Annotated in this window: 101 protein-coding genes, 1 tRNA gene and 1 pseudogene; 52 read left to right on the forward strand and 51 right to left on the reverse strand. The window is 67.0% G+C overall.

Features of this window, described 5'->3' with window-relative positions; genetic code table 11:
- Positions 1 to 83 precede the first annotated feature (83 nt).
- The 4 genes from ffh (at position 84) to rimM (ending at position 2,722) form a co-directional block, all read left to right on the forward strand.
- Positions 84 to 1,592 carry a signal recognition particle protein gene (gene ffh, locus QZ755_RS01315; RefSeq protein WP_294318811.1) on the forward strand — a complete coding sequence of 503 codons (1,509 nt, stop codon included), beginning with the start codon at positions 84 to 86 and terminating at the stop codon, positions 1,590 to 1,592.
- 47 nt (positions 1,593 to 1,639) lie between these two features.
- Entirely contained in the window at positions 1,640 to 2,023 is a 384-nt protein-coding gene (rpsP, locus tag QZ755_RS01320) for a 30S ribosomal protein S16 (protein ID WP_294318813.1), read from the forward strand.
- Positions 2,024 to 2,112: 89 nt separating this feature from the next.
- The gene (locus QZ755_RS01325; RefSeq protein ID WP_294318816.1) at positions 2,113 to 2,238 is read left to right on the forward strand and encodes a hypothetical protein; all 126 of its coding nucleotides are present in this window, start codon (positions 2,113 to 2,115) and stop codon (positions 2,236 to 2,238) included.
- Positions 2,239 to 2,263: 25 nt separating this feature from the next.
- Positions 2,264 to 2,722 carry a ribosome maturation factor RimM gene (rimM, locus tag QZ755_RS01330; protein ID WP_294318819.1) on the forward strand — a complete coding sequence of 153 codons (459 nt, stop codon included), beginning with the start codon at positions 2,264 to 2,266 and terminating at the stop codon, positions 2,720 to 2,722.
- Positions 2,723 to 2,725: 3 nt separating this feature from the next.
- Here rimM and QZ755_RS01335 read toward each other — a convergent pair whose 3' ends face one another.
- Genes QZ755_RS01335 through QZ755_RS01345 form a run of 3 tightly spaced genes read right to left on the reverse strand, consistent with a single transcriptional unit; the run spans position 2,726 to position 4,595 of the window.
- Positions 2,726 to 3,121, reverse strand: coding sequence for a BLUF domain-containing protein (locus QZ755_RS01335; RefSeq protein ID WP_294318822.1), 396 nt, complete (start codon positions 3,119 to 3,121; stop codon positions 2,726 to 2,728).
- Between the two features lie 52 nt (positions 3,122 to 3,173).
- The gene (locus QZ755_RS01340) at positions 3,174 to 3,611 is read right to left on the reverse strand and encodes a hypothetical protein (RefSeq protein WP_294318825.1); all 438 of its coding nucleotides are present in this window, start codon (positions 3,609 to 3,611) and stop codon (positions 3,174 to 3,176) included.
- A gap of 42 nt (positions 3,612 to 3,653) precedes the next feature.
- Complete coding sequence (locus QZ755_RS01345) at positions 3,654 to 4,595, reverse strand: NAD(P)/FAD-dependent oxidoreductase (protein ID WP_294318827.1); 942 nt, start codon at positions 4,593 to 4,595, stop codon at positions 3,654 to 3,656.
- A 64-nt stretch (positions 4,596 to 4,659) separates the two neighbouring features.
- Here QZ755_RS01345 and trmD point away from each other — a divergent pair, with 64 nt between their 5' ends.
- The 3 genes from trmD to QZ755_RS01360 all read left to right on the forward strand — a co-directional run bounded on the left by trmD (position 4,660) and on the right by QZ755_RS01360 (position 6,302).
- Positions 4,660 to 5,397 carry a tRNA (guanosine(37)-N1)-methyltransferase TrmD gene (gene trmD / locus QZ755_RS01350; RefSeq protein ID WP_294318831.1) on the forward strand — a complete coding sequence of 246 codons (738 nt, stop codon included), beginning with the start codon at positions 4,660 to 4,662 and terminating at the stop codon, positions 5,395 to 5,397.
- A complete protein-coding gene (rplS, locus tag QZ755_RS01355) occupies positions 5,394 to 5,783 on the forward strand; it encodes a 50S ribosomal protein L19 (protein WP_056497824.1) in 390 nt (129 codons plus the stop codon). Before trmD ends, rplS begins: the two co-directional genes overlap by 4 nt.
- A 120-nt stretch (positions 5,784 to 5,903) precedes the next feature.
- Entirely contained in the window at positions 5,904 to 6,302 is a 399-nt protein-coding gene (locus QZ755_RS01360; RefSeq protein ID WP_294318838.1) for a VOC family protein, read from the forward strand.
- A 51-nt stretch (positions 6,303 to 6,353) separates the two neighbouring features.
- On the opposite strand, the gene QZ755_RS01365 is transcribed toward QZ755_RS01360, so the two are convergent.
- Positions 6,354 to 8,489: a histidine kinase dimerization/phosphoacceptor domain -containing protein gene (locus tag QZ755_RS01365; RefSeq protein ID WP_294318841.1), complete on the reverse strand. Its 2,136-nt coding sequence runs from the start codon at positions 8,487 to 8,489 to the stop codon at positions 6,354 to 6,356.
- Positions 8,490 to 8,607: 118 nt separating this feature from the next.
- Positions 8,608 to 10,245, reverse strand: coding sequence for a histidine kinase famiy protein (locus tag QZ755_RS01370; protein ID WP_294318844.1), 1,638 nt, complete (start codon positions 10,243 to 10,245; stop codon positions 8,608 to 8,610).
- Positions 10,246 to 10,349: 104 nt separating this feature from the next.
- Here QZ755_RS01370 and QZ755_RS01375 point away from each other — a divergent pair, with 104 nt between their 5' ends.
- Complete coding sequence (locus QZ755_RS01375) at positions 10,350 to 11,207, forward strand: oxygenase MpaB family protein (RefSeq protein WP_294318847.1); 858 nt, start codon at positions 10,350 to 10,352, stop codon at positions 11,205 to 11,207.
- Here the strand turns inward: QZ755_RS01375 and QZ755_RS01380 are convergent.
- Together QZ755_RS01380 and QZ755_RS01385 are read right to left on the reverse strand one after the other, a co-directional pair.
- Positions 11,204 to 13,258, reverse strand: coding sequence for an NAD(+) synthase (locus QZ755_RS01380; RefSeq protein WP_294318850.1), 2,055 nt, complete (start codon positions 13,256 to 13,258; stop codon positions 11,204 to 11,206). The genes QZ755_RS01375 and QZ755_RS01380 overlap by 4 nt on opposite strands.
- A 97-nt stretch (positions 13,259 to 13,355) precedes the next feature.
- Entirely contained in the window at positions 13,356 to 14,030 is a 675-nt protein-coding gene (locus QZ755_RS01385) for a murein L,D-transpeptidase catalytic domain family protein (protein WP_294318853.1), read from the reverse strand.
- Positions 14,031 to 14,238: 208 nt separating this feature from the next.
- Here QZ755_RS01385 and QZ755_RS01390 point away from each other — a divergent pair, with 208 nt between their 5' ends.
- The gene (locus QZ755_RS01390) at positions 14,239 to 14,853 is read left to right on the forward strand and encodes a L,D-transpeptidase family protein (RefSeq protein ID WP_294318855.1); all 615 of its coding nucleotides are present in this window, start codon (positions 14,239 to 14,241) and stop codon (positions 14,851 to 14,853) included.
- Positions 14,837 to 15,625 (forward strand): hypothetical protein, encoded by a 789-nt coding sequence (locus QZ755_RS01395; protein ID WP_294318858.1) that lies wholly within the window; start codon positions 14,837 to 14,839, stop codon positions 15,623 to 15,625. The genes QZ755_RS01390 and QZ755_RS01395 overlap by 17 nt, the downstream gene beginning before the upstream one ends.
- Here the strand turns inward: QZ755_RS01395 and QZ755_RS01400 are convergent.
- The 12 genes from QZ755_RS01400 to QZ755_RS01455 all read right to left on the reverse strand — a co-directional run bounded on the left by QZ755_RS01400 (position 15,594) and on the right by QZ755_RS01455 (position 30,868).
- Positions 15,594 to 17,402, reverse strand: a complete 1,809-nt coding sequence (locus tag QZ755_RS01400; RefSeq protein WP_294318862.1) for a response regulator — start codon at positions 17,400 to 17,402, stop codon at positions 15,594 to 15,596. The two genes, QZ755_RS01395 and QZ755_RS01400, sit on opposite strands and share 32 nt — an antisense overlap.
- Positions 17,402 to 19,054, reverse strand: a complete 1,653-nt coding sequence (locus QZ755_RS01405) for a response regulator (RefSeq protein WP_294318865.1) — start codon at positions 19,052 to 19,054, stop codon at positions 17,402 to 17,404. The genes QZ755_RS01400 and QZ755_RS01405 overlap by 1 nt, the downstream gene beginning before the upstream one ends.
- A complete protein-coding gene (locus QZ755_RS01410; RefSeq protein ID WP_294318867.1) occupies positions 19,051 to 20,091 on the reverse strand; it encodes a chemotaxis protein CheB in 1,041 nt (346 codons plus the stop codon). The genes QZ755_RS01405 and QZ755_RS01410 overlap by 4 nt, the downstream gene beginning before the upstream one ends.
- Before the next feature lie 4 nt (positions 20,092 to 20,095).
- Entirely contained in the window at positions 20,096 to 22,099 is a 2,004-nt protein-coding gene (locus QZ755_RS01415; protein WP_294318872.1) for a response regulator, read from the reverse strand.
- A gap of 14 nt (positions 22,100 to 22,113) precedes the next feature.
- Entirely contained in the window at positions 22,114 to 23,772 is a 1,659-nt protein-coding gene (locus tag QZ755_RS01420; protein ID WP_294318874.1) for a methyl-accepting chemotaxis protein, read from the reverse strand.
- A gap of 3 nt (positions 23,773 to 23,775) precedes the next feature.
- Complete coding sequence (locus tag QZ755_RS01425; protein ID WP_294318877.1) at positions 23,776 to 24,288, reverse strand: chemotaxis protein CheW; 513 nt, start codon at positions 24,286 to 24,288, stop codon at positions 23,776 to 23,778.
- Positions 24,285 to 25,550 carry a CheR family methyltransferase gene (locus QZ755_RS01430; protein WP_294318879.1) on the reverse strand — a complete coding sequence of 422 codons (1,266 nt, stop codon included), beginning with the start codon at positions 25,548 to 25,550 and terminating at the stop codon, positions 24,285 to 24,287. Before QZ755_RS01430 ends, QZ755_RS01425 begins: the two co-directional genes overlap by 4 nt.
- Positions 25,547 to 26,020, reverse strand: a complete 474-nt coding sequence (locus tag QZ755_RS01435) for a chemotaxis protein CheW (protein WP_294318882.1) — start codon at positions 26,018 to 26,020, stop codon at positions 25,547 to 25,549. Before QZ755_RS01435 ends, QZ755_RS01430 begins: the two co-directional genes overlap by 4 nt.
- A complete protein-coding gene (locus QZ755_RS01440) occupies positions 26,020 to 26,568 on the reverse strand; it encodes a molybdenum cofactor guanylyltransferase (protein WP_294318885.1) in 549 nt (182 codons plus the stop codon). Before QZ755_RS01440 ends, QZ755_RS01435 begins: the two co-directional genes overlap by 1 nt.
- Positions 26,565 to 27,284: a formate dehydrogenase accessory sulfurtransferase FdhD gene (gene fdhD / locus QZ755_RS01445; protein ID WP_294319072.1), complete on the reverse strand. Its 720-nt coding sequence runs from the start codon at positions 27,282 to 27,284 to the stop codon at positions 26,565 to 26,567. The genes QZ755_RS01440 and fdhD overlap by 4 nt, the downstream gene beginning before the upstream one ends.
- A gap of 59 nt (positions 27,285 to 27,343) precedes the next feature.
- Positions 27,344 to 29,620: an FdhF/YdeP family oxidoreductase gene (locus tag QZ755_RS01450; protein ID WP_294318888.1), complete on the reverse strand. Its 2,277-nt coding sequence runs from the start codon at positions 29,618 to 29,620 to the stop codon at positions 27,344 to 27,346.
- A 63-nt stretch (positions 29,621 to 29,683) separates the two neighbouring features.
- Entirely contained in the window at positions 29,684 to 30,868 is a 1,185-nt protein-coding gene (locus QZ755_RS01455; RefSeq protein WP_294318891.1) for an acetyl-CoA C-acyltransferase, read from the reverse strand.
- 89 nt (positions 30,869 to 30,957) lie between these two features.
- Here QZ755_RS01455 and QZ755_RS01460 point away from each other — a divergent pair, with 89 nt between their 5' ends.
- A complete protein-coding gene (locus QZ755_RS01460; protein ID WP_294319074.1) occupies positions 30,958 to 31,701 on the forward strand; it encodes an A24 family peptidase in 744 nt (247 codons plus the stop codon).
- Here the strand turns inward: QZ755_RS01460 and QZ755_RS01465 are convergent.
- Positions 31,698 to 32,285 carry an urea carboxylase-associated family protein gene (locus tag QZ755_RS01465; RefSeq protein WP_294318894.1) on the reverse strand — a complete coding sequence of 196 codons (588 nt, stop codon included), beginning with the start codon at positions 32,283 to 32,285 and terminating at the stop codon, positions 31,698 to 31,700. The two genes, QZ755_RS01460 and QZ755_RS01465, sit on opposite strands and share 4 nt — an antisense overlap.
- Positions 32,282 to 32,968 (reverse strand): guanitoxin biosynthesis heme-dependent pre-guanitoxin N-hydroxylase GntA, encoded by a 687-nt coding sequence (gntA, locus tag QZ755_RS01470; RefSeq protein WP_294318897.1) that lies wholly within the window; start codon positions 32,966 to 32,968, stop codon positions 32,282 to 32,284. The genes QZ755_RS01465 and gntA overlap by 4 nt, the downstream gene beginning before the upstream one ends.
- 103 nt (positions 32,969 to 33,071) lie before the next feature.
- Between gntA and QZ755_RS01475 the strand changes: the two genes are divergently transcribed.
- Positions 33,072 to 33,533, forward strand: coding sequence for a MarR family transcriptional regulator (locus QZ755_RS01475; RefSeq protein ID WP_294318900.1), 462 nt, complete (start codon positions 33,072 to 33,074; stop codon positions 33,531 to 33,533).
- Here the strand turns inward: QZ755_RS01475 and QZ755_RS01480 are convergent.
- The gene (locus QZ755_RS01480) at positions 33,527 to 34,513 is read right to left on the reverse strand and encodes a YihY/virulence factor BrkB family protein (RefSeq protein ID WP_294318902.1); all 987 of its coding nucleotides are present in this window, start codon (positions 34,511 to 34,513) and stop codon (positions 33,527 to 33,529) included. The genes QZ755_RS01475 and QZ755_RS01480 overlap by 7 nt on opposite strands.
- Positions 34,514 to 34,730: 217 nt before the next feature.
- On the opposite strand from QZ755_RS01480, the gene QZ755_RS01485 reads away from it, so the two are divergent.
- Complete coding sequence (locus QZ755_RS01485; RefSeq protein ID WP_294318905.1) at positions 34,731 to 36,842, forward strand: BamA/TamA family outer membrane protein; 2,112 nt, start codon at positions 34,731 to 34,733, stop codon at positions 36,840 to 36,842.
- Complete coding sequence (locus QZ755_RS01490; protein ID WP_294318908.1) at positions 36,842 to 41,068, forward strand: translocation/assembly module TamB domain-containing protein; 4,227 nt, start codon at positions 36,842 to 36,844, stop codon at positions 41,066 to 41,068. Before QZ755_RS01485 ends, QZ755_RS01490 begins: the two co-directional genes overlap by 1 nt.
- A 30-nt stretch (positions 41,069 to 41,098) precedes the next feature.
- On the opposite strand, the gene QZ755_RS01495 is transcribed toward QZ755_RS01490, so the two are convergent.
- Positions 41,099 to 42,247 (reverse strand): endo-1,4-beta-xylanase, encoded by a 1,149-nt coding sequence (locus QZ755_RS01495; protein WP_294318911.1) that lies wholly within the window; start codon positions 42,245 to 42,247, stop codon positions 41,099 to 41,101.
- 103 nt (positions 42,248 to 42,350) lie between these two features.
- On the opposite strand from QZ755_RS01495, the gene QZ755_RS01500 reads away from it, so the two are divergent.
- A complete protein-coding gene (locus QZ755_RS01500; RefSeq protein WP_294318914.1) occupies positions 42,351 to 44,480 on the forward strand; it encodes an alpha-glucuronidase family glycosyl hydrolase in 2,130 nt (709 codons plus the stop codon).
- Positions 44,481 to 44,767: 287 nt separating this feature from the next.
- Here the strand turns inward: QZ755_RS01500 and lexA are convergent, their stop codons facing one another.
- From lexA to QZ755_RS01530, 6 genes are all read right to left on the reverse strand, one after another.
- Positions 44,768 to 45,430, reverse strand: coding sequence for a transcriptional repressor LexA (lexA, locus tag QZ755_RS01505; RefSeq protein WP_294318917.1), 663 nt, complete (start codon positions 45,428 to 45,430; stop codon positions 44,768 to 44,770).
- Positions 45,431 to 45,483: 53 nt separating this feature from the next.
- Positions 45,484 to 46,662, reverse strand: a complete 1,179-nt coding sequence (gene glp, locus QZ755_RS01510) for a gephyrin-like molybdotransferase Glp (RefSeq protein WP_294318919.1) — start codon at positions 46,660 to 46,662, stop codon at positions 45,484 to 45,486.
- A 182-nt stretch (positions 46,663 to 46,844) separates the two neighbouring features.
- The gene (gene moaC / locus QZ755_RS01515; RefSeq protein WP_294318922.1) at positions 46,845 to 47,312 is read right to left on the reverse strand and encodes a cyclic pyranopterin monophosphate synthase MoaC; all 468 of its coding nucleotides are present in this window, start codon (positions 47,310 to 47,312) and stop codon (positions 46,845 to 46,847) included.
- Entirely contained in the window at positions 47,309 to 48,085 is a 777-nt protein-coding gene (gene trpC / locus QZ755_RS01520) for an indole-3-glycerol phosphate synthase TrpC (protein ID WP_294318925.1), read from the reverse strand. The genes moaC and trpC overlap by 4 nt, the downstream gene beginning before the upstream one ends.
- On the reverse strand, positions 48,082 to 49,074 hold the full coding sequence (trpD, locus tag QZ755_RS01525; protein ID WP_294318928.1) for an anthranilate phosphoribosyltransferase: 993 nt from the start codon (positions 49,072 to 49,074) through the stop codon (positions 48,082 to 48,084). Before trpD ends, trpC begins: the two co-directional genes overlap by 4 nt.
- A complete protein-coding gene (locus QZ755_RS01530; protein WP_294318930.1) occupies positions 49,071 to 49,655 on the reverse strand; it encodes an aminodeoxychorismate/anthranilate synthase component II in 585 nt (194 codons plus the stop codon). Before QZ755_RS01530 ends, trpD begins: the two co-directional genes overlap by 4 nt.
- A 111-nt stretch (positions 49,656 to 49,766) precedes the next feature.
- Between QZ755_RS01530 and QZ755_RS01535 the strand changes: the two genes are divergently transcribed.
- Positions 49,767 to 50,174, forward strand: a complete 408-nt coding sequence (locus tag QZ755_RS01535) for a hypothetical protein (RefSeq protein WP_294318933.1) — start codon at positions 49,767 to 49,769, stop codon at positions 50,172 to 50,174.
- Positions 50,175 to 50,219: 45 nt separating this feature from the next.
- Here QZ755_RS01535 and QZ755_RS01540 read toward each other — a convergent pair whose 3' ends face one another.
- The 3 genes from QZ755_RS01540 to QZ755_RS01550 are packed head-to-tail and all read right to left on the reverse strand — an operon-like array spanning position 50,220 to position 51,996.
- Positions 50,220 to 50,369, reverse strand: a complete 150-nt coding sequence (locus QZ755_RS01540) for a DUF2256 domain-containing protein (RefSeq protein ID WP_294318934.1) — start codon at positions 50,367 to 50,369, stop codon at positions 50,220 to 50,222.
- On the reverse strand, positions 50,369 to 51,469 hold the full coding sequence (aroB, locus tag QZ755_RS01545) for a 3-dehydroquinate synthase (RefSeq protein ID WP_294318937.1): 1,101 nt from the start codon (positions 51,467 to 51,469) through the stop codon (positions 50,369 to 50,371). Before aroB ends, QZ755_RS01540 begins: the two co-directional genes overlap by 1 nt.
- Complete coding sequence (locus QZ755_RS01550; protein WP_294318940.1) at positions 51,466 to 51,996, reverse strand: shikimate kinase; 531 nt, start codon at positions 51,994 to 51,996, stop codon at positions 51,466 to 51,468. Before QZ755_RS01550 ends, aroB begins: the two co-directional genes overlap by 4 nt.
- Positions 51,997 to 52,109: 113 nt before the next feature.
- Here QZ755_RS01550 and QZ755_RS01555 point away from each other — a divergent pair, with 113 nt between their 5' ends.
- The 4 genes from QZ755_RS01555 to QZ755_RS01570 are packed head-to-tail and all read left to right on the forward strand — an operon-like array spanning position 52,110 to position 55,915.
- Positions 52,110 to 52,247: a hypothetical protein gene (locus QZ755_RS01555; protein ID WP_164523848.1), complete on the forward strand. Its 138-nt coding sequence runs from the start codon at positions 52,110 to 52,112 to the stop codon at positions 52,245 to 52,247.
- A complete protein-coding gene (locus tag QZ755_RS01560) occupies positions 52,228 to 54,051 on the forward strand; it encodes a hypothetical protein (protein ID WP_294318942.1) in 1,824 nt (607 codons plus the stop codon). The genes QZ755_RS01555 and QZ755_RS01560 overlap by 20 nt, the downstream gene beginning before the upstream one ends.
- Positions 54,051 to 54,956 carry a tyrosine-type recombinase/integrase gene (locus QZ755_RS01565; protein ID WP_294319079.1) on the forward strand — a complete coding sequence of 302 codons (906 nt, stop codon included), beginning with the start codon at positions 54,051 to 54,053 and terminating at the stop codon, positions 54,954 to 54,956. Before QZ755_RS01560 ends, QZ755_RS01565 begins: the two co-directional genes overlap by 1 nt.
- Before the next feature lie 11 nt (positions 54,957 to 54,967).
- Positions 54,968 to 55,915 (forward strand): acetyl-CoA carboxylase carboxyltransferase subunit alpha, encoded by a 948-nt coding sequence (locus QZ755_RS01570; protein WP_294318945.1) that lies wholly within the window; start codon positions 54,968 to 54,970, stop codon positions 55,913 to 55,915.
- Positions 55,916 to 56,020: 105 nt separating this feature from the next.
- Here the strand turns inward: QZ755_RS01570 and QZ755_RS01575 are convergent, their stop codons facing one another.
- On the reverse strand, positions 56,021 to 56,188 hold the full coding sequence (locus QZ755_RS01575) for a Flp family type IVb pilin (protein ID WP_055761707.1): 168 nt from the start codon (positions 56,186 to 56,188) through the stop codon (positions 56,021 to 56,023).
- Positions 56,189 to 56,317: 129 nt separating this feature from the next.
- A complete protein-coding gene (locus tag QZ755_RS01580; protein WP_294318950.1) occupies positions 56,318 to 56,509 on the reverse strand; it encodes a Flp family type IVb pilin in 192 nt (63 codons plus the stop codon).
- Between the two features lie 101 nt (positions 56,510 to 56,610).
- On the opposite strand from QZ755_RS01580, the gene QZ755_RS01585 reads away from it, so the two are divergent.
- Positions 56,611 to 56,979 carry a (deoxy)nucleoside triphosphate pyrophosphohydrolase gene (locus tag QZ755_RS01585; protein ID WP_294318953.1) on the forward strand — a complete coding sequence of 123 codons (369 nt, stop codon included), beginning with the start codon at positions 56,611 to 56,613 and terminating at the stop codon, positions 56,977 to 56,979.
- On the opposite strand, the gene QZ755_RS01590 is transcribed toward QZ755_RS01585, so the two are convergent.
- Positions 56,976 to 57,809 carry a class I SAM-dependent methyltransferase gene (locus tag QZ755_RS01590; RefSeq protein WP_294318956.1) on the reverse strand — a complete coding sequence of 278 codons (834 nt, stop codon included), beginning with the start codon at positions 57,807 to 57,809 and terminating at the stop codon, positions 56,976 to 56,978. The two genes, QZ755_RS01585 and QZ755_RS01590, sit on opposite strands and share 4 nt — an antisense overlap.
- 44 nt (positions 57,810 to 57,853) lie before the next feature.
- Between QZ755_RS01590 and QZ755_RS01595 the strand changes: the two genes are divergently transcribed.
- The 4 genes from QZ755_RS01595 to QZ755_RS01610 are packed head-to-tail and all read left to right on the forward strand — an operon-like array spanning position 57,854 to position 60,120.
- Positions 57,854 to 58,585 carry a ComF family protein gene (locus QZ755_RS01595; RefSeq protein WP_294318958.1) on the forward strand — a complete coding sequence of 244 codons (732 nt, stop codon included), beginning with the start codon at positions 57,854 to 57,856 and terminating at the stop codon, positions 58,583 to 58,585.
- A 31-nt stretch (positions 58,586 to 58,616) separates the two neighbouring features.
- Complete coding sequence (gene grxC, locus QZ755_RS01600) at positions 58,617 to 58,874, forward strand: glutaredoxin 3 (RefSeq protein WP_294319081.1); 258 nt, start codon at positions 58,617 to 58,619, stop codon at positions 58,872 to 58,874.
- Positions 58,871 to 59,695, forward strand: a complete 825-nt coding sequence (locus QZ755_RS01605) for a carbon-nitrogen hydrolase family protein (RefSeq protein WP_294318960.1) — start codon at positions 58,871 to 58,873, stop codon at positions 59,693 to 59,695. The genes grxC and QZ755_RS01605 overlap by 4 nt, the downstream gene beginning before the upstream one ends.
- A complete protein-coding gene (locus tag QZ755_RS01610; RefSeq protein WP_294318962.1) occupies positions 59,692 to 60,120 on the forward strand; it encodes a DUF1178 family protein in 429 nt (142 codons plus the stop codon). Before QZ755_RS01605 ends, QZ755_RS01610 begins: the two co-directional genes overlap by 4 nt.
- 160 nt (positions 60,121 to 60,280) lie before the next feature.
- Here QZ755_RS01610 and QZ755_RS01615 read toward each other — a convergent pair.
- From QZ755_RS01615 to folE, 3 genes are all read right to left on the reverse strand, one after another.
- Positions 60,281 to 60,357: transfer RNA gene (locus tag QZ755_RS01615), tRNA-Arg, on the reverse strand.
- Positions 60,358 to 60,403: 46 nt separating this feature from the next.
- Positions 60,404 to 60,952, reverse strand: a complete 549-nt coding sequence (locus QZ755_RS01620) for a hypothetical protein (protein WP_294318964.1) — start codon at positions 60,950 to 60,952, stop codon at positions 60,404 to 60,406.
- Positions 60,953 to 60,987: 35 nt separating this feature from the next.
- On the reverse strand, positions 60,988 to 61,611 hold the full coding sequence (gene folE / locus QZ755_RS01625; protein ID WP_294318967.1) for a GTP cyclohydrolase I FolE: 624 nt from the start codon (positions 61,609 to 61,611) through the stop codon (positions 60,988 to 60,990).
- 203 nt (positions 61,612 to 61,814) lie between these two features.
- Between folE and QZ755_RS01630 the strand changes: the two genes are divergently transcribed.
- The 4 genes from QZ755_RS01630 to QZ755_RS01645 all read left to right on the forward strand — a co-directional run bounded on the left by QZ755_RS01630 (position 61,815) and on the right by QZ755_RS01645 (position 66,301).
- The gene (locus QZ755_RS01630) at positions 61,815 to 64,478 is read left to right on the forward strand and encodes a TonB-dependent receptor (protein ID WP_294318969.1); all 2,664 of its coding nucleotides are present in this window, start codon (positions 61,815 to 61,817) and stop codon (positions 64,476 to 64,478) included.
- Positions 64,479 to 64,637: 159 nt separating this feature from the next.
- A complete protein-coding gene (locus tag QZ755_RS01635; protein WP_055761337.1) occupies positions 64,638 to 64,910 on the forward strand; it encodes an SWIB/MDM2 domain-containing protein in 273 nt (90 codons plus the stop codon).
- Between the two features lie 216 nt (positions 64,911 to 65,126).
- Positions 65,127 to 65,573 (forward strand): hypothetical protein, encoded by a 447-nt coding sequence (locus tag QZ755_RS01640; protein WP_294318972.1) that lies wholly within the window; start codon positions 65,127 to 65,129, stop codon positions 65,571 to 65,573.
- Positions 65,570 to 66,301 carry a TorF family putative porin gene (locus QZ755_RS01645; protein WP_294318975.1) on the forward strand — a complete coding sequence of 244 codons (732 nt, stop codon included), beginning with the start codon at positions 65,570 to 65,572 and terminating at the stop codon, positions 66,299 to 66,301. Before QZ755_RS01640 ends, QZ755_RS01645 begins: the two co-directional genes overlap by 4 nt.
- A gap of 27 nt (positions 66,302 to 66,328) precedes the next feature.
- Here QZ755_RS01645 and QZ755_RS01650 read toward each other — a convergent pair whose 3' ends face one another.
- Together QZ755_RS01650 and QZ755_RS01655 are read right to left on the reverse strand one after the other, a co-directional pair.
- The gene (locus QZ755_RS01650) at positions 66,329 to 68,104 is read right to left on the reverse strand and encodes a cation:proton antiporter (protein WP_294318978.1); all 1,776 of its coding nucleotides are present in this window, start codon (positions 68,102 to 68,104) and stop codon (positions 66,329 to 66,331) included.
- A 106-nt stretch (positions 68,105 to 68,210) separates the two neighbouring features.
- On the reverse strand, positions 68,211 to 69,431 hold the full coding sequence (locus tag QZ755_RS01655) for an NADP-dependent isocitrate dehydrogenase (protein WP_294318980.1): 1,221 nt from the start codon (positions 69,429 to 69,431) through the stop codon (positions 68,211 to 68,213).
- 121 nt (positions 69,432 to 69,552) lie between these two features.
- On the opposite strand from QZ755_RS01655, the gene QZ755_RS01660 reads away from it, so the two are divergent.
- Positions 69,553 to 70,284: a phosphatidylserine decarboxylase gene (locus tag QZ755_RS01660; protein WP_294318983.1), complete on the forward strand. Its 732-nt coding sequence runs from the start codon at positions 69,553 to 69,555 to the stop codon at positions 70,282 to 70,284.
- Complete coding sequence (locus tag QZ755_RS01665; RefSeq protein ID WP_294318985.1) at positions 70,284 to 71,051, forward strand: phosphatidylcholine/phosphatidylserine synthase; 768 nt, start codon at positions 70,284 to 70,286, stop codon at positions 71,049 to 71,051. The genes QZ755_RS01660 and QZ755_RS01665 overlap by 1 nt, the downstream gene beginning before the upstream one ends.
- Here the strand turns inward: QZ755_RS01665 and QZ755_RS01670 are convergent.
- Positions 71,014 to 71,238, reverse strand: coding sequence for a hypothetical protein (locus tag QZ755_RS01670; protein ID WP_294318987.1), 225 nt, complete (start codon positions 71,236 to 71,238; stop codon positions 71,014 to 71,016). The genes QZ755_RS01665 and QZ755_RS01670 overlap by 38 nt on opposite strands.
- Before the next feature lie 254 nt (positions 71,239 to 71,492).
- Between QZ755_RS01670 and rpsB the strand changes: the two genes are divergently transcribed.
- From rpsB to rpmE, 12 genes are all read left to right on the forward strand, one after another.
- Positions 71,493 to 72,272, forward strand: coding sequence for a 30S ribosomal protein S2 (rpsB, locus tag QZ755_RS01675; protein WP_055792604.1), 780 nt, complete (start codon positions 71,493 to 71,495; stop codon positions 72,270 to 72,272).
- Positions 72,273 to 72,362: 90 nt separating this feature from the next.
- A complete protein-coding gene (tsf, locus tag QZ755_RS01680) occupies positions 72,363 to 73,292 on the forward strand; it encodes a translation elongation factor Ts (RefSeq protein WP_294318993.1) in 930 nt (309 codons plus the stop codon).
- Positions 73,293 to 73,452: 160 nt separating this feature from the next.
- Positions 73,453 to 74,175 (forward strand): UMP kinase, encoded by a 723-nt coding sequence (gene pyrH, locus QZ755_RS01685; RefSeq protein WP_294318997.1) that lies wholly within the window; start codon positions 73,453 to 73,455, stop codon positions 74,173 to 74,175.
- Between the two features lie 18 nt (positions 74,176 to 74,193).
- Positions 74,194 to 74,751 carry a ribosome recycling factor gene (frr, locus tag QZ755_RS01690; protein WP_294319000.1) on the forward strand — a complete coding sequence of 186 codons (558 nt, stop codon included), beginning with the start codon at positions 74,194 to 74,196 and terminating at the stop codon, positions 74,749 to 74,751.
- A 53-nt stretch (positions 74,752 to 74,804) separates the two neighbouring features.
- Complete coding sequence (locus tag QZ755_RS01695; protein WP_294319084.1) at positions 74,805 to 75,512, forward strand: isoprenyl transferase; 708 nt, start codon at positions 74,805 to 74,807, stop codon at positions 75,510 to 75,512.
- Positions 75,509 to 76,312, forward strand: a complete 804-nt coding sequence (locus QZ755_RS01700; RefSeq protein ID WP_294319003.1) for a phosphatidate cytidylyltransferase — start codon at positions 75,509 to 75,511, stop codon at positions 76,310 to 76,312. The genes QZ755_RS01695 and QZ755_RS01700 overlap by 4 nt, the downstream gene beginning before the upstream one ends.
- Entirely contained in the window at positions 76,309 to 77,466 is a 1,158-nt protein-coding gene (locus QZ755_RS01705) for a 1-deoxy-D-xylulose-5-phosphate reductoisomerase (RefSeq protein ID WP_294319006.1), read from the forward strand. Before QZ755_RS01700 ends, QZ755_RS01705 begins: the two co-directional genes overlap by 4 nt.
- Positions 77,463 to 78,596: a M50 family metallopeptidase gene (locus QZ755_RS01710; RefSeq protein ID WP_294319008.1), complete on the forward strand. Its 1,134-nt coding sequence runs from the start codon at positions 77,463 to 77,465 to the stop codon at positions 78,594 to 78,596. Before QZ755_RS01705 ends, QZ755_RS01710 begins: the two co-directional genes overlap by 4 nt.
- A 61-nt stretch (positions 78,597 to 78,657) precedes the next feature.
- Positions 78,658 to 81,417: an outer membrane protein assembly factor BamA gene (gene bamA, locus QZ755_RS01715; RefSeq protein WP_294319012.1), complete on the forward strand. Its 2,760-nt coding sequence runs from the start codon at positions 78,658 to 78,660 to the stop codon at positions 81,415 to 81,417.
- Positions 81,417 to 82,025, forward strand: a complete 609-nt coding sequence (locus QZ755_RS01720) for an OmpH family outer membrane protein (RefSeq protein WP_294319013.1) — start codon at positions 81,417 to 81,419, stop codon at positions 82,023 to 82,025. The genes bamA and QZ755_RS01720 overlap by 1 nt, the downstream gene beginning before the upstream one ends.
- 3 nt (positions 82,026 to 82,028) lie before the next feature.
- Entirely contained in the window at positions 82,029 to 82,499 is a 471-nt protein-coding gene (fabZ, locus tag QZ755_RS01725) for a 3-hydroxyacyl-ACP dehydratase FabZ (protein WP_066689860.1), read from the forward strand.
- A 94-nt stretch (positions 82,500 to 82,593) separates the two neighbouring features.
- Entirely contained in the window at positions 82,594 to 82,824 is a 231-nt protein-coding gene (rpmE, locus tag QZ755_RS01730; RefSeq protein ID WP_294319017.1) for a 50S ribosomal protein L31, read from the forward strand.
- A gap of 178 nt (positions 82,825 to 83,002) precedes the next feature.
- Here the strand turns inward: rpmE and QZ755_RS01735 are convergent, their stop codons facing one another.
- Together QZ755_RS01735 and QZ755_RS01740 are read right to left on the reverse strand one after the other, a co-directional pair.
- The gene (locus tag QZ755_RS01735; RefSeq protein WP_294319020.1) at positions 83,003 to 85,312 is read right to left on the reverse strand and encodes a glycoside hydrolase family 3 C-terminal domain-containing protein; all 2,310 of its coding nucleotides are present in this window, start codon (positions 85,310 to 85,312) and stop codon (positions 83,003 to 83,005) included.
- Between the two features lie 184 nt (positions 85,313 to 85,496).
- Complete coding sequence (locus tag QZ755_RS01740; RefSeq protein ID WP_294319022.1) at positions 85,497 to 86,078, reverse strand: YkgJ family cysteine cluster protein; 582 nt, start codon at positions 86,076 to 86,078, stop codon at positions 85,497 to 85,499.
- A gap of 112 nt (positions 86,079 to 86,190) precedes the next feature.
- Between QZ755_RS01740 and QZ755_RS01745 the strand changes: the two genes are divergently transcribed.
- Both QZ755_RS01745 and QZ755_RS01750 read left to right on the forward strand, forming a co-directional pair.
- A complete protein-coding gene (locus tag QZ755_RS01745; protein WP_294319023.1) occupies positions 86,191 to 86,865 on the forward strand; it encodes a response regulator transcription factor in 675 nt (224 codons plus the stop codon).
- 1 nt (position 86,866) lies between these two features.
- Positions 86,867 to 88,189, forward strand: a complete 1,323-nt coding sequence (locus QZ755_RS01750) for a HAMP domain-containing sensor histidine kinase (RefSeq protein ID WP_294319025.1) — start codon at positions 86,867 to 86,869, stop codon at positions 88,187 to 88,189.
- On the opposite strand, the gene QZ755_RS01755 is transcribed toward QZ755_RS01750, so the two are convergent.
- The 8 genes from QZ755_RS01755 to QZ755_RS01790 form a co-directional block, all read right to left on the reverse strand.
- Positions 88,179 to 90,764, reverse strand: a complete 2,586-nt coding sequence (locus tag QZ755_RS01755; RefSeq protein ID WP_294319030.1) for a TonB-dependent receptor — start codon at positions 90,762 to 90,764, stop codon at positions 88,179 to 88,181. The genes QZ755_RS01750 and QZ755_RS01755 overlap by 11 nt on opposite strands.
- 198 nt (positions 90,765 to 90,962) lie before the next feature.
- Positions 90,963 to 91,649, reverse strand: a complete 687-nt coding sequence (locus QZ755_RS01760) for a response regulator transcription factor (RefSeq protein ID WP_294319033.1) — start codon at positions 91,647 to 91,649, stop codon at positions 90,963 to 90,965.
- Entirely contained in the window at positions 91,649 to 94,324 is a 2,676-nt protein-coding gene (locus QZ755_RS01765) for a sensor histidine kinase KdpD (RefSeq protein WP_294319036.1), read from the reverse strand. The genes QZ755_RS01760 and QZ755_RS01765 overlap by 1 nt, the downstream gene beginning before the upstream one ends.
- Positions 94,324 to 94,905 carry a potassium-transporting ATPase subunit KdpC gene (gene kdpC / locus QZ755_RS01770; RefSeq protein ID WP_294319039.1) on the reverse strand — a complete coding sequence of 194 codons (582 nt, stop codon included), beginning with the start codon at positions 94,903 to 94,905 and terminating at the stop codon, positions 94,324 to 94,326. The genes QZ755_RS01765 and kdpC overlap by 1 nt, the downstream gene beginning before the upstream one ends.
- Before the next feature lie 11 nt (positions 94,906 to 94,916).
- Positions 94,917 to 96,953 carry a potassium-transporting ATPase subunit KdpB gene (kdpB, locus tag QZ755_RS01775; protein WP_294319041.1) on the reverse strand — a complete coding sequence of 679 codons (2,037 nt, stop codon included), beginning with the start codon at positions 96,951 to 96,953 and terminating at the stop codon, positions 94,917 to 94,919.
- 11 nt (positions 96,954 to 96,964) lie between these two features.
- Complete coding sequence (gene kdpA / locus QZ755_RS01780) at positions 96,965 to 98,668, reverse strand: potassium-transporting ATPase subunit KdpA (protein WP_294319044.1); 1,704 nt, start codon at positions 98,666 to 98,668, stop codon at positions 96,965 to 96,967.
- 13 nt (positions 98,669 to 98,681) lie between these two features.
- The gene (kdpF, locus tag QZ755_RS01785) at positions 98,682 to 98,771 is read right to left on the reverse strand and encodes a K(+)-transporting ATPase subunit F (protein ID WP_055761421.1); all 90 of its coding nucleotides are present in this window, start codon (positions 98,769 to 98,771) and stop codon (positions 98,682 to 98,684) included.
- 109 nt (positions 98,772 to 98,880) lie between these two features.
- On the reverse strand, positions 98,881 to 99,738 hold the full coding sequence (locus QZ755_RS01790; protein WP_294319056.1) for a TorF family putative porin: 858 nt from the start codon (positions 99,736 to 99,738) through the stop codon (positions 98,881 to 98,883).
- Between the two features lie 175 nt (positions 99,739 to 99,913).
- On the opposite strand from QZ755_RS01790, the gene QZ755_RS01795 reads away from it, so the two are divergent.
- The 7 genes and pseudogenes from QZ755_RS01795 to cobA form a co-directional block, all read left to right on the forward strand.
- Positions 99,914 to 100,495: an ANTAR domain-containing protein gene (locus QZ755_RS01795; protein ID WP_294319059.1), complete on the forward strand. Its 582-nt coding sequence runs from the start codon at positions 99,914 to 99,916 to the stop codon at positions 100,493 to 100,495.
- Positions 100,492 to 101,703, forward strand: coding sequence for a CmpA/NrtA family ABC transporter substrate-binding protein (locus tag QZ755_RS01800; protein WP_294319061.1), 1,212 nt, complete (start codon positions 100,492 to 100,494; stop codon positions 101,701 to 101,703). Before QZ755_RS01795 ends, QZ755_RS01800 begins: the two co-directional genes overlap by 4 nt.
- Positions 101,704 to 101,951: 248 nt before the next feature.
- Positions 101,952 to 103,196, forward strand: a complete 1,245-nt coding sequence (locus QZ755_RS01805) for a nitrate/nitrite transporter (protein ID WP_294319062.1) — start codon at positions 101,952 to 101,954, stop codon at positions 103,194 to 103,196.
- 22 nt (positions 103,197 to 103,218) lie between these two features.
- A complete protein-coding gene (gene nirB, locus QZ755_RS01810; RefSeq protein WP_294319064.1) occupies positions 103,219 to 105,699 on the forward strand; it encodes a nitrite reductase large subunit NirB in 2,481 nt (826 codons plus the stop codon).
- Positions 105,696 to 106,034: a nitrite reductase small subunit NirD gene (gene nirD, locus QZ755_RS01815; protein WP_294319066.1), complete on the forward strand. Its 339-nt coding sequence runs from the start codon at positions 105,696 to 105,698 to the stop codon at positions 106,032 to 106,034. The genes nirB and nirD overlap by 4 nt, the downstream gene beginning before the upstream one ends.
- A 113-nt stretch (positions 106,035 to 106,147) precedes the next feature.
- Entirely contained in the window at positions 106,148 to 108,736 is a 2,589-nt protein-coding gene (locus tag QZ755_RS01820) for a nitrate reductase (RefSeq protein WP_294319069.1), read from the forward strand.
- A pseudogene (cobA, locus tag QZ755_RS01825) lies at positions 108,726 to 109,454 on the forward strand (uroporphyrinogen-III C-methyltransferase); the annotation flags it as partial. The gene QZ755_RS01820 and the pseudogene cobA, both read left to right, overlap by 11 nt.
- Positions 109,455 to 109,757: the final 303 nt, after the last annotated feature.

Raw genomic sequence — 109,757 nt, forward strand, 5'->3', positions numbered from 1 at the left:
GGCGACGCCGGCCGACGAGGTTTCGTCCGCCGGCGTGTTTTGCTTGAGCGTTTTTCGCGAGAATTGGCAACTGGAGTGCGCGCGTGTTCGAAAGTCTGAGTGACCGGCTGGGAGGGGTGTTCGATCGTCTGCGCGGTCGCGGCGCGCTGACCGAGGCCGATGTCCGGACGGCGATGCGCGAAGTCCGCGTGGCGCTGCTGGAAGCGGACGTGGCGCTGCCCGTCGCGCGGGAGTTCGTCGAGAAGGCGACCGAAGCCGCCGTCGGCCAGAACGTCCTGCGTTCGATCACGCCGGGGCAGCTGGTCGTCAAGATCGTCCACGACGCGCTGGTCGACATGCTCGGGCCGGATACGGCCGAGCTGGACGTGGCGGTCACCCCGCCTGCCGTCGTCATGCTCGTCGGGCTGCAGGGGTCGGGTAAGACCACCACCACCGCCAAGCTCGCCAAGCTGCTGAGTAAGCGCGAAGGCAAGAAGGTGATGATGGCGTCGCTCGACGTCAATCGCCCGGCAGCGCAGGAACAGCTGGCGGTGCTTGGCACCCAGGTCGAAGTGGCGACACTGCCGATCGTGGCCGGCCAGCAGCCGGTCGACATCGCACGGCGTGCGCTGCAGGCGGCGAAGCTGCAGGGCTTCGATGTCGTGATGCTCGACACGGCCGGTCGTCTCCACGTCGATCAGGCGCTGATGGACGAGATGAAGGCCGTCTCGGACATCGCCAAGCCGAACGAGACGCTGCTGGTCGTCGATTCGCTGACCGGTCAGGACGCGGTCAACGTCGCGCAGAACTTCTCCGAGCAGGTGCCGCTGACCGGCGTCATCCTGACCCGTATGGACGGCGATGCGCGCGGTGGCGCCGCACTGTCGATGCGCGCGGTCACCGGCAAGCCGATCAAGTTCGCGGGCACCGGCGAAAAGCTGGACGCGATCGAGCCATTCCATCCGAAGCGCGTCGCGGGCCGTATCCTCGGCATGGGCGACGTCGTGTCGCTGGTGGAAAAGGCGGCGCAGTCGATCGAGGCCGAAGATGCCGAGCGTATGGCCGGCCGCCTTGCCAAGGGTCAGTTCGACATGAACGACCTGCGCGGGCAGCTGGCGCAGATGCGGCGCATGGGCGGCCTGGGCGCCTTGGCGGGCATGATTCCCGGCATGAAGAAGGCGCAGGCGGCGATGGCGTCGGGCGCGGTCGATGAAAAGATCCTGTTGCGCATGGACGCGATGATCACGTCGATGACCGCGAAGGAACGCGCCAAGCCCGAACTGATCAACGCCAAGCGCAAGATCCGCATTGCCAAGGGGTCGGGCACGACGGTGCAGGACATCAACAAGCTGTTGAAGATGCATCAGGAAATGCAGACCGCGATGAAGAAGCTCAAGAAGATGGGCGGCATCAAGGGCATGATGGCGATGCTGGGCAAGGGCGGCATGGGCGGTCTGGGCAATGCGCTCGGTGGTCCCGGCCTTGGCGACCTGATGAGCAAGGCGGGTGGTGAAATGCCCGGTTTGCCCGGCCTTGGCGGCGGCATGGGTGGCAAGGGCGGCGGGATGCCGCAGCTGCCCCCCGGCTTCGATAACCTCATCAAGAAGAAGTAACCGCCGGTCGGAACCGGCTTACACAGACCAACGAAGGAAGAAGAACAATGGCACTCAGCATCCGTCTGTCGCGTGGTGGCTCGAAGAAGCGTCCCTACTACCGCATCGTCGTCGCCGATGCGCGCAGCCCGCGCGACGGCCGCTTCATCGAGAAGATCGGCACCTACAACCCGCTGCTGGGCAAGGAAGACGAGAAGCGCGTCGTCCTCGACGCGGAGCGTGCGACCCACTGGCTGGGCGTCGGCGCGCAGCCGACCGACCGGGTGGCCCGCTTCCTCGACAAGGCTGGCGTGAAGGAACGCGCTGCCCGCAACAACCCGACCAAGGGCAAGCCGGGCGAGAAGGCCGTCGAGCGCGCCGAAGAGCGTGCCGAAAAGGCGAAGGCCGCTGAAGAAGCCGCCAACGCTCCGACCGAAACCGCCGAAGCATAAGAGGGTGTGCCGGTGCGTCGTTCACGACGTGCCGGCATCTTTTGATCGGCGTCACGCGTTCCCGCTCTTCCCGAGCAGGAGTGTGACGCATGATCGATCCCAAAGAACAGTCGGCCCATGACGAAGACGCCACCAATGTCGGCCAATCGGCGGAAGAACCCGCCGAAGGCAGCGACGACGCCCCCGTCGGCGGCGAAGGTTCGCCCGACGCCTGACGTCGCGGGTGACCGCAGCCGGGTCGTGCTGGCGGCGATCGCCGGTGCGCACGGGTTGAACGGCGAAGTCCGGCTGAAGCTGTTTACCGACGACCTGTCGGCATATGCCACGCTGAACGGCGGCGCATTGACCCTCGCGTCGGTGCGTCCCGCCACCAACGGCGCGATCGGCAAGTTCCGTGAGATCACCGACCGCAACAAGGCGGAGGCGATGCGCGGCACCGAACTGTGGATCGGGCGCGACCAGCTGCCGCCGCTGGGCGAAGGCGAATATTATCATGCCGACCTGCTCGGCCTGGCCGTGGTGTCGGACACCGGCGAGGCATTGGGCCAGGTGGTCGCGATCGACGATTTCGGCGCGGGCGACGTGATCGAGATCGAACGTCCGGGCGGCAAGCGGTTCATGGTGCCGATGCAGCCCCATGCCGTGCCCGAATGGAATGCGGAACGCCTGGTGGTCGACGCGCTGTTCGCGGTCGATTGACCCCTATCGTGTTGCGGTAGCGGCGAACGCCTGCCGCAACGCTTCGGGTGCAGCGGCAAGGCGTCGCTCGATTCGTGCCATGACCGCTTCGCCATCATTCAGCGCACGGGTAGCGCGCTCCATGCTCCAATAGCCGAATTCGCGGGCAGCGATCCTGCGGTCCGACAGCACCGTCAGTTCGGCATGGCGCGGGTCGCGTGCGATCCGGGCATAGGTTGCCGCAACGCTCGGCTCCGGCCCCTCGATCACCTGCAGGAAATGGGTACCGTCGTGCCACAACAGCCCGGTGATGCCATCGACCGCATTGTTGTGGCGGGATTGCTGCAGGATCTGGTCCAAGTCGACACCGGGTGCGCTGCGGCTGGTGTAGCAAAGCTGGCGGAACGTCGTTTCGATCACGATCGATCGAATACGATCGCTTTGCCCGACGATCAAGCCAGATGCGTAACGATCACCGGTCCCGCGGCGGTACGGTCGGTGGCGGACCCAGGTCAGTATCCGGATCAACCAGCCCGGTGACGAGCCTCCCGACCAGTGTTACCGGATCGCGACCGCGGCCATAGCCATAGGCCTCCGCCTCCCGTTTCGAACAACGCCGCTGGCCGCGGAACATGCCGCAGCCCGACAGGAACGGGTTCTCGGTCGATGGCGCGGGCACCTCGCCGATCACCGCACCCTGTTCGCCGACCTCCCGCACGGTCGGCAGTGGCAGACGGTATCGCTCGCCTTGATCCCGGTCGCCGCAGACCACGATCTCGTCCGCGCTTCCAGCAGCGCAGTCGCGTGCCGCCGCGCGTTCGGCGGCGGCGGCAAGGATACGGTCGATCGACTGCGCCTGTGCCGAGGGGGCGGGCAGCAGGGCGGCGATCAGGATCAACGGTCTGCGCATCGGTCATGATGGCTAACGCGCTCCACCGACCGCGACAAGCCGTCAGCGGCGGATCGGTCGACGTTCGGCCAGCAGGTTGCGGATCGTCGTCGCCGCAACCCCGGCCTCGCCCATCGCGTGGCTGATCTGGTCGAGGCCCTTCACCACGTCCCCCGCCGCGAACAGGCCGGGTACCGAGGTCCGCTGATGATCGTCGACCTCGAGACACCCTTCCGCATTCGCCCGCGCGCCGGCGGCGATCGCCAGTTCGGACCGGATATGCGACCCGAGCGCCGGATAGACGCTGTCGAACGCCATGTCGCCCGCGGCGGTGCGCACGACGAAGCGGTCGCCCTCGATCCGATAGTCGCCGCACGGACCATCGATCCGGTCTATGCCCCCGGCGTCCAGCGCAGCGCGGCAGGCATCGTCGAGGGCATGGCCGCTGTCGGGCGCGATCAGCGTCACGTCAGCGGTATAGCCCCGCAGGAACAGCGCCTCGCGCATCCCATGGTCGCCGGTCCCGATGATGCCGACCCGCCGATCGGTAACCTCATATCCGTCGCAAATAGGGCAATAGCGCAGCAGCCCGCGGTGCAACGCCGCGTCGTGCAGCGCGTCGTCCAACCCGGCAGGGCGGCGATTCACGACGCCGGTCGCCAGCAGCACGGTGCGTGCGCGCAGGGTGCTGCGGTCGGTCCGGACGACGAAGGCGTCGCCGTCGCGATCGATCGCGGTAACCGTCGCCGCTTCGCAGGTTGCGCCATAGTCGCGCGCCTGCCGGTGCATCCGTGCCAGCAGTTCGCGGCCGGGAATGCCGCCGGGAAAGCCCGCATGGTTGTGCGTGCGCGGGATCATCGCCGCCCGGCTCGACCCGCAATCGAACAGGCGGATCGCCAGGTGGAAGCGCGCCAGATAGATCGCGGCGGTCAGTCCGGCGGGACCCGCGCCGATGATGGCGCAGTCGATCGTCCCGGCATCGGTCGGGGGGGTGGGTGCAGGCATGGACAGGCAAATGACGGGGCAGGGGCTTTCGTTCCCGGCAACATGCGGGCAGAGGCTGTCCCCCATGACGTTCGCCGCCACTATCCTGACGCTCTATCCCGAAATGTTTCCCGGACCGCTTGGGGCATCGCTCGCCGGGCGGGCGCTGAGGGAAGAACGCTGGTCGCTCGACACGGTGCAGATCCGCGATTTCGCAACCGACAAACACCGCTCGGTCGACGACACTCCGGCGGGCGGCGGCGCCGGCATGGTGCTGCGCGCGGACGTGCTGGCATCTGCGCTGGACAGCGTGGCCGACGGACGTCCGGTGCTGGCGATGACTCCGCGCGGCAAGGCACTGACCCAGGCGCGGGTGCGCGATCTGGCGGAAGGCCCCGGCGCGATCATTCTGTGCGGCCGGTTCGAAGGGTTCGACGAACGCCTGTTCGAGGCACGCGACATCGAACCGGTCGCGATCGGCGATTATATCCTGTCGGGCGGCGAAATGGGCGCGCTGGTGCTGCTGGATGCTTGCGTTCGGCTGCTTCCCGGCGTAATGGGCGCGGCTTCGAGTGGTATCGAGGAAAGCTTCGAAAGCGGCCTTCTCGAATATCCTCAATATACCCGACCCTATGAATGGGAAGGGCGTGTGATCCCCGAAGTGTTGCGATCGGGGGATCATGCGCGGATCGCGGCGTGGCGCAAGGCACGGTCCGAATCCGATACACGGCTATGGCGGCCGGACCTGTGGGAGCGTCATGTCGACGCTCGGGTCCGTTCGCCCTCTGGCGCGCACGAACAAGACGAAGGTCAGAAGAAATGAACCTCCTCCAGACGCTCGAAGCGGAACAGATCGCCAAGTTCCTCGAATCGAAGTCGATCCCCGAATTCCGCGCCGGTGACACCCTCAAGGTCGGTGTGAAGGTCGTCGAAGGCGAGCGGACCCGCGTGCAGAACTACGAAGGCGTGTGCATCGCGCGTTCGAACGCCGGCATGGGCTCGTCGTTCACCGTCCGCAAGATGAGCTTCGGCGAAGGTGTCGAGCGCGTCTTCCCGCTCTATTCGCCGAACATCGATTCGATCGAGGTCGTGCGTCGCGGTGTCGTGCGTCGCGCGAAGCTCTATTATCTGCGTGGCCGCACCGGCAAGTCGGCCCGTATCGCCGAGCGCCGCGATCCGCGTCCGGCCAAGGCGACCGCCGCCGAGTAATCGGCTGCACGCATTGCGTCACGGAAAGGGCGCGGTGGCTATTGGCTGCCGCGCCCTTTTTTGGTTCGCTTGCGGGACGAGGGTATTGGCTCGCCGCTTCGATCGGAGCATCGTCACCCTGTGCCGCAACGCCTGAGCCTGACTGCGCTTCTTGTCGACGAATATGACACCGCGCTTTCCTTCTTTGTCGAGAAGCTCGGCTTCGAATTGCGCGAAGACACGGTGCTGGGCGATGGCAAGCGATGGGTCGTGGTCGCGCCGTACGGTGCGGCAGGCGGACTGTTGCTCGCTCGTGCGGTTGGCGAGCGACAGTGCGATGCGATCGGCGATCAGAGTGGCGGTCGCGTCTTCCTATTCCTTGAAACCGACGACTTTGCTCGTGACCACCTTACCTATACGCAGCGGGGCATCCGTTTCGTCGAGGCGCCTCGCCGGGAGCCGTACGGCACGGTGGCCGTGTTTGAAGATCCCTACGGCAACCGATGGGACCTGATCGAGCCTGTCACCCGCCGCGGATGACGTCGCGCGGCGGCAAGAGACCTAGGTCGCCCGATCTGCCGTAATCCGCTGTCAAACCTCGTCCGGGGTCGCGATCGGGGCGGACACCGTGAACCGCAGGCCCGGCGCATTGTCGCTTTCCTCGATCGTGCCGTTCAACCGCTTGACCATTGCGCCCAGCATCCGCGTGCCGAACCCGGTGCGGCTGCCCGTGCGTCCCTGTCCCCGGTCGGCGACGGTCAGGCGGAAACGGTTGCGCACCTTTTCCAGCGTGATCGCAATCGGCCCCGGCTGCCCGCCATAGGCGTATTTCTGGGCATTGATGACCAGTTCGACCAGCACCAGCCCGATCTGCACCGCCGCATCGGCGGTGATCAGTAGCGGTGCCAGGTCCATGGTCAACCGCCCGGTCCACTCGGCGCCCATCGACGACTGCATTTCCGCCAGCAGGTCCTCGATATAGCGGCCAAGATCGATGACCGTCACGGTATCGTCGGAATAGAGCCGGCGATGGACCAGCGCGACCGCCGACAATCGCCGCTGCGCCTCGCCCAGATGGCGAGTCAGCGCTTCGTCATTTTCGGCATGGGCCTGCATCGCAAGGAACGCGACGACCAGCTGCAGGCTGTTCTGCACCCGGTGATTCACTTCCTTTATCAGCGTCTCCTGCTGCGCGAGCAGCGCGTCCTTGTCGTTCACGGCGCGGGTCAGTTCGCGGTTCAGTTCGCCGATGCGGCGACGCTGGCGCACGTCGAACAGCAACCGCGACAGTCGATGCGCCGCTTCGATCTCTGCCGGGCTCCAGGGGCGGGCGCGCCCCCGAATTTCCTCACTCCACGCCGCAAAGGAAGCGCGCGGGGTCAGCGGCTGGTCCGCCGCCTGCCCGACCGCCTTGTGCGGGTTCCCTGCCCATTGGATCGTCTGCAACGTCTCCGCTCGGAACCACAGAAGCACCACCGGCTCGTCCGCCGACAGGGTGATGGCCAGCACCCCGCTGGCGAGGTCGCGATAGGCCTTGGCGGCCGGCAAACGCTGTTCGAGCGAGGCGGTGTGGACCAGGATACTGCCCTGCACGCGAACCCATCGCAGGATGTCGGCAACCGCTTCCGGCGCAGGCACATGGCCGCTCGAATGCAGCATCGGTCCCCGTTGCAATACGAACCCGTCGGCGTGAAGCAGCCGTTGGAGGTCGCTCGCGATCAGTGCCGACATCTGTTCGGGGTCGTACTCCTGCGCCAGCCGCTGTGCCAGCGCGTCCTCGGCCGTGCGCAGGCGCAGGCGTTCGCGATATTCGGCGGCTTCTTCCTTTGCACCGACCTGTTGCGCGAACGACGCCGCGATCAGTTCGCACGTCTTGCGCTGCAGATAGGACAGGCCGCGCGGACTGCGATGATGGCACGCCACCAGCCCCCACAAGATGCCGTCCTTGACGATCGAAACCGAAGCCGACGCGGCAACGCCCATATTCTTCAGATACTGGACATGGATCGGCGATACGGCGCGCACGCCGACATCACTGAGGTCGATGTCGACCAGCGCCGGGTCGATGCCGACGATCGGTGCCGGGACATAGGATGCGTTGGGGATTACGCGGACGCGGTTGCGGATGTACAACGCGCGGGCCTGGCGCGGGATGTCCGATGCCGGGAAATGGTGGTTCAGGAACCCGTCCATGTCGGGCGCATGGCGTTCGGCCACCACCTTTCCCGAATCATCGTCGAGAAAGCGGTAGATCATCACCCGGTCGAACCCCGTCAGCCGGGAGAACAGGGTGGCGGCACGGGCGGTCAGATCGTCGAGGTCCGCCGATCGCGAAAATTCCTCGCCGCTCTGTTCGATCCACGCCAGCGCGTCATCGGTGCCCGGTTCGCCCGGCGTACTCGGTTCCAGCTCGATCAGCCAGAACCGCCCTTCGCGGCTGGCGACGATCGACAGCGGGTTCGGGGTCGCAGGCGGCAGCATGACCGGCCCGGCGATGGTCGAGCGCAGTACCGACAGCCCGGCATCGCCGATCAGCGCGTCGATCGATCCGCCCAGCCACTGCGGACCCATCAGCGCAGCCAGGTCGCCCGCACCGCCGACGATCGTCCCGGCGATGGGATCGACGATCAGCAACATGCCGTGCGGCTGGATCGCGCCCGGCATATGGATCGGTTCGCGATCGCAGATCGTCAGGTCGTGTCCCAGGTCCGATGGCGATGTCGCCAATCCGGAATTCCGGACATCTGCACTGGTCGCCAAGCCTAGCCCTTTCGTCGTCATACGGCTGCCCGGCGATGGGGATCGTGGCGGGAAGGTACTGCTCTATAACCGGAAGCGTCGATCATCAACCGGTACCGGTCGGGCCGTCAAGCACCTGCCGGACCCGCATGGCCAGGTCGATCCGCTTGTACGGTTTGCCGATCAGGTCGAATTCGGTACCGCGCGCATCCACCCGTTCGATCGATGCCTCGGCATAACCGGTGGTCAGCAGTACCTTCAACCGGGGTTTCAAGCGCCGGGCCTCGCGCGCGACCATCACCCCGTTCATGCCGCCGGGCATGATCAGGTCGGTGAACAGCAGGTCGATCGCGGCGTCGGCTTCCAGCACGGTGATCGCCTCCGGCCCATTGTTCGCGCGCAGGACGCCATAGCCGAAATCCTTCAATATCGCCTCGGCCAGGTCGCCGACGTCGCGCTGATCCTCGACGATCAGCACGGTTTCCGTGCCGTGAAGGTCGGCGTCGCTGCGTGGGCGCCGCTGGCGGATCGGTTCGGCAACCGCGCTGGCCGCGGGGAACAGCAGGCAGACGGTGGTCCCGCTTCCCTCCTGCGATTCAATGTGCAGCGCGCCGTCGGACTGCTTCATGAAGCCATAGACCATCGACAGGCCAAGCCCGGTGCCCTTGCCCTGATCCTTGGTCGTGAAGAACGGTTCGGTCACGCGGGCGCGAACCTCCTCCGACATGCCGCTGCCGGTATCGGCGATCGACAAGGCGATAAACTTGCCGCTCAGCTTGTCGCCATAGCGTGGATCGCTCCCGTCCAGCGTGACGTGCTTGGCCGAAATGGTGATCGTACCGCCATCGGGCATCGCATCGCGGGCGTTCATCACGATGCCGATGATCGCCGCTTCTGCCTGCACCGGATCGATCCGGGCGTTGCAATGGTCGCCACAGGGTTCGACCTCGATCGTAATCGACGTATCGCCGATCGTCCGCTTCAGCATCGGGAGCAGTGCGCGCACCAGGTCATCGACATTGGTGACCCGTCCCGACAGCTTCTGTCGCCGGGAAAAGGCGAGCAGCTGTTGCGTCAGTTCCGCACCGCGATCCGCCGCCTCCATCACCGCGCGCAGCGAACGGCGCGCCCGGTCGGGGTCCAGCGGTCGCTCGTCGCTGCGCTCGACCTGGTTCAGCAGGACATCGGTGAACCCCTGGATTACCGTCAGCAGGTTGTTGAAGTCGTGCGCGATACCGCCGGTCAGCTGTCCGACGGCTTCCATCTTCTGCGCCTGCCGCAAGGCTTCCTCGGCATCGCGACGCCGCGTCACATCCAGTTGCGAGGCGAAGTGGTAGCGCAGCCGGCCGTCGCCGTCGAACACCGGCGAAATGAACAGCGCGTTCCAGAAGGTGCTGCCGTTCTTCTTGTAATTGATGATTTCGACCGACGTTTCGCGCTGTTCGCGAATTGCCCGGCCGATTTCGGCCACGGTGTCGCGATCGGTTTCGGCACCCTGCAGGAACCGGCAATTCTGCCCCAGCACTTCATCGGCATCATAGCCCGTCATGTTCAGGAACGCCGGGTTCGCGAAGATTATCGGATTGTCGGGCAGGTTGGGGTCGGTGACGATCATCGGCATCCGCGTCGTCTTTACCGCGGCAAAGAAGATGCCGTTGCCCGGATCGTTCATTTCGCGACCCGCCATCGCCGCCTGGCGCTGCGCCATGTCGAGCGGCTTTTCCGGGCTGGGGGGTGAGGACATGGAGCAGACCTGTCGGTTCGAGGGCGTGGCGACAAAGGTCGCGAGCGAGCGATTTGGTTCCGTAACGATCGGACCCGCAGTCCCGCTCCGCTCGTTCCCGCACGATGAACCCATTACGCCAGACAATCGCGGGCCAGGTCCGCCGCCTGACCGGCGCCGGTGACGGCGCGATCGACCTGTGGCGCCCGCCCGGCGACGACGGGCTGTTCGGTCCCGGATCGGTCAGCTGGCGGGTCCATGGCGATTTTTCGTCGATGATGATCGGCGGGACGACCGCGCTGCTGCTGCAGATGCTGCACCCCGGCGCCCTTGCCGGGGTGTGGGACCACAGCAATTTCCGCCACGACATGCTCGGCCGGTTGAAGCGCACCGCACAGTTCATCGCCGGCACGACCTATGGCGCCACTGCGGAGGCGGAGCGGCTGATCGACCATGTGCGACGCATCCATGATCGGGTCCACGGGCTGCTCCCCGATGGTACGCCCTATGACGCCAATGATCCGCACCTGCTGACCTGGGTCCATGTCGCGGAGACGGATTCGTTCCTGCGCGCCTATCTGCGCTATCGCGACCCACATCTGTCGCGTGCCGACCAGGATCGGTATTTCGCCGAGAATGTGGTGATCGCCGAGCGGCTGGGCGCGCGCGACGTGCCGGACAGCCGGGCGGCGGTGGATGCGTGGCTGCTGGCGATACGCGGCGAATTGCGGTGCGACGACCGGACCCGGACCGTCCGCGACGCGCTGCTGAACCAGCCGCTACCCAATCCGTTTCTCAAGGGTTTCGGCGCGTTGAATACCGCCGCGGCGATCGACCTGCTGCCACCCTGGGCGCGCGCGATGCTGGCGTTGCGCAGCGCGGCGCCGTTGGGGGTCCGCGCCGGGGCGCAGGGCATGGCGCGGATGCTGCGCTGGGCCTTGGGCGGGTCGGCGTCGGAAAAGACCGCGCGGGCGCAGGGTTAGAGCGGCGGCAGGCCCGCGCGCAGCTCCTCGACCCACGGCGTCGCCACCCCGTCCGACGGCGCCCGCCAGTCGCCGCGCGGCGACAGCGCCCCGCCGGCCGACACCTTCGGCCCGTTGGGCAGCGCCGATCGCTTGAACTGGCTGGTCTGGAAGAAGCGCCACAGGAACTTTTCCAGCCATTTGGCGATGGTCGGCAGGTCGTAGCTGCCCTTTGCCGCTTCCGGAAAGTCGATCGGCCACCGCCCGGCGGCGGCATCGCGCCATGCGTGCCAGCAAAGGAAAGCGACCTTCGACGGCCGCTGCCCATACCGGACGATATGGTGGAGGAAGAAATCGTTCAGCGCATAGGGGCCGACGCGATCCTCGGTGCTTTGCATCCGGCCATCGGCATCGGCCGGCACCAGCTCGGGTGAAATCTCGGTATTCAGGATCGCGTCCAGCACCGCATCGGTATCGCGATCGAACTGGTCGGTGCGGATCGTCCAGCGGATCAGATACTGGATCAGCGTCTTGGGCACGCCGGCATTGACGCCGTAGTGGCTCATATGGTCGCCGACACCATAGGTACACCAGCCCAGCGCCAGTTCGGACAGGTCGCCGGTGCCCAGCACCAATGCCTCGCGCTGATTGGCCAGCCGGAACAGGTAATCGGTGCGCAGCCCGGCCTGCACATTTTCGAACGTCACGTCATAGACCGGCTCGCCGCTGGCAAAGGGGTGGCCCATGTCGCCCAGCATCTGGCGCGCGGCGGGACGGATGTCGATCTCGTCACCGGTGATGCCCAGTGCCCGCATCAGCTTCCACGCATTGCCCTTGGTCGCTTCCCCGGTGGCGAAGCCCGGCATGGTAAAGCCCAATATGTCGGTGCGGGGCCGCTGCAACCGGTCGAACGCCTTTGCCGCGACGATCAGCGCGTGAGTCGAATCCAGCCCGCCCGACACGCCGATCACCAGCCGCTTCGTCCCCGACGCGACCAGCCGCTTGCGCAGCCCTTCGACCTGGATGTTGAACGCTTCATAGCAGTCGTCGTCCAGCCGATCGGGCGTGTTGGGCACGAACGGATAGCGGCGCACGGGGCGCAACAGGCCGATGTCGCCTTCCGCCGGGACGTGATCGAAGCCGGTCCGGCGAAATCGCGTTTCGGGATGGCCGCTGGCCGCCGCGCAATCGTTGAACGTGCCCGTCCGCATCCGCTCCAGCCGCAGCCGTTCCAGATCGACATCGGCAACGGCGATGCCCGCCGACTGGTCGAACCGGTCGGACTGGACCAGCAGCTCGCCCAGCTCATGCACCGAACCCTGTCCGTCCCACGACAGGTCGGTCGTGCTTTCGCCGATGCCGGCGGCGGCATAGATATAGGCGGAAACGGTCCGCGCCGATTGCGATGCGCACAGCATCTCGCGGTCGCGCGCCTTGCCGATCACGATGTTCGATGCCGACAGGTTGCACAGCACCAGCGCCCCCGCCATCGCCCCGGCGGTCGAGGGGGGCAGGGGGGACCAGAAATCCTCGCAGATTTCGGCATGGAACACGAAATCGGGCAGGTCGTGCGCGGCAAACAGCAGGTCGGTTCCGAACGGCACCTCCTGTCCGGCCAGCGTCATGGTCAATCCGGTCAGCCCGACACCGGGCGCGAACCAGCGCTTCTCGTAATATTCGCGGTAATTGGGCAGATAGGTCTTGGGCACGACGCCCAGGATGCGCCCGCGCGACACCGCCACCGCGCAGTTGTACAGACGCCCGTTGCGCCGCAGCGCCGCACCCAGCAGCAACACGGGACGCAAGTCGGCACTGGCCGCGACCACCGCCGCCAACGCCGCTTCGGTCGCATCGCACAGCGCGTCCTGCAGATGCAGGTCGTCGATCGCGTAGGCGGTGAGGTTCAGTTCGGGAAAGACCAGCAGGTCGGCGCCCGCGTCATGCCCCTGCCGCGCCAGATCGATGGCGGCGCGGCCTCCGGCGGCAGGGTCGCCGACATGGGCGGGCGGGGTGCAGGCCCCGACGCGAAGCAAGCCGTGGCTGTGGATCGAATGGAATGGATGCGCGGTCATGGCGGCATCCTACCGGGAGATGGGGTGATGCGGAACCGGTTACGTCCCGCTATCCTTTGCGAACGGGATGGAGCCGCGTCAGCGGCTCAGCCCGCACTCAAACCTTGGCGGCGTAGATCATCCGGCCTTCGCCCAGCAGGTCGAACACGCGGGCCAGATCGCCTTCGGCCACCGCGAAACAGCCCTGGCTGCGGCCCAGCTTGCCGTGCTGCGCGATCATTTCCGGATTGGCATACCAGGCGCCATGGACGACGATCGCGCGCATCAGGGCGTTGTCGTTGGTCGGGTCCAGCCCGAGCAGCCGCTGCGACCGGCCATGCTTGCCGACATAGTAATTGTCGGTGATGAACGCGCCTTCCGACGTGGCATTGGAATCGGGCACGTTGCTGAACCGCGTCAGCGATCCGCAATGCGCCGGGTCCGACCCGCTGCCATGCGCGACGCGCATCGCCGATACGACGCCGCTGTGCATGTCGATGAACTGAAAACGGGGGTGGGCGGAATCGACCGCGAAGTCGGCGATGGCGATCCGGTCGGTACGCGCGATCCGACCCGAATGGCGGTCCATCGACGCGAGCGCACGTTCGAACAGCCGGGGATTGACCGTCGCGGGTGCGCGCATCTGCTTCACCGGAGCGGCCGGCACGGGGGCCGAGGCAAAGCGATGGGGCGGCGGGACGATGGGGGCGTTCTGTGCGATGGGCACGATCGCATTCGTCGTGCAGCCCTGTGCCAATACGGCGCCGGCCAACCCGCCTGCCGCTTTCAGCACCGCTCGCCGCGATCGAACTGCTTCGTCCCGCATCCAAATCCTCGCAAGATCGTTGAGGCTTAGAGATACGGGTGAACCGCCTTCGATTCAATTAACACGGGTGCAACCGTTCCGCCGCTTATCGCGTGGCAGGAACGGGCGGTCGACTCCGATGGAGATGGTTACCCCGAAATTTGCCATTCGATGCGCGCTGCGGGATAGTGGTGGTATGACGTTCGCGCTTCGCCTTGGCCTGATGCTGTCGGTCCTCCCGCTATCGGCGATGGCGCAGGAGCCGGAATCACTGGCGGTAGAGCGCGCGGCGGTGGCGATGCGGCCGGGCGACCATCGCTGGGCCGATGATCCGGCACTGCCCGGACCGGTCAGCATCGTCGTCAGCGTGCCGATGCAGATGGCGTTCGTCTATCGCGGCGACCGGCTGATCGGGGCGACCACCGTGTCCACAGGAAAGCCGGGCAAGATGACGCCGATCGGCGAATATACCATCCTGCAGAAGCGCCCGTTCCATCGGTCCAACCTGTACAACAACGCACCCATGCCGTTCATGCAGCGGCTGACCTGGGATGGCGTTGCGCTGCACGCCGGCAACCTGCCGGGCTTTCCCGCGTCGCATGGCTGCATCCGGATCCCGACCGCGTTCGCACGCAAGCTGTTCGACGCGACCCGGCTGGGAGGGCAGGTCGCGGTGGTCAACGACGTCATCGCCTTTCCCGCCTATCGCCCGGCCGATATGGCACCGCAGCTGTCGGTCGACGGGATCGGGGCGCTGGCCAGCCGGGACGATGGGGTTAGCGTAGGGGCGCGTCGTGACGCGCGGCGCTGACCGGTTCGTGCCGATACTCGCGGCATTCGTGCTGGCGGGTTGTGGCGGGGGCGGTGATGCACCGGCAGGCAACACCGAGTCACCGACGTCAACACCGTTGGCGACACCGATTGTACCGGCCGCCTCACCGGCGATGGTCAGCTCGGTTCCCGATGCGTTGACGGTTTCGACCAACGAACCATTCTACACAGTGAAAATTGCGGGCGACGTCCTGACGCTGAGCGGTGTCGATGCGCCGATACGCCGGTTGGAGGCGACCGACCGCGCCATTGCCACCGATACGCGCGAATGGACGGGGCAGGATGCCAGGGGCAAGCTGCTGGTGCGGGTCGCCCGTGTGCCTTGCGCGGACGACATGTCGGGGGCGCCGCGCGACTTCACCGCGACGCTGACCGTGGATGGACACGCGGTCAGCGGCTGCGGCTATGTCGGGACGCCCGCCCCGCCGCCGGGGCAGGCGAAGACGCCGGCCAATACCATTCCGGCGCGGTTCGTCGGTCGCTGGAACCGCGACGCCGCCGCCTGCGCTCGCCCGGCCGCATCGATCGAAGGGGTGCGGGTCACCCCGAACGAATTGTGGTTTCATGAAAGCGTCGGCGCGGTGCGGCGGGTCGTGGCGCTCGGACCCGACCGGCTGCGCATCACCGCCGATTATGACGGCGAGGGCGAGCGCTGGACCGCGACGCAAACGTTGCAAGTGTCAGGCGACCGGCTGACCATCGTGACCGACGGTCAACCGTTCAGCAGGATGCGGTGTCCCGATCGGGGGTAGCCGTCGCCAGCGCGATCGCGCCCAGCAGTTGGTCGGTGGTGAACGGCTTGGTCAGCACGGGTACGCCGATCTGCGTATCGCCGATCTCGGCGAAGCCGGTGATCAGCAGGACCGGCGTATCGGGACAGCAGGCACGAACCCGTGCCGCGACCTCGATCCCCGACAGGTCGGGCATCGCATAGTCGGTCAGCACCATGTCGAACCGGTGGCCGGCTTCCAGCATGGCGACGGCCTGCCTGGCGGAATCGTGGACGACGAGGCTGTGGCCGGCGGCCTCCAGCTGGGCGGCGACGACGGCGCGGACCTCGGGGTCGTCCTCGACCAGCATCAGCCGCCGGGGCGTGGCGGGGCCACTGGTCGACTGGCTGCTTGGGACCGGCCTCGCCTCGATCCGGGGCAGCCACAGGTGGATGGTGGTGCCGCGGCCCACTTCGCTGTCGATCGTCACGTCGCCGCCGGCGGCCCGCGCCATCGCCCGGACCATCGGCAGGCCCAGCCCGGTACCCGCCCCCTGCGCCTTGGTGGTGAAGAACGGTTCGAACACCCGCCCGCGCACCGCGCTGTCCATGCCGCTGCCGGTATCGCTCACCGAAATGCGGACGAACGGGCCGGAAAATTCGCGCAGGAATGCGGCGGCGTCATCAATGTTGCGCGTACCGATCCGCACCGTCCCGCTGCCGTCCATCGCATCGCGCGCATTGATCGCCAGATTCAGGATCGCCAGTTCGAACTGCCCGACATCCGTCCTGACCGACCATGCCGGCTCGGCAAAATCGTAGGCGACCTTGATCCGGCCGGCGGCGGTCCGGACGATCAGTTCCTCGATCGAGCGGATTACGGCGTCGGGGCGGAAGATTTCGGCCGCCAGATCGCGCTGGCGGCTGAAACTGAGCAGTCGACGGGTGATCGCGCTGCCACGCCCGGCCGCCTCGCCCGCGGCGCCCAGATATCGACGCAACCGGTCGCGGTCGTCGATCCGCCGTTCGGCCAGTTCGAGATTGCCGATGATCGCCGCCAGCAGATTGTTGAAGTCGTGCGCGATGCCACCCGACAACGTGCCCAGCGCCTCCAGCTTTTCCGACTGGTGATGGCGCCGTTCGGCAATGCGCCGAGCGGTGTCGTCGCGCTCGATCTTCAACAGATAGCGATCGGCACCGATCGCGAACGGGATGCGACGGATATGGGTCCACCGGTCGCCCGACGGCTGGACCAGATGGCGGTCCTCATCGTCGCTGGCGTCCTGCAGGACGATCGCCATGTCGCGCGGGTCGACCCCATCGGGCGAGGGCATTCCCCGGACCACGTGCCCCTGCTGGTCCAGGATCGTCACGACATCGCCCGAACCGTCGGCCAGCCCGCGAAACGCGGCGCGTTCGAACGCCAGCGCCTGGCGCAGCGCATAACGATCGGCGGCGGCGGCGATCATCGCGATCAGCGCCTCGGCATCCCATGGCTTGTTGGCATAGCCGCTGATCGCGCCGTCGTTCAGCGCGGCGATGACCGCGGACAGATCGGCATAGCCGGTCAGCAGGATCGCCTCCGCCTGGGTCGTGGCGCGGGCACGGGCAAGGAACTGGCTGCCGGTCAGCTCCGGCATCCGTTGATCCGATACGATGACCGCGATGTCCGGATGGGCGTGGACCAGTTCCAGCGCCTCAACCGGCGAGGCGGCCGAGAGGATACGGTACCGGTCCTCCAGCAGGTCGCCGAGGGCGACCAGGATCTCGGGCTCGTCATCGACCAGCAATAGCAGGGGCAGGGAACCGGGCGTTTCCATTATGGGCGTTCTGGTATCCTGATCGTGAAGGAAGCGCCACCCTGCGCGGCGCGGTCGATCGTGATCGTGCCGCCATGCGACCGCACGACGCCGTACGCGATGGCAAGGCCAAGGCCGGTACCCGCGCCGACATCCTTGGTGGTGAAGAACGGTTCGAACACCCGTTCCCGGCGATCGTCGGGAATCCCCGGTCCGTTGTCGTCGATCTTGATACAGAACATGCCGTCCGCCGCACCGGTGGCGACGACGATACGGCCGGTCGACGGGTCCACGGCGTCGGCGGCATTGGCGACGATGTTCATCACGACCTGATTGACCAGCGCACCCGAACATTCGAGCATCCGCGTCGGACCATAGTCGCGCACGACATCGACGGTGCCCAGCCGAGGGGCGAGCAGCGTCAGCACCGCGTCGATGGCGTCGGGAATGTCGATCATCGACACCTCGCCATCGTCCAGCCGGGAAAAGCGCCGCAGCTTCACGACCAGTTCCTGAATACGGGTCAGGCCGGACCGGATCGATTGCAATCGGTCCGATGCCTTGGTCAGCAGCGCGGCGCGGGCGGTGTCGTCGGCACCGGCGGCGTTGGCGACCGCGCGTTCGACGGTCGCCTGGTGCGCCAGAATGAACGCCAGCGGGTTGTTAATCTCATGCGCGATGCCGGCGACCAGTTCGCCCAGCGATGCCATCTTGGCCGACTGTACCAGCTGGGCCTGGGTTTCGCGCAGCAAGGCATTCGCACCGGCCAGTTCGGCATTGGCGCGGGCGAGGCGGTCGGCCGATTCCGCTTCAGCGCGGGCCTGCGCCAGCGCGATCGCCTGCATCCGTTCGCGGGCGACGCCGGCGGCTTCCTCGTCGCGAGCCAGCTTGCGGCGGACGATGGCACGGATGCGAACCAGCAGCATGTCGCCATCGCGGCCGCGCGACACGACATCGTCCGCGCCGGCCGCAAGGCCCGCCAGCACCGTTGCCGGTTCCGCATCCTCGGTCAGCGCGACCAGCGCAATGCCGCTGGCCCGTTCAGTCCGTCGGGTGTCCAACGTGGCTGACAGGGAGAAATGGGGATCGTCGCCGCGTTCGACGACCAGAATGCCATCGGCGCCCTCGTTGTCTATCGCGCCCAGTGCGTCCGCGATCGCATCGACATGGGCGACCTGATAGCCCTCTGCCGCCAGTTGCGTGACCAGTCGATCCGACAGGTCGGTCGGCGGGGCCAGTACCAGCAGGCGCGCCTGGCGCAGCGGGGCGGCCGGGCCATCGCCCAGTGGCCGCGCCCGTACCTGCCGCAGCAGCGCCCGGACGCGTGACAGGATCAGTTCGGCGCCGCCGCGCTTCGGCACATAGGCGTTGGCCCCGCTGTCGAGACCCTGCCGCTCGACATCAGACGCATCGTCGCCGGTCAGCATCAGGATCGGCAGAGTGCGCGTCGCCCCCGTCTGACGGACGATCCGGACCAGTTCGTCGCCGTTCATGCCCGGCAGGCGGTAATCGACGACCAGCAGGTCGGGTCGGCTGTGGTTCAACGTTTCGAGCGCGGCTTCGGCGTCGCGGGTCCGGTCGATGCGAAATCCCGCGCGTTCGAACATGCGGCGCAGCTGCAATGCCTGGGTATCCGAATCCTCGATCAGCAGGATCGCGGCATCCTCGCTCACCAGGTGCGCTCCACGATGCGGCGGACATGCGGCGCGATCAGGTCGAGCGGCAGCGACAACGCACCCGCCCGGTGCGCGGCGGCGGGCATCCCATAGACGACCGAGGTACTGGCATCCTCCGCCACGGCCTGTCCTCCGGCGGCGAGCAGGGCGCGGACACCAGCGGCGCCGTCCTCCCCCATGCCGGTCAGCACGACGGCGAGCGCCGCCCCGTCGATGGCAGTCGCCGCACTTTCGATCAGGCGGGTGGCGGACGGGCGTTGTCCGCCGACCGGCCCGTCGGTGGTGACCCGCATCGTGCCACCGCGTGCCAGCATCAGGTGCGCGTCGCCCGGCGCGACGTGGATCAGGCCTGCGCGCGGCTGTTCGCCGTGCCGGGCGATTTCGACGCGCTGCGGCACGACGCTGTCGAGCCAGCTGGCAAAGCCCGCCATGAAGCTCGCCCCCATATGCTGCACCAGCAGGACCGGGATGGGCAGGTCGGCGGGAAGCGCCCCGAACAGCTTGGCAAGCGCCGGCGGCCCGCCGGTCGACGCGGCGACCAGCAGGACAGAGGGCGGGCGCTGCCGGGCCGGCTGTACCGGGGCGGCGGTCACGGTCGACATCCGTCGCCGCACCACGGCGACTTCGCTCATGATCGCCAGCTGGGTACGGATTTCGTGTGCGACCTGGGCATAGGCGGCATCGCCCAGCCCGACCGGCTTTTCGACCACCGACAGCGCGCCGGCCCGCAGCGCATTCATGCTGGTGCCCATGGCGCCGCCGTCCATGCTGGCGGAGATCACGACGATCGGCGTCGGATGATCGGCCATGATCCGTCGGGTTGCCTCCAGCCCGTCGATGCCGGGCAGGCGGATGTCCATCGATATGACGTCGGGCCTGACCGAAGGCAGCGCGTCGATCGCTTCCTCAGCGGTCGCGAAGCTGGCGACGACGGTCAGGCGCGGGTCGCTGCCGACGATATGGGTCAGCAGGGTGCGAACGACGGTCGAATCCTCGACGATCATCACGCGGGCAGGGACGGGACGAACAGCCATGACGTCAGATCAGCTGCTGGACGACGCCGATCAACATGCCCTGATCGAAATCCTGCTTGGTGACGTACGCATCCGCGCCGAGGCTTAGGCCGCGTTCGATATCGTCGGGGCTGTTGCGCGATGTCATCATGATGACCGGTAAAGTTTTGAGTGCCGGATCGTTCCGTATCGCCGCCAACAGACCAAAACCATCCATGCGCGGCATTTCGACATCTGCGACGACCAGATCGATCGCGTCGAGGCCGGAGCGCAGCCGTTCCAGCCCGGCCAGCCCGTCGACCTCCACCAGTACGCGGTATCCCTGCGCCTCGAGGATGCTGCGTTCGAGCGTGCGGGTGGTGATCGAGTCGTCGACCACCAGGATCGTCCTGCTCTGCGCCGCTGCAACGGGCGCAGTGAAGGGGCGGGCGGGACGTCCCGTCGTGCGGTCGCGGACCAGTTGCACCGGGTCGAGGACCAGCACGACCTCGCCATTCAGCAGGACGGTGCCCAGCACCAGCGGCAGGTCGGCGGCGATCGCAGCGGCATCGCCGACCAGCAGTGCGCGGACGTCGCTCAACGCGTCAACGATCAGGACCCGGCGAAGCCCGTCCGCCTCCAGCACCACCGCACGCAACGTCGCCGCCGCTTCCGCCTGCGCGGTGCCCAGCACATCGCTCAGCTGGGACACGGGCAGCGGTTCGCCATCGACCGGCAGCATGACGTTGCCACCGCTCGGAGACAGATCCGCCGCCTCGATCCGCAGTACCTGCCGTACGGCATCGGCGGGCAGGGCGCACAGCATGTCGCCGACCTCGACCAGCAGCAGGGTGCGGCGGGTGAGCGTAACCGGCACGGCGATGGTCAGGATCGTGCCGCCGGCGGGGCTTGGTGCGATGCTCGCCGTTCCATGCAGCCGGCGTGCGACCTCCGCCACGACCGACAGCCCGATCCCGCGTCCGGCGACCTCGTCCAGTCGGTCGGCGGTCGAAAGCCCCTGTTCGAACAACAGCGCATGGAGCGCCGGGCCACGCGGAGGAATTGCATCGACCGGGATCAGCCCGGCGGTACGCGCGCGGGCGACGATCGCCGCGTTATCCAGTCCCGCACCGTCATCGCGAACGGAAATGGTCAGCCGCCCGCGATCGATCCGGGTATCGATGGCGATGGTGCCCGAATCTTCCTTTCCCGCGCGGCGGCGGCGATCGGGGGTTTCGATCCCGTGGCGCACCGCGTTGCGCAGCACATGCAGCAGGGGATCGCGCAAGGCGTTCAGGACACGCCGGTCCGCCTCGCCATCGGTATCGGTCGTCCGCAGCCGTGCGATCTTGCCATCGGCAGCCGCCAGGTCGCGGACGGCGCGTTCATAGCCGTCGAACAGCGTCGCCACCGGTTGCAGCAACAGCCGCTCGCCATCACGCTCCAGTTCGGCGCTGGACCGGTCGAGCGCATCGCGCAGCCGGCCGTGCAGGCGGCGGATGCGGTCGAGTTCGGTCGTCGCCTGGCGCAACCGACGCGCGGCTTCGGTGTCGCTTGCAGCGGATAGCAGCGGCGACAGCGCGGCCAAGTCTTCGGACAGCGCGGCCAGCCGGTCGGCGACCATGCCCTGCTCGGCGATCTGGGTCGCCATGACGTGCAGCGACCGGCCGAGATTTTCGACCCTGTGGCCCGACACTGCGACACGGCGTTCCGGTTCGGCCTCGGTCGACGTCGCGGAAGGCGCAGGCGCGGCACCGTCCTCGATCGCATCGGCCAGACGGCGCAGCTCGGCGATCGCCGCGCCGTCCATCGCCCGTTCGCCGCGCTCGATCGCCAGGATCAGCGCCTCCGCCTCGTGCGCGGCGGCTTCGCTGTCGGGCAGTTCGACCGCGCGCGCGGCTCCTTTCAGGCTGTGCGCCCGACGGCTGAATTCGCGCAGGTCGACGCTGCGGCCGGCATCGGCATCGGCCAGCGCCGCGCGGATACCGGCCATATGTTCGGCCAGTTCCGACGCGAATGCCGCCAGCAATTCTGCCTGAAGCTCGTCCACGCGCGTCCGTTCCGTTACAGGCGGTAGCGTTCGGTCAGGCCGACCAGCGTGCGCGACAGTTCGCCCAGGTCACTCGCTGCCTGATCCAACTGGCGGGTCGAGGCGGCGGTCTGTTGCGATGCCTCGCGGATGTTCTGCAGCGCGATGGTGACCTGTTCGATGCCGATCTGCTGCTGGTTGGTCGATGCGACGATCTGCTGGAAGGTCTGCACATTCTCCTGTACGCGCGTCGCCAGTTCCTCGATCGCGGCATGGCCGGCATCGGTGCGCTCCTTGCCCGACGCGACGCGCTTCACCGCCTCCTCCGTCAGCATCACCGACGAATTGATTCCGCGCTGAATATCGCCAAGGATCGATCGGACGTTGCGGGTCGCGCCCTTCGCCTGATCGGCCAGCTGCTTCATTTCCGATGCGACGATCGCGAAGCTGCGTCCCTGTTCGCCCGCCGCCGCCGCCTCGATCGAGGCGTTGAGCGCGAGGAGGTGCGAGCGTTCCGACACGTCGTTGACGGTCGCGATGATGTCGCCGATCGCCTGGGTCTTTTCCGACAGCGCCACGATGTTCGCAGCGACCGCCTCGGCCTGTTCGCGGATCGCGTCCATCGCGCGGGCGGTGTCGGTGACGGCGGTCAGGCCGGCATCGCTTACCTGCGCCGTTGCCTGAGCCTGCGCGATGACCTCTTGCGCACGGCGGGTGATCTGCGCACCGCTATGGGTGATTTCGTCGACCGTGGCAGCGGTTTCCTGCACCGCGGCCAGCTGTTCCTCGACCGACGCCGCCTGTTCCTGCGTCGAGGCACGGATTTCGGTGGTCGCGGCATTCAGGTCGTTGGTCGCCGCGCGGTTCTGCGTCGCGATCGTGCGCAGGCCGCCGACCATGTCGTTCAGTGTCCGGCCGAGTTGCCCCAGTTCGTCCTGACCGGTCGTGTCGGTCGTCGTCGACAGGTCGCCTTCGCCGATCCGCCCGACAAAGGTCATGAACGAATCGAGCGGGCGAACGATCGAGCGGCGGGTCGTCACCGCGACCACGATCGCGATCGCGATGGCGAGGATCAGGCTGATAATGATCGAAATGCGGCTGGTGCCATACACGTCGCGCGTCGCATCCCGCCCGCGTTCGATCGCGAGGTTCAGCGTCTCACGCGCCTGGCTGACCCGCGCCACCGTCGCCGCATGGTCACGCACGATATCCGCTTCGATCGCCAGCACGCCTGCCCGGTCACCCGCGGAGACTGCGGCAAGCTGTGTCTCGACATCGGTCCGGGTCTGAGTCAACGCGCGCTGGGCCTCGGCCAGTTGCCGCGCCATGCGCGCCCATAGTTCGGACCGGGTGCCGGTCACCGAATTGTCGCGATACCCCTCGGCCGCGCGTTCCTGTTCGGCCAGGCCGCGCTGAGCCTCTTCGATGGCGTTGCGCCAACCGGTCGTCGATTCGCGGACGCGGGCATTGTCACCGGTCAGGAACGCCTGGACCAGGCTGGATCGCTGTTCGACCTTGCGCGACAGGGCGTGATCGATGCGGTTGAGCGCCTCCATCGACGCGAGGTCGCGTTCGACGATCAGGTCGACGGTCTGGCGGACGTCGCCGATCTGGATCAGAGCATAGACGCCAAGTGCGAGGAGGATCGCGGTCAGGGCCGCGAAACCGGCAGCAATCCGGGTAGAGACGGACAAACCTTATCCTTCCTGAAGACGGGCGGGGAGAAGTCGGTCGATCAGCACGACCGGATCGATGCGTGTCAACCGTTCGTCGCCATCGATGACGAGCGTGGAAAGGGCGGTGGCAGCTTCCTGCCGGGCCATGGTCACCACCCCCGATACCGCATCGACCGACAGTGCGATGCGCGGCGCGTCGTGGCGCAGCACGATCATCGTGCCGGCGCCGTCGGCGTCGCGGTCGAGCAACGTGGCGAGGGCGAAGAGGTTCACTACCGTCCCCCGCCATGCGACCAGCCCGTCGAGCGTTGCGGGCGCGCCCGGCAGTCGGGTCACCTTCGGCAGCGGCGCGACTGCACGGACGCAATCGATCGGCAGGCCGTGCGCTACCCCGCCCAGGTCGAAGGTCAGCAGCGTTTCGATCGGTCGCTCGTCCGCCTGTCGTACGCCAGCCAGGGCGTGCTGGCGCGCCGCCAGGATTTCGGCGATCGCATCCGCGTCGAGGCCGTCTGCCACGATAGTGGGTATCGTCATTGCCCGGTCCCGATCGCATGTCGGATCGCGGCCGCCATCGCGCCGGCGGTCATGCCCTCGCCCTCGGCCAGTTCGGTATCGGGGGCGAGGGCCGTCGCAACGCGCAGCGCATTGGTCAGGCTGCGGCGGCCATCGGGCGCGCGACCTTGTGCCAGCAGGTAATGGCCGAACTGGTAATGCGCCATGACGAACGATCGGTCGAGATAGAGTGCGTCGCGGAACGCGCGCTCCGCCCGGTCCTTGTCACCCGACGCCAGCGCATCGAGCGCGGCGAAGTAATGCGCGACCGCGTCGGGCGTGCGGATCACCGCCGGTTGGGCAGCGGGAGCGGGCGGGGCCGCCGGCGTCCGGATCGGAGCGGGGCGGGGGGCGCGTGCCAGCGGAGCAGGCGGAGGGTCGATCGGCAGCGGGACGAAGGCCGGTTTCCGGCGGCTTCCCAGGAGATGGTAGGTCAGGATGCCGGCGGTCTGGTCGCTGTCGGCAACCGCGTCGAACCCCGGATTGGGTTCGGCATGGCCGAGCAGCAGGACGCCGTCCGTCGCCAGCCGCCCGGCAAGCGCCCCGACGATCGCGGTCGCATCTTCCTGCCGGAAATAGATCAGCACGTTGCGGCAAAGGATCAGGTCATAGTCGCTGAACCCCATCGGGGCGGCGGCATCGATCATTGCCAGCAGATTATGGCGCTCGAACCGCGCGATGTTGCGATAGCGATCCTTCAACCGATAGCGTTCGCCGGTCCGGTCGAACAGTCGCGCCCGCTCTCCCTCGCCCATGGTACGCAGCGCCCAGGACGAATATTCCGCCTTCCGGGCGGCCTCCAGCGCCGCTTCGTCGATGTCGGTGCCGGTCAGCGCGATGCGCCAGTCCGCGATTTCGTTGCCGAGGAGGTCGGCGAGCAATACCGCCACCGAATGCGCCTCGGCGCCGGTCGAGCAGCCGACGCTCCAGATTCGCAGACGGCGATCCTCGCGGTGTCGTGCGATCATCGCGGGCAGGATCGTGGTCCTCAGCGCAGCAAATTGCTCGGCGAAGCGGAAGAAGAACGTTTCGTTGATCGTAACCGCGCTTTCGAGCTGCGGCCATTCGGGATTGGCCGGGTCGCGCAGCCGGGCGTGATAGTCGTCGATCGTCGCGTCCCCGGTCGCCGCCATCCGCCGCGCGATATGCTCGGCAAGCTGGGCATCCTTGTCGACGTAATAATGATGGCCGGTCCGCGCGATGACCAGCGCCTTTACCTCCCCAAAGGCGTCGTCGCCGATCATGGCGTGGCCCACTGGTCGCGGCGTTCGGCGGCGGCGGCGGTCAGCGTGGCGAGCATCGCCCGTTCGCCGTCCAGCACCAGCCGGTCGGGCGCGACGACATGCGCGACGCTGCCATCGGGAAGCGGCAGTTCGCCCATGATCGCGGCGTTAAGGCTGTGACCGGGGGCAAGCGGTCCGACGACACCGGTCGCGACATCCTCCGCCCGGTCGACCAACAGGCAGATGTCCTCGCGCAGTCGCACGAGATGCGCAAACAGGTCGACGCCGGCCACGTCGCCCTGCGGGTCCAGCAGCAGGCGCGGGGCCATGACCGGCACCGGCCGTTCCTGTAACGTGACGAAGCCCAGCAGCGGACGCGGCAGTCCCGGCGGCGCATCGATCGGCAGCAGCGGCAACACCTCCTGCACCGCCGCCATGGGCAGCGCGAGGCGGGTGTCGCCGATACGCAGGATCAGGAACGATGCGGTCATTACCGGTCGGCTATATCGCGCTTCGCCAGCAGCGCCAGATCATCCGGCGTATTGATGTTCGGTATTTCGGTCGGACCGGTCATGCCCAGCGCGCCGATCCGGTCGGCAAAGGCACGCACCGATCGCGATCCACCCCCGGCCAGCAGCGCGTCGAGCGTCGCCCCGGCGCTGGCGGGCCACCAGCCCACAACGGGCAGGGCGGCGAGATGGACGGCGGGACCGGCGTCCGAGAGGTGTAGCCGCAGCCCGGCGGGCAGGAACGGTGCGTCGCACGGCACGGTCAGCACCTGTGCGAAGTTCTGCGCCGCCGCATAGTGCAGCGCGGCCGCGATACCGCCCAGCGGCCCCAGGTCGGGGGCCGGGCGGTCGGGAATGCCGATCAGGCCCGGATGTGCCCGCCCGACGACGATCAGCGTATCGACCTGCGGCGCGATCGCGTCGGCTACCCGGTCGATCAATGCGCGGCCGTCGAGGCTCGCCAGCGCCTTGTCACTGCCGAAGCGGGTCGATCGACCGCCCGCCAGGATCGCACCGAGGATCCGGGTCACGACGCCAGCATCGCATCGCCGCGCACCAGCGTTCGCAGCGACAGGCCAGCGGCCGCCGCGCGATCCAGCGCCAGCGTGGTCGCGGCCGACAGCGTGGCGAGCAGCGGACAGTTCGCCAGCACAGCCTTTTCGACCAATTCGAACGAACAGCGCGACGACAGCAGCGCGAAGCCGCCGTTCCAATCCTGTCCGCTGCGCCGCATCGCGCCGATCAGCTTGTCGAAGGCGTTATGCCGCCCGACATCCTCCCGCACCATCCGGATGCGGCCATCCGCCGTACATAGCGCCGCGGCATGGGTCGCGCCGGTCGCCTGTGCCAGCGGCTGGTGATCGCGCAACGCCGCCGCCGCCGCGACGATGGCGGCGGGGGTGGCGTCGCTCCGGCCGGAAAGGATGGGCAGGGGGCGCAGCGCCTGTTCGAGATTTTCGATCCCGCAAAGGCCGCACGACGATTCCGATACGCGGTGCCGCACCCGATCGGCCACCCGGTCATGCCGTTCGGGCATGAGCGTGACTTGCAGCAACGTTCCGCCCGGTGCGTCATGCATCGCGACGTCGATTACCTCACCGGCATCGTCGACCAGCCGCTCGGCCAAGACGAAGCCATAAGCGAGGTCGTCCAAATCGATCGGCGTCGCCATCAGCACGGCATAGCCAAGCCCATTCACCTCGATCGCGACCGGCGTTTCGATCGCGACCGGGCGTTCCCGCTCCATGGCATCCCCCGATGCCGCCACCCGGTCGAACCGCCGGGTGGCATGGCCCCCCTGGTCCATCAGGCGACGATACGCACCGGCACCGCCTTTGCCGCCGGCGTCTGCGATCCATGGTCGTGCCAGCCTAGCGGGATCAGCGGGTTGAGTTCGGGATAATAGCCGGCGATGCAGCCATCGGGCAGGTCGAACGGCACGACCTTCAGACCCGCGACGCGACGGTCGATCCCGTCGTCGCCGTCGCCGACGATGGTCACGACCTGCCCCTTGTGCAGTCCGGCCTTCTCGATCTCCTTCGGGTTCATCAGTACCACGTCGCGCGTGCCCGAAATCCCGCGGAACCGATCGTCATAGCCATAGATGGTCGTGTTGAACTGATCGTTCGACCGGAGCGTCACCAGCCGCAGCCGGCCGGGCGCATCGGGAATGTTCGTGCCGGACAGCGAGCGCGGCACGGTGAATTCCGCCTTGCCGCTTTCCGTCTTCCACACCCGTTCGCGCGCCGAATTACCGCGATAGAAACCGCCGGGGGTGAACATACGCTCCTCGAAATCGTGGAACTCCTCGGGATAGGTTTGCTCGATCAGCTTGCGGATCTTCGCATAATCGCCGGTCCAGCCGTCCCAATCGACCTTGGGATTGGGGTCGAGCGTCGCCTTGGCGATGCCCGCCACGATCGCGACCTCGGACTTCAGATGCTCGCTTGCCGGTTCGTGGGTCGCGATCGACCCGTGGATATGGCTGAACGTGTCCTCGATCGTGACGATCTGTTCGCCACCCGCCTGCTTGTCGACCTCGGTCCGAACGAGGCAGGGGAGGAGGTAGGCGACCTTGCCGTTGATCAGGTGGCTGCGGTTCAGCTTGGTCGCGATCTGCACCGTCACGCGCATTTGCGGCCACGCCGCCTCGATCCGTTCGAGGTCGGGGATCGCGCGCAGAAAATTGCCGCCGAGCGAGACGAAGGCATCGATCTCGCCTTTCAGTATGTCTTCGCAGGCGGTGACGGTATTGTGGCCGTGATCCATCGGCGGTTCGAAGTCGAACAGCTCGCGCAGCCGGTCCATCGGCACCAGCTCGGGCTTTTCCGAAATGCCGACGGTCCGCTGGCCCTGCACGTTGCTATGGCCGCGCACGGGCGACATGCCGGTGCCGACGCGCCCGATATTGCCCTTCATCAGCAGCAGGTTGACGTAGGTCGCGACGTTGTCGAACCCGTTCACCTGCTGCGTCAGGCCCATGCCATAGATGCCGATGGTGCGATCCGCCTCGACATAGACCTGTCCCGCCGCCTCGATATCGGCGCGGGGCAGGCCGCTTTCACGTTCGATATCGGCCCAGTCGGTCGCCCGGACCATCGCTTCGAACGCGGCGAACCCGTCGGTATGCTGTTCGATGAAGTCGACGTCGAGGACGTGGACCTTGTGCTCGGCCCAGCTCTTGTCCTCGGCGGCGAGGACATGCTTGGCGAGGCCGATCATCACCGCGACGTCGCCGCCGGGGCGGACCTGGTGATATTGGCAGCTGATCTTCGTCTCGCTGCGCGTCGCCATTTCGAACGGGTTCTGCGGGTCGGTGAAGGCGATCAGGCCCGGCTCCTTGACCGGGTTGAAGGTCACGACCTTGCACCCGCGCTTCACCGCGTCGCGAAGGGGGTGAAGGAAGCGCGGGCTGTTCGATCCGGTATTCTGGCCGAAGAAGAACATCGCGTCGCAGTGTTCGAAATCGTCGAGGATCGAGGTGCCGACCGGCGCGCCGATCGTCTTCTTGAGCGCGACGGACGTCGTTTCATGGCACATGTTCGAGCTGTCGGGCAGGTTGTTGTGCCCATAGAGCCGGGCGAACAGCGCATAGAGATACGACGTCTCAAGGCTGGCCCGGCCCGAGGCGTAGAAGATCGCCTTCTTTGGATCGATCGCGCGCAGTTCCGCCCCGATCGCGGCAAAGGCTTCGTCCCAGCTGCATTCGACATAATGGTCGGTGGCGTGGTCGTAGCGCAGCGGGTGGGTCAGCCGGCCGACATGTTCGAGGTCGAAATCCTTCCACGTCTTCAGTTCGCTCACCGAATGTTCGGCGAAGAATTCGGGCGTGCAGCGATTGGGAGTCAGGTCCCACAAGGTCGCCTTCGCACCGTTTTCGCAGAATTCGAACGGATGCGGCTCGGCAGGCTTGCCCCATGCGCAGGACGTACACATGAAGCCCTTGGTCTTGTTCTGTCGTGCGAGTTGCGCCAGCGCAGCAGGGCGGTTGCGTTCCTTCGCAAGGACCTTCGACATGCCCTTGACCGAGCCCCAGCCGCCTGCCGGACCGTCATATCCGACCACCGTATCCCGATCCGCCACGCCAATTCCTTCGTTACGCCTTTGGCGTAGGCTACGCCGGGCGGGGGGATAAGGTTCCGGTACTCAGTCGACCAATTCGAGTGCCAGCGCCGTTGCCTCGCCCCCACCGATGCAGAGCGACGCCAGCCCGCGCTTCTGCCCGCGCGTTTCCAGGGCCGACAGCAGGGTCGCCAGCACGCGCGCACCGCTGGCCCCGATCGGATGGCCAAGCGCGCAGGCACCGCCATGGACGTTCACCCGGTCGTGCGGCAGGTGCAGGTCGTGCATCGCCGCCATCGTGACACAGGCAAAGGCTTCGTTGACCTCGAACAGGTCGATAGCCTCCGCGCTCCACCCCGCGCGTTCCATCGCGCGACGCATCGCAAACACCGGCGCGGTGGCGAAGCGGGCGGGTGCGTGGGCGAAGCCGGCATGGGCGACGATCCGCGCGATCGGGGTCAGACCCAGCCGCTCGGCCACCGATGCCCGTGCCAATACCAGCGCGGCAGCACCGTCCGAAATCGAGGAGGCATTGGCGGCGGTAATCGTACCGTCCTTCGAAAAGGCGGGCTTCAGCGTCGGAATCTTCGCGACGTCACCCCGTGCGGGCTGTTCGTCGAGGCGGACGGTGGTCGTCCCCTTTCGTCCGGCGATCTCGACGGGCACGATCTCCCGATCGAATGCGCCCGAACTTTGAGCGGCCTGCGCCCGCCGAAGCGATTCGATCGCAAAGGCGTCCTGCGCCTCGCGGGTGAAGCCATAGGATACAGCGGTTTCCTCGGCGAAGCTGCCCATCAGCCGGCCGGGTTCGTAGGCATCCTCCAGCCCATCGAGATACATGTGGTCAAGCAATCGGTCGTGGCCGATCCGCGCACCGCTGCGATGGCGTTGCGACAGATACGGGGCGTTGGTCATGCTCTCCATGCCGCCAGCGACGATGATGTCGGCGGAACCGGCGGCAATGCTGTCGGCGGCCATCATGACCGCCTGCATCCCCGATCCGCACATCTTGTTGACCGTCGTCGCCTCGACATGCTGCGGCAGACCCGCACCCAATGCCGCCTGTCGCGCCGGCGCCTGCCCCAGGCCGGCGGGCAGGACGCAGCCCATGTAGATGCGTTCGACCGCTTCGCCCGACAGGCCCGCCCGTTCGATCGCCGCGCCGACGGCGGTTGCACCCAATTGCGTCGCGGTGGCACCGCTCAGCGACCCCTGAAAGCTTCCCATCGGCGTACGGGCATAGGACAGGATGACGACGGGGTCGGACATGGACACTCTCCGGGCAATCTTCTGGTTTCGTTTGTTATCATCTAGGGCGATGGCCGCGCCGCCGCAATCGCGCTAGGCCGCCAGCCATGATGTCCGCGGTTCCTCCATCCCTTTGGCCGATCCTGCTGGGGATCGTCGGCGCGGTGTTCGGCAGCTTCATCGCGACGGTCGCGATCCGTTGGCCGGCGGGGCGATCGGTGCTGGCCGGGCGGTCGGCGTGCGACGGGTGCGGGCGGACATTGACCGCGTTCGAATTGGTGCCGCTGCTCAGTTTCGTCGCGCTGCGGGGTCGGTGCCGGACCTGCGGGACGCGGATCGCACCGGGGCATGTCGTGACGGAGATACTGGGCGCCGGGATCGGCATCGTGGCCGGGATGGTCGCGCCGGGCGCGGAAGGGGTGGCTGGGGCAGCCTGCGGTTGGCTGTTGCTGGCGCTGGGGGCGATCGACCTTGCCGCGTTATGGTTGCCCGATGCGCTGACCGGGGCGCTGGCGGTCGTGGCGATTGCGGGGGGCGCGGCCGGGCTGGGCGTCGATCTTCACGCACGCTTGATCGGAGGCATCGCGGGATTCGGGGTGCTGTGGCTGGTCGCCGAACTGTATCGTCGGGTCCGGGGGCGGATCGGGCTGGGCGGCGGTGACCCGAAGCTGTTCGGCGCGATCGGATTGTGGCTCGGCTGGCGTGCCTTGCCGCAGGTGCTGTTGTTCGCAGCGCTGACCGGACTGGCCGTCGTGCTGGCCCTGACGCTGGCGGGGCGTCGGATGACGGCGAACGACCGATTGCCGCTCGGCACGTTGCTGGCCGGCGCGGCGTTCCTGTGCTGGGCGACCTAGGCCGGCTCGACCCGATATTCGATCGGCTTGAAACTGCCGCCATTCGACGCCGGCGCGGAACAGGCGGTCAGGCCGATGATAAGGTCCATTGCCGCGCGGAAAGTGATCGAATCGCCCGCCTTGCTGATCGGCGGCAGGACGCTGAGCTTTCCCGTGGTGCCGTCGACCGGCACGTTCATGAAGCAGTTGAACGCCACCGGGATGCGGTCCGGCTGTACGCCGTACGGCTCCAGCGCGGCGGCGAGATTGCCGAAGCAGCCGCGATGCGGTGGCAGGTCGGGATAGAAATGATGGAAGGTGTCGTACGAGCATGGCGTCAACAGGAAGTCGTGCGTACCGACGGTATCGGCGACGATCTCCAGCATCACCCGGCTGCGGTTCGAATAGAGCGCGTGGCCGGTCGTCAGCCGGATCGTCTCGGCATAATCCAGCGTCCGACCTGACGAGATCACCTCATCCAGATCGTCGGCATTGAACGCCAGCAGGTCGGCGACCTGACACCCGCGCGGATCTACCACGACCAGCGTCTCGCCCTTCGCCAGCCGGAACGCCGTGCCCGACCGTTCGGGGATGGTGACGTTCACTTCGGCTCCCCCGAATAATGGAAGGGGCAGGCCCAGCGGTCGTCGACCACCCGACCGCTATATTGCCGTGCTTCGCTGGCCGCGCCATGACGGGCGAGCATCGGATTGCGGCTACCGGCCAATGCTTCGTCGCGGACCAGAATCTTTTCGCGCATCGTCTCGTACTTGCCCTCGGCGCGCAGCCGTTCGAACTGGTCGTGCAGGTTGAAGACGAGGGTAGGCCGCTCGAAACGGCGCGCCGGACGGCTGGCGCGCGGATGCAAGCCGACGATGAAGAACGCTTCGCCGCCGAAGCTCAGCGAGAAATGTGGATTGTCGGGATCGGCGCTGACCCGTGCATCGTAATCCTGCCCGCGCCATACGTCCTTGTCGGACAGCGATTGCACGCGCTGCCACAATGCGCGTTCGAATTCGGGTTCGCTCAGGTCGTCCGGCCCTTCGAAGATGACGGCGAAACTGCGGTACATCGCCCGATCGCGGCGATAATTCTCGGCCAGCCGCATCAATGCATCGTGGATGCGGACATCGTCCCACGCGCTGTCGATCCGGGAACAGGCGAGTACGTCCAGCGTACCGCGCGCCATGGCAGACTTTGCCCCGACGCAGGGAAAGCCACGGTCGTCGATATGATCGAACAGCAGGGCTTCCAGGCTGTCCTGCGCCTCATGCTTCCAGTTGAACATTGCGGAGATCCCGGCTTGAGATTGGACCGACACTACGTTTCGCGCGCGATACAGGTTCCGCGCCGGTTGACGGGCGGCGGGGACGGCGGCAACAATCGCGGCCGTGAACAAACGACTGCTTCTCGACGACTTCCTGCCGTATCGCCTGTCGATCGCATCGAACCGGGTTTCGGACGCGATCGCTTCCACTTATCGTTCGCTGTTCGGGTTGCGCATTCCCGAATGGCGGCTGGTGACGGTCATCGCGGAAAGCGACGGAATTACGCAGCAGGCGCTGTGCGTCGCCACGCGTATGGACAAGGTGACGGTCAGCCGCGGCGCGATCGCGCTGGTCGACCGAGGGCTGGTCGAACGCAGCGCCAATGCCGGGGATCAGCGGTCGCACCTGCTGCGGCTGACCACTTCCGGCCGTGCCCTGTATGAAGAGGTCGCGCCGAAGGCGCTGCTGATCGAGCAGGAATTGTTCGCGTCGTTCAGTGCGCAGGAGATCGACGTCCTGCGCGACATGCTTGCGCGAATACAGGCAGCGGCCGATGCGATGGAGCCGGGCACGGGCGGTCAGTAACGGTCGCGCCGCGGCTTCATCTGACGCCGGTTGGGCAGGCTGTCGGCAAGGCGGGCGCCGCGACGCCCCATCGGAAGGGGGTGGCCGACGGTCGAATCCACCGCCGTCTGGCGCTCCGCCTCCGCATTGATCTCCGCACCGATCAGGATCGCAAGGCTCGATACGAACAGCCACATCAGCAGCACGACGACTGCCCCCAGCGCGCCATAGGTCGCGTTGTAATTGGCAAAGTTCGCCGCATAGACGCCGAACAACACTGTCGCCAGCAGCCACAGGAGCGTGGCGGCAACCGATCCGACTGACAGCCAGCGCCACTTCGCCCGCGCCCGGTCGGGGCCATAGCGGTAGGCAAAGGCGATCGCCGCGCTGGCGATGCTTGCCGCGACCAGCCACGTCGCCCCTTGGATCAGGATGGCGCCTGCGGTGCCGAGGAACGCCGTCTCGCTGCGGATCCAGGTCAATACGCCCGCAGACAGGATGCCGACGACCGCCGCGACGATCGCCGCGATGGTCAGCATCGCCGACAACAGGGTGGTGGTGACGATGCTGCGTTCGTCCTCTTCCTCATAGATCACATTCAGCGCCTGGATGATGGCACTCGCGGCGCGCATCGCGCCATAGATCGACAGCAGCAGTGCAATCAGCAGGCCGATGCCCGCCTGAGACGATGCGGTGGTGACTACCGCGATCAGCTGGTCCGAGATCAGCCGGGCGGCGTCCGCCGGAACCAGTTCGAAAATGGTCTGCATATGCCGCGCCACGGTCGACGGGTCGGCGATCAGGCCATAAGTCATCACGATTGCGCCTAGCAGCGGCACGAACGACAGGAAGGCATAGAAGGCCACCCCCGCCGCCATCAGCGTCAGATTATGGTAGCCGACCATTGTGTAGACGCGGATGAAGATCGCGCGCCATGCCGGCCACGGATGCTGCCATGGATGTTCGGACTGGCTTCCCGGCACCTTGGCAGGGTCGATCACAGGTACGCTATCGGTCAACGCGGCTCCCCTTCGCTCCGCCTAACCAACGCAGCGCCGGCCCGATCGGATGCAGCGCGACGTACAAAATGAACCAATTCCCTCGACTTGCGTTTCTGGGTTCACGGGGGTTGTGCGTTGCAGCGTCCGTCGAAGGGGACGGGGACAGGTTTTGGGGGAATTTCGCGTACGGAAGGTTATTGCGCTGCTCGCCAGTACGATGCTGATCCCAGTCGCCGATGCGCAGGACCGGGCATCGCCATCCGTCGGTACGATCGCCCAGCAACCACCGGTCGAACCAATCGTTCCCGATCGCGAATTCGAGTCGGCGTTGCCGACCCTGTCGGGCGACATCAATGCCCCGCTGGAACCGATGTCCGCGTTCGACGCCAAGCCCGCACCGGCGCCGCAGGTCCAGCCGCTCCCGGCTCCTACGGCACCCGCAACCGAAGCACAGCGACCGGCAGAGACGCTGCCCGATGCCGTGCTGCCCGAAGCACCCGAATTGGCCCAGCCGCTGACGCCGCTGTCGTCGTTCGACGTGACGCCGGTCGAGGTTGCCGGGGTCGATGACAAGCGAGCGGTCGAGATCCGCTATGACACGGTGGTCAACGGCCTTGACGCGATCGACGGCGAAGCGCAGTTCCGCGCGCTGTCGGCGTTGCGGGAGGGCGACGGCAAGGCCGCGAACGCCGCCATGGTACAGGCCCGCGCCAAGGAGGACGAGCAGCTGGCCGTCCGTATCATGCGGGCCAAGGGCTATTATGACGGCACCGCGACCTCCGCGATCGAATCGCCGCCCGGCGGGCGGGTGCGCGCCGTGGTGACGGCGGTTCCGGGGAAGCAGTTTACGCTCGGGTCGATCCGCGTCGATACCCAGCCGACCGTGCCGCCCAATCTGGTCCAGCGCGAATTGCCGCTGAAGGTCGGCGATCCGATCGACGCCGAACGCATCCAGGCCGCCGAGGCGAATGTCAGCCTGAAGCTGCCGCAGCAGGGCTATCCCTTCGTCCAGGTCGGCGACCGGGACATCCTTCTCGACGATACGACCGTCACCGGCGCCTATACCCTTCCGGTCACGACCGGACCGCGGTCGTCGTTCGGCACCTATTCGACCACCGGCAAGCTGGCGTTCGATGCCGAACATGTCGGCGTGCTGGCCCGGTTCAGGCAGGGTGAGCTGTACGACAATCGCAAGGTTGACGATATGCGCGCGGCATTGGTGTCGACGGGGCTGTTCTCCGGCGTATCGGTCGAGCCGCAGCGGACCGGACAGATCGCGCCGGACGGTACCGAATATGTCAACCTACTGGTGAAGCAGGATGCCGGGCCGGCGCGCACGCTTGCGGGCGAGGCCGGGTACGGCACCGGGCAGGGTGTCCGCATCGAAGGGTCGTGGACGCACCGCAACCTGTTCCCGCCCGAAGGCGCGCTGATCGTGCGCGGCGTGGCAGGGACGCAGGAACAGGGCGCGGGCGTCACCTTCCGCCGCTCCAACGCCGGACGGCGCGACCGCACCTTCCAGATTCTCGCCAATGCCAGCCGCAGCAATTACAACGCGTTCGAGGCGTTCACCGGGACGCTGGGCGTCCGCTGGTCCTATGATTCGACGCCGATCTGGCAGAAGCGCTTCACCTATGCCTATGGCGGTGAGCTGATCGGTACGAACGAAGACACGTATGACTTTGCGGTCGGTGAACGTCGTCGAAAGACCTATGGTATCGCCGCGCTGCCGCTGTTCGCAGGGTTCGATACGTCCGACAACCTGCTGAACCCGACCAAGGGCTTCCGTCTGAAGCTCAACGTCAGCCCCGAAGCATCGGTGCAGGGTGCGGCGCGGCCTTATGGCCGGTTCATGATCGAAGGCACCGGCTATTACCCGATCGGTGACAGCATCGTCATTGCGGGCCGGGCCCGCGCGGGATCGATCCAGGGGATCGCCCGTGACGACCTTGCCCCCTCGCGGCGTTATTATGCCGGCGGCGGCGGGTCGGTGCGCGGCTTCGGGTTCCAGGAACTCGGCCCTCGCACCCCGGAAGTGGACGAAGACGGCAACAACCTGAACCGTCCGATCGGCGGGCGCAGCCTGAACGAATTCGCGCTGGAGGCGCGGTATCGCTTCGGCAATTTCGGGATCGTGCCGTTCATCGACGCCGGGCAGGTATATGAATCAAGCCTGCCCAAGGGGTCCGATCTGCGCTTTGGCGCGGGCATTGGCGGCCGTTTCTACACCAATTTCGGCCCGATGCGGGTCGACGTTGCCACGCCGATCGCCCGGCGCCCCGGAGAATCCAAGATCGCGCTCTATATCTCGATCGGGCAGGCTTTCTGATGACCGACGCCGACATGCCCGCCGCCGAAACCGTCGTCGTGCGCGACCGACCGCTTTGGATCAAGATCCTGAAATGGGTCGGCATCGCGATCGTCGCGCTGCTACTGCTGTTGGTGGCGCTGGTGTTCGCGCTGAACACCGGGCCGGGGCGGGGTTTCATCGTCGGGAAGCTCGATGGTTATACCACGGCGTCGGGACTGAAGATCAATATCGGCAGGATCGACGGTTCGCTCTATGGCGCGATGACCGTCCGCGACCTGCGGCTGAGCGATACGAAGGGCGTCTTTGCCTATTCCCCGCAAATCGCGGTGGACTGGCGGCCGTTCGCCTTTGCGAACGGGCATGTCGATATTCGCAGCCTGACCAGCCCGCTCATCCGCTATGCGCGCAATCCGGTGCTGAAGGATACGCCACCGGGCGACCCGAATGCGCCGCTGCTGCCCGATTACGACATCGATGTGAACCGTCTGGCGGTCGACCGGATCGAGGTCGGCCCGGCAGTGACCGGCCAGCGCCATATCGCGAAGCTGGACGGCGCGGTGCATATCGCCGACCGCCGGGCGCAGGTGACGGCGAATGCCGCCACCATTGCCGCGCCGGGCCTGGCAGGCGGTGACCGCGTCGCGCTGAAGCTCGATGCCGTGCCCGACGACAATCGCTTCGACATTGATGCCCGGATCACCGGACCCGCCAATGGCATGATCGCCGGTATGGCTGGTCTCAAGGCACCGATCGTCGCGACGATCGACGGCCAGGGCGACTGGCGCAACTGGCGCGGCCGGCTGTCCGGCACGCTGGGCGGGAAGCCGCTTGCCGACCTGGCGCTGACCGGACGCGAGGGGCGTTTCACGGTGCGCGGATCGACCCAGCCGGGCCTGATCCTGCAGGGACCAGTCGAACGGCTAACCGCACCGCGCCTCGACGTCGCGATCGATGCCACGCTGGCGGATCGCAAGGCCGATACTCGTATCCAGCTGCGTTCCAGCGCGCTGGCAGTGAATGCTGCCGGTCTGCTCGATCTCGGCAACAGCCGCTTCGGCAATTTCCGGACCGAAGCGATGCTGCTGACGCCCGGTGCGATCGCGCCCAACCTGAACGGTCGATCGGTCCGCGCTGCGATGGTGCTGGACGGCGGGTTCGGCACGCCGACGGTGGATTACAAGGTGCAGGCGGCTGCGTTGGGCTTTGGCGAGACGGTGGTCGAGCAACTCTATGCCGAGGGCAAGGCGACGGTCGACGCCGACCGCATCCTGATCCCGATCGCAGCCAAGGCAAGGCGCATTTCCGGCCTGAACGCGGCGGTCGGCGGACTCGTGACGAACGTCGCGATCAACGGCGATCTGGCGATCAACGGCGATCAGGTGCTGTCCGACAATCTGCGCATCCGGTCCGACCGGATCGATGCGACCGCGATCGTCGCCGCGAACCTGACCACCGGACGCTATACCGGGGCGATCAAGGGGCGGATCAACGATTACGAGATCGCCAGCATCGGCATCCTGAACCTGACGACCGATGCCAGCCTCTATACCGCGCCGCAGGGCGGGTTCGGGATCAAGGGGCGGGTCGTCGCGCAGACCACGCGGCTGTTCAACGACGGCATCCGCAACTTCTTGGGCGGTAACGTGACCACTACCCGCGCCGATGTCGGAGTCGGGCCGGACGGGATCGTCAGCTTCGCCAATGTCCGGATGAATGCGCCGCAGTTCCGCATCACCAACGGGTCCGGACGGTATGATCCGGCCGGGCCGCTCGTCTTCAATGCCGACGCCTATTCGACGCAATATGGGCCGCTGAGCGCGCGGGTGAGCGGCACCGTTGCCGCGCCGCAGGTGGTGTTGCGGGCCGCGCGTCCCGGCGTGGGCGTCGGTCTGACCGGGCTGGAGGCACGGGTGCGGGGGCAGGGTGATCGCTATGCGATCCAGGCGACGGGCAATACCGATTACGGCCCGTTCCGTGCCGATGTGCTGCTGTCGACCGCACCCCGGCTGGCGGCGGACATCCGTTCGGCGACCTTCGCGGGCATGAACATCGACGGCCGGATCGAAGCGACGAACGCTGGACCCTTTGCGGGCCGGATCAACTTTGCGGGGTCGGGCGTGGCCGGCATCGCCCGCCTGTCCGCGCAGGGCAAGTTCCAGCGTGCCGACGTCAATGCCCAGGCCTCCAACGCCGTTATTCCCGGCAATATGGGCCTGCGCATTGGTCGCGCGATCGTCACCGGCAGCGCGGTGCTGTACGACCAGCCGGAGATCGTGGCCGACGCACAGGTCGCCAACCTGTCAATGGGCGACTTTCTTCTCCAGCGCAGCCGGGCGAAGATCAACTATCGCGGCGGCAACGGTACGGCACAAATGTTCGCCGAGGGTTCGTCGGGCGTGCCGTTCCGCGTCGCCGCCAATGCGAAGCTGCGGCCGAACGAGTATCTCGTCGCGTTGCAGGGGGTCGCCAATTCGATCCCGTTCAAGACGGTCAATCCGGCGCGGATCGCATCGGCTCCGGGCGGCTATAGACTGTACCCGACGCGGATCGATTTCGACCAGGGGTCGATCCGTGCCGCGGGTGTCTATGGCAACGGCATGTCGATCCAGACGCGGCTCGACCGGCTCGACCTGAGCATCGTCAATGCCTTCGTGCCGGGCACCGGAATTGGTGGCACCGCGACCGGCAGCCTCGATTTCGCGCAGGCCGCGGATCAGAGCTTCCCGCGTGCCGACGCCCGGCTGACCATTCGCAATTTCCAGCGTACCAGCCTCGCCTCGATCTCCGAACCGGTCGACATCGTCTTTGCGGGCGACTTGCGTCCCGAGGGTGGCAGTGGGCGGGCGCTGATCCGGCGCGGTACGACCACCGTTGGGCGGATGGTTGCGAATCTGCGCCCCCTGCCGCCGGGCAGCGGGTCGTGGGTCACGCGGATGCTGGCGGCGCCGTTGTCGGGCGGTATCCGCTATAACGGGCCGGCGGGGGTGCTGTTCTCCTTCGCCGGGCTGGCCGACCAGCAATTGTCGGGACCGATCGGCCTTGCCGCCGATTTCGGTGGACGGGTGCAGGCGCCGCAGCTGGCCGGCGTCGTCCGGGCGAACAACCTGACCTATGAAAATGAGGCGCTGGGCACGCGCCTCACCAATCTCGGCATCGACGGACGGTTCACCAATGATCGGTTCGAACTGACCCAGCTGCGCGCGCGTGCCGGTGAGGGCACCGTGGCGGCTCAGGGAATGGTCGGACTGGCGGCGAACAGCGGCTTCCCGATCGACATCAAGGCGCAGTTGCGTAACGCCCAACTGGCCCGCAGCGACGCGTTGGGCGCATCGGCGACCGGCGATATCCGTATTCAGAACGGGCGCGACGGCGGGCTGATTTCCGGCGACATCGTGATCCCCGAGGCGCGGTATCAGATCATCCGACAGGGTGCCGCCGAGGTCCCCGAACTGACCGGGGTCCGCCGCAAAAGCGATGCGAACCGGCCCAATGCCGCGCAGCAGCGGCAGGCAGCGGCGTCCGCCGGCCTGTTCCGCCTTGCGCTCAGGGTTCGGGCGAACAACCGGCTGTTCGTGTCGGGCATGGGGCTGGAGTCGGAATGGCAGGCCGATCTGCGGATCGCGGGCACCTCGTCAGCACCGACCATCAACGGTCAGATGCGGATGATCCGGGGGACCTATTCGTTCGCGGGCAAGCGGTTCGAGGTCGAACGCGGCGTGATCCGGTTCGAGGGCTCGGACTTCACCAACCCGGTCATCGACATCGCGGCGACGACTACCGCCGAAGGTGTGACTGCAACGATCAATGTCACTGGCACCGCCCAGGCACCGCAGATCGCGTTTACCTCGACGCCGTCGCTGGCGCAGGACGAGGTGCTGTCGCGGTTGCTGTTCGGCAGCTCGGTGACGAACCTGTCGGCGACCGAGGCGATCCAGCTGGCCGCCGCGCTCAATTCGCTGCGCGGGTCGGGCGGTGGCGGGCTGAATCCGCTGGGCAAGCTGCGTTCGGCCACCGGGTTCGACCGGCTGCGCGTGCTGGGCGGTGATGAGGCGAGCGGGCGTGGTACCTCGCTGGCAGCGGGCAAGTATCTGACCGACGACATCTATGTCGAGATCATCACCGACGCGCGCGGTTTCACCGCCACGCAGATCCAGATCGCGCTGAGCAAGACGCTGAGCCTGCTGTCGCAAACCGGATCGTTCGGTGGGTCGAACGCGTCGCTGCGCTACAGCCGGGATTATTGAGGGGCGGCGGCGGGTGACGCCGCCGCCGGCTCACGCGCTGTAGGAGACGCCTTTGGCGAGCGAAGCGATCATCGCGTCGCGCAGTGGCTTGGGACGGAGGTCCATGTCATAGGGGCAGCCACGCGCGACGGCGCCATCGGGACGCGGCTCGAACCCCCGCAGCCAGCTGTACCGGTCGCTCAGTCCCCAGGCGAGGACGTCACCGAGCTGTGGATAGGACAGCATGATGTCCAGATAGGCACGGGCGAAGTCGGCGACACCGCGGTCGCGCGGGCCGATCGCGATGGGAAGGCCACGATCGCGAACGTCGAATTCGGTGATGACCAGCCGGTATCCCATCGCCACGACCCGATCGAGAAACCGCCGCCATTCCGGCTCCAGCCGGTGCGCGACCGCACCGGCATTACTGGTCGGCTGGAACAGGCCGATATGCGACTGGACCCCCAGCGCATCGACCGGCGTTCCCCGCCGGCGGAACGCCTCCAGCAGCGACAGCACGCCGGCGCGATGCTTCTCGTTGCCGTCTTCCCAGCTCATATAGTCGTTATAGACCAGCTGGGCATGGGGCGCGGCGGCGCGCGCGGTGCGGAAGGCGTGGTCGAGGACATTGATCGTGCCGCCCATCGCCGGCGATAACGAGGTCTCGCGCAGTCCGCCGGTATCGGGATCGACCGCTTCGTTCACCACGTCATAGCTGTAGATCTTGCGGCCATAGCGTCTGGTAACGGTCTCGATATGGCGGTCGAGGATACCCGCTGCTGCCGTTGCTGGGCGCTGGCCGAAGTCATAGCCGTTCAGCCATGCCGGGAACCATTTGGAATAGGCCCAGTAGAGCGTGTGGCCGCGCATCGCGAAGCCGTGGCGCATCGCCCAGTCGACCATCGCGTCAAACTGGGTAAAGGCGAACCGGTCTGCGGCGGGGCGGATCGCTTGCCACTTCATCTGGTTCTCGGCGACCAGCACGGCGCAGTCGCGTTGCAGCAGCGCGGCATAGGCGGGATTGTCGAACGATCCGGCGTCGCGTCCCGGCGGCGCCCATGCGAATGCCGATCCGAAGCGCCGCCCGCCTTGTGCAGCGGCGGTCTTCAGCGTCAGCGGCACCGGGGCGGCGGGCGCGGCCTGTGCCGCGAGCAGCGCGGCGCCCCCCGCCAGCACGCTGCGGCGATCGATTACGGTCATCAACCTCTCCCATCTCCACGTTCTTCGACGTGATAGCGTTACCATCGGCGGGATGATATGGCGGTGTCAACACCGTCGATCAGACGGGAACAGGGGACGCAGGATGCTGAAATCGCTTGGGTGGATCGCGCTGCTATGCATCGCATGGGTGACGCCGGCCCAGGCGGAGGACGGTTATGACCTGTGGCTGCGCTATCGCGCGCTGCCCGCCGCACAGGCGGATGCGGTTGCGCTTCGTGCGACGGTCATCGTCCGTGACGAGCAGGATGCGACGGTCGCATTGGCGGCGCAGGAACTGGTGCGGGGGCTGTCCGGGTTGACCGGGCGGACGGTCGGTATCGGCGCGGCGGGGGATGGCGCGATCGTTATCGGGACGGCGCGGTCGCCGCGGATCGTCGCGCTGGACCTGCCGCTCCCGGGTTTGGGGCCGGAGGGATATGTCCTGCGGTCGATGATGGTCGACGGGCGGCCAGCGACGGTGATTGCGGCGAACGGCCCGGTCGGGGTGTTGTACGGCGCCTTCCGGCTGCTGCGGATCGCGCAGACCGGGCAGCCGCTCGACCGGCTGGCGATCATCGAGCGGCCGCGGCTGGCGCTGCGGGTGTTGAACCATTGGGACAATCCCGACCGTTATGTCGAGCGCGGCTATGCCGGGCAGTCGCTATGGGACTGGCAGAAGCTGCCGGGCTTCACCGATCCGCGCTACACCGATTATGCACGGGCGAATGCGTCGGTCGGGATCAACGGCACGGTGCTGAACAACGTCAACGCCAGCCCCGACATGCTGACCCCGGCGTTTTTGGAGAAGGTCGCACGGCTGGCGGCGATCTTCCGGCCGTGGGGCATCCGGGTCTACTTGTCGGCGAAGTTCTCCGCGCCGATCGAGGTCGGCGGCCTGAAGACCGCCGATCCGCTCGACCCGCAGGTTGCCGCGTGGTGGCGGGCCAAGGCGGACGAAATCTATGCCTGCATCCCCGATTTCGGCGGCTTTCTGGTAAAGGCCAATTCGGAGGGACAGCCGGGGCCGGGTGACTATGGCCGCAGCCACGCCGAGGGGGCGAACATGCTCGCCGCCGCGCTGAAGCCCCATGGCGGGGTCGTGATGTGGCGGGCGTTCGTCTATGCCCATGACAAGCCCGAGGATCGTGCGAAGCAGGCCTATAGCGAGTTCCAGCCGCTGGATGGCACGTTCGCCGACAATGTGATCGTGCAGGTGAAGAACGGGCCGATCGATTTCCAGCCGCGCGAGCCGTTCCATCCGCTGTTCGGGGCGATGCCGCGCACGCCGTTGATGATGGAAGTGCAGATCACCAAGGAGTATCTGGGGTTTGCCACCCATCTCGCCTATCTGGGGACGATGTGGGAGGAGGTGTTGCGGAGCGACACTTGGCGCCCGCGTAAGGGTTCGACCGTGGCTGATGTGCTGGCCCGGCCGGGCGGGCTGACCGGCATGGCCGGGGTCGCGAATGTCGGGACCGATCGCAACTGGTCGGGGTCGCAGTTCGACCAGGCGAACTGGTACGCCTTTGGGCGGATGGCGTGGAACCCCGATGATCGGGCGAGCGACATCGCGCGGGACTGGGCGGCGATGACCTGGGGAACGGCGGTGGCCGACCCGGTGGCGGCGATGATGCTGCGGTCGCGGCAGGCGGTGGTCGACTATATGATGCCGCTTGGGCTGCATCACCTGTTCGCGACGGGGCATCATTACGGGCCGGGACCGTGGGTCGACGATCTGGCGCGGCCGGACTGGAACCCGGTCTATTATCACAAGGCGGACCGGGCGGGGATCGGGTTCGACCGGACGCGGAGCGGCAGCGACGCGGTGGGGCAATATGCGCCCGCGCTGGCCAAGCGGTGGGGAAATTCGGCGACGGTGCCCGAGGACCTGCTGTTGTGGTTCCACCATGTGCCGTGGGAGCGGCGGATGGCGTCGGGTCGGACGCTGTGGGAGGAACTGGTCGCGCGGTACGACCAGGGCGTGGCGGAGGTCGCGGCGATGCAGGGGCAATGGGCGGCGCTGAAGGGGCAGGTCGACGATCAGCGCCATGCCGAGGTCAGCCAGTTCCTGACGATCCAGCGGGCCGAGGCGCAATGGTGGCGGGATGCCTGTATCGCCTATTTTGCCGAGGTTTCGGGGCGGGCGTTGCCAGCGGGGGTGGCGCCGCCGGCGCATCCGTTGGCATGGTACAAGGCCGTTCGGACGCCCTATGCTCCGGGGAATGGGCGGTAGGTTTCCGCTGGTTGGGAGCAGGGGGCGGTTCGGAGCCTAGATGACGTCAGCGGCGAACTTGATCGTCCTGACCCTCGCGCGGCTTCGCCGCTCCCCCCCTCTCCCGCTGGCAGAGGGAAAGACCGTTTCAAATCGGTCGTAGCGCTAAGGTCACGGTCGCTCGTCAAAGCCGGACGAAATTCGTGACCTGCCATTCTGTCTAAATGTCTGTCAACAAACAGCTATTCGGCCAAAGTTCACGAAGTTCACACTTGCCGCGTTTTCAACGGCAAATGTGCTGTTGCGACTCAGTAGCGACGCAGCAGGCCGGCCAGCTTGCCCTGTACGCGCACCTGTTCGGGGCGGTAGCGTTGCGGATCGTAGCTGCGGTTCGCCGGGTCGAGGCGGATCATCGCGCCTTCGCGACGGAAATATTTGAGCGTCGCCTCGCTATCCTCGATCAGTGCGACCACGATTTCGCCGTCTCGGGCGGTTTCGGTGCGGCGGACAAGGGCATAGTCGCCATCGAGGATGCCGGCCTCCACCATCGAATCACCGGCAACTTCGAGCGCATAGTGATCGCCGGCACCCAGCAGCGCGGCGGGAACGGGCAAGGTCGCCTGCCCCTCGATCGCCTCGATCGGGACACCGGCGGCGATGCGGCCGTGCAGCGGCAGTTCGACGACATCGTTGGCCGGCTGCGGCATCGCACGGGGGGCTGCCGATGGCTTTACCGCCGGCTTCTTCGCGACCGGGCGGTCGGGCATCCGCAACACCTCCAGCGCGCGTGCGCGATTGGGCAGGCGGCGGATGAATTCGCGTTCCTCCAGCGCCGAGATCAGGCGGTGGACACCCGACTTCGACTTGAGGTCGAGCGCTTCCTTCATCTCCTCGAACGAGGGGGAGACCCCGGTCGCCTTCAACCGGTCGTCGATGAAGCAGATCAACTCGTGCTGCTTACGCGTCAGCATAACGTCCTCCGTCGGAACAGACGTGGAACCAATAGGAAACGATTTTTGTGGCGTCAAGCGAGTTGCAGGATTTCCGCCGAGTCGCCTGCGTCTGCTGCCGGGGCATGGGGCGCGCGCACGATAAGGCAGTCGGAGCGGGCAAGCGTGCGCAGCATCGAGCTGTCCTGAATGGCGGCGGTCGACACCTGTCCGTCGATCAGGACGCCACGCAGATAGTCCTGCCGCGCGCCATTGGCGGGAAGCGGATGGTCGAGCGTGGCGCGGATGCTGCGTGGCATCGGATCGGCGGCACCGGCGATGCGCGCGGCGAGCGGGCGGACGAAGAGCAGGGCGGTGATGAACGACGACACCGGATTGCCCGGCAGGCCGAGGACGGCGGCATCGCGCAACCGGCCCGCCAGCATCGGCTTCCCCGGACGCAGCGCGATCCGCCAGAAATCGAGTTCGCCGCCTGCCGCCGCGAGGGCGGGGCGGACAAGATCGTGGTCACCGACCGACGCGCCGCCGGTGGTGACCAGCAGGTCACAATCGACCGAGGCGAATGCGTCGACCAGCGCGTCCATCCGGTCAGGCAGGATGCCCAGATCGATGCGGTCGACCGGCAGATCGGCGAGCAGCCCGGCCAGCATCAGGCCGTTGGATTCGGGGAGCTGGTCTTCGCGCAAAGGCTGTCCGGCAGGCACCAGTTCGTCGCCGGTGGCGGCGATGGCGATGCGCGCCCGGCGACCGACCGACAGCGTGCCGTGGCCGGCGATCGCGGCGAGTGCGGCGCGGGCAGGCGTGATGCGCTCACCAGCGGCGATCAGCAGGTCGCCTTCGCGGAAATCGAGGCCGGCGCGGCGGACATTGCCGCCGCGGACCGGGCCTTCGCCCGACAGGTGCAGGCGGGTGCCGTCGCGGGTCGCCTCTTCCTGCACCAGCACGCAGTCGGTGCCGGCCGGCATCGCCGCGCCGGTGAAGATGCGGGTGGCCTGACCGGCGATGACGGTGCCGGGGAAGGACGCGCCCGCCGCGCTCTCGCCGATCACGTCCCACGGGCCGGGCAGGTCGTCGAAGCGGATGGCGTAGCCGTCCATCGCGGACAGGGGGCGGGCGGGCTGGGTGCGCAGCGCGCGGACGTCGGTCGCGGCGTAGCGGCCGAGCGCTTCGGTCAGGGAGAGGGTTTCGGGCGTGACGGGGCGGGCGAGCGCGAGAACGCGGGCCTGCGCTTCGGCGACGGGGAGAAGGGGCATGGTGGGGCCTTTGCCAGAACTAGTGCGGGGTCTTCGGTAGCAGGCGTGACGGATGAGCGATCAACGTCCTTAGCATCGTCATTACCGCGAAGGCGGGAACCCATATACGCTGGCGGTCGTGGCTTTCAGTGGCGTTGCGTCTATGAATCCCCGACTTCGCGGGGATGACGATAAGGGGGGATTCAATCCCGCGCCCAGTCACCCGACTTGCCACCCTGTTTTTCCAGCAGGCACACGCCCTCGATCGTCATCGCCTTGTCAATTGCCTTCGCCATGTCATAGATGGTGAGGAGTGCGGCCGAAGTCGCTGTCAATGCTTCCATTTCCACGCCGGTCTTGCCATCGGTCGCGGCTGTTGCGGTGACGCGGATGGCATCGGCTTCGAACGCGAACTCGACCGATGCCTTGGTCAGCGGCAGGGGGTGGCACAGCGGGATCAGGTCGCTGGTGCGCTTGGCCGCCATGATGCCGGCGACGCGGGCGACGGCGAGGACGTCGCCCTTCTTGACCAGCCCGTCGCGGATCGCGGTCAGTGCTTCGGCTGCCATTACGATGCGGCCGGTGGCGATGGCCTGGCGGCGGGTTGCAACCTTGCCGCCGACATCGACCATGCGCGCGCTGCCATCGGCGTCGAGATGGGTGAGGCTCAAGCGATCATCGCCCGCGTCGCCGCCTCGACATCGGCGTGACGCATCAACGCCTCGCCGATCAGGAAGCAGCGGACGCCGCGCTCGGCCATCGCATCGAGGTCCGCGCGGGACGTCAGGCCGCTTTCGGCGACGAAGGTGCAGCCGGCAGGGGCGTGGGCGACCAGTTCATAGGTCCGCTCAAAACTGACCGTGAAGTCCTTCAGATTGCGGTTGTTTACGCCGATCAGGCGCGACTGTAGTGCTAGCGCGCGGTCCAGTTCGGCGCGGTCGTGGACCTCGACCAGCACGTCCACGCCACGTTCGATGGCGGCGGCCTCGATCTCCGCCATTTGCGCGTCCGACAGCGCGGCGACGATGATGAGGATCGCGTCGGCGCCCAGCGCGCGGGCCTCGGCCACCTGCCACGGATCGACGTTGAAGTCCTTGCGCAGGACGGGCAGGTCGCACGCGGCACGGGCGGCGACCAGATAGTCGTCGGCGCCCTGGAAATAGTCGATATCGGTCAGGACCGACAGGCACGCCGCACCACCCGCCTGATAGGCGCGGGCATGGGCAGGGGGATCGAAATCGGCGCGGATCAGCCCCTTGGACGGGCTGGCCTTCTTGATCTCGGCAATCAGCGCATGGCCGGGCTTGGCATCGAGCGCGGCGCGGAAGCCGCGCGGGGCGCTTCGTTCGCTGGCGCGGGCGTCGAGGTCGGCAATGCTGCCGCGGGCGCTGCGAGCGGCGACTTCGGCGCGCTTGGTGGCGAGGATGGTGTCGAGCATCGTCATGAATAGGCGATCCATTGGTCGAGCAGGCGGTCGGCGGCGCCCGAATCGATGACCTCGGCGGCGCGTTCCGCGCCATCGCGCAGGTCGGTGGCGGTATCGGCGATCAGCAGCGCAGCGGCAGAATTGAGCAGCACCGCGTCGCGATAGGGACCCTTCTGACCGCGCAGCAGGGCGCGCAGGGCGGCGGCGTTATGTGCGGCATCGCCGCCGCGGATCGCGCTGATCGGATGGCGGGTGAGGCCGGCATCCTCGGGCACGATGCGGTCGGCCATGGTCATGCCGACGGGCACGACGATGGTGGGGCCGGCGCCGGAGATTTCGTCCAGCCCCTCCTCGCCCGACACGATCAGCGCGGTTTCGGCGCCGAGCAGCTCCATCGCCTCGGCATAGACGGTCGCGTAATCGGGGCGGGCGATGCCGATCAGTTGGCGGGTGGTGCGCGCGGGATTGGCGAGCGGTCCCATCAGGTTGAAGATGGTGCGGCGCCCGATCCGCTGGCGGATGGGGGTGATGCGCTTCATCGCCGGATGATGGTTGGCAGCGAAGAGGAAGGCGATGCCGATGTCGTTGAGCGTCGCTTCGGCCATCGCGCCGGCCAGACCCATATCGAGGCCGAGGGCTTCGAGGGTGTCGGCGGCCCCCGCCTTGCTGGAGGCGGCGCGGTTGCCGTGCTTGGCGACGGGCACGCCGCTGGCGGCGACGACCAGGCTGACGGCGGTGGAGACGTTGAGGGTATGGTGCCCGTCTCCGCCGGTGCCGCACACGTCGATCGCGCCGGCCGGGCCGTCGATCGGGATCATCCGGTGGCGCAGCGCGCGGGCGGCCTCGGCAATCTCGATGCTCGTCTCGCCGCGAATGGCGAGGTCGGTCAGGAAGGTCGCGATGGCGTCGTCCGACACCGTGCCGTCGAGGATCGCGGCGAACGCTTCGGCAGCACTCTGGTGGCTGAGCGGCGTCGACGGATCGGGGAGCAGGGTGGTGACGGTCATGCCGGCATCGTCGCGGAAAGGCCCGCGTCCTTCAGGAAATTGGCGAGCATGGCGTGGCCATGTTCGGTGGCGATGCTTTCCGGGTGGAACTGCACGCCGTGGATGGGCAACTCACGGTGGCGGAAGCCCATGACGCTGCCGTCCGACGCAGTGGCGTTGACCGCCAGCACCTCCGGAATATCGGTCACGATCAGCGAGTGATAGCGGGTCGCGGTGAACGGCGAGGGGAGGCCGGTAAAGACGCCGGTGCCGTCATGCTCGATCGGCGACGTCTTGCCGTGCATCAGCCCGCCGCGCACGACCCTTCCCCCGAAATGCTGGCCGATCGCCTGATGACCGAGGCAGACGCCGAGCAGCGGGCGCCGTGCTTCGGCGCAAGCGGCAACGAGGTCGAGCGAGATGCCGGCCTCGGTCGGGGTGCAGGGGCCGGGGGAGATCAGGAATCCCTGTGCATTGCTGGCCAGCGCGTCCGCCGCGGTCATGCCGTCGTTGCGTTCGACGCGGACCTCCACGCCCAGTTCCATCAGGTAATGGACGAGGTTCCAGGTGAAGCTGTCGTAATTGTCGATGACGAGGATCATGGCACCGCCATAGCGTCCTGTCGGCAGGGTGCAACGGCAGGAAATCTTCGCGCGTTCATGTCGTGGTCATCGGTGCGGTCGCGTATGGACGGCGGATCAGGAGTTACGACTATGGCGCGTTGGGGTTTGGCGGGACTTGCTCTGGCGGTAGCGGCGCCCGCGCTGGCGCAGGACACGCCGCCCGAACCGCCGCCGCAGCGGGTGCGCAACGCCACCGTCTATGGCGAGGAAGCCTGTCCCAAGCCCGACAGCGACGACGAGATCGTGGTCTGCGCGCGCCTAGGCGAGAATGAACGCTATCGCATTCCCAAGCGGTTCCGCAATCCGCCCGACAAGTCGTCGGCGGGCGCAAGCTGGGCGGTCAGGGCCGACAGCGCGATGGAAGAGGCCCGTGTCGGGCGGCCCAACAGCTGTTCGGTCGTGGGAACGGGCGGGCAGACCGGCTGTACCCAGGCGATGCTGCGGAACTGGTTCGCATGGCGGCGCGACCAGGAGGCGCAGCAGCGCGACATTCCCTGAAGGCGCATGATCGGGGCTGTCGGTGCCAAGGGGCCGGCAATCGGGTCAATTCCCCTTACCGGTCCGTCGGCAGCGGTCGGAGCAGTAGACGACATTGTCCCAGTCGCGCGCCCATTTCTTGCGCCACGCGAACGGACGGTCGCATACCGGGCAGACCTTCGTCGGCAGGTCGCGCTTGGCGACCCCCTGCGGCATCAGCGCGGCTGCCGATCGAGGAAGGCGGCGACCTGTCCCAGATCGACCGAGCGGTCCAGATAGGTCTGGCCGATGCCGCGGGCGAGGAGGAAGGGCAGCGTGCCGCCCTCGCGCTTCTTGTCGTGCAGCATATGGCCGACCAGCGTCTCGCCAGAGGCAGTGGTGCCGGCGGCGGCAAGGCCGTCGGGCAGTCCGGCGTTGCGCAGATGGGCGGCGACCCGTTGCGCGTCCTCGGCGCGGCACAGCCCCTGTTCGGCGCTATAGGCAAAGGCCAGCGCCATGCCGGCCGCAACCCCCTCGCCGTGCAGCAGCGATCCGTCGAAGCCGGCCTCCGCCTCCAGCGCATGGCCGAAGGTGTGGCCAAGATTGAGCAGCGCGCGCGTGCCGGTCGTCTCGCGTTCGTCGGCGCCGACGATCCGCGCCTTGGCGCTGACCGAGCGGGCGATGGCGTGGGTGCGGGCCGCCGGATCGCCGAGCAACAGCGCGGTGCCGTGCGATTCGCACCACGCAAAGAATTCGGGATCGTCGATCAGCCCGTATTTCACGACCTCGGCATAGCCGGCGCGGACTTCGCGGGGGGCAAGCGTGTCGAGCGTCGTCGGATCGATCAGCACCAGTGCGGGCTGATGAAAGGCGCCGACGAGGTTCTTGCCGGCGCGGGTGTTGATCCCGGTCTTGCCGCCGACCGACGAATCGACCTGCGCGAGCAGCGTCGTCGGCACCTGTACGAAGCCGCAGCCGCGCTTCAGGATCGCGGCGGCAAAGCCGACCAGATCACCGATCACCCCGCCGCCCAGCGCAACGATATGGTCTCCGCGCTCCACGCCCAGCGCCAGCAGCGAATCAAGCAGCGATTCGAGCGTGGCCCAGCTCTTGGACCCTTCCCCCGCCGGAATCTCGATCGCCTCGCTCACGACTCCGCACGCGGTCAGGGAGTCGCGCAGGGTGGCGACGTGCATCGACACCTGCGCATCGGCGACGATCACCATCCGCCGCCCGCGTGCGATCGGACCCAGATGGTCGCCGGCGCGCGCCAGTACGCCGTCCTCGATCACGATGTCGTAGCTGCGGGTGCCGAGGTCGACGGGGATGACGGTCATTGGCCGATGGCTTTCAGGATGGCGGAGACGGTGGCGTCGTGCGGCGCGTGCTGGCTGACGACATGGATCGGCGCAAGCGCATAGACCGGGTTTCGGACGCGGGCGAGTTCGGTAAGCACCTTTTGCGGGTCCTTCCCGCGCAACAGCGGCCTTGTGTCGCGGCGGCGCACCCGGTCGGCCAATACGGCTGGCGACGCGTCGAGCCAGATCGCCAGCGCCTGTCCCAGGATCAGGTCGCGGGTGTCCGCCTGCATGAAGGCCCCGCCACCGGTCGCGATGATCTTTGGCGTGCCATCGATCAGCCGGGCGATGACACGGCGTTCGCCGTCGCGAAAATGGTCCTCGCCGAAGCGTTCGAAGATTTCGGCGATGGTCATGCCGGCGGCATGTTCGATTTCATTGTCGGCATCGACGAAATCGAGCTTCATCCGCTGCGCCAGGCGGCGGCCGACCGTGGATTTGCCGACGCCCATCAACCCGACCAGCACGATCGGGCGACCGGTCCAGCGGGGGGTGGGTTGGGGCAAGGAGTCTTGAATTTGCAGCATTGCGGGAGGGGCTATACAGCCGCCCCGCCGATCGGGCAAAAGGCCCGTCGCCGTATTTTTCCTGGCCCATCGTATTCGGGACGATCTGATCCATGTCGCGTTCGCTTGTCATTCTCCTCGTCGTCCTCGTCGCGCTGGTCGCGGGCATGTTCGTTCTGGCGGGACGGTCGACCGAGCAGCAGCCGACCCAGATCGAAAAGGCGGTTTCGCTTGAAAACCTCGCCAACTGACCGGTTGCGCGTCGGGATCGCCGCCGCCGCGCTGATCGCGGTCGCGGTGCCGGCGATCGGACAGGACGTACCCGAATCGCTGTTGCCGCCCGGTTTCGGCGACGCGCCGGCGCCGGCCCCCACGCCGACCCCGCGGGCGAGCGGCCGACCGGCGGCGCCCGCCGCGCCGGGCACCCCGAATTTCGCGCCGGCCGCGCCGATCGTGCAGCCGTTGCCCGGTGTTCCCGCCGTTCCGGGGGGTGAGCCGTCGCCGGTGCCGAGCGCGACCGCTACCCCGACGCCGATCAGCCCCGAAGCGCTGCGCCAATATGAACTGCCCGATTATGCGCGGCGGTCGACCGCCAGCATCGGCATCGCCGGGCAGGGTGGTGCGTTCGGCGGCAATGCGTTCGGCGACAGTGACGGGCCGTGGTTGCAGCGGGTCATGCGCGCGCTCGACGCGCCGGTCGTGTCGCGCTGGGTCTCGATCGGACTGCGCCGGGCGCTGGTGTCCGACATCGCCACCCCCAGCGGCGTCGACGGTGCTGATTTCGCCGCCGAGCGCGCGTGGCTGCTGGTGCGGATGGGCGAGGCGGCACCGGCACGCGCGCTGGTCCAGTCGGTCGACATCGACAATTATACGCCCAAACTGTTCCAGATCGCGATGCAGGCGATGCTGGCGACCGGTGATCCGGGCGGTCTGTGCCCGTTGACCCAGCCTGCGATGCGCGTGTCCAACGAACGCGGTTGGCGGCTGGCCAACGCCATCTGCCTTGGCCTGTCGGGCGAGGCGGCGCAGGCCGGTCGGATCGTGGATCAGGCACGGCGCGCGGCACCGGGCGGCGGCGCGATCGACGTGGCGCTCGCCGAAAAGCTGGTCGGCAAGGGCGCACAGGGGCGCCGTGCCGCGACGATCGAATGGGACGGCATCGACCGGCTGACCGCGTGGCGATACGGCATGGCCGCCGCCAGCGCGACGCCGGTGCCCGCCGGCCTGTTCGGGGGGGTGGGGCCGCAGGTCCGCTACTGGCACGCGACCGCGCCGCAATATGCGCCGAACGTAAGGCTGGCCGATGCCGACCTTGCTGCAGCGCAGGGCGTGTTGTCCAGCGAGGCGCTGGTCGACCTGTACGCTCAGCTGACGACCGATGAGGATGCGACCAGTACGCAGACGGCGCTGGCCAGCGACCTGCGCACCGCCTTTACCGGCAGCGATGCCGACCGGCTGGCGATGCTGCGGCAGTTCTGGGAACCGGCGATCACCACGCCGCTCGGCTATGCGCGCCGCGTGCTGACCGCGCGGGCGGCGGCGATGATCGCGCCGGTCGCCGATCATGCCGGCGATGCCGATCAGCTGATCGCGTCGATGCTGACCGCCGGGCTGGACCTGCCGGCGCTGCGCTGGCGCGGGGTCGTGCCGGTGGGGAGCGATGGCTGGGCGATGCTGACCGTCGCCGATCCGATGGGCCGATCGGTCACGGCGGGAGCGGTGTCGGACTATGCCGGGCAGAATGCGCGCAAGGGCCAGTTGCTGTTCGCGGCGCTGGCCGGACTTGGCCGCCTGCCGCGCGATCAGGTGCAGGGCATGGCGCGCGAGCTGAACGTCGCAGTCGGTGCGCGCAACGCGTGGACCGATGCGATCGACCGGGCGGGCGTAAACGGCGAGGGCGGCACCGTCCTATTGCTGGCGGCCACCGGAATGCAGACCTCCGATTGGCGCGGGGTGCCGGCCGAGGCGTTGTTCCACATCGTCGCGGCGCTGCGTGCGGCAGGACGCGAGGGCGAGGCGCGGATGATCGCGGCGGAAGCGATCGCGCGGTCGTGATGGCGCCCGGCGGTGACCGGGTGCTGATCGACCGCTTTCTGGAGATGATGGCGGCGGAGGCGGGCGCGGCGCGCAACACGCTGTCCGCCTATCGTACCGACCTGTCGCTGGCGTCCGAGGCGTTGGGCGGACGGCTGGCCGGGGCGGATGCGGTGGCGATCGGGCGGCTGGCCGATGGCTGGGCCGACCTTGCCAAGGCGACCGTCGCGCGCAAGGCGGCGGCGCTCCGGCGGTTCTTCGCGTTTCTGGCGGAGGAAGGGTTGCGGGCGGACGATCCCGGCGCGGCGCTGCCCCGGCCGGGAACGTCGCGCGGGCTGCCGAAGACGCTGTCCAGTCGGGACATCAATGCGATGTTCGCCGCGATCGATGCGCGGACCCAAAGGGAACCGCCCGATCGCAACGACCTGCGCCTCTCCGCGCTGTTCGAACTGCTGTACGGATCGGGGCTGCGCGCGACCGAACTGGTGTCGCTGCCGCGCGGGAGCATCGCGTCGGACCGGCCGTACATGATCCTGAAGGGCAAGGGCGGGCGCGAGCGGATGGTGCCGCTGTCCGATCGGTCGCGGGCCGCCGTGGCGCGCTGGCGGGCGCATGTGCCGGGTGACAGCGTCTGGCTGTTCCCGTCGGGCAAGGGGCATTTGTCGCGGATGCGGCTGTACCAGATCGTCCGGGCGCTGGCCGGGGAGGCGGGGATCGCGCCCGACAGGATCAGCCCGCACGTGCTGCGCCATGCGTTCGCGACCCACCTGCTGGAGGGGGGTGCGGACCTGCGCGCGTTGCAGGCGATGCTGGGCCATGCCGATATCGCCACCACCGAAATCTATACCCATGTCGATGCGTCGCGGCTGGTGCAGCTGGTGAACGAACGCCACCCGCTGATTGACGAAGGGCGGACACGGCCATAGGGCGCGGAACCATGGCTACCTTCCTTGATTTCGAAAAACCCATCGCCGAGCTGCAGGCGCGTATCGACGAACTGCGCGATACCGCCGCCGATGGCGAACTGGACATCGCGACCGAGATCGGGCGATTGCAGACCAAATCGGACCGGCTGCTGCGCGAAACCTATGCGAAGCTGACCCCGTGGCAGAAGACGCAGGTCGCCCGCCATCCCGAACGGCCGCATTTCAAGCATTATGTCGCCGGCCTGGTGGAAGATTTCATGCCGCTGGGCGGCGACCGCGCCTTTGCCGACGACCAGGCGATCCTCGGCGGGATCGGGCGGTTCCGTGGACGCAAGGTCATGGTGATCGGCCATGAAAAGGGCGACGATACCGCGACGCGGCTGCGCCACAATTTCGGCATGGGCAAGCCCGAGGGCTATCGCAAGGCGATCCGCCTGATGCAGCTGGCCGACCGGTTCGGGCTGCCGGTCGTGACGCTGGTCGATACGTCGGGCGCGTTTCCCGGTATCCAGGCCGAGGAGCGCGGCCAGGCCGAGGCGATCGCGCGTTCGACCGAGGCGGCGCTGAATTTGGGCGTGCCGATGGTGTCGGCTATTCTGGGTGAAGGCGGCTCGGGCGGCGCGATCGCGCTGGCGGCGGGCAACCGGGTGCTGATGATGGAACACGCGGTCTATTCGGTGATCTCTCCCGAAGGCTGCGCCTCGATCCTGTGGCGGACGGCCGACAAGGCGCCAGAAGCAGCCGAAGCGATGCGGGTGACGGCGCAGGACCTGAAGGCGCTGGGCGTGATCGACCGGATCGTCGCTGAACCTCTGGGCGCGGCGCATCGCGACCCGGCGGGTGCGATAGCGGCGCTGGGCGATGCGATCGATGGGGAGCTGAACGCGCTGTCCGCGCAGGACGGCGCGGCGCTGCGCCAGTCGCGGCGCGCGAAATTCCTGGCGATGGGTCGCCTGTAACCGGGCGGCGTGCCGCGGAGGGGGCCGGCGATGCCGGTGTTCGCGGACAAAAAAATGGGGCGGCGGAACCCCCGTCCCGCCGCCCCATCGGTCGTGGCTTACGCCTTACGACGCCTTCATGTTGGCAGTGACGTTGCCGAAGGTCAGCTTCAGCTGGTTGCCCAGACCCTGCATGGCGGCGATGGCGGCGACGGCGATCAGCGCTGCGATCAGGCCGTATTCGATCGCGGTGGCACCCTTGCTGTTCTTCAGGAAGGTACGGATCTTCTGCATAATCTGCTCCATGGTTCTGCGTGCTTCAATTCCCGGCCGTTCGAAACCAGGTTCCGTTCGACTGGGGCAAAGTAACGGGAGCGCGGTTGACAAAAGTTTAAAGGAATCGTGGAGGAACCATTATGATGGTTAACCGCGCGGTCCGTTCTGCGTAACGTTCAGGGTCACGCCGTTCCACATGTCGCTGGTCACCTTGCCCAGGCTGGACACGGCCGCGATCAGGCCGATCACGATCAGCGCGAGGATCATCCCGTATTCGATGGCGGTACCACCACGCTGGTCCCGCCACAGGCTGCGCAAGGGGCGCAGGAATGAACGCATGACGGCTGGCTCCTGATGAACGTACACCAATCCCTATGTCGAGCGAGGTTAACAAAGTGTCGTCCACCCCGGTCCCGATTTTACTGGTAACCGCCGCCGCGATGATCGACGGGGATGGCCGCGTACTGGTGCAGCAGCGTCCGCCGGGCACGTCCATGGCCGGGCTGTGGGAATTTCCCGGCGGCAAGGTCGAGGCGGGCGAAACGCCGGAGGCAGCGCTGGTGCGCGAACTGGACGAGGAACTGGGCGTCGTGGTCGATCACCAGTGCCTGGCCCCGGCGGCCTTTGCCAGCGAGGCGCTGGGCGAGCGGCATCTGTTGCTGCTGCTCTATGCGCTGCGCAAGTGGCAGGGAATTCCGGCCGCGCGCCACGCGACGGCGCTGCAATGGCTGCGGCCGGTGCAGCTGCACGCGCTGCCGATGCCGCCCGCCGACCGGCCACTGATCGGATTGCTGGAGGCGCTGGTCTAGGTGGGCGGGCGCAGCGTGTCGGCGAGCGAGGCAGTGGCGCTGCCGCGACGCGCCGGTTGCGGCTGGCTGGGGGCGGGTGCCCAGCCGGTCAGGTAGATGACCTCGAACGCTTCGGCGGTGCGGCCATCGGCATCGGCCCGGTCGGCAAAGGCCGATGCGGCGGCGACCAGCCCGGCGCGGCCCAGCGGTGCCGGTTCCAGCAGGCCGGTCGCGCCCATGCCGCGCAGATCGTCGACCAGCTTGCCCAGCCCCGCATAGCGCACGGTCAGCGTTTCCGAATCGGCGACCGGGAGCGCGAAGCCGGCGCGCACCAGCAGGTCGCCGGCAGAGCGCAGGTCGATCTGCGGATGGACGCGCCCCGCCGGGCGATCCGCCTCCGCCGCCAGCAGCGACTGGCGCAGCGTGGCGAGCGTGCGGCCCCCGGTGAAGGCGGCGAGGAACAGGCCGTCGGGCCGCAGGCTGCGGCGGATCAGCGTCAGCGCGCCGGGCAGGTCGTTCACACTGTCCAGCACGCCGACCGACACCACCAGATCGAACGCGCCATCGGCGAAGGGCAGCCGGTCCTCATCGCCCTGTACCCCGCCCGCCGCACGGGCAAAGGCAAAGCCGGGGTCGAAGCGCACCACCCGCGCGCCGGGCGGCGGGGTGAAGGCGGCATCGGCGCAGCCCAGGTCGAGGACGTCGGAAAAGCTGCGCGTCACCGCCTGCAACCGGTCCTCGATCCCCTCCAGCATGTAGCGATGCAGGAAGTCGGCGCGGGCGAAGTCCGGCTGGGCGCGGTCGCGGTGCAGGCGGCGGCGCGGGCGGGCGAAGAGATCGGGAGCGGTCACGCCGGCCTTGTGCCGGGCGGCGGGCGCGGCGACAAGGGTATGCGATGCGCCTTGCCCGCTTGCCTATCGCCGCGATCGCGCAACTCGTCGCCCTGGCGATCCCCCCGCGCTGTCCCGGATGCGGGACGGTGGTGGAGGCGGACCATCGCTTCTGTGCGACCTGCTGGGCGGGATTGCGGTTCCTTGGCGACCCGGCCTGCGCGGCCTGTGGTATGCCGATGGCGATCGATCAGGGACCGGGGATGCGGTGCGGGCCGTGTCTCGTCCGGCTGCCGGTGCATGACGGGGTGCGGGCGGCGGTCGCCTATGGCCCGGTGGCGCGCGACGTTGCGCTCAAGCTGAAATATGGGGGGCGGCTGGCGCTGGCCACGACGATGGCGCGGCTGATGCTCCGGCACTTGGCGGCGGATGCGACCTGCCTGGTCCCGGTACCGCTGCATCGGCGGCGGCTATGGACGCGGGGATATAATCAGTCGGTGCTGATCGCCGCGGCGCTGGGACGGATGCGCGGCGTGCCGATGCTGCGTGATGCCCTGCGCCGGACCCGCGCCACGCCGCCGCTCAGGGGCATGAACGGGCGCGCGCGGGCCAAGGCGGTGCGCGGGGCGTTCGTCGTCAGCGATCCGGCGACGGTCGCCGGGCAATCGGTGGTGCTGGTCGACGATGTTCATACCAGCGGCGCGACGGTCGACGCCTGCGCCGCGGCGCTCCGCCGGGCGGGCGCGGCGCGGGTCATGGTCCTGTGCTGGGCACGGGTCGTCGGTGCGGATGATTGACAAGGGGCCGAAGCGGACACAACTGAACGGCATGGCAAGCATCATCATCTATACCAAGGCATTCTGCCCCTATTGCACGCGCGCCAAGCGGCTGCTCGACGAGAAGGGCGCCGCGTATGAAGAGATCGACATCAGCATGGGCGGCCCGAAGCGGCAGGAGATGCTGGCGAAGTCGAACGGCCGGACCACCGTGCCGCAGATCTTCATCGGCGAAACCCATGTCGGCGGGTCCGACGACCTTGCCGCGCTGGAGCGTGAAGGCAGGCTGGACGCGTTGCTGACGGCATGAAGCTTGCGCTGCTCCAGATGACCGCCGGCATCGATCCCGATGCCAATGCGGCGGTGCTGGTGGACGCGATCGAGCGGGCGTCGGCGGAGGGCGCGGCGATCCTGTTCACACCCGAAATGTCCGGGCTGATCGATCGGGACCGTGAACGCGCCGCCGCGTCGATCGCGACCGAGACGGACGATCGGGTATTGCGGGCGGTGCGGGATGCAGCGGCGCGGGCCGGTATCTGGGTCCATCTGGGATCGTTGGCGATTCGGCGCGACGATGGTCGGCTGGCCAACCGCGGCTATGTGATCGATGGCGATGGCGGGGTTCGTGCGACGTACGACAAGCTGCATCTGTTCGACGTAACGCTGCCGAGTGGCGAAAGCTGGCGTGAATCGGCGAGCTATGTGCCGGGCGATCGCGCCTGTGTGGTCGCCACGCCCGCCGGAGCGATGGGGCTGTCAATCTGTTACGACCTGCGCTTTGCCGACCTGTTCCGCGCGATGAGCGATGAAGGGGCGACGATCCTGTCGGTGCCGGCCGCTTTCACCGTGCCGACCGGACAGGCGCATTGGCACGTGCTGTTGCGTGCCAGGGCGATCGAGGCGGGGGCGTTCGTCGTCGCGGCGGCGCAGACCGGGGTCCATGCCGATGGCCGTGCGACCTATGGCCATTCGCTGGTGATCGATCCGTGGGGCAAGGTTCTGCTCGACATGGGCGAGGCGGCGGGGATCGGCATGGTCGAGATCGACCCGGCACAGGTCGCGGCGGTGCGCGCGCGGGTGCCGGTGCTGGACCATCGCCGCCCGGTCCCGTCGGTCGAGGTCGTGGCGTGATCGTCTTCGACCTGCGTTGCGGCAATGCCCATGTGTTCGAAGCGTGGTTCGCGTCGAGTGATGCCTATGCCGACCAGCGCGAACGCGCGCTGATCCGTTGTCCGATGTGCGACGATGCGAGGATCGCCAAGGCGGTGATGGCCCCGAACATCGCCCCCAAGGGCGACCGGCCGGCGGGACCGCCGCCCGAGGCGATGAAGGTTGCGCTGGCCGCGCTGGCCAAGGCGCAGAAGGAGGCGCTGTCGGGCAGCGAGTGGGTCGGCCGCGCCTTTGCCGATCGCGCACGGGCGATGCACATCGGCGATGCCGATCACGCCCCGATCCATGGGCAGGCCACGCGCGAGGAGGCGAAGGCACTGGTAGACGAGGGCGTGCCGATCGCGCCGCTCCCGCTGCCGGTCGTTCCGCCCGAGCGGGCGAATTAGTCCTCAACCCTCCTACAATGCCAACCCGTTTGCTTCGAGCGCAGGTTCGAGCTTGTCGAGAACCGACGTCGAGAAGGGCGTGCCTCGAACACAGGGTTCTCGACTGTCGCTTCTCGACAGGCTCGAAGCTGCTCGAACCGAACGGAGTATTGGGGAAGGCTGGTGGCCTCGGAGGGACTCGAACCCCCGACGCCCGCTTTAGGAAAGCGGCGCTCTGTCCAGCTGAGCTACGAGGCCAGGCGCCCGCTCTAGAATGCCTGTGGCCGCGACGCAATCGGGTCGATCAGCTGCCGCATTCCCAACGGCCGTCGCGATAGATGCGCTCGCCGCCATCGGCGGTCCGCATGGTCAGCGTGGCGGGCCATTGCCGCGTCGAATCCGACGCTGGGTCCGTATTGGCGGCCGGGCGATCGACGGCGAACGACACCTTGTCCCCTGCCAGGATGCCGCCGCTCTGGATCGCCTCGCGGCCCGGCGTCGCGGCGGTGATGCGGCGCAGGCGCTTGTCGAACTTGACCAAGCCGTCGCCCTGGTCGCGGACCAGCAACAGGACCGGCCCGCGCGGCACGGTGCGGAACGAACAGCCGGAGCCGAGCAGGTCCCTGTCCTTGAAATCGGCATAGACCATCGGTTGTAATTCAGGTGCTTCGTGCGGTTCGGGCGTATCGGGCAGGCCACGGGCCACCGCCGGCAACGGCGTGGGTGCGGGCGCCACGCCACCGACCGATCCCACCGGGCGCGCGGCATCGGTTGCATCGGCGGCGGCGGGTGGTTCGGCGGAGCAGGCGGTGACCGCCGCTGCGGCGAGGAGGCAGGCGAGGGGACGGATCATGGCGTTGCAACGTCCCGCGCGCCGCCGCCGTTCCGTCACCCGCGTGCGATCAGCGACAGCACTTCCTTGCGGCTGCGTTCATCGTCGCGGAACACGCCCATCATCCGGCTGGTCGTCATGGTGACGCCCGGCGTGCGCACCCCGCGCGAGGTCATGCAGCCATGGGTCGCCTCGATCACGACCGCCACCCCGCGCGGGCGCAGGCCGTTCCAGATGCAGTCGGCGACTTGCGCCGTCAGTCGCTCCTGTACCTGCAACCGCCGGGCATAGCCGTGCAGGACACGGGCGAGCTTCGAGATGCCGACGACATGGTCCTTCGGCAGATAGGCGATATGCGCCTTGCCGATGATCGGCGCCATATGGTGTTCGCAATGCGATTGGAACGGAATGTCGCGCAGCAGCACGATCTCGTCATAGCCGCCTACTTCCTCGAACACGCGGTCGAGGTGATGGGCGGGGTCCTCGGCATAGCCCTGCGTATATTCCTTCCACGCGCGCGCGACGCGGAGTGGCGTATCGAGCAGTCCTTCGCGATCGGGATCGTCGCCGGTCCAGCGGATCAGCGTGCGGATCGCGTCCGCAACATCGTCGGGAACCGGAATTTTGGGCGCGGGGCCGACCAGTTCGCCGCCATCGGCATCGTCGTTCGCATCACACATCGTCGTGTTCCATTCCCGATCTTCGACTTTTCATGGACGACCGGGGCGATCCCCTGCGCCGCCGCAACTGTGGCTTCCATACCCGTTCGCCGATGAAAGCGTGCCGTTGATGCAGGTTGCCCGTTGACGCGGGATAGATGCTTCGTCACCAAATGCAACCTGCATAGCCGGACCATATCGGCAGCTGAGGAAGAGGGGATGCCATGAAGAAGTTCCACCTGCTGACCGCGACAGCCCTGTCGATGGTCGCGGGCGCCGTGCCGGCGCTGGCGCAGACCACGCCGACCGCTTCCGCCGAAACGCCGACGGCGCCGGCCGCGCCCGGTGCCGCTACGGCACAGGGCGACGATGATTGGGGGAACGAGATCATCGTGACCGCCAACCGCCGCGCCGAAACGATCCAGAACGTGCCGATCGCGGTGACCGCGGTGAACGCACAGCTGCTCGACGATGCCGGCGTGCGCGACATTCGCGGCCTGGAACAGCTGGCGCCCTCGCTCCAGACGACCACCGGCCAGTCCTCGGCAGTGTCGACCTCGCTGTCGATTCGCGGGGTTGGCACGGCGGGCGACAATCCCGGCTTCGAACCGGCGGTCGGCGTGTTCATCGACGGCGTGTTCCGTTCCCGGGCGGGCATCGCCATCGCCGAATTGCCCGAGATCGAGCGCGTCGAAGTGCTGCGCGGGCCGCAGGGGACATTGTTCGGGCGCAATACCTCGGCAGGGGCGCTGTCGGTGACCACCGCGATGCCGAAGTTCGACCTGGGCGGTTATGTCGAGGGCGAATACGGCAATTTCAACGCGTACGAACTGAAGGGCGCGCTGACCGGGCCGGTCAGCGAACAGCTCGCGCTGCGCATCGATGGCGGCTATCGCAAGCGCGACGGCTATATCGAGGACGTCAATTCCGACCGTGCGTTCAACGACATCAACCGCTGGTACGTCCGCGGCCAGGCACTGTACGACACCTCGGCATTCAGCTTCCGCCTGATCGGCGATTACTACAAGACCGACGAGCAGTGCTGCGGCGTGGTCAGTGGGACGCGCGGGTCCACCGCGGCCGCGATCCAGGCGATCGCGTCGCAGCAGGGCCGCACCGGCATCTACACCGGCGCCCCGTCGGACCGGAAGATGGCGGCATCGCCGAACCGCGATTATGGCGAGGCGGTGCGCGACTGGGGTATCTCCGGCGAGATCAATGCCGATGTCGGCGCGCTGAAGCTGACCTCGATCAGCGCCTATCGCGACTTCCGCGTGCTGCGGAACCAGGACATCGATTATTCGGGCATCGATCGCGCCTATCGCGACGGGTACCGCTCCGCGCTGCGCGACATCACGCAGGAAGTGCGGTTGCAGGGGCAGCTGTTCGATGGGAAGCTCGATTTCCTCGTCGGCGGCTTCTACCTCAACGAGAAGCTGAACCTGCGCGACACGGTGCGGCTGGGCAACGACGCCAACCGCTATGTCGACACGCTGCTGGCGGGCGTGCTGGGCGCGCCGCCCTCGGCGGGCGGTATCGGGCGTCAGGCGCAGTTCTTCGGCAGCTTCAACGTGCCGACCTTTACCCAGCTGGTGACGTCGCTGCGCGGCGGCGCGGCGCTGCCGACCGGTACGGTGCCGCTGTTCGGGCAGCTGCTCTATGCACAGAGCGCGGCGTTGCAGCAGGCGGCCCCTCCGGGATCGGCGCTGTTCAATTATCTGAACACGCCGCTGACCCCGAACGTCGCCGGACAGGGCAACAATAACGACGATTTCCAGGTCGATACCAACGCCTTCGCGCTGTTCACGCACAACATCATCAACTTCAACGACAAGCTCTCGCTGACGCTGGGCCTGCGCTACAATTACGAGCGCAAGGAGCTGGCGGCGTCGATCAACAGCAATCCGGCGGCGTGCGGCTTCTTCCTCGGCAATGATCCGCGGGCGGTTACCTATCGCAACCTGATCCGCCAGGCGAGTCCGGCGTTGTTCCAGAACCTGTTCCTGCTCAGCTGCAATCCGGCGGTGTCGAGCGAGTTCAACGGCAATTACAGCCACAAGCGGTCGGAAAGCCGCCTGACCGGCACCGCCAAGCTCGCCTACAAATTCACGCCCGACGTGCTGGGCTATGCCAGCTATGATCGCGGGTTCAAGTCGGGCGGTTACAATCTCGACCAGGCGAGCTTCAACACCACGGTGCTGGGCGGCGACGGCGCGCAGGCGACCGATCTGGAATTCGGGGCGGAGACGGTCGACAGCTACGAACTGGGCCTCAAGACCAGCCTGACGCGGCAATTCTCGTTCAACGCGGCGTTCTTCTACCAGAAGTTCAAGGGGCTTCAGTCGCTGATCTTTGCCGGGAACAGCTTCGTCGTGCAGAATGTGCCCAAGTCGACCGCGAAGGGTATCGAACTGGAATCGCTGATCCAGCCGATCCGCGAACTGAGCTTCCGCCTGGGCTATACGCTGCTCGATGCGTCGTATGACGCGAGCAACAACTTCACCGGCACGCCGCTGCAGAACCAGAATGGCCGCCAGTTCCTGAACCAGCCGCGCAACGTCGTCACCGTTGCCGCGACCTGGACCCCGCGCCTCACCAGCACGCTGAACGCGCTGTTCCATGTCGACATGCGCTACAACAGCGACGTGTCGATCGTCCGCGACGGCACCGGGGCGACGGCGGTCGGCAATGACGGCTATCCGCTGCTGAACGGCAAGATCGGCGTGGCGACCGAGGATCGCAGCAAGCAGCTGGAGTTCTTTGTCGAGAATATCACGAACCAATATTACAACATCTCGGGCTTCGCGATTCCGGAACAGACCGGCACCTACGGCGTCTATCCCGCCATGCCGCGTTTCTACGGGGTACGTGCCCGGTTCGGTTTCTGAACCGGTCGGAGCTGGAAATAGCGGTCGATGGGGGAATTTCGTGGGATTGACGGTACGGTTTGTCGCAATTCCCCCGCGACAAGCGGTTCGGAACCTTGCATAACCATCGACCTGCCGCGCTGAAGAAGCGCGGTTCGCAGGGGGATTAGGAGGAATAATATGGCCAAGGAAACCACGACGACCGGCGGCGCCCGGGGCGGAATCGCGAAGCCGGTGACGCCGTCGGCCGATCTGGCGAAGATCACCGGGTCCGACCCGCTGCCCCGCAGCGAAGTCGTCAGCAAGATGTGGGAATACATCAAGAAGCACGACCTGCAGAACCCGAAGGACAAGCGCGAAATCCTGGCGGACGAGACGCTGGAAAAGCTGTTCGGCAAGAAGTCGTGCTCGATGTTCGAAATGAACAAGCTGCTGAGCGCGCACATGAAGTAACCGATCGGTGCCGTTACCGGCGCCGTTTGTTCAGCGATACGCCGTCCGGAGGAGTGCCTTCGGACGGCGTTTTCGTTTCGTAACAAAGCGTTGCCGCGGCAAATTTCGGAACGTGCATCGTTTCCCATCGGTTATGTACGTATCGGACAAATGTCCGGAACGGTCACCGGCCAGCATGGGCCGGGGCCGACCGCAGCAGGATACAGGAGAGAAGGGATGGCATTCGGATTGGTCGGGCTGTTGCTGGGGGCGACGATGCTCGCGCCGCAGGGTGGCATGGCGCACAGCGCGCGGATCGATCACCGCACCGGCACGGTACAGACGGATTACACTGCCGATGTGCAGGTAACCCATCAGCAGATCGGGACGGTGGGTGCCGGCGGGCGGCCGTCGACGCTGCGCTGTTTGTGGCGGGCGGGTCTGGTCGTCGAACGACAGGCACGGCACGCATCGGGATCGACGTTGGCGCGGTCCTTTATCCAGGACAGGATCGTCGAGGGAAGCCGACCCGGCTGGTGCAGCACGCAGAAGACGGCGATCGCCGATGAGGTCGCCCGCCGCAGCGACATGCTGCAGGCACGATTGGTGCAGCTGGCGCAGGAAGATCACCCGGTGCTGCACGCCGAAATCGACCGGATGCATGGGACGATGCAGGCAGGATGATCGGACGGATCGCATTCGGCGTCATGTCGCTGCTGGTGACGGCGGCGGCGCAGGCGCAATCCTTGCCCTCGGTCGGGGTGGAGGCGACGACGGACGAACGTCGTCGCGGGTTGAGCTGGAGCGAGGGGCGGGCGTCGATCTCTGGCGATGCGGCGCTGACGCTGGGCGCGTTCGAACTGGATGCCCGCGTGGCGGCCCTGCGCGGATCGGTACGGCAGGACGGGGCGGACGCGGTGGCCGATCTGGGCATCGCCTTCGTTCGCGATGTCGGGGCGTTTCAGCTGCGTGCACGGGCGATCGGGCATGTGTTTGCCGGCGCGGCGCGGGGCACGGACTATGCCGAGTTCGGCGGCGATGCGCGCTATACGCTGGGACCGGTCGAACTGACTGCCGGTGCGCTCTATGCCCCGCCGCAACAAGCGATCGGGGGCAGCAACCTGTATCTGTCGGCGCAGGCGGTGGCGGGCATTCCGATGACCCCGTTCACGCTGGTCGGCGGGATCGGGCGTTCGTCGGGCGCGGTCGACGATGCCGCACGTGCCGATCGGCTGCGACCGGGGGGACGCTATGTCGACTGGCGGTTGGGCGTCGAGCATGTGACGGGGCCGCTGACGCTGGCACTCGACTATGTCGGGACCGATCTGAACGACGATCGCGTGGTGGCGGCGATCGGCGACCGGCGGCACAGCGGCGACCGGATGTTGGGACGGGCGCGCGTCGCCTTCTAGCGACGTAGTCGCGCTTTGCACCGCCGCCTATGCCGGGTCGTCGATCCGGCGCAGGCGGCGGATGCGGGGTTCGCGTTCCAGATCGGCCTGTTCGCGGATCGTCTGACGCAGTTCGTCGCGCTTTTCATGGATCGACGCGATCACAGGCCCCATCGCGACGCCCAGGTCGACCAGTACCGCTTCCGACAATTGCAGCGAGCTTTCGAGCGTTTCGGGCACCGCGTCGCTGACTCCGGCGGCATAGAGTTCAGCGGCGTGGGTCGCATCGCGCGCGCGGGCGAGGATGGTCAGGTTGGGCACCCAGCCGCGCACCCGCCGGGTCAGGCGGACGGTCAGCACCGGATCGTCCATCGTCAGCACCAGCGCCGATGCCCGGCCCAGGTCGAGTCGGTCGACCAGTTCGGAACGGGAGACGTCGCCGAACAGGATCGGATGTCCCTCCGCCCGCGCCATCGCGACATTGTCGATGTCGGAATCGACCGCGATATAGCTTTTGCCGTGGGTCTTGAGCATCTCCGCGACGAGGCGCCCGACCCGGCCGAAGCCGATGATGACGACGCGCGCGCCGACGGCATCCAGCGGTGCTTCCTCCGGCGATCCCACCCGATGCTCGATCCGCCGGGAAGCGCGCTTGCCGAGCGTCGCCAACAGCGGGGTGATCGTCAGGCCGATGGCGGTGACCGTTTGCCAGAAAGCGGCGGTCGAAGGCTGGATCAACTGCGCCTGCGTCGCGGCCGTCAGCACGATCAGCGTTGTTTCCGACGGGCTGGACATCAACAGGCCGGTTTCGGTCGCCGTGCCGGGGCGCACCCCGTTGAACCAGAGCAGGCCGCCGGTCACTACCGCCTTCAACACGACCACCCCGGCGATCGCGCCCAGTAGTTCAGGCCAGTTGTCGACGATGGTCCCGAGGTCGAGGCTCATGCCGACCGTGATCAGGAACACACCGAGCGCCAGCCCCTTGAACGGCGCGGTGATGACCTCGACCTCGCTGTGATATTCGGTTTCGGCGATCAGCAGCCCGGCAAGCAGCGCACCGACGATCGGCGACAGGCCGGCAGCGGTGGTGACGAGGCTGGCGACGATCACGACCAGCAGGCTGGCCGACAGGAACAGTTCGGGGCTTTTCGTCCGCGCGGCCTGCGCGAACAGGCGCGGCAGGAACAGCCGGCCGGCGGCATAGAGGCCGACGACGCTCAACCCGCCCCACATCGCGGTGTTGGCAAGGCCCGCCCAGCCTTCGTCGGCCGCGGTCGGGGCGAGGGCGCCCAATGCGAAGATGATCGGGACCAGCGCCAGATCCTCGAACAGCAGCATCGAGAAGGCGGTACGTCCGACGGGGCCGGTGGTCCCCGCCATCGGCAGCACCAGCGCCGTCGACGACAGTGCGAGCGCAAGGCCCAGGCCGATGGCGCCGGTCGACGCCTGACCCAGCACCATCAGTGCCGCGCCGATCAGCAACGCCGATCCGAACAGTTCCGCGGCGCCCAGCCCGAACACCTGCCGCCGCATCGCCCATAATCGCTTGAACGACAGTTCGAGGCCGATCGAAAACAGCAACAGCACGATGCCGAACTCGGCAAAGGGTTCGATCGAATGCCGGTCGGTAATGGTGATGTGGAACAGCCACGGCGCCCGGTCGACCAGCGCGCCCAGCCCGAACGGGCCGACCAGCACCCCGACCAGGATGAACCCGATCACCGGATTGACGCGAAAGCGGGCAAAGGCAGGAATGACGAGGCCCGCGGCCCCCAGGATGACCAGCGAATCGCTGAACGGCGTCGAATCAATCGGCAATGGCATGGGGGCATTGTTGCGGATGCGGCACGGACGCGGCAACCGCTTAACGCAAAAACGGCGCCCATCGGTTCGGATGGACGCCGCTTGCGAGATCGATCGGCGGTAGGGTTTAGCCCTGCGCACCCATCGCGGTTTCGAGGTTGACGCGGACCTGTTCGAAGAACTGCTCGGTGGTCATCCACGGCTGGTTCGGGCCGATCAGGATCGCGAGATCCTTGGTCATATGGCCGGCTTCGACGGTTTCGATGCAGACGCGCTCCAGCGTCTCGGCGAACTTGGTCACCTCGGGTGTATCGTCGAACTTGCCGCGATACTTCAGGCCGCCGGTCCATGCGAAGATCGACGCGATCGGGTTGGTCGAGGTCGCCTTGCCCTGCTGATGCTGGCGATAGTGGCGGGTGACGGTGCCGTGCGCGGCTTCCGCCTCGATCGTCTTGCCGTCCGGCGACATCAGGACCGACGTCATCAGGCCCAGCGAACCGAAGCCCTGCGCGACCTGATCCGACTGGACGTCGCCGTCATAGTTCTTGCAGGCCCAGACGAATTCGCCGTGCCACTTCAGGGCCGACGCGACCATGTCGTCGATCAGGCGGTGCTGATATTCGATGCCGGCGGCCTGGAACTGGTCCTTGAACTCGGTCGCGAACACTTCCTCGAAGATGTCCTTGAACCGGCCGTCATAGGCCTTGAGGATCGTGTTCTTGGTCGACAGATACACCGGCCAGCCGCGACCAAGGCCGTAGTTCATCGACGCGCGGGCGAAATCGCGGATCGATTCGTCGAGGTTGTACATGCCCATCGCGACGCCGGCGGCGGGGAAGTCGAACACTTCCTCCTCGATCACCTGGCCATCGGTGCCTTCCCACTTCATGGTCAGCTTGCCGGCACCCGGCACCTTGAAATCAGTCGCCTTGTACTGATCGCCGAACGCATGGCGGCCGACGACGATCGGCTTGGTCCAGCCCGGAATAAGGCGCGGCACGTTCGAGATGACGATCGGTTCGCGGAAGACGACGCCGCCCAGGATGTTGCGGATCGTGCCGTTGGGCGACCGCCACATCTTCTTCAGGCCGAATTCCTCGACGCGGGCTTCGTCTGGGGTGATCGTGGCGCACTTCACGCCGACGCCGTATTTCTGGATCGCCTTTGCGCTGTCGATGGTGATCTTGTCGTCGGTTTCGTCGCGCTTCTCGACACCGAGGTCGTAATATTCGAGGTCGATGTCGAGATAGGGGAGGATCAGCCGTTCGCGAATCCATGCCCAGATGATGCGGGTCATTTCGTCGCCGTCGATCTCCACGACCGGGGTTTTGACCTTGATCTTCGCCATGCGCCTGCTCTCGATATAGTTGCGGTTGGGCTGGGCCTTACGGGGTCGTTGCCGTGGGATCAACCGCGCGGGCAGAGCAGGGCGGTTGTCAGCACGGCCCGCCTTGGCTACACCACGGTTCATGGCATCGCTCGAAAAGCCCGCGGTCGGCACCACGACCGTCAAGTGGCGCTGGCCCTCGGTTCATCCCGAAGGGCGCAAATACGTCCTCATCGCCGCCGTCATCACCGCCTTCTTCGCCTTCATGGCGTGGGAGACGCTGGCCTGGCCGATGGGGCTGGTGACGCTGTGGGTCGCATCGTTCTTTCGCGATCCGGTCCGCACCACGCCGCAGGGCGAGGGGCTGATCGTAGCACCGGCCGATGGGCTGGTCACGATGATCGAGCGGGTCGAGCTGCCGCCGGAACTGCGCGGACCCAACGGCCTAGGCGATCGGCCGCTGGTACGCGTATCGATCTTCATGTCGGTGTTCGACGTGCATATCAACCGGACGCCGATTGCTGGAACGATTCGGCAGGTCGTCTATATCTCGGGCAAGTTCCTGAACGCCGATCTCGACAAGGCGAGCGACGAGAATGAGCGCCAGCACGTCGTGGTCGAAGGTCTTGATGGCCAGCGCGTCGGGTTCACGCAGATCGCGGGCCTGGTCGCGCGCCGGATCGTCAGCTTCGTGAAGCCCGGCGATTTCACCGCAGCGGGTCAGCGCGTCGGCCTGATCCGGTTCGGCAGCCGGGTCGACGTGTTCCTGCCCGAAGGGGTCGAGGCGCAGGTCGCACTGGGCCAGCGCAGCGTTGCCGGGGAAACCATCCTGGGGCGTCCCGGCATCGCCGCCGCCGCCGGCATCGCGCAATAATGCGCCGCCCGCTTCCGGTACGGGGTATCCCGCTGCGCGCCCTTGCGCCGAATGCCGTAACGGCGCTCGCGCTGTGTTCCGGCCTGACCGGCATTCGCTTTGCCATTGGTGGCGAGTGGGAACGTGCCGTCCTGATGGTGCTGCTCGCCGGTGTTCTCGACGGACTGGACGGGCGGGTCGCGCGTCTGGTTCGCGGGGAGAGCAAGTTCGGGGCGGAGCTGGATTCGCTGTCCGACGCAATCTCGTTCGGCGTGTCGCCCGCGCTCATCATGTACCTGTGGGCGCTGCTGGCCGAACCGCGTATCGGCTGGATCGTCTCATTGGTCTATGCCGTGTTCACCGCGCTGCGGCTGGCCCGCTTCAACGCCCGCATCGATGCCGACGATCAGCCGCACAAGTCGGCGGGGTTCCTGACCGGCATTCCCGCACCGGCCGGCGCCGGCCTTGCCATGTTGCCGCTCTACGTGTGGATCTGGTCAGGCGAGGAGCTGTTTCGCTCGCCATGGCTGGTGGCGCCATGGGTCGCGTTCGTCGCCTTCCTGATGGTGTCGAGCCTTGCCACGTACAGCTGGTCGTCGCTGAAACTGCGCCGGAACATCCGGTTCGAGGCGATCGTGGGCGTGGTGATCGTCGCGGCGGCCCTGGTATCTGCCCCATGGCAGACGCTGACGGTGGTTTGCGCCGCCTATCTGGCGACGCTCCCGTTCAGCATTCGCAGCTATGCCCGGATCAGGCGGCAGCGCGAAGAGGCTGCACAGCGACCGTAGCCGCCCGCTGGCGGATCACACCGCGCCGCGAGGTCAGATGTACCGGCGGAAGGGGATCGATCGTCAATTCCGGCCCGCGCTGCAGCAGGCGCAGGATGCGATCCTTCGCGGGCAGGATCGTGGCAACGATAGTTGCCATGGCGACGACGAGACCGAAAGCGAACAGTGCGGAAACCAACAGGGCCATCTCGAAACTCCCCGATCATGCGACCATGAAATCGCAAGCCCCCTCAACATGTTAAGGGATTACTTGTTCCATGATCCGTGTCTGGGCCGGTTATGTTCTCATATCGTTCCATCGTCAAGCCTTGATCGTTCGCTCACGTTGGGCTAAAGGCCGCCGCCTCAACCCCACATGGGAAGCGCACATACCGGTGCCCGGGCCTTTGGCCTGACAAAGGGTTCCTGCTTCCCAGAGGATCAACCGGAAGGAATTATCCTATGGCGGCACCCGTCGTCACCATGCAGGCGCTGCTCGAATCGGGCGCGCACTTCGGCCACCAGACCCACCGCTGGAACCCGAAGATGAAGCCGTACATCTTTGGCGATCGTAACGGCGTCCACATCCTCGACCTGTCGCAGACCGTGCCGCTGTTCGCGCGCGCACTGGAATTCGTGTCGTCGACGGTCGCTTCGGGCGGCAAGGTCCTGTTCGTCGGCACCAAGCGCCAGGCGCAGGAGCCGATCGCGGAAGCGGCGCGCAAGTCGGGCCAGCATTTCGTGAACCACCGCTGGCTGGGCGGGATGCTCACCAACTGGAAGACGATCAGCAACTCGATCAAGCGCCTCAAGGCCCTTGAGGAGCAGCTGTCGGGCGACACGCACGGCCTGACCAAGAAGGAAGTGCTGAACCTGACCCGCGAGAAGGACAAGCTGGAGCTGTCGCTCGGCGGTATCCGCGATCTGGGCGGCATTCCCGACATCATGTTCGTGATCGACGCGAACAAGGAAGAACTGGCGATCAAGGAAGCCAACACGCTGGGTATCCCGGTCGTCGCGATCCTCGATTCGAACGTGTCGCCGGACGGCATCGCGTTCCCGGTGCCGGCGAACGACGACGCCAGCCGTGCGATCCGCCTGTACTGCGAAGCGATCGCGATCGCCGCGACCCGTGGCGGGCAGCAGGCGATGGCCCATTCGGGCCGCGACCTGGGCGCGATGGACGAGCCGCCGGCAGAAGAGGCGCTGACCGCCGAGCCGGAAGCCGCTGTCGAAGCGTAAGCTGTCACGGAACTGACGTGCGGGCGGGGCAGGGCGAAACACGCGCTGCCTCGCCCGCAAGCATATCGAACACCAATCAGGAGCCTGATCATGGCAGAAGTTACCGCCGCCGCCGTCAAGGAACTGCGTGAGCGCTCGGGCGCCGGCATGATGGACTGCAAGAAGGCGCTGTCCGAAAACAACGGCGACATGGAAGCCGCCGTCGACTGGCTGCGTACCAAAGGCCTCGCCGCCGTTGCCAAGAAGTCGAGCCGCACCGCGGCCGAAGGTCTGGTCGGCGTTGCCGTCGCCGGCACCAAGGGCGTCGCGATCGAAGTGAACAGCCAGACCGACTTCGTCGCCAAGAACGACCAGTTCCAGAGCTTCGTTCGCGACGTCGTCGCGATCGCATTGGAAAAGGGCGATGACGTCGAGGCGCTGAAGGCGCAGGCGATGCCGAACGGCGGCACCGTCGAGGACGCGCTGGTTGCCAACATCTCGACCATCGGCGAGAACCAGGTGCTGCGCCGCGCGAAGTCGGTCGACGTCGCCAAGGGCGCGGTGATCCCGTACGTCCATAACTCGGCGGGTCCGGGCCTGGGCAAGATCGGCGTGCTGGTCGCGCTGGAATCGGATGCCGGTGTCGACGTGCTGGAGCCGCTGGGCAAGCAGATCGCGATGCACATCGCCGCTGCTTTCCCGCTGGCGCTGGACGAGAGCGGTCTCGATCAGGACATCCTGGAGCGTGAGCGCCAGATCGCGACCGAAAAGGCCGCCGATTCGGGCAAGCCGGCCGACATCATCGCCAAGATGGTCGAAGGTTCGGTGAAGAAGTTCGCCAAGGAAAACGCGCTGTTGAGCCAGCCGATCGTGATGGACGGCAAGACCCCGGTCGCCGACGTCGTGGCAAAGGCGGCCAAGGACGCCGGCACGACGATCGTGCTGAAGGACTATGTTCGCTTCCAGCTCGGTGAAGGCATCGAGAAGGAAGAGAGCGACTTCGCCGCCGAAGTCGCCGCCACGGCCGGTCTGACCAAGTAAGGTCGTCCGCCGAAAGGCAGTCCGCAGGGGCCGCAGGCGCGACATGCGTTTGCGGCCCCTGTCATGTCCGGCGCACCCCGCCCGGCAATGCCCGCTTGGCTTTGCGGGCGGTCGCGGCTAGGGTCCGGCGCGCTTCCGATAGACCAACTTTGCAGGTTCCATGACCCGTCCCCGCTTCAACCGTATCCTCCTGAAACTGTCCGGCGAAGTGCTGATGGGTTCCGGCCAGTTCGGCATCGATCCCGCGATGTGCGAGCGCGTCGCGCGCGAGATCAAGGCCGCACGCGGTGAGGGACATGAGGTGTGCGTGGTCGTCGGCGGCGGCAATATCTTTCGCGGTGTCGCCGGTGCTGCGCAGGGCTTCGAACGCGCCAGCGCCGATTATATGGGGATGCTTGCGACCGTCATGAACGCGCTCGCCATGCAGAATGCGCTGGAGCAGATCGGCGTGGAGACGCGGGTGCAGTCGGCGATCCCGATGGCATCGGTGTGCGAACCCTATATCCGCCGTCGCGCCATGCGCCACATGGAGAAGGGTCGCGTCGTGATCTTCGCCGCCGGCACCGGCAGCCCGTTCTTCACCACCGACACCACCGCCGCGCTGCGCGCCGCTGAAATGGGCTGCGAGGCGCTGTTCAAGGGCACCAGCGTCGACGGCGTGTATGATGCGGACCCGAAGAAGGTGCCGACCGCAACCCGCTATGACACGCTGGGCTTCGGTCGCGTGCTGGCCGACGACCTCAAGGTCATGGACGCGTCGGCCGTGGCGCTGTGCCGTGACAACAATATCCCGATCGTCGTCTTCAACATCCGTGACGAAGGCAACCTGGCCGCCGTGCTGGCGGGTGAGGGCGTGTCGACGATCGTCCAGAACAACGCTTGATTCAGAAGGAAGTCGGTTATGGCCGCATATAACAAGGCCGATCTGGAGCGCCGGATGGCCGGTGCCGTGGAATCGCTGAAGGGCGACCTGAGCGGCCTGCGCACCGGTCGCGCGTCGGTGTCGCTGCTCGATCCGGTGACGGTTGAGGTCTATGGCGCGCACATGCCGCTGAACCAGGTCGCGACCGTCTCCGCGCCCGAACCGCGCATGTTGTCGGTGCAGGTGTGGGACAAGTCGAATGTCGGCCCGGCCGACAAGGCGATCCGATCGGCGGGCCTCGGCCTCAACCCGATCGTCGATGGCCAGACGCTGCGGCTGCCGATTCCCGACCTGACCGAGGAGCGTCGCAAGGAACTCGCCAAGCTGGCCGGCAAGTACGCTGAATCGGCGCGCATCGCGGTGCGCAACGTTCGTCGCGACGGCATGGAAGGCCTGAAGACCGACGAGAAGAAGGGCGTCTATTCGGAGGACGAGCGCAAGAAGCTTGAAACCGAAGTGCAGAAGATGACCGACGCGACGATCGCCGATATCGATTCCGCGGCGGATGCTAAGGAAAAGGAAATCCTCGGCAAGTGACGTCGTTCGCCGCGCGCGCTCCGGTATCGGCGGCTGATCCTGCCGAACCGGGCCTGCCCCCTTCCGCAACCATTCCCCGCCATGTGGCGATCATCATGGACGGCAATGGCCGCTGGGCGAAGGCCCGGCGCCTGCCGCGCGTGGCTGGCCACCGGCAAGGCGTGGAAGCGGTGCGACGGATCACGCGGGCGGCGCGCGAACAGGGGATCGAGGCGTTGACGCTCTACGCCTTCTCCTCGGAGAATTGGCGCCGGCCGGAAGAGGAAATCGGCGACCTGATGGGGTTGCTGCGCCATTTCCTGAAGAACGAGATCAAGGAACTGACGCGCGAGGGTGTGCGGCTGCGCATCCTCGGCAATTACCGTGCATTGAAGGCCGATCTGGTCGAGTTGATCGACGATGCGGTGGCGCGGACGGCGACCAATACCGGGCCGATCCTCGCCATCGCGCTGAATTACGGTGCGCAGGCGGAACTGGTCGCGGCAACGCGGCGGCTGGCGGAAAAGGTCGCGGCCGGGATGCCGGTATCGGCGATCGACGAAGCAGCGATCGACCGCGAACTCGATACCGATGGCTTGCCGCCGCTCGACCTGATGATCCGCACGTCGGGCGAGCAGCGCCTGTCGAACTTCCTGTTGTGGCAGGCGGCCTATGCCGAATTGCTGTTCGTCGACACGTTGTGGCCCGATTTCGATGGCGACGCACTGGCGGAAGCCATTGCGGCCTATGGCAGGCGGCAGCGCCGGTTCGGCGGCCTGTGACGCCCGATCCCGCCGCCGATCCGGTTGCGCGGCGCAAGTCGGACCTGGCTACGCGCACGCTGGCCAGTGTCGGGATGATCGCGGTGGCGGCTACGGCATTGTGGCTGGGGGGCTTCGTCTTCTGGCTGCTGGTCGCGATCGGCACCTTGTTCATGATGGCCGAATGGGCCGACCTGCACAAAGTATCGCGCCAGCATAAGCGTCTGGCCCAACTGGCGCTGACCGTGCCGCTCGCGATCCTGTCACCGCTGGCGGCGGGGGCGAGCTTCCTGGCGCTGGGGTTGATCGTGGGCGCGGCGTTCTTCGTCGTCATCACCACGCGACTGTCGGGCCTGGCGCGTGGCATCCTTTATTGCGGGGCGCCGGCGCTGGCGGTCGTGTTCCTGCGCGAGCAGGGAGATGGGCTGCTGCTCGCCTTCTGGGCGATGGCGCTGGTATGGGCGTGCGATATCGGCGCCTATTTCGCCGGCCGGTCGATCGGCGGGCCGAAGCTGGCGCCGACGATCAGCCCGAACAAGACCTGGGCCGGGCTGATCGGCGGCGTCATCGCCGCATCGGTGCTGGCGGGGGTGCTGCAATATGCCGGATTGGCGCTGCACCTCGTGCTGGCGACGCCGCTGCTGGCCGTGCTGGCGCAGATGGGCGACCTGTATGAGAGCCAGATGAAGCGCAAGGCCGGGGTCAAGGATTCGGGCAACGTCCTGCCCGGCCATGGCGGCGTGATGGATCGTTTGGACGGACTGGTTCCCGTCGCGCCCGCTGCGGCGCTGATGGTATTGGCGGGGCTGTATCTGGCATGAAGCGGGTTAGTATTCTGGGCGTGACCGGATCGGTCGGGTCGTCGACGCTCGACCTGATCGAGCGTGCGCCGGACGCGTTTGCGGTCGAGGCGATGACCGCGCACCGCGACGTCGGCAAACTGGCTGCGGCCGCGCGACGGGTGGGTGCGAAGCTGGCGGTAGTTGGTGACGAGGCCTGTCTGCCGGCCTTGCGCGAGGCGCTGGCCGGGAGTGGGGTCGAAGCGGCGGGTGGTGCGCAGGCCGTGGTCGAAGCGGCGGCGCGGCCGGTCGACTGGACCATGGCGGCGATCGTCGGCACGGCGGGGCTGAAGCCGGTGATGGCCGCGCTCGCCCGCGGTGGCGCGGTGGCGCTGGCCAACAAGGAGGCGCTGGTATCGGCGGGCGAGGTGATGATGGCGGCGGCAGGCCAGGCGGGCACGACGCTGCTGCCGGTCGACAGCGAGCATAATGCCGTCTTCCAGTGCCTCGACGATTGCCCGCCCGAACGGATTCGCCGGATCATCCTGACCGCGAGCGGCGGGCCCTTCCGCGAACGTTCGCTCGACGAAATGCGTGGCATCACGCCCGAACAGGCGGTGGCCCATCCGAACTGGTCGATGGGCGCCAAGATCTCGGTCGATTCGGCGACGATGATGAACAAGGGCCTCGAACTGATCGAGGCCTATCACCTGTTCCCGGTGACGCCGGAACAGCTCGACGTACTGGTCCATCGCCAGTCGGTGATTCATTCGATGGTCGAATATGTCGACGGGTCGACGCTGGCGCAGCTGGGGTCGCCCGACATGCGCGTGCCGATCGCGCACGCGCTGGCATGGCCCGACCGGATGGAGACGCCGTGCGAGCGGCTCGATCTGGCGCGGATCGGTCGGCTGGATTTTGAAGCGCCGGACATGGTGCGCTTTCCCGCATTGGCGCTGGCCCGTGCCGCATTGTCGGCGGGCGGCGGGCGGCCGGCGATATTGAACGCGGCGAACGAGGTGGCGGTGGCGGCGTTTCTCGAGCGCCGGATCGGCTTCCTCGAAATTGCCGCAATCGTCGCGGATGTTCTCGACCGCTTCGATCCGCCGAAGCCGCAGACGATCGATGCCGTGCTGACCATCGATACGGAGGCACGGGCATTGGCGGGCGAGCGTGTGAAGGACAGCGTCGCTTGATCGAATCCCCCGGACTGTTGATGACGATCATCGCGTTCCTGCTGGTGCTGGGGCCGTTGGTGTTCCTTCACGAGCTGGGCCATTATGCTGCCGGGCGCTGGTTCGGGGTGAAGGTCGATGCGTTCTCGGTCGGGTTCGGACGGGAGGTCGCAGGCTTCACCGACCGGCATGGCACCCGGTGGAAGTTCGGCTGGCTGCCGCTGGGCGGCTATGTCCGCTTTGCCGGCGACATGAACCCGGCGTCGCTGCCCGATGCCGAATGGCTGCAACTGCCCGCGCACGAACGCGCCCGGACGTTCCAGGCAAAGCCGGTGTGGCAGCGGGCGATCATCGTCGCCGCCGGGCCGGCGGTGAACCTGTTGCTCGCGGTCCTGATCCTCGGGGGTTTTGCCGCTGCTTATGGCGTTGACCGTACGCCGGCGACGGTCGGCGGCGTGGTGCAGGGAAGTGCTGCGGATCGCGCCGGGCTGCAGCCGGGCGACCGGATTGTTTCGCTGGACGGGCGATCGATCGATACGTTTTCCGACCTGTCGTTCTTTACCGCGCTGCACCCCGGTGAGCGGGTCACGGTCGACTACGTGCGGGGCGGAGCGATGCGTGCGGCCGACGCAGTGATCGGGTCGGTCGTGCAGCGCGACCGGTTCGGTAACGAGGCGAAGATCGGCCGCTTCGGCATCGAACGCGGCGATCCGGTCTATGCTCCGCTGCCGCTATGGCAGGCGCCGGCCGAGGGCGCGCGCATGGTCGGTTCGATCCTGCGCGGTACCGTCGATGGCCTGTGGCAGATCATTACCGGCAGGCGGTCGGTCAACGAAATGGGCGGGCCGCTGCGCATTGCCAAGGCTTCGGGGGAACAGCTGTCGCTTGGCTGGCCGGCGCTGGTGACGTTCGTGGCCTTCGTTTCCATTAATCTGGGATTCATCAACTTGTTGCCAGTTCCGATGCTGGATGGCGGCCACCTGTTCTTCTACGCCATCGAAGCGGTGAAGCGCGGGCCGGTCAGCCCGCAGACGATGGAGTGGGCGTTTCGCGGCGGATTGGCGCTGTTGCTGGCATTGATGATATTCGTCACGGTGAACGATCTGGGGGCGTTCGGTGTATGGCGTGGGCTGGCCGGCTTGATCGGCTGACGCGGTTAGGGCAGGGCGCAATCGTCCTGTTTGGAAAGTTCCTCCGGTTGGGGTGGGTTTGGTGACGGCAAGCAAGTTTTCGATTTACGGCGCACATGGCGTGGCGCTGCTCGCGGGCACGATGCTCTCGGGCACGGCGGCCTCCGCACAGACGCGCCCGGCCGCCGCTGCTCCGGCAGTCCAGTCACCCGCCGCAGCGGCACCGGCAGCGCCCGTCGTGCCGACCCGCACCATCCGCTCGCTTCGGGTCGAGGGGGCGCAGCGCATCGAGCCGGACACGGTGCTGTCCTATACGAAGCTGCGCGTCGGCATCCCCTACACCGCCGAAACGCTTGATCAGGCGATCAAGGACCTGTACGCGTCCGACCTGCTCGCCAATGTCGAGATCGAGGGCGCCGAGACCAGCGACATCATCGTTCGGGTGCGCGAGAACCCGATCATCAACCGCGTGGTGCTGGAGGGCAACAAGCGGCTGAAGGACGACAAGATCACCAAGGAGATCAAGCTCGCCCCGCGGCAGATATTCACCCGCACCGCCGTGCGTGCCGATGTAGCGCGCATCGTCGAACTGTATCGCCGCCAGGGCCGGTTCGCGGCGAACGTCGAGCCGAAGATGGTCATGCTCGACCAGAACCGCGTCGACGTGATCTTCGAAATCCAGGAAGGCCCGAAGTCGAAGGTCCGCCAGATCAACATCCTCGGCAACGAGGTGTTCAGCGACAGCGAACTGCGCGGCGAGATGGCGACCAAGGAATCGCGCCCGTGGCGGATCTTCAGCTCGAACACGAGCTATGACCAGGACCGCCTGGCCTATGACCAGCAGAAGCTGCGCCAATTCTACCTGACCAACGGCTATGCCGATTTCCGCGTCATCTCGGCGGTTGCCGAACTGACGCCGGACAAGGAAGACTTCATCATCACCTATGTGGTGGAGGAAGGTAAGCGGTACAAATTCGGCGACGTGGCGGTGGAAAGTGCGATCCGCGATTTCGACAGCGCCGCGCTGACCAAGACGCTGCCGATGAAGAAGGGCGACTGGTACAACGCCAAGCTGTCCGAGGACGCGATCGACCAGCTGAGCGAATATGCCGGCCTGTTCGGCTATGCGTTCACCGACGTCCGCCCAGAATATCAGCCCGATCGTGAGAAGCTCACGATGGGGATCACCTTCTTCCTGAACGAAGCGAACCGGACCTATGTCGAAAAGATCGACATCACCGGCAACACGCAGACGCAGGACCGCGTCATCCGCCGCGAATTCCGCGTCGCGGAAGGCGATGCGTTCAACGCGTTCCTGATCAAGCGGTCGCAGGATCGCATCAATTCGCTCGGCTATTTCCAAGAAAAGTTCGAGATCGAGCGCAAGGAAGGCTCCTCGCCCGATCGGATCATCCTGGCCGCGAACGTCGAGGAAAAGTCGACCGGCGAACTGACCCTGTCGGCCGGCTTCTCCAGCCTCGAACGCTTCATCATCCAGGCGTCGATCCGGCAGCGGAATTTCCGGGGCAAGGGGCAGGACCTGCAGGCGTCGGTCAATTATTCGACCTATCAGAAGTCGGTCGAGCTGGGCTTCACCGAACCCTATCTGTTCGACAAGAACGTGGCGCTGGGCGGCACGATCTTCCGCCGCGATTTCAATTCGTTCAACTTCCTGGGCACCGGGCGCAACTCGCTCTATTCGCAGGTGTCGACCGGCGGGCAGATCGTCGCCAGCGTGCCGCTGACCGAATTCTGGACGTTGTCGGGCCGCTATCAGCTGAGCCAGGACAATGTGGGCCTGGACAAGAACACCTATTTCACCAACGACGTCTGCGACCCGATCAAGGCCGGACGCTATCTGTGCGATTCGATCGGGAACCGCCTGTCGAGCATCGTCGGTGCGAACCTGATCTTCGACAATCTGAACAACCGCCTGCGCCCGTCGCGCGGCCAGCGGTTGGTGACCGGCGTCGATTTCGCAGGGTTGGGCGGCGACGTGCGCTATGCCCGCGTACGCGGTGATTTCGACAAATACTGGAACCTCAGCGGGTTCGTCCTGTCGGCAGGGATCGAGGGCGGCTATATCCACGGGCTGCAGAAGAGCCCCGGCGAAGGGATCGATCCGGTCCGCATCGTCGACCGCTTCTACCTGGGCGAGCCGCAGTTCCGCGGCTTCGACATTCGCGGCGTCGGCCCGCGCATCCAGCGCCAGCGCTATACCGGCTCGGTCGCCGGCGGCGATCAGGCACTGGTTACGGCGCGCGACCAGGTGCTGAACGATCCGCTGGGCGGCAAGGCCTATTATCTCGGCAAGCTCGAACTCGAGCCGCCGCTGGGGTCTGGCATCGCGGAGCTGGGCCTGCGTCCGTCGATCTTCATCCAGGCCGGTGCGCTGTTCGGCGTCACCCGCCCGCTGCCGACCGTGCGTTTCCAGCAGGCGAAGAACGCCGACGGCACGCTGCAGTTCAACAAGGACGGGTCGCCGTCGCTGTTGCCGTTCACGACCAATACGACGGTCAATGGCCAGCAGGTGTATAACAACCAGTTCACCGACGCGTCCGGCGCGCCGGCGTTCCGCCAGACGACCTGTTCGGTCGGTTATTCGGCGACGATCGGCGGCACCTGCGCCGGCGGGGAAACCAACACCATCGCCACGTCGACCACCGATCCGTTCCTCGAACAGTTCCTGGGCGATTCGGCCAAGCCGCGCCTGTCGATCGGTGTCGGGGTGAACTGGAATTCGCCGTTCGGGCCGCTGCGCATCGACCTTGCCAAGGCGTTGCTGAGCCAGCCGGGCGACGACAAGAAACTCATCACTTTCAACGTAGGAACCCAATTCTGATGCGTAGCTTCACCAAGGCGGCGGTTGCCGCATTCGTCTTCGCGCTCCCGACCGCTCCGGCATTCGCCCAGGCGCTGCCCGACGCCAAGATCGCCGTCGTCGATTCGGAGCGGATTTTCCGCGACTGCACCGCGTGCAAGGCGGCGACCACCCAGCTGCAGGCGCAGCGCACGCAGCTGCAGTCGCTGGCGACCTCGCTCGGCCAGCCGCTGCAGACCGAAGCACAGTCGCTGCAGACCGCCGTCACCGCCGCCAAGGGCAACCCGGACGCCGCGCTCCAGACCCGCATCCGCACCTTCGAGCAGCGACAGCAGCAGGCGCAGCAGCAGATCGGCCAGCAGGAACAGCAGGTCCAGCGCAACATCGCCTATGTCCGCGAACAGATCGGCACGAAGCTCGGCCCGATCATCACGCAGGTCGCGCAGCAGCGTGGCGCGACGCTGGCCGTCGACAAGGGCAACAGCTTCTACAACGCGCCGGCGACCGAAATCACCGATGCGGTGCTGAGCGCCCTCAACGCGCAGCTGCCGAGCGTCAGCGTGACCGCCCCGGCACAGGCCGCCCCGGCCGCTGCGGCGGGCGCGCGTCCGGCTCCGGCGGGCCGCTGATCGATGGAGGGGGAAGCGACCTCGATCGGACCGCTTGACATCACGCGTGTGATGGCGGCGATCCCGCATCGCTATCCCATGTTGCTGGTCGACCGTGTCGCGGAGTTGATCCCCGACCGGTCGATCACCGCGATCAAGGCAGTGACGATCAACGAAGGCTTCTTCCAGGGACATTTCCCTGGCCGCCCGATCATGCCGGGCGTGCTGATCGTCGAGGCGCTGGCGCAGGCCGCCGGCATCCTCGCGGTCGAAAGCCTCGGCCTCGCCGGATCGGGCAAGCTGGTGTATTTCATGTCGATCGACGGCGTGAAGTTCCGCAAGCCGGTGGAGCCGGGCGTCCTTCTGACGCTGGAGGCCGAATTTGTGCAGAAGCGCGCGCGCGTCTGCAAGTTTGCGGGCAAGGCCAGGATCGACGGCGAACTGGCGGCGGAATGCGAATTCACCGCCATGATCGCTGATCCGCCAAAGGCGTAAGCCGACACGATCATTGCTATTATGGGCGCGTCCGTGTACGGGCGCGCCTTACCTTTTCCAGGCTGGTCGGAACCAGCCGTGACGGAGACGACCGATGAAGAAAGACACGCACCCCGACTATCACACCATCAAGGTCCAGATGACCGATGGCACCGTGTTCGAAACCCGTTCGACCTGGGGCAAGGAAGGCGATCTGATGACGCTGGACATCGATCCGCTGGCGCACCCGGCATGGACCGGCGGCCGTGGCCAGATGCTGGATTCGGGTGGTCAGGTCGCACGCTTCAACAAGCGTTTCGGCGGTCTCTCGCTCGGCAAGAAGTAACGCGCGCGCGGCCGCGTGCCGCGTCGTACGCTACGAAAAGGGCCGCGTTAGCATTTGCTACCGCGGCCCTTTTTCTTACGGGAACCGTATCCCGCGCAGGCGGGGGTCCAGGGTTACGCAGCGCGACGATTGCGGCCCTGGACACCCGCCTGCGCGGGGGTACGGTTCGAGGGGATATTTACCGCCCGCGATTGTCGAGCGTGGCCGGCGCGATCCGCGCCGTCGCACGCTGCGCGATGTCGGTCGCGGAATGCGCCAGCAGCAGCTGGTAATCGCCACCGGCAATGGTCCAGCCGCGCGTCTTGCTGTCGAACGTCGCCAGCAGTCGCGGATCGACGGTCAACGTCACGCTCCGGCTTTCGCCCGGTGCTAGATCGACCTTGGTAAAGCCGCCCAGCCGCTTGGGCGATTCCCAGCCGTTGCCTGCGACATAGAGCTGGGCCAGTCCCTTGCCGCGGACCTTCCCGCTGTTGGTGATGGTGAAGCTTGCCTGCACGCCCTTACCCTGCGGCGTGGCGGTCAGCCTGCCCAGCGTGAAATTCGTGTAGGACAGGCCGTAGCCGAACGGGAACAGCGGCTTGGCGCCGGTCTTGTCGAACCATTTATACCCGACCGCAGCCCCTTCGATGTCGTAATTGCCCATCGGGTGCGAGTCGCGGTCGAGCTTCGGATCGCCCTCGATCACCGGGCGGGGCAGCTGGGCGAGCGAGGAGGGGAAGGTCGCTGGCAGGTGGCCCGACGGATTGACCTCGCCGGTCAGGACGCGGGCGATGGCTTCGCCGCCCGAGGTGCCGGAATACCACGCCTCCAGCACCGCGCCGACCCTGGGCAGCCACGGCATCAGCACCGGGCCGCCGGTTTCCAGCACGACGACGGTCCGCTTGTTGGCGCGGGCAACGGCGTCGATCAGCGCGTCCTGATTGCCCGGCAGGTTCAGGTTCGGCGCGTCGATCGATTCGCCGGTCCATTGTTCGCCGAACACGATGACGACATCGGCCTTGCGCGCAGCGGCGGCGGCGGCCTTCGCGTCCTTGCCGTCGAGATAGGTGACCGTGGCACGGGTGCGGGCCTGCAACGCCTTCATCGGCGAGGAGGGGTGGTAGAGCTTCGGTCCCGGAAAGCCGCTGGGGAATTCGTCCGGCACGGCAAGGCCGTTCACCGGGCCGCCATGGGGATAGACCTGGCTTGATCCGCCGCCCGACAGGACGCCGACATCGGCGTGGGCGCCAATCACGAGGATCGACTTCGCAGCGCCGGACAGCGGCAGAAGTCCCGGCGTGTTCTTGAGGAGGACGATGCCTTCCTCCGCATCGGCGCGGGTGACGGCGGCGTGGGCGGCATAATCGATCGTCGTCGCGCGGTCGCCCGCTACTTGCCGGTCGAACAGGCCATTGTCGAACATCGCCCACAAGACGCGGCGGGCCATGTCGGTCGCGCGTGCTTCTGGAACATAGCCGTTATTGACCGCTTCGCGCAGCGCGTCGGCGAAATAGGGCGAGCGATCGAATGCCCAGCCCGATTGCTGATCGAGGCCGGCATTGGCCGCCTGCGTCGTCGAATGGGTGGCGCCCCAGTCGGACATGACGAAGCCCTTATAGCCCCAATCCTGCTTCAGCGTCCTGTTGAGCAGCCAGTCGTTCTCGCACGCATAGAAGCCGTTGACGCGGTTGTAGGCGCACATCACGGAACCGGGATTGCCGGTTTCCAGCGCGATCTCGAATGCCAGCAGGTCGGACTGGCGCGCGGCCTGCTCGCCGATCCGATGGTCGATGTTGAAGCGGTTCGTTTCCTGCCCGTTGAAGGCATAATGCTTCATCGTCGAGATGACGTTCTGCGACTGGATGCCCTTGATTTCATGGCCGGTGATGATCCCGGCGAGCAGCGGATCTTCGCCGCCATATTCGAAATTCCGCCCGTTACGCGGTTCGCGCATCAGGTTCATGCCGCCCGCAAGCTGGACGTTGAAGCCCGACAGGAACGCCTCGTTCCCGATCATCGCACCGCCGGCCTCGGCCAGTTCGGGGTTCCACGTCGCGGCAGTGGCGATGCCGGAGGGGAGCGAGGTGCGCAGGCGCGGGGTGGGGGTGCGCTGGCTGGCGACACCGACGCCGGCGTCGGTTTGCCACTGGCTGGGGATGCCGAGGCGTGGGATGCCGGGGACGATGCCGGCCGAATCGGGCAGCCCGTCCTTGGGCATCTGCCAGTTCTTGATCGGCGTGCGCTGCCATTCCGCCTTCGTCGAGAAATAGCCGAAGGTCAGCTGCAGCTTTTCATCGAGCGTCATCTCCTTCAGCAGCAGCTCCGTCCGTGTCGCCGCGTCGAGCGCGGTGTTCATCCACGGGCGCTCGGCCGGGCCGGCGGTCGGGCCGGTGGCAGCTTGCGGTGCGTTGTTGGTCGTCTGCGCCAGCGCGGGCGAAGCGAGCGCGCTACCGGCGAGCAGGGTACCGCCCAATAGGCGCAGCAGGGCGGTTCGGGTGAAGGCGGACATCGGTTGCTTTCTGATGGAGGAGCGATGCAGCGGGCAGGATGCCGGGGCGAAGTGAACGTTCACAATGACGCTGAACTGCGCCGTTGTCGATACCGGCATATTCGTCCTCTCCCCGCCTGGCGTGTCGCCGCCCGTACTGCTGCTACGGGTACTGATAGCGTTGTCAGGGCCAACGGTGCAACCGTCAGTCAATCGTTGGACGGTCGCCGTCGAACAGCGCATAGCGTTCGCGCCAGGCTGCGACTTCCGGTGCCAGCGCGGCGGGCGGCGGCGTGTTGGACAGGATGTGACGGGCGACGTCGGCGGCGGGATGCATCAGCATCTTTTCCTGCCCGTCGCTGAACCACACCGGCACCAGCTCCTCGCACAGCCGGTCGAGGATGGCGGCGGCCATGCCGTTCCGGATCGCATCGCTGCCGGGCAACATCCGGATGTTGATCGACACCGCCTCGAGGCAATTTCCCGGCTGGTCGACGAAGTTGAGGGAAATCAGCAGCCCCGACCGGTCCGGCCGCGCCGCATCGGGCAGGTCGCCGCACCGCCGCCAGACACAGAACCATGTCCGGCAGATATGCGGCCGCACCGCATGAATCGCGCAGCCGCCCGGCGTCAGATGGCTGCAGGGAATGCCCGCCGGCTTGGCGAAGTCTGGCGAGTTGACCGTCAGGTGGGTGCAACAGGCTGTGCAGTCGCCGCAATCGCGCGTCGGCATCACTGGTCCGATCAGCATCGTTTCCAGATCGGGATCGGTCTTCGCGCGGTTCATGCCGGCGGCTATACCGCCTGCGTCCGGCGTGGCCAAATCGTCCGCGCGTGCTGGCTTGGCCGGTGGTGTTTCCGGTATAGCCGGCGCCTGTCGCCGAAAGGAAAATGCCGCCGTGAAGCTGTTGCTTGTCGAAGACGACCGCGAATTCGCCGCAACGATGCGGACCGAGCTGGAAACGCTGTCGCATGACGTCACGGTCGCGGGCACGGGGCCGGAAGCGCTGGCGCTGGTCGGGGCGGAGGCGTTCGATGCGATCGTGCTGGATTCGATGATCCCGCTGCTCGACGGTCCGACGGTGGTGCAGCGATTGCGCGAACGGGGACACCGCCTGCCGGTGCTGATGCTGACCGCGCTGGGACTGGCCAGCGACAAGGTAGGCGGGCTGGAGGCGGGGGCGGACGATTATGTGGTGAAGCCGGCAGCGGCGATCGAAATCGATGCCCGGCTGCGCGCGCTGATCCGGGCACGGGGATGGCGCGACGACGTGGTGGAGACGCTGCGCGCCGCCGACATCACGCTGCATCCCGGCCCGCATCGCGCGTGGCGCGGCGAGCGGCCGCTGCATCTGTCCAACCTGGAATTCAAGCTGCTTGCCGAACTGGTGCGCCATGCCGGTGGCTATGTGACGCGCGCGATGCTGATCGAACGGGTATGGGGATATGACTTCGAACCGTCGACCAATATCGTCGACGTGCAGATCCGTGCGCTTCGCCGCAAGCTGACCGCCGCTGACGAGGACGATCCGATCCTGACGAAGCGCGGCATCGGCTACAGCCTGCGCGCCTGACATGCTGCGGCTGCGCACGCTGACGGCGATATTCCTGAGCGCCTTTGCGGGCGTCACAGCGTTGACCGGCTATGCCACCTTTCATGCGTCGCGTTCCGCGATCGTGTCGCTGGTCGACCGGCGAATCGATGCGGTGGCCGATGCGCTGCTGGAGGATGTCGCGCCCGGTGACGAAGCCGCGATCCTGCGCCGGATCGTCGCCTTTTCCAGTCGTCGCGACAGTGGCGATATCGGGTTCGAGCTGGAGGACGCCGCCGGCCGTCGGCTGGGCGGCAATGTCGTGCTGACGCGTCCGCTCCGCCGCGGCTTTTCCGACGTCACCCGGCAGGATGGCATCACCGGGTTGAGCGAAGGGCGTGCCGAAGCACGGCCGGTCGGGGGCGGCATGACGTTGATTACCGTTGCCGAGACCGAACCGATCGACGGCTATGACGCGATCCGCCTTCGCAACTACCTGATCGGGTTCGGGCTGATCGCGGCGGTGGTGCTGGCGGGGACCGTCACCTTCGGACTGGTCGTGCGGCGGCGAATCGAGGCGACGCGGACCACCGCGCTGGCGATCATCGACGGCGACCTGTCGCACCGCGTGCCGGTGGCGCCCGGCGGCGGGGTGTTCGCGGCGCAGGCGCAGACGATCAACCACATGCTGGACCGGATCGCGACGCTGGTCGATGGGTTGCGCCATGTCGCCAACGATGTCGCGCACGATCTGCGCACGCCGCTCTCCCGGTTGCGCAGCCGGCTGACCATCATCGCCGACGATGCGCCATCGGCGGAACTGGATGCGGCGATCGATCAATGCGACGAACTGCTCGCGATATTCGCCGCGATCCTGCGCATTGCGGAAATCGACACGGGGGACCGGCGCGGCGCGTTCGGCAGCGTGGCGCTGGACCAGCTGGCCGCCGAAGTCGTCGAGACACTGGCGGCGGTTGCCGAAGAGGAGGGGCGGCGGCTGGTAGCCGAGACGTTGCCGGCGATAACCCTGGCGGGCGATCGGCAGTTGCTCAGCCAGGCATTGTTCAACCTGGTGGAGAATGCGCTCAACCATACCCCAGCGGGAACGGTGGTGACGGTTTCGCTGTCGGTCGATGCGGGCGAGCTTTCGCTGCGCGTCGTCGATACCGGTCCGGGCATCGCCACCGCAGACATGGCCGTGGCCCGGCGACGCTTCGGGCGGCTGGAGGCCAGCCGGCATCGTCCGGGCCACGGGTTGGGCCTGCCGATCGTGGACGCGATCGCGCGGCTCCACGGCGGCAGGCTGGTGTTGGAGGATGCGCGGCCGGGGTTGTCGGCCGCGCTGGTCCTGCCGGTCAGAAGTTGATCAGCCCCTCCACGCCGAAGGTGCGCGGCGCGTTGAAGTTGCCATAGTCACCCAGCACGTTGTTGATGCTGCCCGAACTGACATTGGTCGTCGGTGCGCCCGGCAGACTGTTCGACGGATCGCGGCGATAGACATATTGTTCGTCGAACAGGTTGCGACCCCACAAGGCGACGGTCAGCTTCTGATGCCCTTCGCCAAGGGCGATGTCGGCCAATGCGACCCGGCCGTTGACGATGAACGACGCGTCGTTCTTCGTTGCGAACTGGTCGAACGCCTGCGTCGCCTGCGCATAATTGCCGTCGAGGTGAAAGCGCAGCTTGTTGCCGCTGTCGAGCGGCAGGGCATAGTCGATCGACCCGCTGGCCGCGTTGCGGGGCGTGAAGACGATGTAGAAATTCTGGTAGACCTGCGTGGCTGTCGTCACCCCGGCGGCGTTGGTCACGCTGCTGGTAATCAGCACCGGCGGGATGCGGGTATAGGTATAGGCGTAGGAGGCGTTCAGCGTCAGGTTATCGATCGGCTGGACGGTCAGTTCCGCCTCGATCCCGCGGATCTTGGTGGTGCCCGGCGCATTGATCGTGACCAGGTTGTTGAAATTGCCGGTCGCGGTCGACTGGATCGAGCTGATGTCGACCTGGCTGTCCTTGCGATCCATGATGTAGGCGGCAAGGTTCAGGCGCGCGCGCTTGTCCCAGAAGTCGGACTTCATGCCGACTTCGTACGACTTCACGTCCTCCGGATCGAACGCCTGATAGTTGGACGTGCGCGAGCTGGCGCCGCCCGCGCGGTAGCCGGTGGCGTACTTCGCGTAGACATGTACGTTGTCCGCCGCGTCATAGGCGAGGGTGACCATCGGGTTGAAGCGGTTCCACGTCGCATCGAGCGGGGTATAGCCGTTGCGAGCCGCAGCCGCGGTGTTGGTGTCGTAGTTGATATTGCGCGAGAAATGCAGCTCGCCACGCTTGGTATCATGGGTGTAGCGGCCCCCGGCGGTCAGGTGCAGCACGTCGGTCGCGTTCCACGTGACCTGACCATAGGCCGCATAGCTTTTCGACCAGACTTCCGAAGCGCGATCGATCGACCGGCAGCCGGGTTGCGATCCGGCCGGCGAGGTGGTGCCGCCGACAGGCAGGTTGTTGACGACGGTGAAGCCGGTGGTGACGGTCGCGCACGGGTTGACGATGCTGATCCGCCCGGTCGCCGCGTTGTAGAAGTTCGAATTGGGCGTCGCGGCGTCGTCGCTGACATGTTCGTTGAAATAGAACAGCCCCGCAACATAATCGAGCCGGTCGACGGTGCCGACCGCCTGGAATTCCTGGCTGAACTGGCGTTGGCGCAGGTCGGCCAGCGAGTAGCGGCTGAACAGCTGACCGTTATACAGCGCGCCGTCGATCACGACGTTGCCGGGGTTGAAGACCGGCACGCGGTGCGCGCCGCCCGAATTGTCCCACTGGGTCGCATCGACGCCGCGCCATGCGGTGATCGAGCGCAGTTCGATCTCCGGCGACAGCTTGTATTTCAGCAGGTTGGTGAAGCCGTGGGTCTGATCGACGCTCGGCTGCTGCGGCACGCCAATGTCGGCGGTCTTCATCCGGCTGGTCCCGTTGACGACGACGCCGGGCATCAGCGGCTTCACCGTGCCGGTCAGCGTCGTGTATGCGGTGCCGGGCAGGGTGCAGGCGGGAACCGCCGATTGCGCCCCGGCGACACAGCCATTGGGGTTGTAGTTCAGCAGCTGACTGTAGAAGGGCGAGTTCTTGTCGATGCCGTAATCGTAGGAGAAATCCTCGGTCAGGCCGTCGATCGGCGCCCAGCGGACGGCGGCGCGGGCGCCACGACGATCGAAATAGTTGAAGCCGGTCTGGCCCGCGAGCGGGTTCTTGGTGGTCGGCCCCTGATACTGGACGATGCCGTCCAGCTTGACGCTGACATTCTCGTACGCCGGCAGGTCGAGGTGCAGTTCGCCGTTATAGCCGCCATAGTTGGCGATACCGGCACGGACGCGGCCCTCGAACTCGCCCGAGGGGGCGCGAGTGACGATGTTGAGCGCGCCACCTTCGGTATTGCGGCCGAACAGCGTGCCCTGCGGACCCTTCAGCACCTCGATCCGCTCGACATCGAACAATGCGGCGTTCAGCCCGTGCTGACGCCCGAGATACACGCCATCGACATAGATGCCGACGCCCTGTTCGCGCGCCGGCTGGTTCGCGTCCAGCGGCACGATGCCGCGAATGCCGACGGTCAGTGCGCTCTGCCGCGCTTCGAACGTTGCGACGCGCAGCGACGGGACCGCGCCATCGGCCAGGTCGTACAGGCTCTGTACGTGGCGGTCGACGAGGGCAGGTGCGCCCAGCACGCTGATCGCGACGGGGGTCTTTTGCAGGTTCGTCTCACGCCGGGTCGCGGTCACCACGATGTCGGGGATCGAAGAGGCATCGTCTGCAGCCGGTGCTTCCGGCGCGGCAGTTACCGGCGCTATGACGGCGCCTTCCGGTGCGGCCTGTGCGGCGACCGGCACCAGCAATGCGGCGACACCCACGAGAAGGCGTGCGCGCACACCCGAACGAACGATCATATTCCTGAATTCCCCTACCGGCCGTTGTGGCTTGCAGGGGCCGATAGTACGATTCGAAGGCTGTCCGGTGACGGATCGGTGACAGCCGAAGACGTCGATATTTCATCTTCGCTTCATGTTCACGGAATGGAAGGGTTGGGAAGCATTGTCCGCAATCCTGCCATGCATTGTGGAAGATGTTGTCGCCTCTGTTCGCGTTCAGCAATCCGTTCGCAATCGATAGCCGACGCCAAGTTCATTGGCGATAACGCTGCCGACCGGATCAGGTGCTTCCAGCTTCTGCCGCAGATTACGGATGACGATACGAAGATATTCGATACGCGGGTCTTCATCACCGCCCCAGCAGGAGGTGAGCAGTCGTTCGTGCGTCACGATCCGACCGATATGGCGGGCGAGCAGTGCCAGTACGTCATGTTCCTTGCGCGTCAGATGAATTTCGATTCCGCCGCGGAACACCGTCCGCCGGTCGAGATCGATGCGCAAATCGCCGCGATCGACGATCTGTGGCGCGGGATCGTTCGCGCGGCGGTGGCGCAGGGCTACGCGCAGACGGGCGAGCAGTTCATCGGTGTCGAACGGCTTGGTCACAAAATCATCGGCACCAAGGTCGAGCGCCGAGACCTTTTCCTCCACCGCGTCGCGCGCCGATACGACCAGCACGACGGCATCGCCATGGGTGCGCAGCAGCGGGAGGAGGCTGAGGCCATCGCGGTCGGGCAGGCCCAGGTCGAGCAGGATCGCATCGGGCCGCTCCACTGCCGCCGCGTGCAGCGCGTCGCGGCCATTTCCGGCCTCCACCACCGTATAGCCGGCGCGCAGCAGCGTGTTGCGCAGCAGGCGACGGATGGCGGCTTCGTCGTCGACGATCAGGATCTTGGCCGGCATCAGTCCGCGCTCCCCGCCGCCAGGTCCCGCAGCAGCAGCGCGGGCGGGAACACCAGCGAGAAGATCGCGCCTTCGCCGTCGGGCCGGTTGGCAGCGGTGACGCTCAGGCCCATCGCCTCGGCAAAGGCCTTGACGATGGCGAGGCCCAGCCCGGTGCCGCCGACCGAACGGTCGGTGCCCTCCAGCCGGGTAAAGGTATCGAACACGCGTGCCTCCTGTCCGGGGGGCAGGCCCGGTCCCTGATCACGCACCGACAGGCTGATCTCCCCATAGCGGTTGCGCCCCTCGATTACGATCGCGGTCCCCGGATTGGCATAACGCCCGGCATTGTCGAGCAGATTGAGCAGGCAGTGGTGCAGCAATTGCGGATCGACCCGGACCAGCGGCAGGTCGGGCGGCACGTCCAGCCGGACGTCATGCCCCTCCAGCGCGCCGCGCGCGTCGTGCGCCGCGCCAGCCACCGCGTCGCTGAGGTCGGTTGCCTCGACCTTCAGCCGGATCGCGCCCGCTTCGACGCGGGCCATGTCGAGCAGGTTGGAGACGAACCGGTTGAGCCGGGCCGATTCCGACCGGATCGTGCCGATCAGTTCGGGAGTGGTACCCTGGGCCAGTTGATCGGCGGCGACCATGACGGCGGTCAGCGGGGTGCGCAGGTCATGGCTGACCGACGACAGCAATGCGGCGCGCAGCCGGTCGCGGGTGCGGACCGCATCGACGTCGCGCATCTCCGCCTGCAGCCGGAGGCGTTCGAGGACGAGTGCGGATTGATCGGCAAGGCTGGTGAGCAAGGGCAGCTGGTCGGGCCGGACGGGGTTCCCCCCGGCGTCGTTCGCCACCGCCAGCACGCCGACCATGCGTTCCCCGGCCTTTAGCGGATGGAAGAGCCATTCCGACGCGGTGAGCGTCCCCGATCCCTTGCCCGCCGGGGTGCCGGTGTCGAACGCCCAGTTGGCGGCGGCATGGTCCATGGTGTCCAGCCGATAGGCGGGATCGGTTGCGGCGAGGATGGCTACATCGCTGCCGCCATCTGGCCCGAGCAGCAGCACCTGTACGCCGAGCAGCCGGCGAACATCGTCGCATATCATCTGTGCCGCGACATCGATGTCGTTCACGCTCGCGATCTGGCGGAGGAAGCCAGCCAGCGTCGCGTTGGTGCGCGCGCTGGCGGCGGCGAGATCGGCCTGTGCCCGCACCCGTGACGTCAGCTGGCTGGTCACCACCGCCACCCCGAACAGCACGACGACCGACACGATGTTTTCCGGATTGCTGATGCTGAGCGTGCCGACCGGTGGCAGGAAGAAGAAGTTATAGGCGAGGCTGGATGCCAGTCCGGCGAACAGCCCGGTGCGCAGGCCATGCAGGCTGGCAGCGACCATCACCGGCAACAGGTACAGCATCCCGATATTGCCGAGTTCGAGGATGTGGAACAGTGCGCTGGCGATCGCGGTGATGCCCGCAACCATCGCCGTGGTGATCGCATAGCCGGTGGCGCTGCCCCAGTCCTGCGCCGGCCGCGGCCGTCCGCCTTCGCGCGTCGCCTCACCGGTGACGGGCAGGACGTGGACCGTTACGCCCGGCGTATCGCGGACCAGCCGGTCGACGACCGACCCGTGGCGCAGCTCGAACCAGCGTGACCGGTTCGATTTGCCCAGCACCAGCTGCGTCGCGCGGGCGTCGGTCAGGAAACCGCGTATCCCGTCCACGACGTTCGGAGCGGGTACGGTTGCGACGGCCGCGCCGAGTTGCGTCGCCAGCGTCATCGTCGCAGCGACGCGGGCGTGCTGCGCCGCGCTGAACGCGGCGGTGCGCGGGGTTTCGACGAACAGCGCAGTCCATGGCCCGTGCAGGCCATCGGCCACCCGCTTGGCCGCGCGGACCAGATTGTCGGCGCCGGGCAGTTCGTTGATCGCGACGACGATCCGGTCGCTGCCCGCCCACGTCCCGCCCAGCCCCAGTGCCCGCACGTCGTCGAGCATCCGCGCATCGACCGCCTGTGCCGCACGGCGCAGCGCCAGTTCGCGGAGCGCCGACAGGTTGGATTTGGAAAAGAAATGGTCGAGCGCCCGCGTCGCTTCCTGCGGCAGATAAACCTTGCCCGCCTTCAACCGGTCGATCAGCTCGTCGGGCGGAATGTCGACCACTTCCAGCTCGGCGGCCTCGAGGATACTGTCGGGCACGGTTTCGCGGACGCGGACGCGGGTGAAGCTGGCCACCACGTCGTTGAGGCTTTCGACATGCTGGATGTTGAGCGTCGAATAGACCGAGATGCCGGCGGCGAGCAGTTCCTCGACATCCTGATAGCGTTTGGGATGGCGGCTGCCCGGCGCATTGGTGTGGGCGAGTTCGTCGACCAGTACGAGGCGGGGGCTGCGCACGAGGATGGTGTCGATATCCATCTCGCCCAGGGTCCGGCCTTCATAGGCGATGTCGCGGCGGGCGATGATCTCGTGGCCGCGCGTCAGTGCCTCGGTCTCGATCCGGCCGTGCGTTTCGACGACGCCGACCACCACGTCGACGCCGTCGCGTTTGCGCGCCGCCCCTTCGGAGAGCATTTCATAGGTCTTGCCGACCCCCGGCGCCGCGCCGAGGAATATCTTCAGCCGCCCGCGCCCTTCCTGCGCAGCGGTGCGCAGCAGGGCGTCGGGGTCGGGACGGTGCGGGTCGGCTGGTGGCATCAGCGCGGGGCAGGGGCCATGCGGTCCAGCGCCCGGTTGAGCGCAAGGACGTTGACGGTGGGGTCGCCAAGGATTGAGTCATCGGTCTGGCGTTCGATCAGGGCGCGGACGGCCTCGACCCCGATCCCACGCACGCGAGCGATGCGTGGGGCCTGTGCCAGCGCGGCGGCGGGCGACAGATCGGGGTCGAGGCCCGACCCGCTGGCGGTGGCCAGATCGGCGGGCAGGGCGCCGTTCACCCCTTCCGCCCGCTGCTTCGCCACATGGGTCGTGACCCGATCCAACAGTGCCTTCGACGTCGGCCCGAGGTTCGATCCGGACGAGGCAAGGCCGTCATAGCCCTTGCCGGCGGCCGAGGGACGGGTCTGGAAATAGCGGTCGGTAGTGAACGCCTGTCCGACGACTTCCGACCCGATCACTTGGCCGGCTTCGTCGCGGACTAGGCTGCCATTGGCCTGTGCCGGGAACAGCGTCTGTCCGATCCCGGTCATCGCCAGCGGATAGCCGATGCCCAGCAGCGCGGCGAACAGCAGCGTCATCATGATGGCCGGCCGCAGCGCGGAGGAGAAATCTTTACCCATGTCAGTCTTCCTTACGCCAGGCCGAGGCCGCTGACGACGATATCGATGATCTTGATCCCGAAAAACGGCGCGACCAGCCCGCCCAGCCCGTAGATGGCGAGGTTCCGCGACAGCAGCGGTCCCGCCGCCATCGGCTTGTAGGTCACGCCCTTCAGCGCCAATGGCACCAGCATCGGGATGATGACCGCATTGAAGATGATCGCCGACAGGATCGCCGATTGCGGCGATGCCAGCCCCATCACGTTCAGCACGCCCAAGGTGGGATAGAGCGCGACGAACATCGCCGGGATGATCGCGAAATATTTCGCGACGTCGTTGGCGACCGAGAAGGTCGTCAGCGCTCCGCGGGTCATCAGCAACTGCTTGCCCAGCCCCACGACCTCGATCAGCTTGGTCGGATCGCTGTCGAGATCGACCATGTTGCCTGCCTCGCGCGCGGCCTGGGTGCCGGTGTTCATTGCCACCCCCACGTCGGCCTGCGCGAGCGCCGGGGCGTCGTTGGTGCCGTCGCCGCACATCGCGACCAGCTTGCCACCGGCTTGTTCCTTGCGGATCAGCGCCAGCTTGTCCTCCGGCGTCGCCTGGGCGAGGAAGTCGTCGACGCCGGCCTCGGCGGCGATGGCGGCGGCGGTCAGCGGATTGTCGCCGGTAATCATCACCGTGCGGATGCCCATCGCCCGCAGTTCCCCGAAGCGCTCGCGGATGCCCGCCTTCACCACGTCCTTCAGGAAGATCGCGCCGAGCAGCCGGCCGTTCATCGCGACCGCCAACGGCGTGCCCCCGGCGCGAGCAATCTCATCGGTGATGCGGCGCAGCTCGGTCGCGGCGGCGGTTTCGCCCGATCCCGAATTGACGCGCAGGATCGAATCGACCGCTCCCTTCTGGATCAGCGAACCGCCGACCTGCACCCCGGAAATCCGGGTCTGGGCGGTGAAGGGAATGACCTCCGCACCGGCGGGGAGTTCGGTCGTGGCGACCCGGAAACGGTCGCGGGCGAGGATCACGATCGAGCGGCCTTCAGGCGTTTCGTCCGCCAGGCTGGCGAGCAGCGCCGCTTCGGCCAGTTCGGCCTCACTGGTGCCGCCGACCGCGCGGAATTCGGACGCCTGCCGGTCGCCGATGGTGATCGTGCCGGTCTTGTCGAGCAGTAGCACGTCGATGTCGCCCGCCGCCTCCACCGCGCGGCCCGACTTGGCCAGCACGTTGAAGCGGACCAGCCGGTCCATGCCGGCGATGCCGATCGCGGAGAGCAGCGCAGCGATCGTCGTTGGGATCAGCGTGATGAGCAGTGCGGCAAGGATCGCGACCGGGATGTTGCCGCCGGCATAGCTGGCGAAACCCGGAATGGTCGCAACCGCGATCAGGAAGATAATAGTGAGGCCGACCAGCAGCAGCGTCAGCGCGATCTCGTTCGGGGTCTTCTGCCGTTCGGCGCCTTCGACCAGCGCGATCATGCGGTCGAGAAAGCCCTTGCCCGGCTCGACGGTCACCCGGACACGAATTTCGTCGGAGATGACGCGCGTGCCGGCGGTGACGGCGCTGCGGTCGCCGCCCGCCTCGCGGATCACCGGCGCGCTTTCGCCGGTGATGGCGGCTTCGTTGACCGATGCGACGCCCGCTACGACCTCGCCGTCCGACGGGATCAGGTCGTTGGCTTCGACCAGCACCACGTCGCCGACGCTGAGCGCGCTGGCGGGCACGCTTTCATAGTCGCGCCCGTCGCCACGCAGCCGCTTGGCGGTCAGTTCCGCCTTGGTCGCGCGCAGCGACGCTGCCTGCGCCTTCCCGCGCCCCTCCGCCAGCGCTTCGGCAAAGGTGCCGAACAGCACGGTCAGCCACAGCCAAACCACAAGCTGCAGTTTGAACCCGGCAGTCAGGCCGTCGTTGCCGACGACCAGCAGTATGGTGAGCAGCGCCGCGACGACAGCCGTCACGAACATCACCGGATTGCGCACCAGCTCGGCCGGGTGCAGCTTGACGAACGACGCCTTGATCGCGGGCACGACCAGATCGGCGGTGAACAGGCTCTTGCCTTGGGATTTCGCCACGATGGGCCCCCTTAGAAGGATTGACCGCGGATCATCGCGAGATGATCGGCGATGGGACCGAGCGCGAGGCTCGGCAGGAAAGTCAGGCCGCCCAGCACCAAGATGATGCCGACCAGCAGCCCCACCCACAGCGCGCCGGTCGTCGGGAAGGAGCCTGCGCTTTCCGGCGTGTATTTCTTGGCGGTGAGGCTGCCGGCGATCGCCAGCATCGGCACGATCACGAAGAACCGGCCCAGCCACATCGCGACGCCCAGCATCCCGTTATACCAGGGGGTGTTGGCGGTAAGGCCCGCAAAGGCCGACCCGTTGTTCGCGACCGCACTGGTAAAGGCGTAGAGGATTTCGCTGAAGCCGTGCGGCCCCTTGTTGAGCGGTCCGGCCAGCCCCTGTTCCAGCACCGACGACAGTGCGGTGAGACCGAGGATCGAGAGGGGGAGGACGGCGATGGCCAGCACCGCCAGCTTCACTTCGCGCGCCTCGATCTTCTTGCCGACATATTCGGGCGTGCGCCCGACCATCAGGCCGGCGACGAACACCGCGAGGATCGCGAACAGCAGGAAGCCATAGATGCCCGCGCCGACGCCGCCGATCACGACCTCGCCCAGCTGCATATTGAACAGCGGGATCAGGCCACCCAGAGCGGTGAAGCTGTCATGCATCGCATTGACCGCCCCGCACGACGCGGCGGTCGTCACGACCGAAAAGAGTGCGCTGGCAGCGATGCCGAAGCGGACTTCCTTGCCCTCCATATTGCCGCCCGCAACGCCCAGCTGGTGGAGCAGCGGGTTGCCCGCCGCTTCCGCCCAATAGGTGACGGTGGTGCCGGCGAGGAACAGGATCATCATGGCAGCGAGGATCGCCCAACCCTGACGCGGGTTGCCGACCGCCTTGCCGAAGGTCCAGGTGAGGCCGGTGCCGATGACGAAGATCGACAGCATCTGGATGAAATTGGTCAGCGCGGTCGGGTTTTCGAACGGATGGGCCGAATTGGCGTTGAAGAACCCGCCGCCATTGGTGCCGAGCATCTTGATCGCTTCCTGCGAAGCGACGGGTCCGAGCAGGATCGACTGGCGCGCGCCCTCCAGCGTCTGGACATCGACCACGCCGGCCAGTGTCTGCGGCACGCCGCTGGCGATGTAGAAGATCGTCAGCGCGATGCAGAGCGGGAGCAGCAGGTAGAGCGTGATGCGGGTGACATCGGCCCAGAAATTGCCGATCGCCTTTGCTTCCCGCCGGGCAAAGCCGCGGAACAGCGCGAAGGCGAGCGCGATACCGGTCGCTGCCGACAGGAAGTTATGGATCGTCAGCCCCAGCATCTGGGACAGATTCGACATTGTGCTTTCGCCACCATAGCTCTGCCAATTGGTATTGGCGGTGAAGCTGATCGCAGTGTTGAACGACAGATGCTCGCCGACCGCCGCCAGCCCTTGCGGATTGCCCGGTAGCACCGCCTGCAGGCGCAGCACGGCATAGGTGAAGAACATCAGCACGGCGTTGAACACGAGCATGTGGACGGCATAGCGCCGCCAGCCCTGTTCCTGCGCCGGGTCGATGCCGGACAGGCGGTAGAAGCCGCGCTCGACGGGGCCGAGGACGCGGTGGAGTGGGGTGTCGCGCCCTTCGTACAGCGCGTGCAGCCAGAGGCCCATCGGCTTGGCGAGTGCCAGCAGAATGCCGACAAAGCCAAGGATCAGGAGCCAGCCCTGAATGGTCATGGTTCCGCTCCCTTCAGAAGCGTTCGGGGCGGATCAGCACCGCCACGAGATAGATGAGCAGCCCGAGCGCGGTGATCGCGGCGAGCCAGAGGTCGAGGGTCATCGCCGCCCCCTCACGCATTGTCGCACAGGCGGACATAGGCGAGCGTCAGCGCGACCAGTCCGACCATGATGCCGACCCAAAGCAGATCCTGCATGGCTGATTTCCTCGATCAGAAAGCTGCGGTCAGCGCGACGACGACCGTCCCGCCGGCGATGTTGCCGGTCCCGTCCTGCCCCCGGCTGAAGCTGGGGCGCAGATACGCGGCGTCGCGGTTGGAAATGTCGGTGTCGACATAGCTGACGTTCAGGGTCAGGTTGCGATACGTCGCATCCGCCCCGACCGACCAGTCCCAATAGCTGCCGGTCGGCGACACGGCGGTGGCGTTCGGGCCCAGGCCATCCTGCCCCCAGCTATGGCCGATATGCGCCTTGGCGGTGATCGGGCTGCCGGTGACGGGCAGGGCGGCATCGCCCCACAGGTACAGATTATCGTCCTTCGCGCCCGGTCGGGTATAGACGCCGCTGGCCGCATCGGCACCGGTCGCATACCATTTGCCGATCGCCTGCTGCTTGGGTGCATAGGCGACTCCGGCGGTCAGGGACGCCGGGCCGGCGGTGCCGGTCAGCTTGGCATAGGGTTCGGCAAAGTCGGTCTTGTCCGCGCCACCGGGATAGACATACCAGGTCAGCCCCAGGTCGAGCGTCGCGCCATCGGCGATCGCGGTCTTGAAGCCGGCGATCAGGTCCAGTTCCATGTTCGCGCCGCCGAACGTGCCCCAACCGGCCAGGTTCGACGCCCAGGTGCCGATATAGGCGCCGCTGTCATGCGCGATGGTGATGCCGCCCTGCACCGCCATTTCCTGATCCGACTGCGACACGCCACGGAAGCGATAGTCGGAGGCGATCGCGGCCGATCCGCTGACGGTAACGGCGGCTGGCGGTTCGGTAGGCTCGGGTGCGGCCTGTGCGTGCGCGGTGGCCGGGAATGCTGCCAGCGCGACGGCGATGGCGGCAGGACGGAAGTTCATGGTTGCTACCCCTATGGCGCGGCACGTCCATGCGACGGTGCCTTACGGGGTGGGCGATTAGGCCCATGGAACATAGCAATTCGAGAGCGATTCCGGCCAATCGCATAGTGCCGGCGTATAGTGGCGGCGTGTCGGGACTGGATGCCGTGCGGCTTTCGGGTTAGTCGATCCGCCCGTGAGGATCGCGATCATCGACACCAGCACGACCCGCGCGGCGATCATCGCCGAAGGTCTGCGTGAAGCGGGGCTGGACGATCAGGTCGTGATCGATCCCGCCGGGCCGATCGTCCGCCAGATCGAGGCGTGTGCGCCCGAGGTCGTCCTCATCAATCTCGAAAATCCCGGTCGCGACCTGCTGGAGGATTTCTTTGCGATGTCGCGCGCGCTTGACCGGCCGATCGCGATGTTCGTTGACCAGTCGGACGGTGACAGCGCGCTGGCGGCGGTTGATGCCGGGGTATCGGCCTATGTCGTCGATGGCCTTGCCAAGCAGCGGATCAAGCCGGTGCTGGATGTCGCGATCCGCCGGTTCCAGGCGTTTTCGCGGCTGCAGGCGGAATTGGCCGAAGCGAAGACCGCGCTGGCCGATCGCCAGACGATCGACCGGGCGAAGGAGATCCTGATGCGGCGGCGCGGGATTGACGAACCGGCCGCCTACGCGCTGCTGCGCGGGCACGCGATGCAGTCCAACCGCCGCATCGCCGAAGTGGCGGAGGCGATCGTTACCAGCGACGCGCTGATGGGAGACCTGCCGTGAGCCTCGAGCGTTTCCGCATCGGTTTCCTGCCGCTGGTCGATGCCGCGCTGCCGATCCTGGCGCACGAACTGGGCTTTGCCGAGGAACAGGGCGTCGGCATCGATCTGGTCCGCGACGTGACCTGGGCTGCGGTGCGCGACCGGCTGCTCTATGGCCATACTGACGCCGCGCACATGGTCGCCCCGCTCGCCATCGCGGCAAGCCTGGGCCGCGACCGGCCGGCGGTGCCGATGGCGGTGCCGTTCGTGCTGGGATTGAACGGCAACGCCATCACGTTTTCGATGGCGCTTGGTGCGGCGTGCGGGCTGGGCGGCGAGCTGGGCGATCCGGTGACGGTCGGTGCGGCGCTGAAGGCGGTGGCCGATGCCCGTGTGGCGGCGGGTCGACGGCTGCGCTTCGGCGTGGTGCATCGCTATTCCAGCCACAATTACATGCTGCGTGACTGGCTGGCGGGGATCGGTATCCGCCCGGACATCGACGTGGAGATCGTCGTGACCAGCCCGCCCTTTGCGGCTGACGCCCTGGCGGCGGGCGAGGTGGACGGCATCTGCGTGGGGGAGCCGTGGAACTCGATCGCGGTGGATCGCGGGGTCGGCCGGATCGCGCTGGCGACCGCGCAAATCTGGCGGCGCGGCGTCGAAAAGGTGCTGGCGATGCGCGCCGACACCGCCGCCGAACGCAGCGATGCGACGCTGCGGCTGATCCGCGCACTGCACGCCGCCGCGGCCTATTTCGTCGATCCCGACACGGTCGGACAAAGTGCCGCGATCCTCGCCCGGCCCGCGTATCTCGACGCGCCGGTCGATGCGATCCTGCGCGCGATCACCGATCATATCCGCGTGGTGCCGGGCGGGGTGCCGGTCCATTATCCCGACTTCATGTTCCAATATCGCGAGGCGGCGAACTTCCCGTGGCGCAGCCAGGCGGCGTGGCTGTATGCCCAGATGACGCGCTGGGGCGAACGACCGTTCGATGCGGGAGAGGCAGCGATCGCAGCCGGGACGTTCCGCCCCGACCTGTACCGCGCCGCGCTGGCTGGATCGGATGCGCCGCTGCCCGGAGCGAGTTCCAAGCTGGAGGGGGCGTTGGGCGGGCCGATCGGCGTAGGATCGACGCAAGGACGGTTGATGCTGGGCAGCGACCGGTTCTTCGACGGGCGGTCGTTCGATCCCGACGACATTCCGGCGTATCTGTCCGGCCTGCCCTGAACACTATTTTGCTGCGCTTGCGAAAGGGGCTTGTGTCCGACCGGCGAATCAGGCAGCTTGATCGCAGCCCGGCAATGGCGTCGGGCACGACATAGCAGCGACATGCCTCTCCAGCGTCGGGGAGGTTCCCGCTGAGCGATAACGGGCACCGGCCCGTCGTCCGACACAGGCAACGAAGCCGCCAGAACGCGCCCGCAATGGGCCGCCGTTCTGGCGGCTTTTTTCGTTTCCGGCTCTGGGAGGCAGGAATGGCAACGGCATACTGGCAAGACGCGCAGGAACGACCTGAGACGACCGACAGCTTCTGGAACAGCGGGCACCGGCCGACGCTGATCGCAGCGTTCCTGTATTTCGACCTGGCGTTCATGGTGTGGGTGCTGCTGGGGCCGCTCGCCCCGGACATCGCGCTGACGCTGGGGCTGTCGCCTGCGCAAAAGGGGCTGATGGTCGCGGTGCCGACGCTGGCCGGGGCGGTGTTGCGCGTCGTCAACGGGCTGGCGGTCGACCGGATCGGGCCGAAGCGGGCGGGCGCGATCAGCCAGATCATCGTGATCGCTGGCTTGTTAGCGGCATGGCTGCTGGCGGTCGACAGCTTTGGCGGCACCTTGGCGCTGGGCGTGATCCTGGGCTTTGCCGGGGCGTCGTTCGCCATCGCGCTGCCGCTTGCCAGCCGCTGGTATCCGCCGGAGCATCAGGGCAAGGCGATGGGCCTTGCCGGCATGGGCAATTCGGGTACGGTGCTGGCCGCGCTGTTCGCGCCGGCGCTGGCCAGAGTGTTCGGCTGGAACACGGTGCTGGGGCTGGCGTGCCTTCCGCTGACCCTCGTCTTCTTCGCCTATATGGCGATGGCGAAGGACGCGCCGAACGCGCCCGCGCCGCGCTCGCTGACCGCGTATCTCAGCCCGCTGCGTCAGGGCGATGCGTGGTGGCTGATGGCATTCTATGCTGTCACTTTCGGCGGTTTCGTCGGGCTGGCGGCCAGCCTGCCGGTCTATTTCACCGATCAGTTCGGGCTGTCGACCATCACGGCGGGCTATTGCACAGCCGCCTGCGTCTTTGCCGGGTCGCTGGTGCGGCCGATGGGCGGGGCGCTCGCCGACAGGATCGGCGGGGTGAAGGCGCTGACCGTCGTGTTCGTCGTCGCCGCGCTGGCGCTGGTCGGGGTGAGTGCGGCGGGCAGCGTCGAGGTGGCGCTGGCGCTGTTCGTCCTGGCGATGCTGGCGCTGGGCGTCGGTAACGGATCGGTGTTCCAGCTGGTCCCGCAGCGCTTCGCCGCCGAGATCGGCGTGATGACCGGGCTGGTCGGCATGGCCGGCGGGGTCGGGGGCTTCTACCTCGCCTCCTCGCTCGGCCTCGCCAGGCAATGGACCGGCAGCTTCGCGCCCGGCTTCCTGATCTTCGCTGCGCTGTCGCTGCTCGCGCTAGCCGGGCTGACGCTGGTGAAGGCCCGCTGGCGTCGCCGCTGGGCGACTGCCGATGGCGTGCGGATCTGACCCTCTTCCACGGATGACCTCCATGCAATATGAACCCATCTCCGCGGCCCAAGGCGATACCCGCGAACATCTGATCGTCATCGGCAACGGCATGGCCGGGTGCCGCGCGGTCGAGGAACTGCTGGCGCGCAACGCGGACCGTTACCGGGTCACGATCTTCGGCGCCGAACCGCTGGTGAACTATAACCGGATCATGCTGTCGCCGGTCCTGGCGGGCGAGAAGACGTTCGACGAGATCGTCATCAACGGCCTCGACTGGTATGCCGATAACGGCATCACGTTGTTGAGCGGCGATCCGGTGGTCGCGATTGACCGGGCCGCGCGGACGGTGACTAGCCGCAGCGGGCTGACGCTCAACTATGACCGGCTGCTGATCGCGACCGGTTCCGATCCGTTCGTCATCCCGGTGCCGGGCAGTGACCTGCCCGGCGTCATCAGCTTCCGCGACATGCAGGATGTCGAGCATATGCTGGCGGCCGCCGATCGCGGCGGTAGCGCGGTGGTGATCGGCGGCGGGTTGCTGGGACTGGAGGCGGCGCATGGCCTGTCGCTGCGCGGCATGACGGTGACCGTGCTGCACATCATGCCGACACTGATGGAGCGGCAGCTGGACGAGGCGGCCGGCTGGTTGCTGAAAACCGCACTGGAGGCGCGCGGACAGGCGATCCTGACCGGGGCCGACACGGCGGCAATCGTCGGCGATGGCCGGGTAGAGGCACTGCATTTGAAGGACGGGACCGTCATTCCCGCCGATCTGGTGGTGATGGCGGTCGGCATCCGCCCCTCGGTCGCGTTGGCGCGTGCGGCGGGGCTGGACGTCGGACGCGGGATCAAGGTCGACGACCACATGGTCACCTCCGACCCCGCGATCCTCGCGGTCGGCGAATGCGTCGAGCATGACGGGCAGGTCTATGGTCTGGTTGCGCCGCTGTGGGACATGTGCCGGGCATTGGCCAATGGCCTGGTCGAGACGCCGAGCGGCTACAAGCCCGCCCCGACCGCGACCAAGCTGAAGGTCGCCGGCCTCGACGTATTTTCGGCCGGCGACTTCAGCGGTGGCGATGGCGCGGAGGACATCGTGCTGCGCGATGCGTCGCGCGGCATCTACAAGCGGGTCGTGATCAGGGACGACCGTATCGTCGGCGCGGTGCTGTACGGCGATACTGCCGATGGCAACTGGTATTTCGACCTGTTGAAGAAGGGCGAGAGCGTCGCCGACATTCGCGACGCCCTGATCTTCGGCCAGTCCTTCGCCTCGGGAGGGGGGCAGGCGGACCCTAACGCGGCCGTTGCGGCGCTTTCCGACGATGCGGAAATCTGCGGCTGCAACGGCGTGTCCAAGGGCAAGGTGCTGGCGTGCATCGACGGTGGTGCGCACAGCCTCGACGCGGTGCGATCGGGGTGCAAGGCTTCGGCAAGCTGCGGCTCCTGCACTGGCATCGTCGAAAGCCTGCTGGCGCTGCGGCTGGGCGGTGAGGTCGATGCGGGGCCGAGGACGATGTGCAGATGCACCTGCTTCGGCCATGACGATGTCCGCCGGGAAATCGTTGCGCAGGACATGCGCTCGATCCCCGAAGTGATGCAGAAGCTGCACTGGTCGACGCCCGATGGCTGTTCGTCCTGCCGCCCGGCGCTCAACTATTATCTCCTTTGCGCACTGCCCGGCGATTATAAGGACGACCAGCAGAGCCGCTTCGTGAACGAGCGGATGCACGCCAACATCCAGAAGGACGGCACCTATTCGGTCGTGCCGCGCATGTGGGGCGGCCTGACCAACCCAAGGGAACTCCGCGCGATCGCCGATGTCGTGGAGAAGTTCAATGCGCCGATGGTGAAGGTCACCGGCGGCCAGCGGCTCGACATCTTCGGGATCAAGAAGGAGGACCTGCCCGCCGTCTGGGCCGATCTGAACGCGGCAGGGATGGTGTCGGGCCACGCCTATGGCAAGTCGCTGCGCACGGTGAAGACCTGTGTCGGCAGTGAATGGTGTCGCTTCGGCACGCAGGATTCGACTGGCCTCGGCGTGAAGATCGAGCGCGCTACCTGGGGCAGCTGGATGCCGCACAAGTTCAAGATCGCCGTATCGGGCTGTCCCCGCAATTGCGCCGAGGCGACGATCAAGGATTTCGGCATCGTCTGCGTCGACAGCGGCTACGAACTGCATGTCGGCGGCAATGGCGGGATCAAGGTCCGCGCCACCGACCTGCTGTGCAAGGTCGCGACCGAGGCGGAGGCGATGGAGATGTGCGCCGCCTTCATCCAACTGTACCGCGAAGAGGCCCGCTATCTGGAGCGGACCGCGCCGTGGATCGAGCGGGTCGGCCTTGGCTATGTCCAGTCGCGGCTGCTGTCTGACGCGGAGCAGCGTGCGGCATTGGCGGGCCGCTTCTGGTTCTCGCAGCAATTCTGCCAGGACGACCCCTGGGCGGCGCGGGTCGCCGGGGCCGAACGCGAAATCCATGCGCCGATGGCGCGCTTTCAGCCCGTGGAGGAACTAGCATGATCGGCGAATGGCTCGACATCGGCTGGGTCGATGAAATTCCCCTGCGTGGCAGCCGCACGGTGCAGGTCGATGGCGGCGACGACATCGCGGTGTTCCGGACTGGCGAGGGCAAGGTCTTCGCGCTGCGCGACCGCTGTCCGCACAAGCATGGCAAGCTGTCGCAAGGGATCGTTCATGGTGGCGCGGTGGCCTGCCCGCTGCACAATTGGCGAATTTCGCTGACGACCGGTGAGGCGCTGGGCGAGGATCGCGGTTGCACGCCGACCGTGCCGGTAAAGGTAAACGGGGGGCGGGTGCTGATCTGTCGAGCCTCAATGCTGAAGGCGGCGGCGTGACGGGCGTTGTGAAAGCCTTCGCCCCAAGTGGGAGGGGGGCAGGTGTCTCACCGAGCCTTGCGCTCGCGGAGACGCCCCTCTCCCAACCCTCTCGCCTTTTGGGAGAGGGCTAGATGGCTATCCGAACCACCTGCGCCTATTGCGGGGTCGGCTGCGGCATTCGCGCGACCGTCACCGGCGAACGCAGCGTCCGGATCGAGGGCGATCCCGACCATCCCGCCAATCGTGGACGGCTGTGTTCGAAGGGCACCCATCTGGGCGAGACGGTCGGGCTGGAAGGGCGCCTGCTTGTGCCCATGATCGGCAAGCGCCGCGCCAGCTGGGACAAGGCGCTCGATCTGGTCGCGCGGCGCTTTCGCGATACGATCGAACGCTACGGTCCGGGCAGCGTCGCCTTCTACGTCTCCGGCCAGTTGCTGACCGAGGATTACTACGTCGCCAACAAGCTGATGAAGGGCTTTATCGGTTCGGCGAACATCGACACCAACTCGCGACTTTGCATGTCCAGCGCGGTGGCCGGGCATATGCGTGCGTTCGGGGAGGATGTGGTCCCGGCGTCGTATGACGACCTCGACGCCGCCGACCTGATCGTGCTGGTCGGGTCGAACACCGCCTGGTGCCATCCGATCGTCTATCAGCGAATCCGCGCGCGCTGCGATGCCGGGGCAAAGCTGGTCGTGATCGATCCGCGCCGCACCGAAACCGCCGAACAGGCCGACCTGCACCTCGCCATCCGGCCGGGCAGCGACGTCGCGCTGATGAACGGGCTGCTCGCATGGTGTCGGGAGACGGGGGCGATCGATGCGGCGTTCCTGCGCGATCATGTGACGATGCCCGACGATTTCTGGGCGCGTACGGGTGAGGGTAGCGACCTGTGGTCGGTCGCGCGCACCTGCGACCTGGCCGCCGCCGACCTGCGCCGCTTCTACGAATGGTTCGCCGCGACCCCGCGCACCGTGACGATGTTCAGCCAGGGTGTAAACCAGTCCCTGACCGGCACCGATCAGGTCAATACGATCCTCAACGTCCACCTTGCCACCGGCCGGATCGGCAAGCCGGGTGCGCAGCCCTTCTCGATCACCGGACAGCCCAATGCTATGGGCGGTCGCGAAGTCGGCGGTCTCGCCTCCACGCTGGCCGCGCATATGGACTTTGCCGAGCGGAACCGCGCCATCGTCCAGCGTTTCTGGGCTTCCCCGACGATGGCGGCCAAGCCGGGGCTGAAGGCGGTCGATCTCTTTCGCGAGCTGGGGCACGGCCGGATCAAGGCGCTGTGGGTGATGGCGACCAACCCCGCCGTGTCGATGCCCGATGCCGGCCGCGTACGCGAGGCGCTGGCGGGCTGCCCCTTCGTCGTGGTCAGCGACGTGATCGCCGACACGGATACGAGCGTTCACGCCCATGTCCGCCTGCCCGCCGCCGCATGGGGGGAAAAGGACGGGACGGTCACCAACAGCGACCGCACCGTCAGCCGCCAGCGCGCGCTGTTTCCCCTGCCCGGCGAGGCGAAGCCCGACTGGTGGATCATCAAGGAAGTCGCCCGGCGCATGGGGTGGAAGACCGCCTTCGCCTATGATCGTCCCGCCGAGATCTGGCGCGAGCATGTCCGGCTGTCGGCCTATCGCAACGATGGCGCGCGGCTGTTCTCGCTGGCCGGGCATGGTGCCGGGGGCAATGCCGATTACGATGCAATGGCACCGTTCCGATGGGGTGGGACCCCCTTTTCCGATGGACGTTTCCCGACCCCCGATGGTCGTGCGCGGATGGTCCCGGTGGTGCAGAGGCCGCTGGCCGCGCCGCTGAACGATTGGCCGCTGACGCTCAATACCGGGCGCTATCGCGACCATTGGCATACGATGACCCGTACCGGCCTGGCTCCAAGGCTTGCCCGGCACCGGGAGGAACCGCTGGTCGAGGTGCATCCCGACGACGCCAAGCGGCTGGCGATCGGCGATGGCGGTCTGGCGCGGGTGACGACGCCGCAGGGTGACAGCCTCTATCGGGTGCGGGTGACCGACAGCCAGCGGCCGGGTGAGTTGTTCGCCCCGATCCACTGGACCGATCGCACATCGAGTGGCGGGCGGACCGGGCTGCTGCCGCGCCCGCTGACCGATCCAATCTCCGGGCAGCCGGGGTTCAAGTCGACGCCCGCTGCCATCGCCGCCGTCGAGACGCGCTGGCGCGGGTTCCTGATCGTTGCCAAGAAGCTGGATTGCCGTCCCGAATGCTTGTGGGCGACCCGTGTCGCGGTTCCGGCGGGGACCCTGTGGGAGCTGGCCGGCAATGGCGACGCCGCGCGGCTGGATGCATGTTTGCCTGCTGGCGAGCGGATCGAGGCGATCGACCGGGCGCGCGGCACCCGGCGGATTGCGGTGCTGGCCGATCGGCGACTGGTGGCGGCGCTGCTCCTGACCGAAAATGGCGAACTGCCTACGCGCGACTGGCTGATCGCGCAGTTGGGCGAGGCGCAGGCAGCGCCGACCGTGCTGGCCGGGCGGGCACCCGGCGCAGCGGTCGATCGCGGACCGATCATCTGCAGTTGTTTCGACATCGGGATGCGCACCATCGTCGCGGCGATCCGCGACCAGCGGCTGGCCGATGTCGCCGCGATCGGCGCCGCGATCGGCGCCGGCACCAATTGCGGGTCGTGCCGCCCTGCGCTCGCCCGCCTGCTTGCCGAGGAGAAGACCCATGCCGCATGACGACTTTCCCGCCGGATCGGTCTGGCTGGTCGGGGCGGGGCCGGGTGATCCGGACCTGCTGACGCGCAAGGCCGCGCGGTTGATCGCGGCGGCGGAGATCGTGTTCTACGACGCGCTGATCGGGCCGGGGGTGCTGGACCTGATCGCGACAGGCGTGGAGCGGGTGAGCGTCGGCAAGCGATCCGGCCGCCATTCGAAGGATCAGGCTACGATCGACACGCTCATCGTCACCGCCGCGCTTGCCGGCAAACGGGTGGTACGCCTGAAGGGGGGCGACCCCGCGATCTTTGGCCGGACGGCCGAAGAGGTCACCGCCTGCAGCGCAGCCGGTGTTCCCGTGCGCATCTGCCCCGGCATTACCGCCGCCAGCGCCGCCGTCGCTTCGGCCGGGAGCAGCCTCACGCTGCGCGGTGTTGCCCGACGGCTGACCTTCGTCACCGCCCATGGGCAGGCCGGGCAGCCGATCGACCTCGATTGGAATACGCTGGCAGCGCCGGCTGCGACCTTGGCGATCTATATGGGCCGGGCGGCGGCGGCCTGCGTTGCGCAGCAACTGATTGCGGCCGGGCGCGCGGCGGATACGCCGGTGCTGGTCGTGGTCAACGCATCGCTGCCCGACGAACGGGTCATTCGCGGGCGCCTGTCGGCGCTGGCTTTTCTGGTCGAAGCGATCAGCGCCACCGACCCCGCGGTGCTGATCGTGGGAGAGGCGGTGGCGACGGATTCCATCATTTTCCCCCGCGCGGCCGGGGTGATTCCATCATTTTCCCCCGCGCGGCCGGGGTTGAGGGGAGCGCGCGGAGTGGTTCGAGATGGGAGCGATTCCGGCAATCGATCAGGCCGAACCGCGAATATGGAACTTTTTTGCGAAAGTTTGTTGACAGTAAAGTTTCGCCCCCGTAGAGGGCTGTTCACCGGACGGGGCGAGTTACTCGCTTCTGCTGAGACACTGAAAAGGCGAAGCAGGCGCCCTTCCTAAAGAGGGGTAGCGGAGCGACGCCGGTTTCTTTGTCTGTTCTTT

The organism is uncultured Sphingomonas sp. (assembly GCF_913776855.1).
Lineage (GTDB): Bacteria > Pseudomonadota > Alphaproteobacteria > Sphingomonadales > Sphingomonadaceae > Sphingomonas.

Bases quoted from the DNA above. Each gene is read 5' to 3' on its own strand.
- rpsP (WP_294318813.1), top strand. From the start codon at position 1,640: ATGGCACTCAGCATCCGTCTGTCGCGTGGTGGCTCGAAGAAGCGTCCC.
- QZ755_RS01325 (WP_294318816.1), top strand. From the start codon at position 2,113: ATGATCGATCCCAAAGAACAGTCGGCCCATGACGAAGACGCCACCAAT.
- QZ755_RS01340 (WP_294318825.1), bottom strand. From the start codon at position 3,611: ATGCGCAGACCGTTGATCCTGATCGCCGCCCTGCTGCCCGCCCCCTCG.
- QZ755_RS01345 (WP_294318827.1), bottom strand. From the start codon at position 4,595: ATGCCTGCACCCACCCCCCCGACCGATGCCGGGACGATCGACTGCGCC.
- trmD (WP_294318831.1), top strand. From the start codon at position 4,660: ATGACGTTCGCCGCCACTATCCTGACGCTCTATCCCGAAATGTTTCCC.
- rplS (WP_056497824.1), top strand. From the start codon at position 5,394: ATGAACCTCCTCCAGACGCTCGAAGCGGAACAGATCGCCAAGTTCCTC.
- QZ755_RS01370 (WP_294318844.1), bottom strand. From the start codon at position 10,245: ATGTCCTCACCCCCCAGCCCGGAAAAGCCGCTCGACATGGCGCAGCGC.
- QZ755_RS01375 (WP_294318847.1), top strand. From the start codon at position 10,350: ATGAACCCATTACGCCAGACAATCGCGGGCCAGGTCCGCCGCCTGACC.
- QZ755_RS01380 (WP_294318850.1), bottom strand. From the start codon at position 13,258: ATGACCGCGCATCCATTCCATTCGATCCACAGCCACGGCTTGCTTCGC.
- QZ755_RS01390 (WP_294318855.1), top strand. From the start codon at position 14,239: ATGACGTTCGCGCTTCGCCTTGGCCTGATGCTGTCGGTCCTCCCGCTA.
- QZ755_RS01400 (WP_294318862.1), bottom strand. From the start codon at position 17,402: ATGGAAACGCCCGGTTCCCTGCCCCTGCTATTGCTGGTCGATGACGAG.
- QZ755_RS01410 (WP_294318867.1), bottom strand. From the start codon at position 20,091: ATGGCTGTTCGTCCCGTCCCTGCCCGCGTGATGATCGTCGAGGATTCG.
- QZ755_RS01425 (WP_294318877.1), bottom strand. From the start codon at position 24,288: ATGACGATACCCACTATCGTGGCAGACGGCCTCGACGCGGATGCGATC.
- QZ755_RS01430 (WP_294318879.1), bottom strand. From the start codon at position 25,550: ATGATCGGCGACGACGCCTTTGGGGAGGTAAAGGCGCTGGTCATCGCG.
- QZ755_RS01435 (WP_294318882.1), bottom strand. From the start codon at position 26,020: ATGACCGCATCGTTCCTGATCCTGCGTATCGGCGACACCCGCCTCGCG.
- fdhD (WP_294319072.1), bottom strand. From the start codon at position 27,284: ATGGAGCGGGAACGCCCGGTCGCGATCGAAACGCCGGTCGCGATCGAG.
- QZ755_RS01455 (WP_294318891.1), bottom strand. From the start codon at position 30,868: ATGTCCGACCCCGTCGTCATCCTGTCCTATGCCCGTACGCCGATGGGA.
- QZ755_RS01460 (WP_294319074.1), top strand. From the start codon at position 30,958: ATGTCCGCGGTTCCTCCATCCCTTTGGCCGATCCTGCTGGGGATCGTC.
- gntA (WP_294318897.1), bottom strand. From the start codon at position 32,968: ATGTTCAACTGGAAGCATGAGGCGCAGGACAGCCTGGAAGCCCTGCTG.
- QZ755_RS01485 (WP_294318905.1), top strand. From the start codon at position 34,731: ATGCTGATCCCAGTCGCCGATGCGCAGGACCGGGCATCGCCATCCGTC.
- QZ755_RS01490 (WP_294318908.1), top strand. From the start codon at position 36,842: ATGACCGACGCCGACATGCCCGCCGCCGAAACCGTCGTCGTGCGCGAC.
- QZ755_RS01495 (WP_294318911.1), bottom strand. From the start codon at position 42,247: ATGACCGTAATCGATCGCCGCAGCGTGCTGGCGGGGGGCGCCGCGCTG.
- QZ755_RS01500 (WP_294318914.1), top strand. From the start codon at position 42,351: ATGCTGAAATCGCTTGGGTGGATCGCGCTGCTATGCATCGCATGGGTG.
- lexA (WP_294318917.1), bottom strand. From the start codon at position 45,430: ATGCTGACGCGTAAGCAGCACGAGTTGATCTGCTTCATCGACGACCGG.
- glp (WP_294318919.1), bottom strand. From the start codon at position 46,662: ATGCCCCTTCTCCCCGTCGCCGAAGCGCAGGCCCGCGTTCTCGCGCTC.
- trpC (WP_294318925.1), bottom strand. From the start codon at position 48,085: ATGACGATGCTCGACACCATCCTCGCCACCAAGCGCGCCGAAGTCGCC.
- trpD (WP_294318928.1), bottom strand. From the start codon at position 49,074: ATGACCGTCACCACCCTGCTCCCCGATCCGTCGACGCCGCTCAGCCAC.
- QZ755_RS01530 (WP_294318930.1), bottom strand. From the start codon at position 49,655: ATGATCCTCGTCATCGACAATTACGACAGCTTCACCTGGAACCTCGTC.
- QZ755_RS01535 (WP_294318933.1), top strand. From the start codon at position 49,767: ATGGCGCGTTGGGGTTTGGCGGGACTTGCTCTGGCGGTAGCGGCGCCC.
- QZ755_RS01540 (WP_294318934.1), bottom strand. From the start codon at position 50,369: ATGCCGCAGGGGGTCGCCAAGCGCGACCTGCCGACGAAGGTCTGCCCG.
- aroB (WP_294318937.1), bottom strand. From the start codon at position 51,469: ATGACCGTCATCCCCGTCGACCTCGGCACCCGCAGCTACGACATCGTG.
- QZ755_RS01555 (WP_164523848.1), top strand. From the start codon at position 52,110: ATGTCGCGTTCGCTTGTCATTCTCCTCGTCGTCCTCGTCGCGCTGGTC.
- QZ755_RS01565 (WP_294319079.1), top strand. From the start codon at position 54,051: ATGGCGCCCGGCGGTGACCGGGTGCTGATCGACCGCTTTCTGGAGATG.
- QZ755_RS01570 (WP_294318945.1), top strand. From the start codon at position 54,968: ATGGCTACCTTCCTTGATTTCGAAAAACCCATCGCCGAGCTGCAGGCG.
- QZ755_RS01575 (WP_055761707.1), bottom strand. From the start codon at position 56,188: ATGCAGAAGATCCGTACCTTCCTGAAGAACAGCAAGGGTGCCACCGCG.
- QZ755_RS01580 (WP_294318950.1), bottom strand. From the start codon at position 56,509: ATGCGTTCATTCCTGCGCCCCTTGCGCAGCCTGTGGCGGGACCAGCGT.
- QZ755_RS01585 (WP_294318953.1), top strand. From the start codon at position 56,611: ATGATCGACGGGGATGGCCGCGTACTGGTGCAGCAGCGTCCGCCGGGC.
- QZ755_RS01595 (WP_294318958.1), top strand. From the start codon at position 57,854: ATGCGCCTTGCCCGCTTGCCTATCGCCGCGATCGCGCAACTCGTCGCC.
- grxC (WP_294319081.1), top strand. From the start codon at position 58,617: ATGGCAAGCATCATCATCTATACCAAGGCATTCTGCCCCTATTGCACG.
- QZ755_RS01605 (WP_294318960.1), top strand. From the start codon at position 58,871: ATGAAGCTTGCGCTGCTCCAGATGACCGCCGGCATCGATCCCGATGCC.
- QZ755_RS01620 (WP_294318964.1), bottom strand. From the start codon at position 60,952: ATGATCCGTCCCCTCGCCTGCCTCCTCGCCGCAGCGGCGGTCACCGCC.
- folE (WP_294318967.1), bottom strand. From the start codon at position 61,611: ATGTGTGATGCGAACGACGATGCCGATGGCGGCGAACTGGTCGGCCCC.
- QZ755_RS01630 (WP_294318969.1), top strand. From the start codon at position 61,815: ATGAAGAAGTTCCACCTGCTGACCGCGACAGCCCTGTCGATGGTCGCG.
- QZ755_RS01635 (WP_055761337.1), top strand. From the start codon at position 64,638: ATGGCCAAGGAAACCACGACGACCGGCGGCGCCCGGGGCGGAATCGCG.
- QZ755_RS01640 (WP_294318972.1), top strand. From the start codon at position 65,127: ATGGCATTCGGATTGGTCGGGCTGTTGCTGGGGGCGACGATGCTCGCG.
- QZ755_RS01645 (WP_294318975.1), top strand. From the start codon at position 65,570: ATGATCGGACGGATCGCATTCGGCGTCATGTCGCTGCTGGTGACGGCG.
- QZ755_RS01650 (WP_294318978.1), bottom strand. From the start codon at position 68,104: ATGCCATTGCCGATTGATTCGACGCCGTTCAGCGATTCGCTGGTCATC.
- QZ755_RS01655 (WP_294318980.1), bottom strand. From the start codon at position 69,431: ATGGCGAAGATCAAGGTCAAAACCCCGGTCGTGGAGATCGACGGCGAC.
- QZ755_RS01660 (WP_294318983.1), top strand. From the start codon at position 69,553: ATGGCATCGCTCGAAAAGCCCGCGGTCGGCACCACGACCGTCAAGTGG.
- QZ755_RS01665 (WP_294318985.1), top strand. From the start codon at position 70,284: ATGCGCCGCCCGCTTCCGGTACGGGGTATCCCGCTGCGCGCCCTTGCG.
- QZ755_RS01670 (WP_294318987.1), bottom strand. From the start codon at position 71,238: ATGGCCCTGTTGGTTTCCGCACTGTTCGCTTTCGGTCTCGTCGTCGCC.
- rpsB (WP_055792604.1), top strand. From the start codon at position 71,493: ATGGCGGCACCCGTCGTCACCATGCAGGCGCTGCTCGAATCGGGCGCG.
- tsf (WP_294318993.1), top strand. From the start codon at position 72,363: ATGGCAGAAGTTACCGCCGCCGCCGTCAAGGAACTGCGTGAGCGCTCG.
- pyrH (WP_294318997.1), top strand. From the start codon at position 73,453: ATGACCCGTCCCCGCTTCAACCGTATCCTCCTGAAACTGTCCGGCGAA.
- frr (WP_294319000.1), top strand. From the start codon at position 74,194: ATGGCCGCATATAACAAGGCCGATCTGGAGCGCCGGATGGCCGGTGCC.
- QZ755_RS01705 (WP_294319006.1), top strand. From the start codon at position 76,309: ATGAAGCGGGTTAGTATTCTGGGCGTGACCGGATCGGTCGGGTCGTCG.
- QZ755_RS01720 (WP_294319013.1), top strand. From the start codon at position 81,417: ATGCGTAGCTTCACCAAGGCGGCGGTTGCCGCATTCGTCTTCGCGCTC.
- fabZ (WP_066689860.1), top strand. From the start codon at position 82,029: ATGGAGGGGGAAGCGACCTCGATCGGACCGCTTGACATCACGCGTGTG.
- rpmE (WP_294319017.1), top strand. From the start codon at position 82,594: ATGAAGAAAGACACGCACCCCGACTATCACACCATCAAGGTCCAGATG.
- QZ755_RS01735 (WP_294319020.1), bottom strand. From the start codon at position 85,312: ATGTCCGCCTTCACCCGAACCGCCCTGCTGCGCCTATTGGGCGGTACC.
- QZ755_RS01740 (WP_294319022.1), bottom strand. From the start codon at position 86,078: ATGAACCGCGCGAAGACCGATCCCGATCTGGAAACGATGCTGATCGGA.
- QZ755_RS01750 (WP_294319025.1), top strand. From the start codon at position 86,867: ATGCTGCGGCTGCGCACGCTGACGGCGATATTCCTGAGCGCCTTTGCG.
- QZ755_RS01755 (WP_294319030.1), bottom strand. From the start codon at position 90,764: ATGATCGTTCGTTCGGGTGTGCGCGCACGCCTTCTCGTGGGTGTCGCC.
- QZ755_RS01760 (WP_294319033.1), bottom strand. From the start codon at position 91,649: ATGCCGGCCAAGATCCTGATCGTCGACGACGAAGCCGCCATCCGTCGC.
- QZ755_RS01765 (WP_294319036.1), bottom strand. From the start codon at position 94,324: ATGCCACCAGCCGACCCGCACCGTCCCGACCCCGACGCCCTGCTGCGC.
- kdpC (WP_294319039.1), bottom strand. From the start codon at position 94,905: ATGGGTAAAGATTTCTCCTCCGCGCTGCGGCCGGCCATCATGATGACG.
- kdpA (WP_294319044.1), bottom strand. From the start codon at position 98,668: ATGACCATTCAGGGCTGGCTCCTGATCCTTGGCTTTGTCGGCATTCTG.
- kdpF (WP_055761421.1), bottom strand. From the start codon at position 98,771: ATGACCCTCGACCTCTGGCTCGCCGCGATCACCGCGCTCGGGCTGCTC.
- QZ755_RS01790 (WP_294319056.1), bottom strand. From the start codon at position 99,738: ATGAACTTCCGTCCTGCCGCCATCGCCGTCGCGCTGGCAGCATTCCCG.
- QZ755_RS01805 (WP_294319062.1), top strand. From the start codon at position 101,952: ATGGCAACGGCATACTGGCAAGACGCGCAGGAACGACCTGAGACGACC.
- nirB (WP_294319064.1), top strand. From the start codon at position 103,219: ATGCAATATGAACCCATCTCCGCGGCCCAAGGCGATACCCGCGAACAT.
- nirD (WP_294319066.1), top strand. From the start codon at position 105,696: ATGATCGGCGAATGGCTCGACATCGGCTGGGTCGATGAAATTCCCCTG.
- QZ755_RS01820 (WP_294319069.1), top strand. From the start codon at position 106,148: ATGGCTATCCGAACCACCTGCGCCTATTGCGGGGTCGGCTGCGGCATT.